Here is a 115,343-nt window from a genome sequence, read left to right on the forward strand (position 1 = left end):
CTATTGAATATATAGAAAATATATCTGCTCGCGAATGTTTTTTTTGCGTAAGTTTTAATGTTAACCCTATGATTTTATGTACATAAATAAAAAGGGATCTACATATGTAGATCCCTAATAAAGTATCAGCCCAGCATTTTAGCTGGCTTTTTTATGATTAGAGATTACTCAGGCGAAAGTTAACCGCGTGGTAATTGAATCTTTTTCTCTTCGCTTTGGCGATACAATACAATTGTGTGACCAATTGTTTGTAATTTAGTTGCGCCAGTTTCGCGAACAATCGCATCAAAAATCAATGCTTTAGTTTCGCGCTCGTCAGTAGGTACTTTTACTTTGATTAGCTCGTGGATATTTAACGCGATTTCAATTTCAACTAAAACGCCTTCTGTTAAACCGTTTGCACCAAGTAAAACAACAGGTTTTAAACTGTGTGCTTGACCTTTTAAAAACTGCTTTTGTTTGTTCGATAATTTCATGATGTTACAAATTTTGCTGAATATGGCTTGAATTAAGGGTATTCTAACGCCATCTAGAGAATATTACTAATTAGTTACGTATTAATTTTATGGCAAATAAAAAACATTCAGCCAGTTCTAAGCGTTGGCTGAAGGAACATTTCGACGATCCTTATGTTCACGAAGCGCAAAAGAAAGGTTGGCGTTCTCGTGCGGTATTCAAATTAGACGAAATTCAAAACAAAGATAAATTAATCAAACCATCGATGACAGTGGTTGATTTAGGTGCTGCGCCGGGAAGTTGGTCACAGTATTTAGCTGAAAAGGTTGGTGATAAAGGCCAAGTTATTGCTTGTGATATTTTACCTATGGACTCACTCGCAGGTGTTGATTTCTTACAAGGTGACTTTCGTGAAGAAGCTGTGCTTGATGCACTTTTAACTCGCATCGATGGGAAAAATGTTGATGTAGTTTTTTCTGATATGGCACCGAATATGAGCGGTAATACATCGGTAGACCAAGCGGGTAGCATGTATTTAGTTGAATTGGCATTAGACATGTGCCACCAAGTTTTAAAGAAAAATGGTGCATTTTGTGTCAAAGTCTTCCAAGGCGAAGGATTTGATCAATACTTACAAGAAGTACGTAATAGCTTTAAAGCGGTCAAAATTAGAAAGCCTGACGCATCGCGTGCCCGTTCTCGCGAAGTTTATATAGTGGCGACAGGCTACAAACTGTAGTACAGTTGTGCTGCGTGAAGTAGAATTTAAATTAATTGGATACAAGAGGTTAACTCCTTGAGCGATATGGCGAAAAATCTAATACTCTGGCTGGTCATTGCAGTAGTGCTAATGTCAGTGTTTCAGAGCTTTAACGGTGGTGATCAAGCTGATCGCCAAACAAGTTACACTCAATTTGTTAGCGACGCTCGTAGTGGCGCTATTCAAGAAGTTTCTATTGAGAGCACCACAGGTACGATTACGGGTACCAAAACAAATGGTGAGCGCTTTCAAACTATCATGCCAATGTATGACAAAGACATCTTGAATGATCTTTTAAAAAGCAATGTAAATGTTAAAGGTGTTAAGCCTGAAGAGCAGTCTTTCCTTGCCAGCATTTTAATCTCTTGGTTCCCAATGTTACTGCTTATTGGTGTATGGATTTTCTTCATGCGTCAAATGCAAGGTGGTGGTGGTAAAGGTGCGATGTCTTTCGGTAAGAGTAAAGCGCGCCTGATGAGCGAAGACCAAGTTAAAACAACGTTTGCTGATGTAGCGGGTTGTGATGAAGCGAAAGAAGATGTAACTGAACTGGTTGACTTCTTACGTGACCCATCTAAGTTCCAGAAACTGGGTGGTAGCATTCCGAAAGGCGTGTTAATGGTAGGTCCTCCTGGTACCGGTAAAACCTTGCTTGCTAAAGCGGTAGCTGGTGAAGCAAAAGTGCCGTTTTTCACAATCTCTGGTTCAGATTTCGTAGAAATGTTCGTTGGTGTCGGTGCATCACGCGTACGTGACATGTTCGAGCAAGCGAAAAAAGCAGCACCTTGTATCATCTTTATTGATGAAATTGATGCCGTAGGCCGCAAACGTGGCGCAGGCATGGGTGGTGGTCATGATGAGCGTGAGCAAACACTTAACCAAATGCTTGTTGAAATGGACGGTTTTGAAGGTAATGAAGGTATTATCGTAATTGCTGCAACGAACCGCCCAGATGTATTAGACCCTGCGTTATTACGACCAGGTCGTTTTGACCGTCAAGTTGTTGTTGGTCTTCCTGATATCCGTGGTCGTGAACAAATTCTTAAAGTTCACATGCGTAAAGTGCCGTTAGGCGACAATGTAGAAGCTGCGGTAATTGCACGTGGTACGCCAGGTTTCTCTGGTGCTGATCTTGCAAACTTAGTAAACGAAGCCGCTTTGTACGCAGCACGTGGTAACAAACGCGTTGTAAGCATGGCTGAGTTTGATGCTGCAAAAGATAAAATCATGATGGGCGCAGAGCGCAAGACCATGGTGATGAGTGAGCAAGAAAAAGAAATGACTGCTTACCATGAAGCAGGTCACGCGATTGTTGGTCGCATGGTGCCTGAACATGATCCAGTGTACAAAGTGTCTATCATTCCTCGTGGTCGTGCACTTGGTGTAACTATGTACTTGCCTGAGCAAGACCGTGTGAGCCACTCTAAAGAGCTTTTAGAGTCAATGATTTCTAGCCTTTACGGTGGTCGTATTGCAGAAGCGCTAATCTATGGTGATGATAAAGTTACCACAGGTGCTAGTAACGATATTGAACGTGCGACTGACATTGCTCGTAAAATGGTTACTCAGTGGGGTCTAAGTGAAAAATTAGGTCCATTACTTTACGCTGAAGATCAAAACGAAATGTACATGGGTGGCGGCGGTAGCCGTGCTATGAGCATGTCTGATGAAACAGCAAAAGTGATCGATAGTGAAGTTCGTTTATTCTCAGACCGTAACTATCAACGTGCAGAGCAAATCCTTAAAGATAACATTGATATCTTACATGCGATGAAAGATGCACTAATGAAGTACGAGACGATTGATGCGGGTCAAATTGATGACTTAATGGCACGTCAGCCTGTACGCGAGCCGCGTGATGTTCATGATCGTCGCTCTGATGATAAAAAGCCAACCACATCTACTTCTAAAGTAGTGGAAAGTGAGGCAAAAGAGTCAGAACAAACGTCAGAAACAAAAACAAATGTTGATGACAAAGCCGAATAGTCGGTACAATTAGACACAGAAAGGCCCCGCTAGTCGGGGCTTTTTTATTACAAAAAAATGCGCAATTTTCAAACTGTTATCTAGAATAATAAATGCGCAATTGACGCTAATTAATAGCATAGGTGTTCAATGACCGTTCTTAACTTACCTCGAGGTCGTACATTACACCTCGACTCCCCAGTCGTGATGGGGATTTTAAATGTCACTCCAGACTCTTTTTCTGATGGTGGTAGTTACTGTCAGCTAGACAGCGCTGTCAAACAAGCTCAAACGTTATTAAATCAAGGCGCAAAAATAATTGATATAGGTGGTGAGTCAACCCGCCCTGGAGCACCTGATGTATCTCTTGAAGATGAGCTCGAACGCGTTATTCCATTAGTTAAAGCCCTTAGAGCAACCAGCGATTGTATTATTTCCATTGATACCAGCAAAAGCGAAGTGATGCGCCAAGCGATTATTGCAGGAGCTGATATCATCAATGATGTCAGAGCACTGCAAGAGGCAGGTGCGATTGAGGTATTGGCCCAATACCCAGAAGTAGCAATTTGCTTAATGCATATGCAAGGTCAGCCTCGTACGATGCAAAGTAACCCACACTATAATGATTTATTAGCTGATATTAACGAATTCTTTGCAGAGCGTTTAGCCGCATGTGAGCAAGCGGGCATTCAGCAACAACGTATTATTTTAGATCCAGGTTTTGGTTTTGGTAAAACTTTGGCTCATAATTATCAAATACTTAAAGAATTTAATCTATTTAATAAGTTCAATTTACCAGTTTTAGCAGGTCTTTCTCGTAAATCAATGATCGGTAATTTATTAAATAGAGACACGAATGAACGCTTAGCAGGAAGCCTTGCTGGTGCACTGATTGCAGCACAAAACGGTGCAAAAATCATTCGTGTTCATGACGTACAAGAAACAGCTGACGTGCTAGCGGTTTGGCAAGCATGTGAACGAGGAATTTCAAATGAGTAACACAAGAAAGTATTTTGGCACAGATGGTGTGCGTGGCATGGTGGGTGAGTTTCCAATCACTCCTGAATTTGCGCTAAAGCTAGGTTGGGCTGCAGGCCGCGTTTTATCAAAAATTGGTACCAAAAAAGTCATTATTGGTAAAGATACTCGTATCTCTGGCTATATGCTCGAAACATCACTTGAAGCCGGTTTAATCGCTGCGGGTATTGATGTTGTATTATTAGGCCCTATGCCGACACCGGCAGTGGCTTACCTTACGCAAACGTTCCGTGCTGAAGCTGGCATTGTTATCAGTGCATCTCATAATCCTTATCATGATAATGGCATCAAGTTTTTTAGTGGTCGAGGTTTAAAGCTTGCAGATGAAGTCGAGCTTGAAATTGAAGCCATGATGGATGAACCGATGACTTGTGTGGCTTCTGATAAGCTTGGTAAAGCTCGTCGATTAGAGACAGCAGATGGCCGCTACATTGAGTTTTGTAAAAGCCAGTTCCCACAAGGCTTATCGCTTGAGGGCTTAAAAATTGTGCTCGATTGCGCAAATGGTGCCACTTATAACATCGCACCTTCTGTAATGCGTGAGCTTGGCGCAGATGTTATCTGTCATGCCTGTGAGCCAAACGGGGTAAATATTAACCTTGAGTGTGGCGCAACCCACGTTGAAACCCTTAAGCGTAAGGTATTAGAACACAATGCGGATGTCGGTATTGCTTATGACGGTGATGGTGACCGCGTAATGATGGTTGACCATAATGGCCGTGTATTTGATGGTGATGACATTGTTTATATCATTGCTTGCCAAGCTGCAAATGACGATATGTTAGGGGGTGGTGTCGTTGGTACGGTAATGTCAAACATGGGCCTTGAAAATGCCTTAAAAGCCCGAGGAATTGAATTTGCTCGTAGTAAGGTCGGTGACCGCTACGTGATGGAGCTACTGCAAGAAAAAGGCTGGAAAATCGGTGGTGAGAGCTCAGGTCACGTGTTAAACCTTGATTTGATCAGCACCGGTGATGGCATTATCTCAAGCTTACAAGTGTTAGCTGCGATGGTTGCACAAAATAAAACGTTGCAAGACCTCGGGGCTGGTTTTACAAAGTACCCAATGAAAATGATTAATGTGCGCTACCCTCAAGGGACTGATCCGACACAAGATCAATCTGTAATCGATATGGTTGCACAGGTCGAAGAAAAATTAGGTGATACAGGGCGTGTATTACTTCGAAAATCAGGAACGGAACCTGTTGTGCGAGTAATGGTAGAAGCTGAACAGGAAAAAGTTGTTCTTGATAGCGCACGTAAAATAGCCGCAGTTGTCGAAACTGTGAGCAAACAAACCGTGGTATAACAATAACCTCTTGTAACTTTGGGCAAGTCGAGTTAGTATCTTGCCCGCTTTCTAATGTGGAGTGGAATAATGGCAACACGTAAGCCGATGGTCGCAGGTAATTGGAAAATGAACGGCTCTTTAGAGCTTGTTGAACAGTTATCAAATGCTATCAAAAATGTTCAATCGGATGAACTGGATATAGTGGTGTTCCCACCATTCCCATTGTTGAGTTCTTTGCAGCAGCAAAACGTTACGTTTGGTTCGCAAACAGTCTCTGAAAACCAAGCAGGTGCATTTACGGGTGAAGTAGATGCTCAGTTAGTAAAAGACTTAGGCGCAACTTATACGTTAGTGGGACATTCTGAACGTCGTAGCATTTACGGTGAATCAGATGAGGTTGTTGCAGATAAATTTGCTCGAGCGCAGCAAGTTGGCTTAACTCCTATTCTTTGTGTGGGTGAAAGTGAACAGCAACGTGAAGCAAATGAAACTGAATTAGTGGTTGCAGCACAAATTGATGCTGTAATTAGCAAATTAGGTGTAGCAGCACTGAAGAATTCTGTGGTAGCATACGAGCCCGTTTGGGCCATTGGCACAGGTAAGACTGCCTCTCCTGAGCAAGCGCAAGCTGTACATAAGTTTATCCGTGATAAAATTGCTTCTGTGGATAGCGATATAGCACAGCAACTAACCATCTTATATGGTGGTAGCGTGAATGAAAAAAATAGCGAATTATTATTTGCACAACCAGATATAGACGGCGGCCTCATTGGTGGCGCAAGTCTTAAAGCAGATTCATTTACTGCTATCTGTGAAAGTGCAAAAGGGACCGTATAAGATGTACGAAATTTTATTAGTAGTTTATTTAATCGTTGCTTTAGCATTAGTTGGTATGGTTTTAATCCAACAAGGTAAAGGCGCAGATATGGGTTCATCATTTGGTGCAGGTGCTTCTGCAACAGTGTTTGGCTCATCGGGTGCTGGTAACTTCATGACTAAAACAACAACAATCTTAGCAACGATCTTCTTCGTACTAAGTATTGTTCTAGGTAACCTTACAGCAGGTCAAATTAAAAAGACTGATGAGTGGGAAAACCTAGAAGCTGCGCCAGCTGTTGAATCTGTAACGCCAGCACAAACTGATGTGCCTGCAACAGAAGAAAAAGCGTCTGACGTACCTAACTAATTAGCTTTGCTAATTACTGTTAAGCAGTTTTCACTCCTCAGGTAAACGATAAGCTTAACAACATACAGAATTGTATGCGGATGTGGTGGAATTGGTAGACACGCCATCTTGAGGGGGTGGTGGCTTCGGCCGTGGGGGTTCAAGTCCCCCCATCCGCACCAAAATTAAAAAGCCGTAACTCAGTGAGTTACGGCTTTTTTCGTTTTAGTGACATATAAAATGCAATACGCACCTTTATAGTGCTTTTATTCTAATTTTATTTGCCTGCCTGAATTCAAGTTGTTGATTTATATTGAAAATCAAACTTGGAGTCTTCCTTGCTTAACTTGAGTTGGTATCCCATTAATTTAAGGAAGCAAAATGGCCAGAATGAGTTATTTAAGTGCTATAGAACGCTATGAAGAGCAACAAGTGCTTATTCATAATTTACTGCTTTCTATACTCGCCAGTGTTCAAGCGTCTTTAACTAATAAGCAAGAATATCAACAGTTAGTCAATCAATATCCATTTTTAGAATTACAATATTGTTTAAACGAACAAGGTATTCAACAAGGGGATAATGTTTGCTTTAAACGTCAATATAAAAAGAAGCTCAGTCATATTGGTGCAGGGCAGGACTTAAGCGCTCGACCTTATTTTTTACTCGCTTCTGCTACGCCGGAACCGCACTTTACATCGCCGTATATTTCCACGGCGACAAAGCACCTGTGTATTTCTGTTATTAAAACAATTCCTGCAGGTAATAATTTGCAGCAGTTCTTAGTCATCGATGTGTGTTTAACTGAACTGATTGAATTTATTATGGGGGATATAAAGCGAGCACGAATGACACCCTACTTTAAGGTGGGTTATGGCTTGATTGTTGGTTGCTTGTTCTGTTTGGTGTTCTACCTGCTATATAAAGTATTTGCCGGCATGGTGGACTTAGTCTTAAGCGAAGACACCCAGTCAGACCCGCTCAAACCATTTACCATTATAATCTTTGTTACGTTAGCGTTGGCCATTTTCGATTTAGGCAAAACTATTCTAGAAGAAGAAATTCTCATGCATAAGGATATTTTTCGCCACAGCTCAACGAGACGTACGATCACACGCTTTATCTCAACAATTTTGATAGCAGTATCGATAGAAGCCTTACTAACCATGTTTAAAGCAGCGCTCGGGCAAACTGAGTATGTAATTCCTGCCGTGCTTATGATGTTTGCTGTTGTTGGTTTATTAGTTGCTCTTGCAATCTATGTATACTTAGGTGCCAAGGCTGAAGATGTGCTGACTCAGGTACAGCGCTTAAAAGTAAAACACTAATGAATAGGGCGCTTTGTTTAAAACCCAGCGCCCTGAAATTGATTAAAGTGTGCCGCCAATGCCAATACTTGGGTTAACGTACACAGGGCCTACTTTAAACGGCGCATTAATATCTAGGCTTGCATAGGGGGTGCAGGCATTTAAAACTAAAACTGCAGCCGCAAGAGCAGCTAAGCGAATCATTTTTTTATTCATTACATTTGCTCCTGAATTACAATACCAGCGCCTGCTGGATCACGAATAATTGCGACGCTGCCACTTCGTACTTTGTCATTTGGTGCCATTAGAACTATGCCGCCTGCTGCGGTTACTTTTAATAGGGTCGCGTCAACATCGGCTACTTTAATGTAATTCACCCATGTGTTGCCTATCTCGGCATCTGGTTTTTTTACAAAGCCAATCGCAGGTGTGCCATTTAAGGCTAAGTAACTGTAATTGCCATTATTAAGCGGTTTATTTTGTGCTGAATAATTACCAAGTGATTGGTAAAAGGCTTTGCTCTGCTCTGGATTATCACTCCATACTTCTTGCCAAATCCAGCCGTTATCAGTTTGCTGAGCTTCAGGGTCACCATTTACTGTATTGATCAGCGAAAACACAGCCCCTTGAGGATCTTCTAATACAGCAATAGTGCCACGGCCTTTAATTTCGGTACTGCTTACTAAGACTTTACCTCCGGCTTTGATCGTTTTTTCGCTGACGGCAGCGATATCTTTGCTACTGATAAGGCTCAGCCAATGGCTGGCATTTTGCTTATTATCAAGTTCTGCCATTCCAGCAATTAATTTTCCGTCTAATGATGCCAGCGTGTAGCTGTCGTTAACGGCTTGAAATTGCCAACCAAACACGCTGCTATAAAATGCTTGAGATTGTGCCAAATTAGGTGTGATCAAATCATGCCATACAACGTGCCCTGAGTTTTTTGTTCCCGAATCACTGATTGCAGGTAGTTCACTTGAAGTAAGTTGGCAACCAGTCAATGAGACAGCTGTGACTGCTATTAAAATTGCAGCACGTAAGGGGGTGAGTACTTTCAAAGTTTGCTCCTTGCAAAATGGGGTCAAATAAAAGCATAGACCATTATTTGTTTGTTATTCAATCAAAAAGAGGTTGTTTAATGATCTAAAACCATAATTGAGCCTGTTTTAGTTGTTCGGTGTTTAATTAGGTTTATCAACTGCTTTTGAATTAATTAGCGAAAAATCATCAAGTAAATCTTTTCAGCATTAAATCCAAGTCAATTTTAGTATTAAAAGCAATGAGTTAATTATTAACCTTGTGAAAGAAACATTATAGCGTTTAATTTTCATTCACTTATTCACGCTGTGTAATCAACGGCTTAAACGCATCTAAGCAAAATTCAACAATGTTAAAATCTTAATTCACATAATCTAAGACCGTTAACGAGATGATTCATATGGAAGTGAAGTGGCTAAACGATGAAGTTATTCCCGGTCTTATTAGTAGGTTGTGTGATAAATCCCTGTTTTGCATTTGATGATGTGAGTTTGACGCTAACTGGAGAGGTTAGTGCAAAGTGTGGGTTTGAAGCACAATCGGCGGAACTGCAGTTTTCAGAGAGTGGCATAGTTAACACGGTTTTGGTAATTAACTGCAATACACCGATGAAGGTGTCTATACACTCTCAAAATGGTGGATTACGTCATCAGCAAAGCAGTGTGATTAACAACTACAGAATGAGCTTGTCAATTGTGAGTACAGCGCTGAAAAAGTCTTACATGGCAGAGCAGCTTCACAACAAGCAAGTATTCTCAGTGAGTGATATTTTGTTTGAGCGGGTGATGGATGTTCAGTTTCAGCTTACCGAACCACTTATATATGCGGGTGAATACAAGGATATCTTGCGCATAGAAATGACCCCAACCATTGCCTCTGGTGGTGTTTGGTAGTCGCTAATAATTTTATAAGGAATAGTGGAATGAAAAAGCTAATAGCACTATCTGCAATTGCAATGCTCTCGTCAGGCGCTGCACTTGCTGAAAACATTAATATCAGCGGTTCTGTCGCTTCGGTTTGTGAGGTAAGTAATTTAGATACATCGACTTACTTTCCAAGTATTGCTAAAGATCAAACGACGACACTGGATTTTGAATTGCAATGCAATGACTCAGATGGTGCCACACTGACATTAACAACGTCTGAAGGGCACTTACAAAACGCTGATGACGAGGATGATGGTGTCGGTTATACCGCCGCGTTAACTGCAGCGCCATTTGCTTTTACGCTTATTGCTGAGGATGGTGATAACGATGAAAGCGCTGAACAAAGTCAACCTGGTTCTGCTGCTTTGGCAGTAGGGGGTATTCCTGGCACGATTGTACTGACAATTACAGAAGACCCAATATATTCTGGAACGTACTCAGACACTTTAATGCTAACTGTTACAGCTAACTAAGTTATTTTAGGCAGCCTATGGCTGCCTTATCATCAAAGGAGAGATGATGCACAGACTTATCTATTTATTCTCACTTCTTCTTTCATTTCACAGTGTCGCATTTCAAGTTCAGCCTATGGTTGCTGAATTAGCGCCAAGTGGCTCTAATGCACAACAAACAATTCGTGTAATGAACAATTCATCAGCTTCGCTCGCTATTGAATTAACAGCATTTGACTTAAAAATTACACCCTCGGGTGAGGAGCAGCTGACCACAAACGATGCAGATTTTTTCATACTGCCAATGACAACCATTATTGCACCTGGAAAGTCTCAATCAATTTTAATTCGCTATGTGGGCGATCCTATTTTAGCAGCCTCTAAATCATACCGGATTGGCGTTGACCAAGTAATGATTGATACAGGTGAATCGAACCAATCGGGTGTTGGCATTGCGACTAGCTTTCGTACCTTATTTACTGTGGTACCCGAAGGGGCTACAGCAAAACTTGTAATTGAACAAAAGCAGCAACAGCAAGAAGGGCTTTGGAAAGTACGGTTAAAAAATGAAGGCAATAAATTACTGCGTTTATCTAAATCAACTTGGTTTATTGAACAGCATGATGACACTATGAGCTTAGCTGGCGATGAGTTAAGTCGTGCATTATCAGGCAAGCTTTTATTGCCACACTCTTCTCGTGAGGTCTTACTAAAAGTACCTAAGCAGTTTAAAGCCGAGCAAAGTCAGTTAAAGGTACAATTTTAATGCGTATCTTTGCAGTATTAATTTTATTTAATTCGCTGTTCTGCACTGCTGTGGAAGTAAGCCCAATGGTACTAAGCTTGGATCCAACCAAGCCACAGCAAGTAACCTACAGTACGATACATAATGTATTTAACCGTGAAGTCGCTTTTGATATAGAAATATTTGAGGTTGATTTTTCTGGCCCGGAGCCAATGTTTCGTTATCAAGAAAATAGCCCTGTTTGGGTGTTTCCTCCAACATTGTTATTGCACCGTGGTGAAAGTCAACGAATCCAAATGCGCTGGGTAAGTGAAGCCCCGAGCCTAGATAAAACCTATCAAATTAGTTTAGTTGAGCAACCACTTTTAAACTCTGCAAATGCGTCTGAGCCACAACTGACGATGTTGCTTAATGTGAATTTAATTGTTCATGTACATCAAGAGAGCTTTTTACCTGAACTTGTTGTCGAAAAGAGCTTATGTAGTAATTACAGCTGTGAAATAACGGTAGCAAATAATGGTAAGGGGGCTGCCCGCCTGAGCGAATATGATCTTGCTATACATTTGTCTCATCAACAAATCGCTTCATTTAAAAAACAACAACTAAAAGCATCGGGTTATGACGTGTTCTTTGCGCCACAAAGCAAACAGCAAGTGCTTATTCCGTTGAAGGATAGTGTTAATGCAGAAGTTATCTCGCCAGACGTTGCGCTATCTCAGTAGTCTGCTTTTTTGCTTTGTGTGTATGTCTTTGTTTAATGCAGGTTTAGCCTATGCAAAAATAAATACCACTTTAAAAGAGCTTGAACTCACTGTTAGCTGCTACTTAAACAAGCAACCTCAAGCAAACATTTCATTACTAGTAACTCCGGATGATTCATTGCTATTAAAGCATTCAGAATTGATGGAGTTTTTAAGACCAATAGCAAATACCCAAACGCTTGAACACATAGAAATGCTTGTTGATGAAAGAGGCTTAGTAAATATTGAAGAGCTTCAAACATTGGGCATTGGTACTGTGTTCGAACTGCTTTATTTTAGCTTAAAGATAACCTTGCCAATGAGCATGATCAAAGAGAAAAGTATTACCGCAGTGTCAAAGCGAAACCAACAACAAGCAATAAAAAGCGCAAACTACAGTGGCTACATTAATGTGTATTCGAGCTATGTGTATCAATCAAATCAAGCACAAGATTATGAACAAAAGCAGCTAACAGTAAGGCCTGAAGCGGTTTTAAATCTAAAAAATTGGGTGATTGAAAACGAAGCCCAGTTTGTAAATACACCAAGTAACCATGACTTTAAGCGTTTAGGCACGAGAGTAATCCATGATTTACCCATTCATGGCATGCGTTTTTCATTGGGCGATAATTACAGTGCGGGTAGTTATTTTCAATCAACAACTCGCATCCTTGGGCTGTCGCTTGCCCATGATTTTACTCTTGTTTCTGACAGAACAATTCGACCAAGTGCATCGCAGCGCTTTACGCTAGATAGCCCATCTTCTGTTGAAGTATATATTGATGATCGCTTATTTAGACGCCTGAACTTGCCTGCTGGTATTTATTCACTGGACGATATTCCGTTAATAGAGGGCAATAATCATATTGTTTTAAAGATCACGGATAATGCGGGTGTTACAAAAGAGGTCAACTTTACACTTACCACAGGCCTCGATTTGTTCTCTGAAGGGCAGCTTGAATACGAACTTCACTTTGGTTACCCAGCACAATTAGCAGATAAATTAGCCTACAATTATGATCAGCCTTTATTTTCAGGCTTTATTGACTACGGTATCTCAACAAGTTGGACTGCTGGTTTTTCAGCCCAAGGGAATGAAGAAACACAGCAACTCGGCTTTAAGCAAATATTTGCGACCCCAATAGGGCAGTTATCATTTGAAAATGCAATTAATCTTGATGCAACGAATGGCTATGCATATCGATTTGCCTATAGCTCATTTAGACAACCATCTCAGACTGGAACCGATTTCAGCATTGGCTACGAATACAGTAACCCTGACTTTTATCAGATAGCTTTTAATGATGAATTGAGCTCGCTTGCTAATTCTAGACAGCACTTTATACAAGCAAATCTCAACTTTATGAGTGACTCATCAGTGCAAACGTCGCTTTTTGCAAATGTTTCTAGACGTCATGAGCAAACGCGGTTTGAAAAATCAACGGGGGTGACTGTTTCAGGCAATATAAACACTCACCAGTGGTATTATTCACTTGGTGGGCAGTGGCAAGAAACAGAGCATCAACAACAGTGGAGTTTTAATTTCTCGCTGAGTTATCAGTTTTCGCACAGGCAAAGATTAAAGTTATCGCACCAATCTAAATACGATAAATCCAGATTGGAGTTTGCTCAAAATGAAGATCAGCGCTTTGTTGGTGCACTAAATTTACGTGCAGGGTTAGAAAAAAACAACAATAACGAAGCCGTATTTGATCTAAACAGCCAATACAATACAAATCGATTATCGATGAGTTTTGACCACGGCACTTACTATCAGCATTTAAACGGCAATGTGCTGCATCATCAAAGCCGTGTTAGTGCTGCCGCAAGTATTGCATTCGCTGACTCTCAATGGGGGGTGGGTAAGCCTATCCAAAATAGCTTTGCTTTGATCAGCGCGCACCCAAGTTTAGCTGAGAAAACAATTAACCTAGGATCACAAGGGGCTGATTTTTTAGCCACTAATTCAGACCTACCAACCCTCTTACTCGCTAATATAAATGCCTATGACAGAACCACCGTTGCGGTTGATGTTGAAAACTTAGCGCCTGGATATGACTTAGGAGCTGGTAGCATCAGTTTTTATCCTTCTTATAAAAGTGGCCATGATGTTGTAATTGGTTCACAGAACAATATTTCCATGCTGGGAACGTTAAAAAATAGCGAAAACGAACCGTTAGCACTTCAAGTTGGTGAGGCGCGTTGCATTGAGGAGCAAGCAGCAGAGCCTTACTTATTTTTTACAAGTAAAACAGGGCGCTTTGCACTGACTGGTCTAAAACCATGCCAATATCAAATTGTGCTAAAAAATGTCATCCATGAGCCCTTAATTATCGATATAGATACACAGCAACAGCTGCATAATAAAGGAGTGATTTATGTACATTAAGCGGTTTCTATTTTCAGCACTTTTAATTAATGCGCTCTTTTATACATCGGCGTGTTTTGGCCAGTGTTCTGCAAAGATACAAAGAATTGAGCATCTATTCGATAACTTACAGGATTACCGAACACTACAAAATCAAGATGCTGAAAAGCAGATTAAAGTAATCATAGAGGGCGACACAAGTTGTTCATACTATTTGCAAGTCTCGAGTGAAAATAACCAACAATTGCGTGGTCAGTATCAACACATCCCTTATTTCATTGGAAATTCAAGTTCGATTTTTAATAACTCATCTGTCAATAACCTTGCTATTTCTGACAATACAACAGATTTACGGTTTGTGATTGCAAAAGGTAGCATCGCACGTGCAGGTCAGTATCAAGATACCGTCAAACTCGTACTTAAAAGTCAATTTCATGAAGTGGTTGATGAGTTAGATTATGATTTAGATGTATCAATCCCTACTCATGTCGCACTGTCTTTTTTAGGATATAACAGTGCTAACACAAGTATTGATTTAGGGGAGCTTATACCTCAAAAAGAATATAGTTTGCTGCCTAGTTTACAGGTTGTTGCAAATACAGATATCACAATGACTATTTGGTCAGAGCATAATGGTAAACTGATTCATGAGCTTTACCAAAGCAGCTATGCAATTAACTATTCACTGGCGCTTACTGGGGACTATGTCGAGCTAAATCACGCAATGAAAAGAAGGTTCTTGTTTACCAAGCAGACAGATTTTTTAATTCCTTTAAAAATAAAGTTAACTGCATTTAGTAACCAAGCTGCAGGTCAGTATCAAGATACCATTCGCTTCCAAGTTAGCCCGCAAGCTTATTGATTTTATTTATGTTCCTTTCGCACCACTGTAAGGCTTTTTGTTTGTTTTTGACATTGATTTTTTGGTAAATCTTATGCAAATGAACTCGCACAGTTGCTTCGCTAATAAATAAAGTATCAGCGATTTGAGGGCAGGTCGCACCAGAAGAAAGCAAGTGCAGCACTTTAGATTCTTTAAACGTTAAGTTGTTTGATTGAATTTGATTTTTTTGCTCAGTTTCGAGCATTTCTCTCATCCATTTATCGCTCACCGTTCTTGGAAACCACAAAGATCCCTTTTTAATTTCTTGCAGCCCTTGTTCAAAAATATCTGTTTTGGTGTTTTTAAAAAATAACCCTTTTAGTTTTGGCCAGTCTTTTAATGGCAGCACATCCGCTCTATGAGGCATATTAAAAATAACGAGATGATGATAACCATGGGTTTTCATAAACTCACTTATTAATTCACGATTTGTCAGTGTGTCTAAAGAGTCGTAATTGAGCAACAATGTTCTCTCATCGTTCGCAATACAGTAAGGAAGAATCGAAGCTGATGACACAGAATCAGCTGCGTTTTTATTAAAAAGAAAATCCATATTCACGCCAAAAACTATCTGTAAATGATAATACCAATCCGCAATAGCAGTTAATTAAGCGAATTAGTAGAGCAAGTAATTGTGTTGCTGATTATTACGTTTAAAAAATGAAATTCCAACAGAGGAAAACGCTGCGCAAATTAATGTTTAGTTAGCTTTTGCTAACTTGGCAGCACCGTATTAAACATTACCTGAGTTGGGTACTCTTTGGGAACTGAGAAATTTCTGAAATTGGCTTGTACCGCTATGAAAAATAACATAAAACACGTTCATTCTTTGTTCATTAAAATTATGTTAATTGGCAAGCTAATTGCGATAATGTAGAACTAAACATTTATTTTTATTTACTATTTCGCAAAGAGTTTAGTGACTTATAATTCGAATAGAGAATGATAATGTGGTTTATTTATACAGTTTTTGATAAAAATCAAAAAAATTATACATATTTTCACAAAACTGACATATAATGCCCCTCCAGAGGAAAGATGCTTATACCTAAGCGTCTTTTTTTATGCCTGAAATTTACGGGTAAAAATACACACACACGGTATCCTTTGGAGTTTTAATTGAAATTACGTCATCTCTCACAGTTAACTGTAGCTATTGTTGCTGCATTATCTACTTCAGCCTTTGCTGAGCAAGAAAAAACCTCTGCTAAACAAGATGCTTTCGAAAAAATCGAAGTAACAGCGCGTAAGCGTACAGAAAGCATTTTTGAGTCGCCAACAGCGGTGACATCAATCGGTGAAAACTTGATTGATAAAGCAAACATGAGCAACCTAGAAGACATCGGTAAATACGTACCTAACCTAAACATCACCCGTTATGGTGTAGGTAATGCGGCTCATGCATCAGTGTTTATTCGTGGTATTGGTTTACAAGACCATGTGATCACAACTGATCCGGGTGTAGGTGTTTACTTAGACGGTGTATACCTTGGTCGTCAAATGGGCTCAAACTTATCATTACCAAATGTTGAGCGTGTAGAGGTGTTACGTGGTCCACAAGGTACCTTGTATGGTCGTAACACGTTAGGTGGTGCAGTAAATATTATTACTAAGCAACCTGGTGACGAAGGCATTGTAACGACAACGGCAAAAGTAGGTAGCCGTGGTCGTTTAGCTGGTGACGTTTACTTTAATAACAGCCTTACCGACACTGTAAGCATGTCTGCAAGCGTGTCTTATAAGCAACGCGATGGTGTAGGTGAAGCGATTAACCTTGCTAATCCAGAAAAAGAAATTGGTGAAGAGCAAGAGTTAAGCGGTCGTATGGCGCTTAAATGGCAAGCAAGTAGCGATTTATCTTTTGTGTTTTCAATTGATGGTGTTGATAACGAATCAGGCCAATCACCCTACACAATTGAACTAACAACGCCACTTGACCCAAATGACCCATTCAATGGTGATTTCCCATTACTTACAGAAGACATGTTACCAAGCGATCCTGATGATTTAGCATCAACAGTAGAGGGTATTGAATCGACGGCTTACTCAGGCTGGGGCACGTCTTTAACCGCTGATTGGGATATTAATAACACCTATACAGCTAAGTTCATCACAAGCTACCGTAGCTCAGAATACGAAGGGGGTCTTGATGATGACGCTGTTGCCCTTAACTTATCTGAATTCCCAGAAGAAGGTGGTGCAGATCAATATTCATTCGAAATCCAGTTAAATGGTAGCTTCGATAACATGGACTTTGTATCTGGCTTATACTTCTTTAATGAAGATGGCTTCACAAGTTCAGGTCCGTTTGTATTTAGCCCATTCAACACACCAGATGGTCTTCTGAATGACGGTACTACTGCGTCTTTTGGTGATTATGGTTACTTTGATATCAACCAAGAGACTAACTCATACGCAGCTTATATCAATGCAAGCTATGACCTAAGCGACGATTTAACTGTGGGCGGTGGTCTACGTTATTCGAAAGATAAAAAAGAAGCCGATGCCTTATTCCCAACGTTTGCGACACGTAAATACGTGAGTGCTGATTTTGATGCAGTAACATGGGATTTAAATGCGTCTTACCAGCTTAGCAATAACATGAACGTGTATGGCCAAATCCAAAAAGGTTATCAAACAGGTGGTTTCCCACCGCGTCCATTTGGTGGTCCTGATCAATTTGTTTCTTTCGATGAAACAAAAGCAATTAACTACGAGCTAGGCTTAAAAGGTCAGGTACATGAAGACGTATCTATGATGTTAGCGGTGTTTGTCACTGACTACACAGATCTGGCATTACCATTCTCAGATCCAACTGCAGGTGGCGGTTTCGTTACTATCGTAGAAAATGCCGGTGAGTCTAAAGCGCAAGGTATCGAGCTTGAGACAACAATTGCATTTACTGATGACTTTACGCTACGTAGCGCGATTGGTTACCTAGATTCAGAAATCACAGAAGTTGATGACGGTGTATTAGGTATTGGTAAAGGTGACTCACCAGCACTAACACCACGTTGGACTGTGATGGTCGCACCTTCTTATTTCATTGATTTAAGTAACGGTGGCACAGTGGCAGTAAACGCTAACTATTCATACCGTAGCGATATGCAAGGTCAATCAGTTTACAACCAAAGTGAACACATTGATTCTCGTGAATTAGTGGGTTTCAACATTTCTTACTTAAACCCGAACGGTGACTTTGAAGTGACTCTTTACGGTGAGAACGTGTTAAACGAAGTATACGATGTGGGTCGTTTACAACAATCTGGTTTTGTTGGTGTAATGCGCAGCAACGACCGCAGTGAATTTGGCTTAAAATTCAAAAAAGAATTTGAGCTTTAATTACTAACAAAAAAGGGCAAGTAAATACTTGCCCTTTCTTTTTAATTATTTTTCTCTTGCTCGCGTTTTTCGCGCGCTTCTCTTAATTCTTCAGCCAGTTCTTTTGCTTTTTGTTTGGTTTTTTCAGAAAGCTCACCAGCCGCTTCTTTACTCTCAATCCATGCATCTAAGGCAATTTCTTTACCGTCGTCATACATGCTCAAGCCCATTTTCTTACTCTCTTCGAGTAACTCTTGCAGTGAGTCGTCGTTAAACTCATTGGTGGCGTCTTTTACGTCGCTCCAAGCATCACTTAGCGCTTGCTTTACTTCCTCTTTTGCTTCGCTGGCATCTTTCTTGGCTTGCTCTGCATCTTCACAACCTGTTAAGGCAATACAGCCTAATAAAACTAAGCTTGCTAATTTGTTCATATTTTTCTCTAATGGTTAATCAACTATTAAGCAGTATAAGCAATAAAAAATGAATATAGCTAGAACAGCACGATTAAGTTTTCGGTTAATGGATGAAAATGATGCCGAGCTACTTTATGAGCTCGATAACGACCCAAAGGTAATGAAACATCTCACTCGCGGCAAAGTATCCAGTATGCAGAGCATTAAAGAGGTGTTTATTCCACGCTTGAATGCGTATCGAAATGAGCAAAAAGGCTGGGGGCTTTGGCAAGTAAATATCATCGAGAGTAATACTTTTATAGGCTGGGTATTAGTCAGGCCCATGGGCTTTTTTGAACAGCCTGATTTTAGTGATTTAGAAATTGGCTGGCGCTTTAAACAAATGAGCTGGGGTAAAGGTTATGCGTCAGAGGCCGCACTTGCCATTGCCAAAGCAGTTAGCGAGCCAGAGGAAGTAAAGTCGCTCAGTGCCACAGCACTAAAAGATAACCTGGGCTCAATAAAGGTGATGGAAAAACTAGGCCTCAAGTTTGTAAAAAACTACAACCATAAAGATGAACATGGTGAATTACCTGCAGTACTTTATACATGTCCTAAAGAGCAGCTCAGCTAAGTTAATCGTAACTAATTGACCTTAAGGGTTTCACATGTCTAAATGGTCAAAATAACATCAAGAAAAAGGAAGTACCATGGCAAATTTAGTCAAATACGCGGCACATCTGTTGATCGTAACCGCAATATTCTTTCATCCGGCAAGCTTTGCAAAACAAGCGGCCGTCGCTATGCCAGATAGTTACAGCAGTGATACGGCACGGGCTATTTTAGAGCAAGGCGGTAACGCCGTTGATGCGGCAATTGCAGCACAGTTTGTATTAGCGGTTACTTTACCAGAAGCCGGAAACATCGGTGGTGGTGGCTTTATGCTGATCCAAAAAGATGGCAAAGGTGATTTTATAGATTACCGCGAAACGGCGCCAACAGCAGCTCATCGCGATATGTACCTTGATGATAAAGGCGATGTTATTGATAACATGTCAGTGTACGGTATTCACGCAAGTGGTGTTCCGGGCAGTGTTGCTGGAATGTGGCTTGCCCATCAAAAGCACGGCAGCTTAGAGTGGAAAACTCTGCTAGAGCCTGCGGTTAAATTAGCAGAGCAGGGCTTTATTGTGCATCCTAAGCTAGCTGCGAGTATCGAGCGTTATAGTGCGCGAATGGCCAAAAAGTCGGTAAACATTAACTTTGCTGATTACTTTGCCGATGCTAAAGCAAATAAGCTATTTAAACAGCCGGAACTTGCCGCCACACTAAAACGTATTCGTGATCAAGGTAAAGCTGGTTTCTACGAGGGTGAGACAGCAAAGATCATAGCGTCATTTATGAAGCAGCACGGCGGCATTATTACTGAGCAAGACTTAAAAGCTTATCAAGCTAAGTCACGTACACCAATTAAGGGTAACTGGCGCGGTTACGAAGTGCTCACATCGCCACCGCCAAGTTCAGGTGGTATTGCTATTTTGCAGTGGCTAAAAATGTACGACTTGGCAAAGCCAGAAGGAAAGCTTGAGCACAACTCGACCACCTATGTCCATATTTTGGCTGAAGTAGGTAAACGCGTATTTGCCGACAGAGCAGAATATTTAGGTGACCCAGATTTTTATGAGGTGCCAAAAACAGCTCTACTTGCAGATGATTATCTTAGCAATCGTGCAAGTACAATTCGCCCAGATGCCATTTCGACAACTGAGAACATCAAACCGGGTTTACACGAAAGTGAGCAAACAACGCATTTTTCTATCCTAGATAAGTGGGGTAATGCCGTTGCTAATACCACGACCATCAACTTAAGCTTTGGCAGTGGCGTGGTTGTATCGGGCGCAGGATTTATTTTGAATGATGAAATGGATGACTTTAGTGCCAAGCCAGGTGTGATGAATGTATTTGGTGCTATTGGTGGTAAAGCTAATGAAATCCAACCCCATAAACGCATGTTGAGCTCAATGACACCGACCATTCTGCTTCAGGATAACAAAGTTAAAATGGTAACTGGCTCTCCGGGTGGTACCACGATTATTAGCTCTGTGTATGAGTCAATTTTAAATGCGGTTGAATTTGATATGACAGCAGAGCAAGTGGTAGACAGCCCACGCTTTCATCACCAGTTATGGCCTAAAAATGTGATTAGATACCACACTGGTCTTGAACCAAAGGTTGTTAAAGCGCTTGAGAAAATGGGTTATACACTCGATGAACGCCATTTTGGTGATATGCATGTGATCATCAATAAAGACGGTAAATTAGATGCGGCATCTGAAGCATCTGGCCGTGGTAAGGCGATGGTATTTTAATTAAATCTTAAATCAGACACAAAAAAAGCACCCTCGGGTGCTTTTTTTGATGAGCTGTTTAACCAATCGCTGGAATAAGCCCCGCCATTTGTAAACCTTGAGCACTAATAATAAGCACACCAAACAGGGCGGCCAGTGCTAAGCCAATATTACCGCCTTTAACTTGATAACCCGCATCAGGTTTGCTGCTTCGTTGCTTATAGACCATAGCAACCGGTAAAAACACCGCTAAAATAACCAGCGCAATGGCGGCGTAGCCAAGTGCCATAATAAACCCTTGTGGATAGAATAGCGCAAAGCCTAGCGGTGGAATAAAGGTGATCAAGGCTGTTTTGATGCGATCTTTACTACCATCACCTTTTTTAAATGCATCAGCAAAAAAGTCGAACAAACCTAAACTCACCCCCAAGAAAGACGTGGCTAATGCTAAATCAGCAAAGATGTTCACAGCGGTGGCAACGTGTGGGCTGTGAGCAATGCTAGCAACACTGCTTACAAAACCGGGTAACCCTTGGCTTTGTAGTAAGTCACTTTGACTCATCATACCTTGGCTAAGTAATTGCCAAAAAATGTAAATGACTAAAGGCAATGCGGCACCTGCCACCATTACTTTACGAAGTGTTTTGATATCTAAACCCACGTATTTCACAATCGATGGAATAGAGCCATGAAAGCCAAACGAGGTAAACACCACCGGGATTGCAGATAAAATCAGACCTTGTTCAATAGGCATTTCAAGTAAGTGTTGGCCATGAACATAAGGTGTCAGCATATAAAATAAGCTGGCTAGTACGCATACTTTAATAGTGAACAGTACGCGGTTAAGCTTATCGACTTTGCTGGTACCGAGTGTCACCACAGTACCAATCACAATAGCCAGAATAACTGAGCCAACTTGCGGCGCTAAAGAAAGCGATAAACCATTGTTGAGCTTTTCTTGTAATTGCGCACCACCACCTGCGATATACGCAGCGCATAATGCGTAAAACAAAAACATCACTGAAAAGTTAGCGACCCATTGCCCACGTTTACCCAACCATGACTTAGCTAACGTATTGAGGGTTGCATCTCTGTCGGCATATTGATGCAGCTCTAGCATCAGCAATGCTGTGTAGGTCATTAAAACCCAAGTTAAAAAGATTAGTGATAACGCTGTTGTGAAACCAAGCCCTGCGGAGGCGATAGGCAATGCCAGCATCCCTGCACCTATGGTGGTGCCAGCAACAATTAACATGCTACCTATTGTTTTATTTTTAAGCACTTTTTGCCCCTTAAACTTCGTGAGAGGCAAGCAAGATATAACTTGTTTAACAAAACTTAAATAGTTTTGTTATAAATCAAAGAAATTAAATGTAACCTATGATTTACATGTGCAAACAGGCTGTTGAAATCAGCAAAAAACTTTTTGCCAAATAGCATGAGTATTCGTGTTGACAAAATCACCATTTAGGCGGATTCTTAAGCTTCTTCAACTTACTTTATTAAATACCATGATGCAGCTAAACCAACGACCAACAAACAATTGTATGCGCCTGACCTCATCAGTCGTATGGTCTGTTATTTGCTGCGGTTAATTAAGTAAGTTTTACTAACCGCGTTCTAAGCGGTTGGTTATTTCCCTTTTAAATTTTCTTCCGCTTTTTTCGCCTTTTTAAAGGAATAAGCTTGTGCCTGTTAAAGCCTCATATTTTTTAATGGTGGTGATTTGGTCAACAACACCACTGGGTATTGTTTGGAGTAGTGAAACGGTAGCACCAACCCTAGCTGTGTTTTTACGGATGCTGGTGGGACTGGTGTTGGCTTCGTTTGTCGTTGCTGTTGCCAATATCCGAGTGCCCTGGCATCGCCGTGCTTTATTCCTTTATGGCTATTCAAGCATAGGTATTTTTGGCGGCATGTTATTAAGCTACATGGCCGCTAAAACAGTGCCTTCTGGGTTAATATCATTGATGTTTGGTCTTGCGCCAATTTTATCGGGCTTACTTGCGCAAAAGATCTTGAACGAACCTAAGTTTAGCGCCATTAAGCTTGCCGCACTTGGCTGTGCCTTAATTGGTTTATTTTTAGTAAGCCAGCGCCATATTCAAGGGGGAGTAGAGCAGCTTAGTGGCCTGTTATATGTATTTATGGCAGTGTGCTTTTTTAGTTTGAGCGGTGTGATGATCAAACGGGTAAGAATTGCTATTCATCCAATGGCCACCACATTTGGTGCGTTGGTTTTTGTAACGCCTCTGTTTTTTATTACTTGGTTGCTGGTAGATGGCCGACTTAATAGCCAGATATGGAGTGCAAAATCACTGTACTCAATTGTTTACTTAGGCGTGTTTGGTTCATTAATTGGTGCGCTGGCGTATTTTCATGTATTGCAAAAGTTGAACGCCAGCACGGTCGCATTAACAACCTTGATCACACCAAGTTTTGCAATTGCTTTAGGTGGTTTGCTTAATGATGAGCCCATTGACCAAGCTCTGATTGTTGGCGCGACCATCATTATGATTAGCCTCGCGTTTTTTCAGTTCGGCGATAAGTGGCTAAAGCGCTTTAAGCGCGTGAAGTCAATAGAAATGAGTTAAAGCTAGTAGCCGCTTCGGCGGCTACATTTTTGCAATTTGAATGACTAAACGACGGTTTTTGTTTCGGTCTAAAATGTTGTCGTTGCTAGCAACATGGCGCTTTTCACCGTAACCATCGGTATCTACTTTGCTTTCATCAACCCCTAAGCTAACAATGTAATCTTTAATCGCTTTAGCACGTTTTTTTGATAATTCGAGGTTGTTCCAGCGACCACCGTAACTGTCGGTGTAAGAAGATATTGAAATAGATTCAATGTTGGTGTCGTACTTTAAGTATTCGCCAATTTTATCTAAGCGTTTTTGTGATGATTTAGTCAGTTTGCTGGTATTAGGCTCATAGTTCATCACTGTGAACGAAATATCTTCAAAGCTGTATGGAAGCATCGCATCTCGGCACTGTAAAAACGCCCAATAAGCTTGCTTAAAGTTGACACTCGATAAACCAACGGCAATTTTATCGGCACTGTTTTGCCAGTCTTGGTAATAAAATGTCGGTTGGTAGCCTTTTTCAAGTTCGGTGAGCATTTCCCAAGCGGTTTTGTTGCCAAGCTCGCCGTCAAACTTACGTAATAGCTTCATATTCGCTAAGTCGCGAGCGGGCATACCAGCACGCCAACTAGGTGGTACGGCTTTTAGACCAGCAATACTGTAGTTGTCTGGGCGTACAACCATATCAAGGTTAAAGTTTACGTCTTTATTTTTACTGGCAGTGGTACTGAAAATTGCTTCACCATAATAAGGAACTTCATGATTTAATTGGCATTCTAAGCGAGATGTTTTTACCATTTGCCAGTTCGACATATCAGCATTAGCGGTATACTCACGCATGGCTGCATGCGCATTTATACTTGCAACTGAGGTTAATAGGCCTAGGCTTAAAGGAAGTAATGAAAGCTTCATCACGGTAATTCTCCAACAAATCATCAATGCCAAATAATTGGCAATTTTTGTGTTTAATTGCATCAGCACACTAAACACAGGGCTAGCTGATTAATATAAAGCAAGTAATGTGCCTAAAAACTCAGTAAGAATCTGCGATTTCACACTATTTACTCTAGCAGAGTAGCCGTGGTTTTTGACATAATAGCCAGCTTACACTGGCAAACCAAGAAGACTATGGAAAATACTGAACAAACTCTTTTCGCAAAACGCTTTCGTGGCTTTTTTCCTGTTGTGATTGATGTTGAAACCGCAGGTTTTAATAAAGAGACCGATGCGTTATTAGAAATTGCTGCATCTGTCCTTAAAATGGATGACGACGGCGTGTTAAGTATTGATCATACAGTGCATTTTCATGTTGAGCCATTTGAAGGCGCGAATATCGAACAAGCGGCCATTGAGTTTAATGGTATTGATCCTTTTTCTGCGCTGCGTGGTGCAGTGCCTGAGGAAGAAGCGATTAAAGAAATCTGTAAAGTCGTGCGCAAGGCACAAAAAGCAGCAGGTTGTCAGCGTGCAGTGGTTGTAGCACATAACGCCGCGTTTGATCACGGCTTTTTAAATGCCGCCATTGAGCGTTGTAAAATTAAACGCACGCCATTTCATCCATTTGTTAGCTTTGATACCACATCACTAGCGGGTCTTGCACTAGGACAAACAGTGCTAGCGAAAGCATGTAGAACAGCCGGTATTGAGTTTGACAATAAGCAGGCTCACTCAGCATTATATGATACCGAGCGTACTGCAGAATTGTTCTGTTTAATCGTTAATCGCTGGCAACAACTTGGCGGTTGGCCATTGCCTGAAACTGAAGCAAGTGAAGAAGAGCAAGACTCAGCCACTAAAACGACTGAGTGATCTTACCTTCAAAAAAACGCACCATGTTAGGAGGGTAAATACGTGAAAACTGTTTACTCTCTTGCGCTATCTTAAGCTCCACCCCTGGATGCATTAATTCATTCACTTTTAAGCGGCTTGTTGCTAATAAGCGCGCAATCTTAATTTTCACTAAGTGTTTCTTTTTCTTCGTGCTGGCTGTTTTAATTTTGATCTGCTGCTCACTGGCAGTGATCTTTTTAATATAATGCGCACGTTGAGCTGGGTCGGGTATTTTATTAGCCTTTTTGCGTGCTTGCTGTAAGGCAGCTGCTTTTGTCGCTAATAACTTTTCAAAGTCATTAATTTGTTGCTGCTTTTGGCGTAAATCATGCCAGTACTGAGCAATGAAAACCCGTGTTTTAGTGCCTGATGGCGCACCAAGCTCGCCGGTTTCTATTCGCATCGCATCTAAAATATTGCCACCAATAATTTTGCCTCGCGGATTATTGGCTTTGCCGACTCGAATAAGGCGGCGAGCGCTTAAATCACAATGTAAAGCTTGGCGTTCAATGAATAAATCTTGCTCTGTTTTTATATGGCAGTACTGAGCATAACCCACTGAGATAGTGCGCGAAGCCGTGATGTTACAGGTAAAGTTTTCGACGTTTTCACGTTTTCTGCCAACAGCCCCAAGCATGACGGTGACTTCACTTTTACTTTCAATTGTGGCTGATTCAACAAAGCCTAATACAGTGATATCACCCGTGGCTTTGACGCGCATACCATCTTTTACATCACCACTAATAATAACACTGCCATCAAATTCGACATGGCCCGTACTTACATCAACATGATGAAAGCACAATACGTCGTCTACGCGCATACCGCGGGGTAGGGCAACAGGCACGCCCTTCGCATCGGCAATCAACATATCACTATTGTTTGGATCGATGCGCGTTCCTTCGAATGGCTCAAGGGGTAAGTCTTTACCAGGTTTTGCAGGCATCACATCCCCAAACACTGTAAAGCCATCTTCACCGGGGGTTGCAGGGACTCGTTGCATTAATGGCGTGCCAGGTTTAACGGTAATAATGGCACCTAAATTACGCATGTCGACTTTACCGCCAGAGGTCGCTTGCGGGCTAAGAACGCGGTCTTGTGCTGTTGAGCATAAGCGCACGAATTTAGCATCGGTGCCTTCTTTAGGCATTCGGCCATGGGCAACAATCGCGGTGTAATGGGCGCCAGGTGGTTGCTTAAATTGTTGGCCTAAGAAGGTATCGAGAGCACGTAAACTAATGCCTTTAATCACGCCCGCCTCTGCAAGCACCTCTTGCGCCATATCCATGCTGACAATTTTACCGCCACGGGCTGTTGTTAGGCTTGCTTCAACCACCATGTTTTTAGCATCAACTTTCACTTCAAGGTGAGCATCAACCGCTTTAGCAACCACTAACGATTGGTTTTGATATTGGCTGCTAGGTATAAACAACTTGCCTATATTGGCATCAATATATTCGTAATTTGCATAAGGCGACTGCTCAAGTAATTCAATTAATTGAGAACTCGTAGTAGGAAAACCTGCATCTCGAGGATGCTCACACAAAGAGACATAGCCACTTTGTTCATCGAATGAAAACATCGACATCTGAAAAGCCCTGTAAAAAACTGCCTGTTGTTATAGTTATGTGTTGTTACAGGTTATTTTGAAGAAGGGTAACAACGTTTCTTATTTCAGCACAACTTTTGTACTATGTTAAGAATTTGTATGATTAAAATGTGAAAATATGTATAAAAACTGATTTTTCCTGCCTGAAAATTCAGCATTCAAAGGCACTTAGCAAAAATTTCCTGATTAATGCCTTGAGTCTGAATAGGCTACTCAGTTATACTGCATGAACACTCTGAATGAGATACCAAATTCAGGGGCTGATTAGGATTCGACGGAATTCAAGACGCCCGAGGTGCATGTCGAGGTGCGGTTGGCCTCGTAAAAAAGCCGCAATTTAAAGTAATCGCAAACGACGATAACTACGCTCTAGCGGCATAATAGCCCGCTAGCACTTCTCCGGTGTATGTCTGTGGACCCGGTTCTGAAGTGTCACCCTACACGGACTCGCTACGGAAACCCTGGCCGGGGTTGAAGGGCTAAAACTAAGCGGCCTCGCCTTTGCAGATCGTGTTCGTCCGAGCTGTATAAGGTTAACTAAAAGACGATACTAAGCATGTAGTACCAAAGGTCGAGGCTTTTCGGACGGGGGTTCAAATCCCCCCAGCTCCACCACTTTAAAACCCACCAAGCCCCCACTACACGGGGCTTGGAAGGGGTTTTCACTACTACTCACCCACTAGCAACACACTACAAACCACAATTTTACTGCACACCGCATATCTAAAGGGCTTCAGAGAATTTGATGCATTTTTGTTGTTCATCAAAAATAAGCCAAAATACACGATTAAAACACGAAAAAATCGCCACATTTAGTGTTTACTACTAGGCTAAAGTCTCTTTATTTGCTGGTGATAAACATGAATTCCAAAGATAAAAAAGCGATTGTTATGTTACTCGATAATATTGAATTACGATCCAAACATACTATTTCAGAGCTTCAACTGCTCGTTAGACAAATTGACTCAATTAAAGAACTAATTCACCGTAATGATGTTCAGCAACCGGACTATGAACAAATAAAAGAGCTAGTACAGAATGAAACTCCTTCACCTCGACCAACAAGTCCAAACGACTTGATAAGACGCGAAGAAGTTATAACTATGACTGGCCTATCACGTTCAACTATATACACCCTTATGAAAAATTCTGAATTTCCATTAAGTATCAAATTATCAGAGCGTTCTGTTGCATGGCGGCGGGGTGACATTCAAAACTGGATAAGCAATAAAATCGCTTCTAAGAATGAACGAGTAAACAAATAGCCAAAAACCATTGGTGCTTTCCAAATGCAGTGGCATAGTTATAATTTATTTTGTGAATCAATTTAATAAGGAATGTTTGTGATAAAAATAATTGCGATAGTTTTTCTGATAATCCTTGGGGTTAGTTTATTAGATTATGGAGTAATAGGTTGGATAATTGGGATTTTGTTAATCAGCGCAGGCATCAACATAATGGGGAAAATTTAACCATAAATATTCTTAGTTGGTGCTTGGAAAGTTGATTGCTTTAAGCAAACCTGTTTGCTGCATATTAGAATCCTAACCTGAGAATGTATTAGGTTCAGACAAGATCTGACATTTCGATTTGAAAAATTGAGAGTTACCCGTTTTGATTAAGGTGTCAAATCTTTAAATCAAAGCAAACTAAGAGGTAACTCTCATGCTTCATACAAACAATCCAATCATCAAACACAAAGCAGGTTTACTTAATCTCGCTGAAGAACTTGGTAATGTATCCAAAGCTTGCAAAGTAATGGGAACATCCAGAGATACATTTTATCGCTATAAAGAACTTGTTGATAGAGGCGGGCTAGACGCACTTATTGATAAAAGTCGTAGAGGCGATAATCTAAAAATCGTGTCGATGGAAAAACTAAAAAGTCAGTAGTGGCTAACGCTATTGAGTTTCCAGCTCACGGGCAAGCTCGAACAAGCAACGAATTGCGTAAGCAAGGAGTGTTTGTCTCTGCCAGTGGGGGACGTTCAATTTGGTTGCGTCACGACTTGGAAAACTTTAAAAAGCGATTGAATGCGTTAGAGAAAAAGTCGCTGATGATGGAATTATCCTTACTGACGCGCAAATTGCAGCGCTTGATGAGGTTTGTGGTGAAATTGATACAGCCCATCCAGGCTATCTTGGCTTGCAAGATACATTCTACGTTGGTAATTTAAAAGGCGTTGGTCGAATTTACCAGCAGACATTTATCGACACATACAGCAAAGTGACTTTTGCTAAGCTTTATACGACTAAAACACCCACCACTGCAGCTGACATACTCAACGATAAAGTCCTGCCATATTTTGAACAATATGAGCTTCCTATGCTACGTATACTTACGGATATAGACACTGAATATTGCGGTAAGGTTGAACATCACGATTATCAGCTTTACTTAGCCATTAATGATATCGAATTATACAAAGACAAAGGCTATGTCGCCTCAGACGAATGGTATATGCGAACGCTTTCACAAAACGATATTGCAAGAGTTTTATCAAGTGGCGTTTCGTAAGAAGCTATATAACTCACTAGATGAGTTACAAATGGACCTAGACGAATGGATAAAATACTACAATAACGACCGTACTCATCAGAGCAAAATGTGCTGTGTTAGAGCACCACTAGAAACATTACTTGATGGAAAATCAATTTGGGCAGAAAAGAACTTAGCTCAAACCTAAACTGACAGTTACCGTTTGAAAACGGGTAACTGTCAGATCAAATCTGAGCTAGTACACCTAATTTAGTTAAAACCTGATGTTTTTTAATGCTAAAGGGTCAAAATCACTATCCGTGTGATTATACAGTTGCTTTGGGAAAAAAGCTCTTTGTAACATACCGGACTGATAGTAAGAATCGGAGCCTTCCGTTTTAGCATACACCTCTCCAAAAGTGATTATCTTGGCTAATTGAAATTTGAAAAAACTTTTGTCAGAAATAATGAGTGAAGACTTAAATGACTTTTCTTTGTAGTCGAAAGACAAATAAACTTCATAAATGCTTCTTTCAAAATGGTCATCTCTATATAGCTTTTTCTTCCCTATATACTCTTTGCTAATAACTATATTTGTAATATCGTTATTAGACTCTAAAACATTCAATAAACCATCATCCATGTCAATATCTAAATTATCAAAAGCGTCTTCCAACTCTGCTACATGTGATTCAAATATTCTTTGTTCATAAGGAGTGGATATTGTTGCTTTACCGATCGACTCTAGAAGGTCTGACAGCGATAATTCTTCAACGGTTTCTTCAGCAGAATTTGCAAATAAATAGATAGGTGTAAAGCCAATAACACCTAATAAGTATATACTAATCATGAAAGTAATTAGATTTTTCATTTAGTCTGTCCCTTTAAATTATAGTTCCCATTCTAATATAGAATTCTAAATTAGATTCAAAGTATTATCAATGTACCAGCCAACTATACGTCGAGAGCCATAAAGCCATGACAATAGGCTGTTACTAACGATCTGATAAGGTGCGAGGAAGTCCTAACTATTACTGGTCTATCCCGTTCACTATATACTCTTATGAAAAATTCTGAATTTCCATTAAGTATCAAATTATCAGAGCGTTCTGTTGCATGGCGGCGTGGGGATATTCAAAATTGGATAAGCAATAAAATCGACTCTAATAATTAACCATTAAACAAATAGCCAAAAACCACTGCTAAAAAAGCAATGGTTTTTGGCTATTTGTCCTGATTGAATATACGTTACTAAGCTGCATTTTCCCGTTTTGATTTCTTTTCATATGCATCAATGAAGTTACCGTAATGCTGATAAAGCTGCTGCGGTGATTTATGACCCATAAGTTTAGTCAACTTCCATAGATTGATGCCCTCCGATATGTTGCGTGTAGCGAAGGTGTGCCTTAGTTGATATGGGTATCTATATTTCACCTCCGCCTTTTCTAAAACTTTAGACCATTGATGCTTTCTAAAAGAGTCTTGGTTCCAGTGTTCACCCTTGCTATTGATGAAAACATAATCACTGTCATGTTTATCCATTTCTTCTTCAAGTAGTTCTGCAACTTCACGAGAGATTGGAATTGAACGTCTTCCACTAATTGTTTTTGTTCCCTTCGTTTGCTTTTCTACAACAGCCTCATAGATAGTCACCTCACGGGAGATTAAACAGACATCTTGTTTTTTTAATGCAACCCATTCAGAAGAGCGAACACCTGTTGCATTACAAAACTGAATAATGGCCTTTACGGTTCCTTCGGCAGCCTCAAAAATCTTGTCGATTTCATTCGGAGAAAATGGAGTCACTGCATTATGTTGTTTCCGAGCATTCACATTGCTTTCAACTTTAATATGCTTGCTAACCTTGAATCCTGCAACGGGGTTTTGAACTACCAATTTATCGATAATCGCATCATCGAGTGCTGAGCGAAGAACTGATAATCGATTAGAGATAGTTTTTGCCTTTACTTTGGCACTTAAAGCCTTCACGAAGTTCACCAGCATCAATTGGTCTAATTCTGTAACCTTAACTAACCACAGTGGTTTTAAACCATTTCGTGATTTTTTATAACCTGTCACAGTTGATGGTGCTAACCCGCGCTCTTCAGCATTTTCAATATATCTATCAACATAATCTTTAACAGTCGCGCCAGTTACTGCACCGCCAAATATTTCCAGTTTTTTTGATTTTGGGAAGTAGTCAGCATAGAAAAAAGTGCCTTTTGCAATTTTATTTTTAATTTCACCTAGCATGTTGCTTGCTGAATTCATGCCTTGTTGGTTAACTTGATAGCCAACTGTTTCTCGACATTGAACACCTTTATACGTGAAGGCCAATTGAATTGATGATGCCAGTTCATTGTTATAACGTATTGAGACACCACGTGCCTTCTTTAATTTTTCTGCATCTTTTTTTAAAATCATTATTGTTCTCCGCTTACATAAACTCTAAACTGCCTTCTCGCCACCATTTTTCAACCCCCTCTAGATCGATGGCTCTTTCTCTTACATTCTTATTTTTGTGATAATGCACTCCCAAAACCCAATGACCTCGCTCAATACGACGCTTAACAGCATTCTCATTTTCACCACTCATTACACAATATTGCGTTAACGGAACTACTCTTAACATAACGATTTCTCAGACCTTTATTCTGGTGTTGAAATTAATAATTTAAAAAACAAATGCAACTCGTAATTGAGTTCATTCGAAGCGACTACCAGCCGCGATAATTGAGCATAAGCTTTCTCAAAAGCTCTTTATTTGCATCATCTAAAGATATACAAGCGCTGCTAAAAAGGGCTGTTGCTGGGATGTTTGGAGCATAAGAGTCAATGTCTTTGAGAACTTTTATGTACCCCTGTTTTTCCAGTTCAAACAGGAAATTCTCTTGTAAAATTTCGATAACAGCGCGAGTGTTATAAATGCTGGCTAAAGCAAATCTAATCGTCTGCTCTCCTGAAGATGCACAGCCACTATTCAACAATCGTTTAACATCAACCGACAAATCAGTGAGCCTTTCAACGTCTATTAACGATTTGTCGCTGTTTACTGAAATAGCATCATTGCAATATTGACTAGCCAGTAACTTAACAGCAGACACAAACTCATCCTTATTTTTAGGGGAACGGTGAGGAAAATCTATAGGCTCAACAACATTGATTGCCTCAGGTTCATTCTTAAATCGAGGGTAATTCATATTTTGACTCAACTTTATTAAAGGTTTTACAGTTCTTGCTTCAATTTCGTGAAAGCAAAACTAGTTTGCAGATATTTTTTATCTATTTGAATGTAGTAATAAAATTAATTCTAAAATACTTTTTATCAATGAGGGCAAGACTTATAACTACTTGAATATGAGGAAGTAAAGCACAATATAGTTCTAAGCATTTTTACAAAAAGAACGGGTATTATTTAGTTATGTTTAGTGTAATAACTGAAAAAGAATCTTATGAGTTAAAACAAACAGCCAGTCGTTACTTCAATATGCTTAGAAATTATCAGGACTTTCTAGATAATGATTCTAATGATAAACCACCACACCCGATATATATAAGACGCAAATTTCATATGAGTCATGCTGAGTTTTACAAAATACGGCGACAATATACTGGTATGGACGAAGGGCAAATAGCCGAACTGTTAGAGCTTCATGCATCGCTTGAAAAGCTAAAAAAGAGGGAAAGCGAAATAAGAGCATTCAAAGCAATTCAATTCGCATACTTTGAAGCATGTAAATCTGACAAGAAAAGGCGATATGATGCAGACAAAATTGGAACTGCCCATAAATTAACCAGAGAGGAAAAGCTAGAGTTTTTCAATGTAAAATCAGTCAAAAAAGGCGACCTAAAAGCTAATGATCATAAGAATATATTAATAGAAGAAAGCCTATCTCTTTTATTGAAAGCACAACCTGACATTAATATTGAGCAAGCATTTGAACTTTCTTGTCAAATAATGAATCAGAAACTCCCTAAAGAGCGAGTGAACAGCACATATAAAAAACTAAAAAGTCAATTAAGAAGTGAATAGTTATCCACAAATCCGTACAACAACAAGGCGGGTAATAATTTGTTATAAATAAATGTTTAAAAAACAAGCAGTAAAGCAGTAAGCTTATGAATTTATACTATTTTATTAAGGCGGGTATTATTTTGTTAGGTTTGTTTGACACATGAGTTATGTTTTACTGAAAAATCATTGGTTAAAAGTTTTAACATAATGAATTTAAAGCGTTTAAGCGGGTATAAATTTGTTATGTTTGACGGGTATTATTTTGTTATAAATAACTGAAAAATACCCAACCAATATAACTAAAAAGTACCCGCGTAAGTCATTGATGCAAAACTATATTCGTTGAAAATATGATTTTGAAACATAACTGAAAAATACCCGTATAACAAAATAATACCCGTTTTTTAATAGCAAAATCATGCAGTTAACTAGTAAGGTGTCATTTTTTAGAAACTCCCTCTAGATCTAGATAGAGATATTAGAATTAGATAGAAAGAGAGAATGATGATTTTTGATCTTAAAATATCATGATGCTAACTTAAGTTATTAGTCTTGTTTTTAAGTGGTATGTCAAAAATAACACACCTAAATAGCCCTCTAACGAGTTTTAATTGAAAATTTGAGGCGTGATGCTATTAATTCAATTTAAGCATCTCAAAATTCCATTGAGGAGTTTTTATTCGAATTAACGTTGTGCATTTCGAAAATTAACCTTGAAATGCATAACTATTCAAAATCTATTCACTTGGGTAAAAAAAGCCCACTATGTGAGTGGGCAAATGAGAACACTAACTAACGAGGACTTGTGAGTTTTCATACTCATCTTATTGTTCAAATTTTTTGTAGAGCCATTTGGCAACGGTTGGTATGAGCCAAGCTCCTTGCAAACAATATTAACGTCGCAAATAAGGCATATTAAAACAACGTCATACCAGCGCTCGTGTATTCAGCGCAGAACACGGACGGCATGTTAGAATTATAAATACAGCCATTGGATGGATTACTAATGCCAGTTTTAACGCTATGTGAATGAGCACAGGTATATTTAAAACTCTGCGTTCATCGACATTGAGATATCATCACCCCAACAACATGCACCGTGGTCATCATCGAATGTCACAAAATTATCATCGATAAGCATAAAGCCGCTACTTGATGAATCATGTTCAATACTTGAGCTGCTTGAGTCATCAAAACAGGTATCTGTAATATCCATTGCTGAACAACTAGTATCCAATGCATCGCTAACGCCGACATCAATTGATTCGCCAAATGGATTAACGCCAACGTCAATGCTGCTATTGTCTATTAATGCTAATCCAGTTGATGGATTGACTCCTGTAACAGTAACCTCAAAAGTCTCTGTAAGGGCCATTGGTTCCGAGCTTGGTGAATCATACTCAACAGTGCAATGATCAAATAGTTGGTAACTTAATAAATTCATAATTCTATACCTGTTTTGTTTCGGTACTTCTTGAACTTAATGAAAATTGAATGAGATGCAAACAAAAAAAGCGCTCAATTGAGCGCTTCAGATTATTGTCGATATTTCTTCTTAAGTTTGAGTTTGAAAATCCTCAGACTAAGTTCCAATAAACTTGTTAAAAACCAAGCTATGAGGGCATATCCACCTTGAAATGGATACGATTTATGTAGCTCCATACCAACAACTCGTTCAAGAACGATGGTGATTAAAATCACAGTTGATAATATCTTGAAGATCGTTGCCAATTCACTAATGAAAAACAACTTAAGTCTTTGATTCGAAGTCATGCAGTCCTCCTTTGTTTTGTCCTGCATGACTAAATAGCTACGAATGAAGGAGATTAACACTGCTTAAATTTCACTTTTAATGCATTTTAGATAAATGTACTTTGGCTTCCTTATATCTATGTTCAAAAGCTTCCACTTTTATATTTTCTCCACAGGAATCGGTTGCTCCTCGTCTGAATCGATTACATCCGTAAAAAGTTTCCCGATTAGGATCATCTTCTAATCGGGCTACCATAGTGCCTATACCACAACGTGCACAACCAATTTCGATTTCACCGCAGCCAATACAGTACCTAAAGCCTTTAGTATTTACATGCATAGGAGAATTACAGTGCTTACAGGCTTTTAGAGTTGCATCACATGCTGGTGCTAATGAACATTTATAGAACACTCTATTGTGTTTTGTTAGAATAGCTTTAAGTGTCCCTGAATCACAAGAAGGGCAGTGCCATTTGGCAAATGAGCTAGCTAGTTTGTTGTCGATCAGTTTATTTCCATATTTGTTTATTTCTACTAAGAAAGGACTCCCCTGATCTGAATCGAACAATATATAAATAAAATGCTTTGCTCTTGTTAAGGCCACATAGAACAAACGGCGCTCTTCGGCATATAAGTAGCTTTCTTTATGGGGAAGAACCAAATCAATTAATTCATCATTTTCTTTAGAAGAAGGAAAACTTCCTGATTCGACTCCTAACACCACAACAAAATCAGCTTCTAACCCCTTACTTGCATGAGCTGTTACATAGTTGATATCTAAATATGGAAACTGACCTTTATTAATTTTAAAGCCTTTTAACATTTGCATATTTTCTTGTTTATATCGACCAATGATCAAAACCGTATGTTTTTTATCTTTTTGCTGCCCACTTTTATTAAAAGTATTTAAGCTTCTAAGTAAGCTTTGCTGATATGCGTATAACTTCTGCTCTCTAATTGATAACGAGCTATTTTCCACTGCTTGTTTTATATCCACTAATCTAAGTGCGGGAACATCAACTTGTGAATGAGTCACAATGTCTTTTTTTATTTGACCTGGGTTTGCCATGACAAACTGACTACTGACATTATGGATTTTATTGTTGAATCTAAAAGTTTTGTCTAATGGGATAGCTGTAGATGGAGAAAATGCTTGGTTAAATTCTGTAAAAAGTGCGATATCAGCACCGTTAAAACGATATATCGACTGCCAGTCATCCCCAACAGCAAAAAGTCTTATATTAGGGAACGATGCCAATATAGCCTTCAAAAGTTTAACTCTGCCGCCGGATATGTCTTGAAATTCATCGACAAGTATATGGGTATAGCTATGGTGAAAATTACCTTTTTCCACTTTGTCCACTGCTAATGCGATCATGTCGCTAAAGTCTACACAATCAGTATCTTTTAAATGCTTTTGGTAACTCTCAAAAATAGGCTGAAAAATGTTAAGAAATGCATTGGTTCTCTCTATGTCGTATAAAGCAGGGTTTAAGCTTTGCTTTAAATATTCAAAGGAGAAGTTACCTTCTTTAAACAAACCTAAAAATCGTTGAAGTAGCTCTATAAAACCAGCCCACTGAGTTTCGTTTTCTTTTCTTAACTGTTCGAATATGTCATTTAGCGGCATTGGTTTTAATGCTATATCATTCTCTTCTAAAACCTCAGCTAAACATTTTGATAGACTACCTTGCATTAATTGGTACGAATATAGCTCGGCCATTGTTGTACCTTTGGATTTGTGAAGTTCTCGCTTCCACGCAAGGTCTTCTAAGTACCTATCTTGATCGACAAACGGTGCCGTTTCGTTATTTTCATTTAACCCAAAATACTCAATGTAGAGATCAGCTTCTGGCAGGTAAAAATCTGGTTGGTATTGGCGTCTAGAGATACTTCGAGTGTCAAATTTGTAATGTGCTTCATATTCGTAACTAATCCCATTTAATGTGAGAAAATTAGCAATGCGTAATTCACCAACACTTTTTACCCATTCACCTTTTAATGTTATCAGCCTGCAACTCGATAAAAATTCGTGGTAATCATCAATAGACTGAAAATCTATTTCAGATTTTGCTGGTGTAGCTAAACTAGAAAAGTAATGCACTAATAGTGCTTTGTAGTCACTATTTTCTTCCGCTATTTCTTCAATGGTACTGTCTATAAATTGCGAAAATAGGTGAGGTTGATCAGCAAACTGCGTAACTGATTTTTTGTAGCCCAAGGTATTCGTTACAATGTCATTTCCCAAAGCGTGAAATGTACTAGCTCTTATGTCGCTAGCTACGTCAGGGATACGTTCTTGTATTCTTTCATTCATTTCTGCCGCAGCCTTATTACCAAAGGCTAACATTAGAATGTTCTTGGGCTTAGCAATGCCTGCTTCTAAAAGAAAACCTGCTTTTCCAACTAATGTTGCAGTCTTTCCTGTTCCGGCACCCGCGATAACTAAATTATGGTCATCATTAGTAACACAAGCTATACGCTGTTTATCTGTTAATGGTAACTTTTCAACAGTATCGAAAAAACCTTTATATTTATCGACCAAAACAGGTACGACGTTTTGATTGTGTAATTCTCGGCCAAGCTCACTAACGTCATTTTTGCTGAGTGCTTGCGCATGTTTAAAAATAGCTCGTTGTGTATCTGTTTTTAAGAGTTCGGGATTTATACCTAAATCTAAAAAGCGGGTAACAAGTTGGTGTAACTGGGCTAATGGTTGCCATTCATGACTAGATAAGTAAACATCTTTGTTTTTTCGATTTTCTAGTGATTTTTCAAAAGCTATCCACTTATCACTTGATGCAACAAGAGCTAACAAAGCTTGAATAAAGTTTTGTTTAAACTCATTAAGCTGATTACCTCTATAGCCTTTAAATACCAGAGCATTTGGCTCAGAAGTCATTATAATAAGGTGGCTAGACAACAGACCTTTGTGAATACTGATCTGCTCAACATCATTTATGGATATTTGTGAGGAGATGCCATTGTTGACAATACCAATACTTGTATTGTCTAAAGCAATTCTGACATCTATTCCTCGTAGTCTATGCCACCATTTAGTTAGACCACTAACTTCTAATTGCATTTAGGCAGCACCAGAGGTCGATAAGCTATTACAACAGCCCACTTGCCATCTGGCACCGCAGTTTGAACATGGTTTATAATAAAGGTCTTCCAACCTTTGTTCTTCTGTCATTTTTTGCTTTAAATAAGGGTTGTCGTCGTTGTATTTTTTTAAAAGTTCTCCAGGCACTAAACTCCAGCCCTCATTTTGATGGGTTACGTTTGACCTGACTGCGACTCCCATTTTTTCACCAATACCTTTCGTTATCCTAGAAGTCTTTTTTTTTTGAGTTGAGTCACCTAATACGTTAATAGAAAACTCAATATCATAGACATTTAACTCTTGTGGAATGTCTTCATCTAACGATTTAGCATTAACTGTCATAATCAAGTTTTCATCGATTTTAACATCTATATCAATCCGTTCTTTTAATGGAGGAAAGTTTTTATTAACAGGAACTACCAAGTTACCTAAAGATGTTCGTCTGTCAGCAGCGGCAGTTTTTCCTACCATTTGAGCACGTTTAAAACTCAATACAGCCTTACCATCACGCGGATCAGCGCAATAGAGAGCTTGTTGAGTGCTTTGAGTGTTACCGCGCTTAGGGAGCAATGTTCCTTCGGGAATAAGAGTTAGTAGAGAGTTCCTTGCCTCAACAAGCTCAATGGGTTTTGCTAATGCTAGAGCAACATTGTCTTTCGCAATCCAAGCAGCACCCTCAGAAATTATTCTGTCACCTTTTTCCGAAACGTGAAGAGCCGACACTCCAAATATCTCACGTAAGCCTTGCTTTATCGCTGGCATGTTAACCATTCCACCAGTAGCAAGACATAAAGCTACACACTGTCTATCTATATCTGCTTGCTCAGGGCTGAGAATTGAATCAATCTCTCTAAGACCAGCATCTATTAATGGTTTAGATATTTTGTCCAAATCACCTCTTGATAACCAGCAATCGATTTCAGCTTCATCACCATCAGCGTTGTAGTAATCCGGTATAAATATTGGCGCTTCACTTCTTTTAGAAAGTGTTATTTTGGCACGTTCACATTCTTCAAGTAATCTAGCCCTCATGCTTGGATTACGTGACTTTTGAGTACCTTCTGTCCAATTGAATTTTTCAGCATGTTGTTCTTCAACATACTTTAAGATGGCTTCGTCAAGATAATCACCGCCTATCTTGTTATTACCCTTATTTAAAATTTGAACTATGTTTCCGTTTTTGATTTGGCAGAGTGTTAAATCTAACGTACCACCGCCCCAGTCAAAAACTAAAATAAGCTGGCCTTCATCCTTTAATATCGCATTTTGAGTATCTTCGAGATCTTTGTAATATCCATATAAGGCTGCTAAAGGTTCATGTACAAATGATTCAATTAATATACCTGAATCTAGAAATGCTTCACGAAGAGCTTGGCGACCACGGCCATCCATCGCAACTGGAATAGTCACAACGGCGTGCTTTAAATCTGCAATGCCGTCTTCATCTTCTTCTTGAGCGTGCTCAATCAAAAAAGACATTAGATTTGAAACAACCTCTTTCGGGTTTTTGATAATTCCACCAACATTTATGGCATCTTTATCCAAAAACTTTTTTGGCCCACGAACAGCGTTACCGTGTATTCCAATAGTATTTTGTTCAAGCTTATTCTTGGCTTTCATGCCACAAATAACTCTTTCCCCTTCATAATGAACAACAGAAGGATGAGGTCTATCTTTTTCCGTAAAAGATTTTATTTTATTTTGCTGAGTAACAACTGAGATCAGACTATTGGTAGTCCCGAAATCTATCCCTATTTTTTGAACCATTGTAATGCTCCTTCTACTTCTTCAATGATTACGTCTATGTTATGAATCGCTACTTTAACTTTAGGTTCATCTCTGTCTAAAGCTTTAAGAGATGTGCGAAGTGGGGGAATTACCTCTTCTTCTAACAAGTTGATCGCTTTGGATTTTACTTTTCCTGTGTCATCTTTCAGGTGTACTCTCTCAGCTTTACCCAGCTGCTCTTTTGACTCAATGGTTTCCTGTAATTTTTGTAGCTGCGACTGAAGTTCTTCAATCTTCTTATTACTATCACTTAGTTTCAAATTTAGACTTTGCGTATCTGCTAACGCTTTATCTAGTTGCTTTTTGTAATATTGAGATTGTTCTTGTGCTTTTCTTTTATCATCCTGAGCGTCTTGCTGAGTTTTTAGGGAGCGAGCTATAAGAGCACCTAGCTCTTTTTTACTGCTACTGTTTATGTGTCCAGCGAGAAAAGACTCGATAGACAAACTAGGTGATTTTTCATCAATTTCTGCCGTGAAAATATTGGAAAGGGTATCAATAGCTTTAGTTTGAGTTGTTTTACCAAGACTAACTGACCACAAAGCGGCTATTGCCAATACGTTATACCTTAAACTCTTTAACTGAGCCGCTGTCATGCCTTTAGGCGCAGAATCAATTTCACTTTCGTTAATTTTGGCTGCTTCGGCTTTTGATTTGGATTTTTTAATCCCCTCTAGACGTTTATCAAATCGCTTATTTAACTCATTTATCAGGTAAGGAAGAGCGTTTTCATTGTCACCTAGTGATGACAGAATTGCGCGAAACACGTTAGAGTCATGCTTAGTAGGGTTTAAGAACGATATCTCACCAATAACGTCGCAAAAAAAGTTAATACAACTATTCTTTGCTTCATTGTTTGTAGCATTATAAACATTGGTGACAATTTCAGTTGTAAGCTTAAGATCTGAATCTCTGGCAAGAATAATACCTGGATATTTCTTTAAAATATCGGCAGACACTCTATCTTTAAAAACGATATTGTTAAGGTACTTCTTGTGAGCAGATAATAGTTTTAATGGTTTTTTAGTTTTTCCAGCTCCACCTTCTTTAAATACATCAACGATAACCTCGTCAATACTATTAAAAACGACTTCTTTTTTGGCTGCTTTATTTAATGGTAATGTTTCGTTCATTTTAATTCTCTACTACGAGTTTGTCTTTAAACACCTCGTCATGATTTAATTTCTTCAAAAGTATTTTGGCTTCCGTTGAAAGCCCTTCTGCTAATGCTTTTCTGTATAAAATAAAATTCAGCTTTGCTCTATCTTGAGCTGTAAACCATGTTGTTTTAGACGATCTGGCTAAACCTTCTATTTCTTGATATTCAAGCTTGTCATATTCTTTTAATATTGAATTGATGATCAGTGATGTAACCCAATCTACTGGGATAGGGATAGAGCTACTTTCTAAATCAAGGTTAACTTTAGGGAGTTCGTTACCATTAAAGAAACTTAATGAAAAATCTAAACTGGGACTTTGATATGCCCCCTGGTTTGTGTCAAAGCGATTAAAATTAAACTCAATTAGATTTATAATTGATCTTGCAAGGTCTGATTTAAACCATTTCAAAGTGTCTAAAGCTTGATTTAGCTTGGTTACATGTTCTTCAAAAGTAATATGGATAGCACTGCCATCTTTGGCTTTTATGCCTTGCAGATATTTTACCAATGCATCTGTATACGATGTAGCGTTCGGATATCGTTTTTCACATATGTCGATAAATTTGTTTACTAGTTCATCTTTAATATCGTCACCAGCAAGCATTTCATAAAACAAAGCGTCTATTGCTTGAATATCGTTGGGATCTACAATATCAACTTCTAGCTCAAAGCTTCTTGAAACTTGCTGGTTCAACAATTCAATTTTAAAGAACTTCTTATTAGAAGACGTTAAGATTTGCTTAACCTCAGTTTCCTCTACAACCTCATCATTTATCGTTATTTGATCGGCGTAGAGAAATTCAATATTTTCAAAAAAGCTGATATCTCTCACTTTTAAGCGAGTTGCACTAATTTCAATATGATCTATCAACAGTAACGGATTGCGAGTAGGGTGTGCTTCCCATTCATGTTGAATACGTTCAGCATCACTTAGAAATGTTGCTTTACAATAACGACAGCCATATTGGATTGGTTTATTGGGGCCTCTGTAGCTGGTATCGGGTATCGGGACGCTGCCACCTGCGTTGCCAGGATCAATAAAGTTTATGTAATAAGACATTGAATAGTTACTCCTTTACCACTGGATAATTCGCACTTCCCCAAAGCACTTGAGGATTATCCATCATGATATCTACTATTATTGGAACGAGCTTACTTAGGAATGCTACGCCATCTCTAATTTGCGAACGGTTTGCTGAACTTTGCCAAGTTGCACCACCGTGTATTAGTTGGTTTCTCAACGTGTATAAGCGTTGAAGGATAATGGCTACTAAGAGATCTGTGCGCTTAGAAGAAAGTGCATTGTTGGCTGCAACTTTTGCCTTAGCAAATCGTTCTTTCCACTCTTGTTCGGTTAACTTACCATTTTGGTAATCCCAAAATGGTTGATAAACATATTGGTTATCGAGCAACACCCGCACACTTGATGAAAACTCAGCCCATATTAGGTTATAGAGTTTATTAGATTCATCCAGTTCGACAAGTTTAGCTATGAAAAGAGAAAAAGCTTCAGACTCGGTATGCCTTAACACTTCGGTATCTTGTGCGTATGCGGCGTTAAACGCAATCCATAGAAATATGAATTGACTGTCTTGGTCATCGTTACATTGCTCTGATTTTTCTAGCCAGCTAAGAGCACGATGTACTCTTAATCCTAAGTTGTCAGAAAACTCATTTCTAATTTCACGTTGTTTACTTTTTAATGACTTGAAATCCATCTCATTGTTCCTTAATCCATTAACTCATGTGTTAGTAAGAACTGCTTTAATTCCAATCCCTGCCCCCTAATATCTTTGTATCTATTTGTACTTGTGGCATTTATATGAAAATCAATTTTATCGCCACTCAACCTCACACTTAACTTATCTAAATTACGTTTGAGGTATTCTGTAGGAATTTTCAAATAATTAAAGCCCACGAAATCAGGCTCGGCTAGAGCCAGTTTTAGGTACTCTTCATTTTCAAGCAAATCTTTTGGGATCGTAATGAACCAGATATCTTTATCTTGATAATACTTAGATGTTCTAACACCTTTAAAAACTTCTGATGGAAAGTTCTTTTCAAGCCAGTTTTTTGCTTGCTGTTGGGTTGAAAGTGAACTTTCAGTAAAGTTTGGGCTTAAAGGTGTTGGTAAAGCGCTTCCTCGCATTAGGATCTTTGCAGTAATAATCGCCGTATTATTTTCATAGCCAAGCTCTGCTAAAGCATTCACTTTATCTTTCACCATTTCAGGTGACCAAAAAAACCAATTGTTCTGGGTAAAGTATTCGGCTATGTCGCTAGACTTATTTTGGTAAACATTGCCCGCAACTAAGCCTAGTTGTGGTTGAACATCTGCTTCAGCTAACCCTAACTCAACTAAATCTTTAACTAAGCGGGAAAAAACAATATTTCGGTAATTTTCACAGGTAAAGATTTTGTAGCGCCCATCGGGGATCTCAAAATGTTCAAGTAGCTCACTAATTTTCACCCCAGGAGAGTCAAAATATGATTTAGCTTCTAATACAATCAGTGAGTTTGTGCCAGGTTTAAAAGCCAATAGGTCTATTTCTGGCCTTGGTATGGAATGCTTCCCGATAGCGCGCTTCTCTTCCTTCGTTAAATTGACTTTGAAGGACTGCCTGACCCAATAACCTTCATGTTCAAGTAACGTTTTTATAATACCTTCGAAAAGATCCATGCTATATCTATCCCTTATAACTCAGTTTTAGTGCAACAAAATCAAGGCCAACTAAAGTTGTCTTCCATGCTTGGACAATAACAACTTCATCAGTTAAATAATCTAAAGAAGGTTTTAATGCGCGATATTTTTCGTTAATCAGTTTCATTAAGCGTCCTTGCTGCTATTGGCTAGTTTACCAATGAAGAAGATATTGAATCAGATAAATTAATTTGGGTCGCCTGTGCCTCAGAAATTTGAAATTTTAATAAATTGCAAATAGCCAGAAGTTCATCAACTTTTTCGGCAATCTTAATTTGTTCATTTTTAGGAGGGATAGCAAATGTTAAACTTGAGATTGCACCCAAAAATAAATTTGCTTGTGCTGATTGCTTAGAGCGCTTTTTAATTTGCCTTTGTAAATATGGACTTCTTAAAAGGAGCGCTAAATATTCTACTGAAAGTGAAGGTTCTGGTCTAATCATAGCAGCACTTCGAACCATAGAATATTTGTTGTCAGCGTCTACAATAGCGACTCTACCAACACTACCTGAACAAGAAATCAAAATATCACCTATGTTTGGATCACACCTTTTTCTTATTCTTTCAAACTCACTTGTTGGTACATAATCTACATCGCTTAACTTGATACCCTCATTAGTCACATTTCTTGCTGAAAGTAAATAATGTCCAGTTTCAGTCCGACGAGGGGTAGAATGTTCTCCGTCTGTAATTTTCAAACACACATCCTGACACTTTACTAAACTCCACTTACTAGGCAGTTCAAACTCGACCTCTTCATCCAGGATGGCTTCAGTAGCTTTAGGCTTTTTAATTTTCTTATCTTTGATTAACTGTTCTTTTTCTTCAGCTATTCGCTCTAACAATGCAGATGCTGGTTCGTCGTTGGGGTCTTGTTTTACTAATTTACCCATTACGGCGAGTTGTAGGATGCTTTGTTTTAGTTGGTCGATACTGTCTTCGGTGGTGAAGAGGGTGTCGAAGTGTTCGCTAATGCGTTGCCAACTTTCGTTTAGCTCATCAGCATCTTTGGCGTTGGTAAGCATCGCCAATAATGTTTCAACCAATGTTTTATGTGCATCGATACTTGATTCTGTTTCTGATTCAAGTTGATCGCAAAGCAGCATTAACTCATCGATTTTGCTTACTAATCTGTTTTGGTAGCTTAATGGTGGCAATGGAATCATTAATTCACTGAATTTAGCCGCAGAAATACCTCCGATAATTCCAGTCATCGACTCAGAAAACATTTTGTAAAAAGTCGGCGAGAGGTAACATGAAAGGATATATCTAGGCGAAATATTTCCATACAGTTGATTGGCAAATAACTTATTGCCAAAACAAATATCCTTATTAGTGATGCCGCATTTTTTTCCCGCACTTCCTCCTTCAGCACAGACTAATACAGCTCCAGCTTTCGCAACTTTAAATTTAGGTTCTCCGCTCGGTATTAAAACACCATTGTCATAATCAAGTTGTTCGAAGCCATAGCCAACGTCTTTTGTAGCAATAAATGGCAATCCCTGAGCTAAGCCAGTGTATTTTTCTTCTTTTAGCTTTGCGTTAACACTATTGCCATTAAATATATTTCCAAGCACGCCAAGTCTCACCCATTGCCAACCTTCAGGTACGTCAAAGGGAACCTCGTCATTTTGAATTGCTGGCAACTTTTTAGGTTTTTTAATCTCCTTCGATTTAACTAATTGAGCTTTTTCTTCCTCAATAGTACGAAGCAAATCATTTACAGGAATATCAGTAACTTCAGGTGAGACCAACTTACCTCTTATGGCTAATTCAAATATTAACTCTCTAAGTTTTTTAATCCCATAAAGTTCCAGCTTGTTTGAGCTGCCTCTGCCTGATGCAGATTTGGTTTTAATTGCCGATGTCCAAATATCGAGGTTTTCGGTAATAACGCTTTCTACAGACATTAAGCTTTACCCTCATCACTTGATGAAAGTGCGTCTGCCAGAATACCTTTTAGTTGGTTGCGCAGTTGTTGAATATCTTTTTGCTGTGTTTGATATTGTTCAAGCAGTTCATCTGGATCGTGGCTCACTTGTTCACCAAGGTGTGGGTTTTTAATGTCAAAATTAAAAATGGCATTAAAAATAGCATCACCTTGTGATTGCTCGGCATTGGCACGTTTTAATAGATCTTCACGTTGAGCTTTTAGCGAATCTACTTTTTCTTTTAGTAGTTTCTTGGCTTTTTCGTCTATGCCAGTATCAGGTGACCTAAGCGAATCAATTTCGGCTTTAACCTTTTCAGCTTCTGCCTTGGTATTTTCTGCTTTGTCCCAATGAGGTTTGGCATCTGCTTCCGCCGCTTTACGTTTGGCGACAAAATCGACTTTCCAAGCTTGTTCATTTTCAACACGGCTAGCAAAGCCATCAGTTTCTTCACCCCACCACTGAATTTCAGTTTCAAATTCTTCAAACTTCATTGGTTTGGTTTTAGAGTAGTTTTTCACGCCTTCTGGATATGGGTGTTCATAGAACCAGATATCTTTTGTTGGCTGGCCTTTAGTGAAAAATAGGATGTTGGTTTTAATGCCTGTATACGGGTTAAATACCCCGTTAGGTAATCTCAAGATTGTGTGAAGATTACACTCTTCGGTTAACAGCTTTTTGATTTTGGTTTTAACACCTTCACCAAATAATGTGCCGTCTGGTAATACTACTGCTGCGCGGCCACCATCTTTTAACACTTCTACAATGAGCTGCAAAAATAAGTCTGCCGTTTCACGGGTTTGCATTTCGGCAGGGAAGTTCTTTTCGATACCATCTTCTTCCGTACCACCGAATGGTGGGTTGGTAACTATAACATCAAAGTCGCTATCCCAGCTTGAAAGTGGTTTGTTTAAGGTGTTGCCATGCTTGACTTGCACAGGTACTTCAATACCGTGCAGCATCATATTGGTTGTAGCTAATAAATGCGGTAGCTGTTTCTTTTCAACTCCGTGAATTTGGCTTTGCAGCGTTTTATGATCGGCACCTGTTTTCACATAGTTATTTTTTACGTGATCTACCGAGCAAGCAAGGAAACCACCCGTACCACAAGCTGGGTCGAACACTTGCTCGCCCAACTTAGGATCGATGCGGTTTACCATAAAACGTGTTACCGCACGAGGGGTATAGAATTCACCAGAGTTACCCGCGCTTTGTAGGTCTCGTAATATTTGCTCGTAGATATCCCCAAATAAATGGCGCTCTTTAGAATCGGTAAAATCGACTTCATTGAGTTTATTGATGACTTGGCGAAGTAACGTACCGTTTTTCATGTAGTTAAATGCGTCCGAGAACGCCTCTCTAACAACGAAGCCACGTGGATTTTTATCAATTGGTGCTGTTAAGTTTTTTAATGTTGGGAATAAATCGTCATTAATAAACTCAAGTAGTTCGTCACCTGTGATCCCTTCGGAGTCAGCCGCCCAGTTACGCCATAAGTATTGCTCTGGAATTGGCTCGCGATAGTCATCTAATTCAAATTCAAGCTCTTCTTCTTGTGCGTCGAATATCTTTAAGAAGAGTAACCAGGATAACTGGCCTAAACGCTGTGCATCACCATCAACACCTGCATCTTTGCGCATGATGTCTTGAATCGATTTTATAACTGTACTAATTGACATTAAATTGTGTTCTCTAATTCTGGGCTTCTTGTACTACTAGCTAACTGAATTCCCTTTTAGCCTTTGTAAGGCGACACTTTAATATTTAGTGTTAGGCTTGTTTTTCAGGTATAGCTTCGTAAATTGCTTTTTCTAATTCGGTAATTGCCGCTTCATATTGCTTTGCTCCGCCGAAGCCTTTTTTGGCTAGTTCTAACGGGCGGCCAAGCTCGACCACTTTTCCTGTTTTAAGGGCATCTTTACTTTCAATTGCGGCAACGCCTTCATCACTGTACTTGTTTAACAGTTCGTTAAGCACTGTTTGGGCTAGGTCGCCATATTTTGTGAAGTAATTGCGCTTTTTAACATTGTTTGCGCGTTCTTTTCGTGTTAGTGGCGGCTGGTCAAAAACGACGTGGCAGATCATATCAAATGGGTCTAATTCTTTCCCCACTTCTTGCTCTAAAACTTCCCAAATAATGCCTTCAGTGGCAAGTTCGTCGATGATAGCTTGCTTACGCTCGGCTTCACCCCAGCGTTTTACAAACTCATCAAGGGAGCTAAAGGTTTTTGTGAGGGTTTTGCGGGTGTAATCTTTAAAAGACTCGGTAACGAGCTTGCCGTCTTCATCATAATATTGAACACGTTCACCAAGTTTTTTAACGGAAACGCCATTGACGTGATATTTATTGACCTTTTGTTCTTCTTCGCCCCAATCATCACAGCCGATTTCACCTGATGGATAGTCGGTTTCAACTTCATCTGAATATGTATCGTAATCAGCGTCTGATTCTCCAATTCCGTCAAGTCCATCATCAATGGTTGGAGCAGTGTCTTCAATCACATCATCAAAATCTGATTCGGAATCGTTTATATCGTCAGGCTTTGCTGATATTACTTTTTCTGGAATACCGTCAAATCGTTCGTCAGCAAATAATTCTGTGGCTTTCTTAAAGTCTAAGATGGTAAACCATAGCTTGCCAAATCGGTCATCTATGCGAGTGCCGCGTCCAATGATCTGTTTGAACTTGGTCATAGACTGAATGTTTTGATCAAGTACAACGAGCTTACAGGTTTTGGCATCAACACCTGTTGTCATTAGTTCAGAGGTAGTGGCAATAACAGGGTAAGGCTTTTTAGGGTTTATAAAGTTGTCTAGCTGTGCTTTACCGATTTCATCATCGCCCGTGATTTTCATCACATACTTATCATTTTTAGCCACTTGTTCTGGATTGCAGTTAACAAGTGCTCGGCGCATCCGCTCAGCGTGATCTATGTCGTTACAAAACACGATGGTTTTAGACATAGGATCAGTTCGCTTAAGGTAATTGGTGATGGTTTCAGCAACAAGCTGTGTTCTTTCATCAATCACTAAAGTACGGTCAAAGTCCTTTTGGTTGTATATGCGATCTTCAACTTCATGGCCTTGTTTATCGACCATACCTTTGGTTGGCCGCCAACCTTGCAGGTCAACATCAATGTCTACACGAACAACTTTGTAAGGAGCTAGGAATCCATCTTCAATACCTTCTTTTAATGAGTATTGATAAACAGGCTCGCCAAAGTAATCGATGTTAGAGACTTCATTGGTCTCTTTTGGTGTAGCGGTTAGACCAACTTGGGTTGCTGAGCTGAAGTATTCGAGTATTTCTCGCCAAGCGCTATCCTCTGATGCACTACCTCTGTGACACTCATCGATAATGATGAGGTCAAAGAAGTCTGGGTCAACTTGTTTGTATGCTTTTTGGCTTTCTTCTGGGCCTGTTAGTGCTTGGTATAACGCTAAATGAACTTCGTATGCAGGGTCTACTTTTCTGCCTGTGATTTTAGTCATCGCTTGACCAAATGGCTGAAAGTCATTGATTCGAGTTTGATCGACTAATACGTTTCTATCGGCTAAAAACAATATTCGTTTTTTGGCTTTTGCTTTCCATAGGCGCCAAATAATTTGAAAAGCCGTGTAGGTTTTACCTGTGCCTGTTGCCATGACCAATAAAATACGGTCTTGGCCTGATGATACTGCTTCAACCGTTTTGTTTATCGCTTGTAGCTGATAGTAACGTGGAGATTTACCAGAACCATCATCGTAGTAATCTTGTGTAATTATCGGAAGTTGAGCTGGTTGGTAGCCTTTGTATGTGCAGTATTTATCCCAAAGCTGTGCGGGTGTTGGGAAGTCTTCTAATGTTATTTCTGACTCTAATTGTGCTGGATTGGTTTTATCGTGAAATACAAAGCCGTCGCCATTACTGGCAAATATAAATGGCACATCTAGTAAATTGGCATAATCTAAACCTTGCTGCATTCCTTTGCCAATCTCGTGTTTATTGGCTTTGGCTTCAATTATAGCTAAAGGGATAGAAGGTTTGTGATAAAGAACAATATCAGCACTTTTTACTGTTTTACGTGCAGCAGCCATACCACGAACGATGACTTTACCGTCTCGCAGTTTCACTTCTTGGCGAATTTGCGTCATATCATCCCAACCTGCTTTTTTAACAGCAGGCATAATGAATTTAGATATGATATCTGTTTCGCTTAGTGCTTTTTTGTTAATTGGACTCATACGAATACCTTTCAAATCCATTTGTTCGTGAGTAAAAGTGCTTCGCGTATTACCAATAAGAGACTGATGCTTTCTTTTCTTACGAACGGTTTATTTTCATAGTTTTGCTTATAACTATGAAATTGCCCAACTTAAATTTATTACAAATAAACTAACAAAACGATTAAGGTTTGTCACTTAGAAAACAAGCAGATAGCCTTTAATATATTACTCTTGATGTATTGTTCTGCAACTGATTCTAAATTTCAGCAAAAGATTATATATCGCGTATTAGTTTTTAATGTTGAGATGATTGTATAGCCTAAGAATGGGAATAAATTAGCGAAGTGACCAACTACTTTTTCAAACATGAAAAAGTTAATAAAAGCTTGAGCGAAGCTCAACAGTAAATCGCGCAGTTGTTGTGGCAATGAAATTGTCATGGCAGCGGAGCCGGAGTCAGCATCGCAGATCAAGCGCGTACGAGTTTTGCTTAAGCAAAACTGGTTATCACTGCGAAGCTAAGTGGTAGCCAGCCAAGCCGCAAGGCGGCACCGAATTGGACAGGTGCATTTATGCCTCTCCCCTGGACAATGGCGGGTGAGAAGGCGCTTGATCAGCGGTAGCTGACTCCGAGTAAATCTAATACCGACAAACGAAGTGCGAAGAGCCAGTGTAGCGACAAGTCGCGTAAACACTGGCGTGTAAGAGATTTACTAAAAGAACGAAGTTCTTCTTAATTTGGATAAATTGAGTTTGTTAAGCAGATTGCTTAGCAAGGCAAAGCCCTAGCATGATGCAAGGCATATGCTAAGCCTGTGCTAATAATTCGTATTGTTTGAACCTTGTTAATTTGGATTAAATAAAACAAGGATGAAACATGAGACAAGTCGATAAATACTTACAGCTAACGTTAGCTTATTTTGAAATGCCAGACATTACTAATCCAGCACAACTCGGCTCTGTCCGAGAGGATGCTGTTATTAGCTGGGTTGGTCGATTCGGCATGAGCAGTAAAACGGTAGTTCAGCAATTATTATGTATAAATCGGGAAGCCGTTAATAAACTCATTAATAGAATGAAACGTAAAGGGCTTTTGCATGTTCACCAAACGTTCGGTAATACCGACCAGGGGTTTATTGTATTAACGAGCGAAGGTTTTCGACGTGCTGAATTTATTTTACAACAAGATTTGCATCTGAAATCAGATGTTAGTCGGATCAATGAACGCAACTTGGTTCATGATCTCAGTATTCAGCTTGTGGTGATAAACCTAATTCGCGATAACAAAATAGATGGTTTGATAACTGAGCGTGAGCTAGCGTTGTGCTTAGAGCAACGTAAGAATGATGAACGATTGGTTGACGGTATTGTTAGGCTTGCAGGAACAATGACCAATGTTGCTATTGAAATGGAAACATCGAACTCTAAAAACAAAGGCAACGGTGAGCTTCGCAAACGAATATTAGATAAATATCATCAGCAGCTTCATTTGAAAGATGGTCTGTATAGCCAAGTATATATGTACAGCCATCGGCAACGGTTCCTAACTCAGGTTGAGAAAACTCATCAGCGTATTTTTACCACTTCTAAGTTTGGCTTCACCAACCAACAAGTTGATATTTTAAAAAACAATATAAAATTTAAAGCTCACGAGTGCAGCCATATTTATGAGTTAATGTTTAACTATGGGCGTAAACTCACTTTTGAAACAAACGCTCCAGAAATTAATATAAAAGGCTATTTAGAAAAGGTAGATGAACTGACAGCATTGGCAGAGTCGTCATCAGACACTGTTTTGCGGCTGCGTTTAGATGGATTTAAAGATGCTGGGGTAGTGCTTGGTATTTCACATACAGATTGACCTGTGGGGCGTATAGCCCCTCTTAATTTTGACCTTAGCATTCAGCTTTCAAAATTATTCATATTGAATAATCCTGAATACTTAACAAGCAACCTCATTGCTTGTCGAACCAACGGAAAAATTCGATCTGAGGTTTATCAAATTTTCAATACGTTCGCCGCTGCATTAAAAAAGCATGGCAGCGACATAGAGAAAAGTTAGTTTTTGGTTCCTGCACTTAAATATAACTAGTGCCGTATTGAGAGAAGTTTTTTGGTGTTGTTTGAGTTTGAAACTGTGAATGAATAAAAAAGGGCTGATAGCCAGCCCTTAGAAAAAATCGATCATTTCTTCAAATTCATCATATGCCTCGGAGCTAAAGCAACGTTTCTTTGATATTCCAAATATAGAGAACAGCTCTTCATCTGTGACATTTTCAGCTAGATATTTTTGCATAATTGAGCCGAAAACCGAGAAAATTAGCCCTCGCTCATTTGCCTCAAAAAACTTTGATTGCAACTCTTCAGGTAGTTGCTCTACTAAGCCTTTCGATAATACAAAGCCGTTGGTTTGAAAGCGCTCATTTTTGTGCTCGTAAATATAGTCCAGTGAATCTGAATCAAAATACCAGCACACCCTAAACCGATCATCCCAATGCTCAGGCGTTCGAGTTTTCCTCGTAAATAAATGAATAAAAGGTGTTTGATCATTTTCTGTCTTGTTATTCATGGGGTAAGTCCTTAGTTGATAAACCTCATGAGTAATTAAGTTCGGCACCAGAGAATTAAGCCTCTTGATTGCTATCACATTCATCCAAAGTAATGATGAGTTGGTGCAAGTTAGTTTTTCTAGAATCGTAAACTTGGGTCTCAAGGGCTAGTTCAGCTAATATTTTCGCAATTCTTGCCAGTGCGTCTTTTTCAGCTGGGTGTAGGTGATCAAGTTGATAATCAAACATACGATACCAGTCCAACTTATATAGGTTTTTACTCGTTAGGTTTTGTGCATCGATTGAGTGTTGAGTTATCGCAATAGCTCGACCTAGTTCTTCATTTAAAAAGCACATATATGAGCCTTTTAATGGTTTACTCTTCATAAAGCTTTCTCCTTTTAATTTGCTTCAGTTGATATCAAGGAGCAGGCTGAGGAAAATTTATAAAGCGCTTTGATTCTAAGTTTTTTTCATTAAAGTCAAAAAGCCAAGTAAAAGCTAAGAAGAGTAAATATATGGAATGGGTATTGTTTTTAAGCTACGTCATATATGAGGCCATCAGAGTCTACAAAGAGTGTAAACAAAATAAGCAAACGTTTTGGCAGTGGTGTAATACACCACTAGACTCTAAAGATGACTACAAAATGGATGCGTAATGATTGATTTAATGTTTATCGCGGGCGTTGGGGCAGGTACAGTGCTGGTCTTTTTATTGGTTTACTATGTGATCAAAAAGACACTTGAAGCCAAGTATATAAAAGAAAAATAGCACTAAATTTTCTGGTAGTGGAGCTAGGTACTTCTGAGGTTATTAAAATTTAGGAGACCACAGTGAACACTAACTTAAAATCAATCGAGCTAACAGAAAAGCAACCAAGTATTGCCAGCGATGAAGACTATATTGCCCTTTATGAAAAGGGGACAGAATACATTTACTACGTACGTAATTATGTTATGTCGCAAGAATTCATTGTATTGAGTGCAGGAATGTTTGAATTGCTGCCTGAAGAGCATAGACCGATAACCAATGTCTTTGTTCAGTCTAACTTTTATGTGCTCAGGCAGTTAAAAAGCCTCATCAGAGAGCATGTATTGCAGTCAGGGCAGTTACAGCATTTCTATCATTTGTTTAATTGCTCGATAGCTGATTTTTTTGAGAACCTTTAAATATGTGATTGGGGCAACAACGCAAAGTTTTCCCTTCATGGTCATAAATTAAGTTAACAGCAAACTTAATCTAACAATAGTACAGCTGTTACCACATAGATTGATGCCCACCTTTTGGTGGGCATTTTCATGTATTTCGGAAACCTTTTTTCGTTTAATCTTTTACATGCATAAATTGATTAGAGGATGAAAATGGTTACATCAAATTTCTATGTGAGGTGGGCAGTTAGCTACAGTGACTCGACATATACCGATATCGTTTCAAAACTTTCGACAGATGATTTGGAGCAATATTATTGTGAAGAAGCAGAGATCGACTTAATCATATTCGAAGATGATCCTGACTACAGTTATAGTCAAGAAGAGTTATTTCTTATTAAACCAGCACATGACTTGTCGATACCCCACTGGATTAAAAGTCGCTTCAAGTTTGAAATAGATGCGAATATGAACATTGTTTCTTTAGGTTAAGTGGTTAGTGCAGGAAAAGCTGTTTATTGTATTTTGGAAACGTGTTTTTGAATAATATGTTTTAGTTTACTTTGTCATGCGAGTAGTAGTCCCTTGAATAATTTCGAGCACATTGAGAATAAGCAACAGTCTAATTGTCCGAAACCAAGATTTTGTGCATTTTACCTCATAGACGGCCATGTTGAGTTAAGTTTAAGTAGTCGAACTTTAGCTGCCAAACATGATATTTATCTGATCGTTCAAGCGCTGTATGATGAGAATGGACGGTGGATTATTAGTGATGAGCATGATCACTATAAAATACAGAAAAACATGTGGGATTACCTTCATGATTTACCAACTATTGACGAAATCCCATTACGTGAAACGATAAGCAAACTCAACAATAAAATTGAAGATAAATATGGGTTAACCATAGCTTCATCATCGGAAATTCAATTCCTAGCTCTGCGCGAAAATGACAACCTTTGTGTCGATCCAGAGTATTTAGCAACACAAAAGTATCGAGATACCAACCTTAATAATGCGGCCAAGGGCGGAGGCTATGTTGTAACAGGTTATAAAACTGAAACTCAATGGGTAGATAGCTTAAACAACACCGCTGAGCGATTTACACCAGGGTCTGTTGCTGTTGATGCTAGAGGCAATAAGTGGGTAGCAACTGGCTATTACCCAGTAAATACTAAAGGTTTAAATTGGCGACTTGTTTACCAAGTCTCAGATGATGTTCGTTACAAAGACGTAGAACTGGGAATTTATGATATCGATGCGATAACTCTCGTTGATGTAAACGGTAACGTTATCTGATTTAGAGGAAGTAATTGCTATTTGGCTGCTGTTGAGTATATTTGTTACTTACTAATAGTTAGTATTTCACTATAACAAAGCTGAGGTGAGGAAAGTGCTGTGACACTAGGTATCTATATTCTTCTCGCGTTCATTATTACGATTGTTTGTGTTTGTCATGCATATTATTTACTGACAAAAAAGAGTGTGGACACCATGAATTCAATCAGTAACGATGAAAAAGTAAGCTCTAAGGGATGAAAATGTCTATTGAATTGCTTTGGTTTATTCCTGCACTAATCTTAACCTTCACGGTTTTATACTCTATACATAACGTTAAAAAGAACGATAAAACTGATTAAGTTTAACTTATTTCGCTATGCTTAGAATTGAGCTGTAAAATATTCTAATACAGCTTCCCAATTTGGGTAGTCGCTCTGCCCAAAGTGAATTAGCTTTCCCTCAAAATGCTCTTGCCCACGCCCATTGCTATGGTCATCAATTAGGACGTCACCCTTGAGAAGCCCTTTATTACTGCAAATGATTAAGTTAGAGGTCATTTCATATCCAAATTTGTCTTCAATCCATAACCTTTTCTCTGTGTAGGACAGAGGATTTTTGGTAGACGGGGCTGTTAAAATATACAAATCAATATCTTTTCGAGACCTTAACTGTCCTATAGCGATTAAAGCACCTTCTATAGGCTCTAGGCTTCTAAAAAAACCAGGTTCACTTTGTGGATATGGAGTAGCTGACGATTTAGCTTTTTTCTCACAGATCTTAGTTGAGTAATCACAAAGAACATCATCCATATCAACGTAAACAGTCAGCATTATTTCCCCAAGTTTTATCAAGCGTATTTAGGTTTTAGTATATGGTATTTTATTTATATAAGTAATTAATAAATAGGTATTTTTAACTACGACGAAACGTTGGGGATATAACGAAAACTATCGCTTGTGAATACCTGTTTATTAACCAGGCTTAAGAGTGTTCAAAATGCTCTCACTTGTTACTTATTTAATATTTCACATTGTTCGTAATAGTGTAAATAAGCAGTGTTGTGACTGAATTTCTGCCGCAATAGTGCTTATTTACATTATTGTGAATGAGCAATATTCCTTCTTTCAACTACGACCTTGAGGTGGGTAAAAATCGAAAAACTATCTACCATGCTTTATAAACAAATTCCTATTTTGGTGTCGTCGCAGTTGCTTTGGTGTCGTCGTAGTTACTTTGGTGTCATCATAGTTACTTTGGTGTCGTCGTAGTTGCTTTGGCGTTTAGTTGATTATTTAAATACAATCTTTGAAATAATAAAAATAACAGTGAAACCTATTTTTCAACTACGACTATGTTGTGGGGAAAAATCGAAGCTCAATAACATGGGTTCTACCTTAGCGGGTATAACCCATGTTTGAGTTTGAAAACTGTGTGACTCTTTTGGCCAAACTGTGTTACTTGTTGACTATTGTAAAATAGTAGAATCCAGCCTTACATGTCACAGTTACAGAATTTCTATCATTAGTTTGATTGCTCGATAGCTGATTTCATGAGAACCTTAAAATATATTATGGGACAACAAAGTAAAGTTTTCCCTTCATGGTTATATTTAAAATTAACGGACAACCCTAAAAAAGGAACTACACAATAAATACACTAGCATTGCTATAGCCCTTTAAAGTTTGGGGTTGGACGCTCATTCAAATCCCCCCAGCTCCACCAAATATGAAAAAGGCTGCTCTCAGAGCGGCCTTTTTTATTGCCTAAAATATTTATAAAAATGCAATTTTACTTCGAATTAAAAATGATTTGCCATTTGACTAATCCACTTTAATAGAGTTAATAAACGATATATGCTCTTGAGTAGAAATAAACCCATTTGCTTTTAACCCCTCTGTTGCTGGGCCTGATATAGCTTCTGTCAGTTCTAGTTTTATATAGGAGCGTTTATCAATCTTGTTGGCGAATTGTTGGCTAATATCGATGTCTGTATCTTTCTCCATTTTCATTTTTTCATAGCTTGATTTATCTGAATAATTAGTATCCCAGCCTTCGGACTTAAACTTGTCGTATAGCACATAAGAAGTTCTCTTCAAGGGAAGGTTTACACCAAGGACACCATCTTTCCTGAGTATATGTATAGTGCCTTGAAACTCCAGAGTTGCATCGTTTTCAAGTAAAATCCTTTCTATGAAAAGTTGCTCTTCAGATGCGCTTTTCCAAAGGTCAGTAACAATTGAGCCTGCTAAACTGCCTAAAGTAGAGCTAATTGTTTGGCCTATTGTAATAAAAATGCCAGCTAAACCAGGGCTGTCATCGTAAGCTCTTACAGCAGCTTTTTTTAAATCAAACCCTTCAACCTCATATAATTTGAATGTAATCCTATAAGGGTTATCTGCACCATGAGTAAAAACAATTTTCTCAGAAGTATCTAATGCCACTTTAGCATAAGATTCTGAGTTTATTTTTATGTTTGTCGTTTTGTAGTAGGTCTTGCTTTGTCTCTCTAATACATCTTCTGCTGACAAACTCTCAATCCTTGTTAAGAGCCAAAGCTCTTTCCCGAAAAGGTGGGAGGTTATTTTTTTTTCGAATCCTTTATATTTATCATCGTCTAAGGTAGGACTTGACTCACCGTTATGGATCCAGCCAGGCTGAAGGTAATCAATTTTTAATTGAAATACAGAATCAGTGTCGACGTAAATTGGATTATTTCCGGTTGATGGGATTTCGTAGATATTATTACTTTTTTGCTTATATAAAATAGCTTCTGAGAAGTGATTAGTCGTGCAACCACAGAATGTTAATAAGACTAATAATATTCCATATCTCATATTTATCTCCTTAATACTTTTTACTAATTTATACTAACTACATATAGCGAGGTAAAAAATTAACTGCATGAGATAAAGCTTTGCTTAAAATAAGGGGGATTCAAGTTTTTGAGGCATTTTGGTTTTAAAATACGCAATATTTATGGTGCAGCTAGAAATTTTTTAAAGATATTTAGTTTCTTTTTATTAGATCTAATTTAAATACTTTACGGGTTTGGTTTTAGAACTTTAAGTTGTTTTTGTATTACTGCTAGTTACTTTGTGTAATTTTTGGTGCCTTCAACTTGAAGACACCTTTGTCCAGTAACAGCGTTTGTTTCCTAAACAATCAACTGAACGGCATCAATAATCGGTTTGTTTTCTATATCAATGGTGTCGATGATGTGTTTGTGTAGGCGCTTTTTGTGCTCGGCGAAAATTGCGCGTTTTTTATCGAACTGGCTGGCAAATTCGAGGGCGGTATTAAATAAAGCTTCTTTGTTTGGGCAGGCTTGTTCAATAACATGATCCGTGGCAAGTTCGCCTGCGGTAACGCGGCGGCCTGTTAGCATCATCTCGTTAAAACGATAGTCTGGAATAGCTTTTTTAATGAAGGCGAGCATGCCCGGTAAAAACGGGATTGATAAGTCAACTTCTGGGAAGCAGAAAAAACCACGGTCGCTTTGCATAAACCTAAAATCACAGGCGCACGATAAAATTGCACCATTACCAAACGCGTGGCCATTAATTGCTGCAATTACTGGCATTGGGAAGAGTAATAGGCGTTTAAATACCGCATCCATTGAGTGCATAAAGCCACTTACTTCAGCAAATTTTTGTGTTTTTAATGCCGGCATAAGCCAATCGGTATCTATGCCCAAACTCCATGATTTCTCGCTGCTTGAAGTGATCACGAGTGCTTTGTGTTCAGGATTACGTTCGATTTCGTCAAGGCAAGTTAAAAAAGCCTCTGCAAAAGCAGGATTATGGCGATTTTCAGCTGTTGTCATAGTTAAGATAGCAACAGATCCTTGTGTACTTACATTCATCAGTGTCATGCTGTGCCTTCAATTTTATTGTGTTATGGGCATAGTTATATACCATCGGTTTAACAAAATAAACAACAAGTCTGACCAGTTGTAAATTTAGGGGCACTTCTCTTTTGGTTGATATGGTCTTTTAGTCGAAACTATTTTCCAATATATCGCTAATAGTGGTGAGTCATGGTAGCGTTATATCAAACACACTATTTAAAGCGTAACAATGGATTTGATCAGTTGGCAGTTTTTGAGTGGAGATTTATTAAGTCCGATCAGCACAATCATGCTCATTGTGGTTGCGGGCTTTACTTCAATGATTTCAGCAGCTTTTGGTGCGGGTGGCGGATTAATGCTGCTGGTGATCATGGCATCTATGCTTCCTATGAGTGTGGTTATTCCTGTCCATGGGTTAGTGCAGTTAGGCTCTAATGCAAACCGCTTTTTGTTCACGTATAAACATATTGATGGTGCAATGTTTGTGTACTTTTCTTTAGGGGGAGTCTTAGGTGCGCTGGTTGCCTCAACGATTGTAACATCAATTCCCCTTGAATTAATGAAAATAGTGGTCGCTGCCTTTGTGCTTTATTTACTGTGGGGTGTGACGCCAAAGCTCAGAGAAACCTCAAAGTTATGGCGCGTTCTCGCAGGGCTTTGGACCACGTTTATCTCGATGTTTGTAGGGGCAAGTGGGCCTTTGGTTGGCAGCTGCTTATATGTCAATAATTATAATAAGCTTAAATTTACCGCTACTTTTTCAAGCTGCATGACAGTACAACATACCTTAAAAGCGATTTTATATGGGACTGTGGGTTTTGCATTTTGGCAGTGGTTGCCGCTGGTTATGCTCATGATAATGAGCGGTGCTTTAGGTACTTGGCTTGGCCTTAAGTTATTGCACCGCATTTCGTCAGATAAATTTAAAAAGATTTTTCGTTTAGTGTTAACGGTGCTTTCCCTGCAACTTGCGTGGCAGGGAATTATGGCTTTTAGTATTTGAACAAACCCAGTTTAGCAACAATGCCACGTTCTAGTTCATTGAGCTGGCCTATGGTGTTATCGAGGTGCTGAGCTTCTTGCGATAGGCTCTTAGCGCCTTGGTTAATAAGCTGCATGGTATTTAAGATATCAGCGGTCACACTGGTTTGCTCTTCAGAACTTGCTGCAACGCTCTCGTTCATTTGATTAATGGTATTGATTTGTTTAGCAATATCTTTAAACACCGCTTGGCTTTTTTGATTTGCTTGGCTCACTTTATCGCTGAGTGACTTACTTTGCTCAGTTGCGGTTACACAATCAGAAGTATTGTTGTGTAGCGATACAATAATCGACTCAATCTCAGACGTTGAATCATAGGTTTTACTGGCAAGCGCTCTTACTTCATCGGCTACTACAGCAAAGCCACGGCCTGATTCACCAGCACGAGCCGCTTCAATAGCAGCATTTAGAGCCAGTAAATTGGTTTGCTCAGCAATACTTTTTATAACATCGAGCACTTGGCTAATTTCATTACTACTGGCGTTTAGTTGTTTAACTACGTTTGATGTATGGTCGAGTTGTGCAGCTAATTCATCAACCATGTTGCCATTGGCATTCATATTTTGTTCGCCTTGTTGGCATAAGCGATGTACGTCGGTTGTTTGCTGTGCAGTTTGATTGGCTCCTTGTGCAATCTCTTTGGTTGCTTCACTTAACTGACTAAGCGCATTGGTTGCTGAATCAGTGCGGTTATATTCAAGCTCGGCTTCGTTTTTAGAGCGCACAGATGCTTCGTTTACTGTGCTGGCTATCATTTCAAGCTCACTGGCTGTAATGCCTAGCTCTGTAATTATTTCTTGCACTTGCGCTATGAATCGATTGAAACCATCGACCAAATAGCCTATTTCATCATTAGATTGATAGCTAATACGTTTTGTAAGGTCGCCTTCACCTTTGACAATTTCATCAACAAGGCTATTTACGCTATCGATTGGTTTTATCACTAATAGCCGCACGATATAAATAATCACCGCCCCTAAGGTGATAAAAGAGACCAGCAAGGTAATAAACATGGTACGTGTCGACTCAGCAATGGTGCTATGCAGTGCTTTTTGTGAGTAACCAATTTTTATGTGACCAATTAAATTATCTAAATAGTGCAAATCAATAGTTTTGCTAACCGATGTGCTATTGCCTTGTTTAGTGATAGAAGCAAGTGGCTTATTGCGATGATCTGTCACTGAAATGCTATGTACATGTTTGTTTTGCGAAAAGGCTTTAATAATCTGATTGATTAACGGTTCATCATAAGAGAATACTGGCTCGGCTAAAATAACCTGCATTTGCTCATTGAGAGCCGTGATGTCGTCTTGCCATTGTTGTGTTTGACTCGACTTTGCGAGCAGATAGTTTGCACTGATCACGAAGATCACGCTCAGTAAAAGGCACAAAGACAGTGCCAAGGTCATTTTATATTTTAATGATTTCATTGTGCGCTCATTGAAATGGGTTAAACCACAAAGGGCTATTTTTATTAGGTGTGTTCGACGATAACGTTGGGTTATCTAGCTCAATAACGCGACGCGAGCTTAAGTTGGCTTTTGATAAAACCGTTTGTACTTGGCTGTCTGCCAAAAACATGGCGTTAAATGTACCATCAGCAATCATCTCGTTTAGCGCATCATTTAGCTGTTTATGAAGTGTGTGGTTGTTTTTGTTGACGAAAAAGTAAAGTGGTGCGGTGTACTTAATCACCAAATGCGGCTCTACAGTGAGGTTAAGCTCTGAGTGATTGGCAATTTCATCCCAAGGTTCATTCACCCCTCGCGGGAAGTAATCGAAGCGTTCGCCTTCAAGCATTGGGAACAAGTTAGGGTATTTTAATGTGGTAACAACGGGTAGTTGATTTGCTTTTAATATTTTCGTATCTGGCCAGGTTTTACCTTGCCCAGCGGTGAAACGTTTTAAATCTTGTAAGCTAGTTACCGAGCTAAACAGTTCGCGGTTTTGTGCTTTCACTATTGCTACTCGCATGCCAAGTAAGCCACGAAATAAGGGGATATAAACGGCTTGATAATCTTGCTCTAACTGAGTGGATGTCATGCTCCACATCACATCCAGCTGGTTGTTTTTTACATCGTTTAAGATACGTGCGTTAGAGATATCTTTATTGGTTTCGTAAGGGTGAACATACTCTAAGTCAGCCCGTTCAATGGCGCTGATCAATAATTTGTGGGGAAGGGAGGTATCGCCACTGTAACTTTGAACTTTTACCGGTGCGGCAAAACAAGCCGACGTAAAAGTAAAGCAAAAAAGAAAAGCAAAATGACGCATAAAGCACCTTTGTTATTATTATGTAAACAATAAACTAAAGTGCTTTACGCGCTTTCTCAATCTTATTTCTTATGCATACGTATTCATACCTAATCAATCGCTTAGTAGGTTGTCGATTGACTTATCACCATTAAACAATTCAAACACTTGCGGTTTTTTCGGTGTACGTTCAGCAAGGTATAGCAGGGTGTCTGCTACATCTTCACGGTTGATCACCGCATCTTGGCGCGTTGCAGGGCGCGTGGTGGTTAATAGCCCCGTTGCTGCATCATTTAATAGCGTGCCAGGTCTGACAATGCTGTAATTTAATTCGCTATTGATTAAATGTTGGTCAGCCATATGTTTTGCAACTAAATATGGTTTTATACTGCTTTCAATATTATCTGGGGCATCAGCACCAATGGAGCTGACCATAATAAAGTGCTTAACCTTGGCATCTACCGCATAATTAATCGCTTTGACTGCGGCCCATAAATCTATCAGTAAGGTTTTATCTGCACCCGTAGCGCCGCCAGAACCTGCGCTAAAAATCACTTGTTCAACCCCTTCGAAGGCACGGCTAAAATCGTTTTCGAGGTCTTGCTCTACAATCGTTAAATGATTACTTTCAAGCGCACTCAGCTTGCTTTTGTCTCGAACTAAAGCCACTACATCATGACCGCTGGCCAGCATTTTTTCGGTGGTCATTTTACCTATTTGACCCGTTGCGCCAATGATTAAGGTCTTCATATCAAACTCCTTCTAATTGCTGTGTTACTAAAGAGCTTGGGGTGTGAATATATTTTTAAAGGGGAAACTAAAAACGAAATTGTAATCAAGAAAATAACGGGGCTAATTAAAGCCCCATCCTGTCCTTAAATTTTATTGCGAATTAGGTCGCGAACAATAAAACGGCCGGGGTGGATAGCTTGGCTCACGCGTTCGCTAAATGGTCTTGGTTCATCGTTTAAACAAGCAATTAAATGCTCAGCACATAGAGGGGCACTGCACAGGCCTCTTGCGCCAAAGCCAGTGAGAAGATGCAAGCCTTGCTGAGGTTTCGATAGCGCTTGGTACTGATATCGCTTACCTAATCTTAAATTAGCAAACGCACTTATATAATCACGTTGTTCAGCCCACTCACCAGCCATAGGTAGATGGTCGATGAAGGTACATCTTACAGCTGCTTTTGCCGCTGTTATTTCACCTAAGGTCGTTGCAAACTCGCTGTCTGTGTAAAAACTTAATAGTTGTTCGCGATTGGTATGGTTGTCTTGCTCTTTAACTTCACGGCTTTTTGAGTTTTTTTCAAAGGTTGCGCCCATACAATGATGGCCATGATATTCAGGAGTAAAATAGCCCTTATGGCAAAGCACTGTCTTTAGGCGTTTTGACTGCTCGCTTGCTTGCACATGCGAGACTTGGCCGCGCACACCAACAACAGGCAGTGCGTGAGTTTGGCTAAACTGGTCACTGTGTTCACCTGCACAATTAATCACATCGCTAAATGGTCCGAATGTTTGCTCTTTTGTGTGTAATAACCAGCCATCAGCGGTTTTCTCGAGCTTTTCAATATGGCAATTAAAGTGACTGTCCATTTTATTATTGGTAGTCGCAGTTAACGAATTTGCTGCATTAAAGAGTGCTGTAACCAGGGCTGGTGGATTTACCCAGCCGCCTTTTGCAAAGAACACACCTGAATAACCCGTTTCCACGCCGGCAATTTCGTCGCCTTCTTCGGCGCTTACATTCCGCAATAATTCAGCTGGCCAAAGTTCTTTATCGGCAAGGTTTTGATGTTTATCAGCTAGGCCTTGTTTAACCGCATGTTGTAATACACCACACCACTGGTGGGGGTAGTCAAAACCATCATCAAGTAATTGTTGGTAAAGACGCATCGCATATAAAAAACTATGAGCGAACATTTCACTGTGCGGTGAGTTCTTCGCTTGCAAATGCGGATAAACAGCCCCTTGTACATTGTGAGAAGCGCCCATGGCAAGCGCTTCATCTTGGCAAAAAAGCGTGGCTTTTAGGCCTCTTTTTGCCAGTGAATACAGTACACTGCTACTGGCAATACCACCGCCAATAACAGCCACATTACTCAATTCACTTTGCTGATGAGCAAAGTACGCTGGCCCTGATTGTTGCTCATTAGGCTCAGTTAGCTCGCCAATCAGCATTTCGCGTTTTTTACCATAGCCTTTAGCTTTACTCATGCTAAAGCCTGCTTCGATGAGTCCTCTTCTGACAAAGCCTGCGGCCGTAAAAGTGGCGAGTGTGGCATTTGCTCTAGAGATAGCCCGCATTTTGTTGAACAAACTCTGTTGCCACATATCTGGGTTTTTGCTTGGAGCAAAACCATCTAAATACCACGCATCGACAACTCCTTCACTTGGGTAACTCATGGCATCAATGCTGTCTTGTACGTCACCAAAATAAAGGTCGAGTACTAGTTTGCCGCCAGCAAATTCAAGGCGATGGCAGCCGGCCAAATTAATTGGGTATTGAGCAATTAGTTGCTCACTATATTCAGTTAAATTAGACCAGGCTTTGAGTGCTTGAGCGAGGTCATCACGCTTAATAGGGAACTTTTCAAAAGAGATAAAGTGCAGGCGGGTAACACTTTTTTTACCACTATGGTCGTGTTGATTTTGAACTTCTTGCTCTGCATGCTGCCTATCAAGGTGAGCTGCAAAGTGTTGCCATGTATTTAAAAAGTTAAGCCCGGTACCAAAGCCTGTTTCAGCAATGGCAAAGTGGTTACGGTCATGATTTTGTAATCGTTGCGGGATATGGTTTTGTTGATAAAACACATAATGTGATTCGGCTAAGCCATCATCATTAGAGAAATAAACATCGTCAAACTGATCGGCGACAGGGGTACCAAGGTGATTAAAATGAATATGTGCGTTTTTGATCATGGTTTAACTAATTAACTACAAACTTTTTTTCATTATTTTACGTGTTTTCTTTGAAATAGTCTGGCGTTATTTATAAGCTAGACATTCAGAGTACATGTGTACGCTAGAAAGCTGACCACTTCGAGAGTAATTTCAGCGTAAAATAGAACACAATTTAGTATAGAGCTAAGGTAATTACCCATGAGAAGAGCCGTTATTACGGGCATCGGTGTTGTTTCAAGCATCGGTAACAACAAAGAAGAAGTATTAGAATCATTAAAACAAGGCCGTAGTGGTATCGCGTTCAACCAAGAGTTTGCTGACTACAACCTACGTAGTAACGTATCTGGCAAAATCGATATTGATGTTAAAGAGTTTGTTGATCGTAAAGCAATGCGCTTTATGGGCGATGCAGCGGCATACGCTTATATCTCTATGGCACAAGCGATTGAAGATGCAGGCCTTAGTGAAGATCAAGTTTCAAACGAGCGCACTGGTTTATTAGTGGGTTCAGGTGGTGGTTCATCTAAGTGGCAAGTTGAAGCCGCTGACATTTTACGTGAAAAAGGCGTAAAACGTGTTGGTCCTTACATGGTACCACGTACTATGGCGAGCACGACTTCGGCGTGTCTTGCAACACCATTTAAAATCAAAGGTGTTAACTACTCGCTAAGTTCAGCTTGTGCAACATCTGCACACTGTATCGGTCACGCGGTTGAGCAAATTCAATTAGGCAAGCAAGACGTCATCTTTGCAGGTGGTGGTGAAGAGCTTCACTGGACACTCGCAATGGAATTCGATGCAATGGGTGCATTGTCTACTAAGTACAATGAAACACCAGAGAAAGCATCACGTACCTATGATGCAAACCGTGATGGTTTTGTTATCTCTGCTGGTGGCGGTATCGTTGTTGTTGAAGAACTTGAGCATGCACTTGCTCGTGGCGCGCACATCTATGCAGAAATCACAGGTTACGGTGCAACATCTGACGGCTACGACATGGTAGCTCCATCAGGTGAGGGTGCTGTACGTTGTATGAAGCAAGCAATGCAAGGTCTTGAAGGCGGTATTGATTACTTAAATACTCACGGTACTTCAACGCCTGTTGGTGATGTGAAAGAGCTTGGTGCTATTCAAGAAGTATTTGGTGGTAACTCGCCAATGATCAGTGCAACCAAAGCGATGACAGGTCACGCTTTAGGTGCAGCAGGCGTTCACGAAGCAATCTTCTCGCTGTTAATGCTTGAGCATAACTTTGTTGCTCCATCTATCAACATTGATGAACTAGATGAGCAAGCTGCAGGTCTAAACATTGTAACTGAGCGTAAAGACGTTGAACTAAATACAGTTATGTCTAACAGCTTCGGTTTCGGTGGCACTAACGCCACATTAGTAATGAGCAAATATAAAGGTTAAACCTCTCCAGTATTTGCTTAAAGCCGAGCAATAGCTCGGCTTTTTCATTTGTTATAAATTACCCCAAAATCGTCTTAGTTGTTACCTATCCGAATACTGATAAATTCGCTACAATAGCGCCACTTTCTGCCTCTCGGACACACAAATGAAAATTCTTGCAGATCAAAATATGCCATTGGTTGAGCAGTACTTTGCCGATTTTGGTGATGTTGAGCGATTTGATGGCCGTAATCTTCAACCCGAGCAGCTAGTCGGGGTCGATATTTTGTTAACCCGTTCAGTTACTAATGTAGATAAAGCCTTACTCTCTCAAGCAGATAAATTAAAATTTGTGGGCACAGCAACCATAGGTGTTGATCACATTGATACCGAGTTACTTGCTGAGCGAAATATCGCATTTAGCAGCGCCCCAGGGTGTAATGCTGTGGCGGTAGCGGAATATGTAATTAGTAGCTTATATGCCTTGAGCCAAGAAAACGCCAGTTCATTACAAGGCAAAACCATCGGCATAGTGGGCGTTGGCAGTATAGGTAGCTGTTTACGTGATAAGTTAAGCTTGCTTGGCATGAATGTGCTGTTATGTGATCCACCTAAATATGAAGCCGGTGAGCTTGCAGAGCATATTGAGTTAGACACATTACTAGCTCAAGCTGATATTGTGACTTTTCACGTGCCATTAGTTAAGCAAGGGCCACATAAAACCTTGCACATGCTAGACGAAACACGCTTAAAAGCACTTAAGCCGGGTATGACGATTATCAATGCAAGCCGAGGTGATGTGATTGATAACCAAGCATTACTAGCATTGTTTGAGCAAGGCGCAAAATTAGATTGTGTGCTTGATGTTTGGGAAAACGAACCCAATATACTGACTCCTCTGCTTGAATATGTGCGTTATGCCAGTGTGCATATTGCAGGGCATACACTTGAAGGCAAAGCCCGCGGTACACAAATACTGTATCAGCAAGTGTGTGAGCTTGAAGGTATCGCAGCGCTTAAGTCTCTGGACGACTTTTTGCCTGAGCCAATTAGCCACTCTGTCACGCTAGGTGAAACCTTTAACCTTGACGATATAGGTCGCTTGGTGCACTTAATTTATGATGTGCGTCGCGACGATGGCATTCTACGAAGTAAATTAGCAAGCGAAGGCTTTGATAGTTTACGTAAGAATTACCCGCCACGACGCGAGTTTAGTACGTTGTCTGTGGCTGCAAACAGTGCATGTGAAGGCGCATTAGCTGCACTGGGATTTAGAATTAACGAATAAAGCCATTTGCTTTATTCAAAAGAGGAAAACACATGTCGCAAAAATTTAATGTAGCCGTTTTAGGTGCCACAGGTTTAGTGGGTCGTCAAATTATCGAAACTTTAGAAGATCGTAAGTTTCCGGTAGACCAATTATTTTTACTCGCGAGCAGCCGTAGTGCCGGCGAAGAAATTCAATTTCGCGGTGAGAGCATTGAAGTAATCGATGTCGAAGAGTTTGATTTTAGCCAAGCTCATATTGGTTTATTTTCAGCAGGCGGCAGTGTCTCTGAAAAATACGCACCGATTGCGGCAGAAGCAGGCTGTGTCGTAATTGATAATACCTCACACTTTCGTAATGACTACGATGTACCATTAATTATTCCTGAAGTGAATGCATCAAGCTTGGCGGATTTCAGAAATCGCAACATCATTGCAAACCCTAACTGTTCAACGATTCAAATGCTGGTGGCGTTAAAACCAATTTATGATGCTTATGGTATTGACCGCATTAACGTATCAACATATCAGGCCGTATCGGGTGCGGGTAAAGAAGCGGTTGATGAACTAGCCAAGCAAACAGCAAACTTAATGAATGCTCGCCCAATGGATAATGCCGTTTTCCCTAAACAAATTGCTTTTAACGTGATCCCACAAATCGACAGCTTTGAAGATAACGGTTATACCCGCGAAGAAATGAAAATGGTTAACGAAACACAAAAAATCTTAGGTGATAACAGTGTTGTGGTTAACCCTACCTGTGTTCGTGTTCCCGTGTTCTTTGGTCACAGTGAAGCGATTAATATTGAAACGCGTATGCCAGTAGATATCGAACATGTTAAACAGCTATTAAACGATGCACCTGGTGTAGAGTTTATTGAAGACTTAGCTGATTACCCAACGGCTGTGTCAGATGCAAGTGGTAACGATACTGTATACGTAGGTCGTTTACGTGCTGATATTTCGCATCCACATGGTTTAAATATGTGGGTTGTAAGTGATAATACGCGCAAAGGTGCAGCTACAAATAGTGTGCAGATTGCTGAAGAGCTAATCGCAAATTATTTATAAATCTGATGATTTAGGCTGAGCTAAATTTGACAGAAAGCGGCAATTTGCCGCTTTTTTTGTGAATTCACTGCCAAATTATTGCCGCATACGTTGTAAAAGCGTATAAACTTAACGATAACAATAAAAAAGTCTCTCAGCCGCTAATATTTAAGCTATTTACTATCAAGGTGTTGCAATAGATATTGCAAGGCAACTAAGTTATAGTTTGCAGCTGGAATAGAGCTTGCAAGAAAGCATAATTAAGAATCAATTCTGCAAGAATTACTTGATGTTTAAGCAACCAAGGTTGCTGCGTTAACATTTAAAACATAAAGGATCAGCATGCGCGGTTTAGCAACACTCTTCATATTAGCGTCTGCATTGGTGGTAACACCGACATACTCTGATGAAGGCTCCACACTTAAAGGCCCTAAAGGTGTCGATTACGGTGCGCAGGGGCGCTCAATTGGTCCGATTAAGCCGACCGATACACTATGGCGCATTGCCGCTAAAATTCGTCCAGACAACTCTGTCAGTATTTATCAGGTCATGCAAGCTCTGTATGACAAAAACCCATCGTCATTTTTAGACCAAAACTTGAATCACATGCGTGATGGCGCATACCTAAAAATCCCAACGATTTCAGAGATGCGTGCGGTCAATCCGACGCTAGCAAAAGCACGTTCTGAACAAGATGATGAGCTTTGGGAGAAAAAGAAAAACGGCACACTGACCACTGCTGAAATTAATGAATCGCAAAAGAAAGTAACTCAAGCTCGCAAAGTTGATGTAGACGAAGCAAAACAAGAGCTTAAACAAGAAATCAACACCATTAAAACAGAGCAGGGCACGCAACTAGTAGAGCTTCAAAAGCAGTTTAAATCATCGGTTGAAAACGTTGAAGAAATCTTAGCTGAGAACAACAAGCTCAAAAAGCAACTTACCGGTATTTCTAAAGAGCTTGAAACTGTTCGCGATCAGCTTGGCCAAGACAGTGAAATTCAAAAACAGCTGAAAGAGCTGATAACTAAACAAAATGAAATTATCGAGCAGCAAAAAGCAAAAAAGATTGAAGAGGACAGTGGGTTTAACTTTTCGAATTTACTGAGTAATCCATTTGTTCTCGGTGCATTAATGTTTATTCCTGCATTACTGATCATTGCTGCCGTTGTAATGTTTTTGAAAAAACGCAATAGCCCTAGTGATGATACGAGTGCCAGCGATGACGATGAGTTTTTACCTCAAAGCCCAACGTTTAAGGCTAATGACGATTTAGAACCTATGGTCGAAAGCGACCCTCTAGTACCTGATCCAATTGAAGACCACGATGATTTAAGTGTGCGTTTAGATGATGACTTAGATCAAGATATGCTGCCAGATGACGACATTATTTTCGACGACAGTATTGATGATAGCTTTGATGAAGATGACAGTATTTTAAACCAAGATGAGTTAGAGGGTTTATTAAGTGATGACATCGAATTTAATGATGAATCATCAACTATGGCTGGCGACGATGATGATTTAGATGCATTTTTACAGCAAGATTTCGATCAAACTGATGATGACAGTTTAGGTGATGAAATAGACCTAGATGTTGAGCAGCCTCAGGCAGATTTGTCTGGTGATATTTTAAGTGCTGATGACATTGACGACCTTTTTGATACTGACGATGACTCATTAGATAACGCGAATGATGAAATGGCAGCACTTAGTGAAGAGCTGGCAGAAGATGACGCGGAAGATGATTTTGACATTGATAGCTTAATTGATGAGCAAAACAATACTGATTCTAATCAAGACGTTAATCTAGACGATATCGATGATTTACTTGATGAAAATAATGACGCATCAGCCACGAACGTTGAAGCTGAACTTATTGACGAAGATGACTTCGATATCGACAGCTTAATTGATGAAGCGCAAACCGAAGAGCCATCCTCAGATCTTAATGATGCATTAGAAAATGATGATCTTGATGATGCGCTGGATGTTGATGACATTGACTCGTTATTAGATGACGTTCAAGAAGAACAAGCGTCAGTCGAAGAACCAAGTGCAGATCAACTCATTGACGAAGATGATCTTGATATCGATAGCTTAATTGATGAAGCGCAAGTAGCAGAGCCAGCAGCTGAAGAGAACGATGCATTAGAAAATGATGATCTTGATGATGCACTGGATGTTGATGACATTGACTCGTTATTAGATGACGTTCAAGAAGAACAAGCATCAGTCGAAGAACCAAATGCAGATCAACTCATTGATGAAGATGATCTTGATATCGATAGCTTAATTGATGAAGCACAAGTAGCAGAGCCAGCAGCTGAAGAGAACGATACATTAGAAAATGATGATCTTGATGATGCGCTGGATGTTGATGACATTGACTCGTTATTAGATGACGTTCAAGAAGAACAAGCATCAGTCGAAGAACCAAATGCAGATGAGTTAATCGACGAAGACGAGCTTGATGATGCCCTGGATGTTGATGACATTGATTCATTATTAGATGAGGCGCAAGAAGAGCAACAGCCTGAAGAAATACAAGAATCTGAAGAGCTTGTTGAAGCGTTTACAGAAGAACCAAGCGCAGACGATTTAATCGACGAAGACGAGCTTGATGATGCCCTTGATGTTGATGACATTGATTCACTCTTAGATGAAGCACAAGAAGAGCATCAGCCTGAAGAAATACAAGAACCTGAAGAGCTTGTTGAAGAATTAACTGAAGAATTAGCAGAAGAGCCAAGCGCAGACGATTTAATCGACGAAGATGAGCTTGATGATGCCCTTAATGTGGGTGACATTGATTCTCTCTTAGATGAAGCTCAAGATGATCAACAGCTTGAAGAGATACAAGAACCTGAAGAGCTTGTTGAAGAGTTAACTGAAGAGCTAACAGAAGAGCCAAGCGCAGACGATTTAATCGACGAAGATGAGCTAAGTGATGATTTCGATACTAATGATATCGACTCACTTCTTGACGATGTTGGTGCAGAGCCGCAAGAGCCTGAACTCTTGGATGAAGATGGCTTAGATGTTGATGACAATGATATTCAAGACATGCTTGAGCAAGATGATGAATTAGATGTGACTGATATTGATTCATTATTAGAAGAGGATTCTATTGATGAACACGATTCAGACTCTGAAGACGAGCTTGAAGAGCTTATTCAACAAACAAATGAGCTGAAACAAGATACCGAAGCGCAAATTTCTGATTTAAGCCACGAGCAAAACATCAATACTGAGCATGATGAAAACCTGCAAGAGTCTCTTGAAGATTTAGCAGATGCGGATCAAGTAATAGATGACTTAAATGTTGAATCAGTTGCCTCAGAGTTAGTAGATGAAGCAGATGATACTGACGAAGTTGATATTGATGAGGCACTAAATCATGAATTTAACGAAGATAGCGACGAGCTATTAGATGAAGATGACAGTCTTGATGAATTTGATGATCCATCACTGAAAAGCGTCGATGAGTTATTAAGTGAAATCGATGAAGAAGACGATTATGTCGCAGCACCAGATTGGTCAATTGATGAGCCTGAACAAGATATTGAAGAGGTTGAAATTGACTTAGGCGATGATCCGCTAGCCGATGAAGACTTAACGGATGAGTTTGATTTAGCAGGCGAAGAAGAGCCTCTGCAGCAAGATACGGTAACGCCTAGCCAAGAGTTAGAAGAGTACCCAGAGCTTGAGCTAGATGAAGCTGGTTTTGAGTTAGATGACTCTGATGAACAAGCTTCTGAAGAATTAGATGCTGATTCGCCATTACAGTTAAGCCAAGCGGAGCAAGACCTTGCAAATTCTTTAGCAGCAGGTAATGAACTTGATCAGCTAGACGATGATTTTGATGATGATATCTTGCTTGATAATGAATTTACAGAACAAGACATGCTTGATCCTGAAGATGATTTACTCTCTTCTTCAGAAAACGAAGCGCCATCAGTACAACCGATTGAAGAGCCGATTGATGCTGAAGTGGCTGATAGTCAAGACGAATTAGAGGATTTCCCAGAATTCGAATTAGACGATATTGAGCTTGATGATACGACAGCAGCTGAGCAAACAATTGCTGATTTAGAGTCAAATTTAGCCGATGAGACTGACTTGAGTGAAATGTCAGACGATGAAATCGATGATGATTTTATGGCTGACTTAACTCAAACCGACTTTGATGCGCTGTTAAATGAATTAGCAGAGCCAGACGAAGCAGATATCAGTGATGCCAGTGAGTTCGATGTTGATTTTAATGCACTGTTAAATGAAGATTTACAGGGTGAAAGCGAGCAACCAGTTGAACCTGAAGTAGAGCACATAGAAGAGGCGCAACAAGCGCAACAACCTTCTGATGATGAGTTTGTCGATATCGACTCGTTACTTGAGCAAAGTGATGATGAAGCACTCGACCATGAACCTTATGATGATATTGATATGGATGTAGGGTTAAGTGATTTTAATGATTTACTTGCCGGCGATAACCCAACTGATGTTGATGCCGAAAGTGGTGGTTACTCAGCAAAACTGGATTTAGCACGAGCATATATCGAAATAGATGACTTTGATGCAGCACTGCAAGCCATTGAAGATGTTATTGCCAATGGCCCAGAGGAAGTGCAAGAAGAAGCACAATCACTTAAAGCTAAAATTAACGAGTAATAAGTAAAACTAACCAATAAAAAACCGAGCTAACTAGCTCGGTTTTTTTATATCTAAGCGAAGATTATTGCGTGTCTTGTAAGCGACGAGTTTTGAAATCAGACTCGGCTTTCCACTTAGGCCAATCGCCGTTATTAGCAAGTTTAGCGGCAATATCTACGATCAGCTCAATATCCTGCTCAACACCACCCATCGACCAATCTGCTGAATAGTCGTCAGCTTCTTTGTGATATTTATGGGCGATGTAATCAGGATCTGTATCACCTAAGCTCATAAATAGTAAGCTAGGCACGCCTTGCTTAGCTAGAGAGAAGTGATCAGAGCGGAAGAACAAACCATTTTGAGGACGAGGGTCCATTTTTACATGACGACCTTGTGCTTTCGCTGCATCTGCAAGGTAGTCTTCCATTTCAGACATGCCTTTACCGTATTGTAATATGTAGTCAACGCCATCAAGTACGTTCATACCATCAATATTAAGCAGTGCGACCATTTGCTTGGTTGGTACAATTTCGCCAGTAGCGAATTGCTCAGAACCAATAAGCCCAGTTTCTTCAGCCGTAAAGTTGGCAAAGATAATCGAGCGTTTAAATGGTTTTTTCTTATGCATTTCAGTAAGAATACGGGCTATTTCTACCGTTGCTGCGCTACCTGATGCGTTATCAACAGCACCATTGTAGATTTTCACGCCTTCATCAGTTTGCTTGGTGCCAAAGTGGTCCCAGTGTGCACCAATTACAATGTACTCATCAGGGGTTTCGCTACCTCTAAGCGTTGCAACAACGTTATGCGATTGTGCTTGAGAGATATCGCTTTTCAGTGTTAGGGCTGCTTTCGCTTTTAAGTCGACAGGTTTAAAGTCAGCTTTTAGTGCGTTGGCCTTTTCGGTTTGATAATCAAGACCCGCTTGAGCAAATATTTCATTTGCCGCTTGTTCGTCAATCCAGCCCATTACAGGGATGTCAGAAGCGTTTTTATCTTGGTCGATTAAGGTATATTTACTACCCGTGTTCGAGCTTTCTACAACGCCCCAAGGGTAAGCTGCAGGAGCCGTTTCGTGAACGATAAATACCGCTTTTGCACCTTGGCGTGCACCTTCTTCATATTTGTAAGTCCAACGACCGTAGTAGGTCATAGCATTACCGGTGAAAAGTGCGTCGTCTTGGGTGGCAAAACCAGGATCATTAACAAGTACAATGATTGTTTTGTCTTTTACATCAATATCTGCAAAGTCATCCCAGTTATATTCAGGTGCATTAATACCGTAGCCAACGAACACTACATCAGAGCCATCAATGTTGATTTCAGGATTAATCTGCTGCGTACGGGCGGTAAAATCACTGCCAGCATTAAAACTTAAATCACCTACTTTTAAGGTCATGTTTTGATCTGGAGTGAGTTTTGCCATGGTAACTGGCTGTAAAAACTCGCCATTAAAACTGCCGCTTAAGCCGAGTTTTTTATATTCGTCGGCTAAATAGTTAATGGTCAGTGTTTCGCCTTCAGTTAAAGGGCCGCGGCCTAAGAATTCATCAGAGGCGAGGGTTTTAATATGTGAGCGTACATTGGCAATGTTAACGGCTTCATGGCTGCTTGCGCTTGTTGCATCAGCGCTTGATGTTGGTTGCTCAGAGCAACCGAATAAACCAACTGCAAGTGCCAAACTTGCATACTTAAGGTGAGTTGTCATAGTTTTTCTGGTTGATTGCACAGGGTTTCACTATATGGGACGCGAAGGGGGGCTGTCCAGAAAGAGTCTACAAATAACTAATTATTCAGGATGAAAGGATAATAATGCACCTTTCACCCTGCCAATTTTACCACCACGCTTTATCAATCGCGGTATCTTGAATCTTAAAAACCTCTCCAACTAGCGGAGTACTCAGTGATACTTGCTCCTGTCCTGCTTTTTTAGCGACACGTTTAAGTGGGTCATACCAAGCATGAAAGGCGAGATCGAATGTTCCATTATGCACTGGCACCATTACATCACCTTGTAAATCGAGATGGGCTTGCACTGATTGTTCTGGTGTCATATGAATGTCAGCCCAATCTTTGTCGTAAGCGCCGGTTTCAATAAAGGTGATATCAAATGGCCCATAACGATGACCAATTTCTTTAAAGCCAGCAAAATAGCCAGAGTCACCGCTAAAATAAAAGCGCTTGTCATTTACTTTAATAGCCCAAGAGCCCCAAAGGGTTTTATTGCCGTCTGTTAAACCTCGGCCAGAGAAGTGCTGGGTTGGTGTAAATACAATTTGGCTATTAGCTATATTTTGCTCTTGCCACCAATCAAAACTATGCACTTTTTGTTCATCAACGCCCCATTTTTTCAGGTCGTTTTCGACTCCTAATGGCACATAAAAAGAATCTGTTTTATCAACAAGCTGTTTAATTGCTGCTTTATCTAAGTGGTCATAATGGTTGTGTGAAATAAACACCTTGGCAATATTAGGTAACTCTGCAATGCTGATAGGTGTTGGCTGAAAGCGCTTTGGACCCATGAATGAGAAAGGCGAAGCGCGCTCTGAAAATACTGGATCAAATAGCCAGTATTCGCCATACACTTTCGCTAAAATAGAGGAGTGACCTAGCTTTACAAAATGCACTGTGTCATTTGATAAACGCTCAAGCTGAGCGTGAGAAACAGAATGCATAGGCAGCTCGCCCTTTGGCTCTGCATCAATTTTCTTTTCAGTAATAAAGCGTTTGAAGATACCTAGCGTTTTCTTAAAGCTGGGTCTTTCTACTTCAGCACTATTGTGGAACTTGCCATCAGATAATTGCGCAGAGTGGCTGTTCTCACTCACGCCTTCAGCGGCTAATTGATTATTCATAATAAACACTCCTATCACGATGCATAGAGTGGCGATTGCGAGCCATTTTAGAAATTTCATATCGTCACCATAAGTAAACTACACGGTGTAGTTTTTCATGGTTTGCTATAAAAGTAAACTATCTAGTGCATTTTTTATTTTTGCGTTACACTAGTAACCCTTATCGGAGGGGTCCATGAAATTATCACAGAGAAAACGATTAGATATTTTGAATGCAGCTGAAACATTGTTTTTTCAGCAGGGTGTTGAGCATACAAGTATGGATCAGGTTGCAAGCTTAGCGGGTGCCTCAAAGCGCACCGTATACAATCACTTTGAAAATAAAGATGTGTTGTTTCAAGCTATTCTAGTGTTTATGTTTGAAAAAGTTCGCCAAGAGCAAGCGGTGGTGTTTGATGCTGCTTTGCCAATTGCTGAGCAATTAACACGCATTGCTGAACAAGAAGTCACGTTACTCACCTCTGAAGAGTTTTTAAAAGTAGCGAAAGTCGCTTTTATGCAAATGTTACAGCAACCTGATTTAGCAAAATCATTAGCCAGTAATAACATGGGCTGTATGCAAGATCTGGTGGCGTTTTTAGAAGCGGGTGTGCAAGCGCAGGTGTTAACGATTGATGATGTTGAGTTTGCGGCAAAACAGTTTGTTTATCAGTTAAAGTCGCTGATCTTTTATCCGTTGCTGTATGGCTTTGAGCGCCAAGAAGGCGACTCAGACAACAAAGTGATAAGCGAAACCGTGAAAATGTTCTTAGCGCGTTATGGGCGCTGATATTTTGGAACATTAAAAAGCCCGCTTAATGCGGGCTTTTTGACATCTGTAAGAAGGCTTACTTCACTTCTTTACCAGCTGCTTGTTGGTCAGCATGGTAGCTTGAGCGAACAAATGGGCCACAAGCTGCATGTGTAAAGCCAATTTCATCTGCATACTCTTTTAGTCCATCAAACTCTGCTGGCGGCACGTAGCGTTTAACCGGTAAGTGGTGCTTAGAAGGTTGCAAGTATTGACCTACGGTAAGCATATCAACGTTGTGTGCGCGTAAATCGCGTAACACTTCTTCGATTTCACTGATCTCTTCACCAAGACCCACCATCAAGCCAGACTTCGTTTTCACATTTGGGTGTGCTTCTTTAAAACGACGTAATAGCTCAAGTGACCACTTATAATCAGCACCTGGACGCGCTAATTTGTATAAACGCGGTGCTGTTTCTAGGTTGTGGTTAAATACATCTGGTGGCGTCTCAATTAAGATATCAAGGGCTCTGTCCATACGACCACGGAAATCAGGTACTAAGATTTCAATTGTGATATTTGGATTGTGCTTACGAATTTCACGAATACAATCAGCAAAATGCTGTGCACCGCCATCACGTAAGTCATCACGGTCTACTGACGTGATTACAACATAGCTCAGCTTCATGTCCTTAATAGTCAGTGCGAGCTTTTCAGGCTCAGCTGCATCTGGCTTTAATGGACGGCCGTGGGCAACATCACAGAACGGGCAACGACGAGTACAAATTGCACCTAAAATCATGAAAGTCGCTGTACCGTGGTTGAAACATTCAGATAGGTTAGGGCATGATGCCTCTTCACACACTGAGTGCAAACCATGTTTACGCATCGCTTGTTTAATACCATCAATACGCTCGGTTGATTTTGGTAAGCGAATTTTTAGCCACTCTGGCTTACGCAGCATTTCGTTCTTTTCAGTCGGTAAAACTTTAACTGGGATCAGCGCCATTTTTTCTGCATCACGCAGTTTTACGCCCGGTTCCATTTTGACTGGTTTATTCATTCGTTTTCAAACCCTTCAGTGTGCTTAACCACAGTAGCATTAAGCTTTTTAATCATGTGTTTTACAAGCCCTGCACCTGCTTGCTCGAGGTTTTGCGGACCGTTAAGGTCGGTTGTTTGCACCATGTTCATGCCAGCATAGCCGCATGGGTTAATACGTAAAAATGGACTAAGATCCATGTTTACATTAAGTGCTAAACCGTGGAAAGAGCAACCGCGGCGAACGCGAAGACCTAATGAAGCAACTTTGCTATCGTTAACGTAAACACCCGGTGCATCTGCTTTTGCGTAGGCATCAATGTCATAGTCTTTTAACGTGTCGATAATGCACTCTTCAAGCCAGGTTACCAGCTCTCTTACACCAATGTTTAAACGGCGTAAGTTGAACAGCACATACATCATTTGCTGACCCGGTCCGTGGTAGGTTACTTGACCCCCACGGTCTACTTGGATCACTTCGATATCACCGGTATTTAATAAGTGCTCAGCTTTACCAGCTTGGCCTTGCGTAAATACAGGCTCGTGCTCTACAAGCCAAATTTCATCGGCAGTGTGCTCATCACGGGTGTCGGTAAAAGATTGCATTTTTTGCCAAATTGGCATGTAACGCTGACGACCTAATTGACGAACGATTAATTCTCTTTCGCTCACGAGTTACTCCGTAATCGGCCTATAGCATGTGACGTACGTCATCGATGTTGCTGATCACGTTATAAATTTCTTCAATGTGCTCTTTACTTGTAACGGTTGCTACAAGCGTCACAGATTCGTAATTACCCTTGCTGCTTGGTTTAACCTTTGGCGCATAGTCGCCCGGAGCAATTGGTTGCAGCTTTTCTAGGATCTGATCCGTCAGATTTACGTTTGCTAAGCCCATGATTTTAAATGTGAATGGGCAAGGGAAATCTAAATACTCGTCAAACTTAGTATTTTTTACAGGTTGAACCACGACGGTGACTCCTCAAACAATGCGTGTGCTTAAAAGAAGTGATCTCTACCATTTCTTGATATTAAGCAAACTTAGATTACGACGCACTCGACCCAGCGCGACTGATATGGGGCGCATTCTATCATTTTTCAGACAAAAAAAAACGCCTTGCGATGCAAGGCGTTTATAAACTTTATGACCAGATTACTGGATCTGTAAACGTAGGTAATCGTAAATCTTGCTAAAGAAGCTGCCTTCTTCCACTTCTTCTAGTGTAACTAGTGGATATTGTGCAATTTCTTCACCTTCAAGTTGTAAGAAAAGCGTGCCTACTTTCGTGCCTTTAGCAAGCGGTGCTTCTAATGTTTTATCAAGCTCGAAGTTCGCTTTTAAGTTTTTACGTTGGCCACGTGGAATAGTAATTGGCGTATCTTCTAGTATACCTAGCGATACGTTTTCTTTGTTACCCATCCAAATACGTTGCTCAGCAAAGCTGTCGCCTGCTTTGTATGGTGTGATTGTTTCGAAAAAGCGGAAACCGTAGTTTAATAGCTTTTTGCTTTCAACTTTACGTGCACGCTCGCTTTCTGTGCCCATCACTACCGCGATTAAACGCATGTCGTCTTTTGTTGCTGAGCTAACTAAGCTGTAGCCTGCTTCTGATGTATGGCCTGTTTTAATACCATCAACATTCATGCTTTCATCCCACAACAATGAGTTGCGGTTGTATTGCTTGATGCCATTAAATGTAAATGATTTTTGTGCGTATACTTCATATTCATCTGGAACATCACGAATAAGAGCAGCACCTAATGTTGCCATATCGCGTGGTGTTGTGTAGTGCTCGTTAGTATCTAAGCCGTGGCTGTTAATGAAGTGACTATTCGTCATACCAAGCTTTTCTGCATGGGCATTCATTAAATCAGCAAATGCACTTTCACTTCCAGCAATGTGCTCAGCCATTGCGACACAAGCATCGTTACCTGATTGAATAATAATACCGTGGTTAAGGTCATCAACACTGATCTGCTTACCCACTTCGATAAACATTTTTGATGACTCAGGGAAATTTTTTGCCCACGCTTTTTCGCTTACAGTAACCATATCAGTTGGCGCAATATTGCCTGCTTTGATTTCTGTACCAATTACATAACTGGTCATCATTTTGGTTAAACTAGCCGGTGCTAATTTGGTATCTGCTTCGCCTTCGGCAATCACTTTACCTGTGGTGAAATCAACCAGAAAGTAACCTTTCGCATTAACTTGAGGTGGGGCAGGGATGATTTGGGCTGTTGCTGAAAATACGCTAGCAGTGCAAACAAGGCCACAAACGCCACTTAAGATTTTATATTTTATAGATTTCATCGTACTCATTAATGGTTAAAGTTAAACATGTCGCGTTGACCTATTCTAAAGGCCTTACTCACTGTAAAGCAAGAACGCGTTCTGAAATTGGTTTTGTTTTAGCTTCTCTAAAACTGCTTGTGCTTCTGCGGCATCTTTAATTGGACCGAGACGTAATCGATAGATCCCGTCTTTTTCAACAATGTTTGTTGGCACATGATATTGCTGACGAAGTTGAAACGCGAGCGCCTCAACATTAGCAAGAGTACTTCCCGCTGCAACCTGTATGTAGCTTAAACGAGGGGCAGAATTGGCAAGGGTAACAGCCTCAACCTTAACACGGGCTGTACCTTTTCGGTAATAACCTAATTTATAGGCCGCAGAATAAGATAAATCGATAATACGGTCATCATGAAATGGGCCACGGTCATTGACGCGAACAATCACTGATTTTCCATTATCTAAATTTGTTACTCTGGCAAAGCTCGGTAGCGGCAGCGTTTTATGGGCGGCTGTCATCGCAAACATATCGTACACTTCGCCGTTTGAGGTGTGATAATTATGAAACTTTCGACCATACCACGAAGCAATGCCTTCTTCTGCATAGCCAGTTTCATCTAGCATCGGCGTGTAGCGTTTACCGCGAACCTCGTAAGGACGGCTAGCGCTTGCACTTTTAACAACCGCAGTGACAATCGCATCTTGCATTTCCAGCTCGGTTGGTTTTCGAAGCGGGGCTGCATCATGCTCCAAGGCATAACGGCCTTGTTGCGAAGATGAACTACATGCTGCTAGCAGCACAGAAAATAACGCAATAAGTAAGAAGTTGACTCGCTGTGTCATTATTTTAAAAGCATCCTTTTATCGGTGGCGATTGACATGATAATGCCAAATCCGGCCATTAAGGTCACCATTGAGGTGCCACCATAACTTATCAGAGGTAACGGAACACCGACAACCGGTAGTAAACCCGATACCATGCCAATATTAACAAATACATAAACAAAGAAGGTCAGTGTTAATGCGCCAGCAAGTAGTTTACCAAACGCATCTTGAGCGTTCACTGCGATATACAACCCACGACCAATGATAAATAAGTACATACACAATAATAAACAAACCCCAAACAGGCCAAACTCTTCGCTCAGTACAGAAAAGATAAAATCGGTATGACGCTCAGGTAAAAACTCTAGTTGCGATTGCGTACCTTGCAGCCAGCCTTTCCCTTCAATTCCTCCCGAGCCAATTGCAATTTTCGATTGAATAATGTGGTAACCAGAGCCAAGCGGATCGCTTTCAGGATCTAAAAAGGTCAGTACTCGTTGCTTTTGATAATCAAGCATCACGTAATGCCAAAACGGCCAAGCTGCTAATGCCACTGTCGCTGATAAAAAGCCAATCAAGCGCCAACTAAGACCAGATAAAAACAATACAAAAATACCTGAACTGGCAATCAAGATAGATGTACCTAAGTCGGGTTGCTCTTTAATTAAAATGGTGGGCACCATCACAATCACAAAACCAATAATTAAGTGCAGCGGTCGAGGCGGTAAATGGTTGCGACCAATATACCAAGCAACCATCATAGGCACGGCAATTTTCATTAATTCTGACGGCTGGAAACGGGTCACACCTAAATCAAGCCAGCGCTGAGCACCTTTCGAACTTACCCCGAATAACAACACCCCAACCAGCATCAAAAGGCCGATGCAATAAAGAGGGATAACCATGCTTTTTAATGTATTAGGTGAAAATTGCGCGAGTATAAACATGCCTAGGATAGCGCCAAACATACGTGTTGCGTGGCGTATCATCATCGCTGAGTCTTGGCCGCTGGCACTGTATACAATGGCAAGGCTGGCTACCATCATCGTCATCAGAGCTAGAAGCAGAGGAAAGTCTAGGTGTAGGCGCTGCCATATTGAACGCTTTTTATTTAATGGGATCATGGCGCATCACTCTGGGCAATTTGTATTGGGTTAGCTGAAAAGTAGTAATCCATCAATTGACGCGCAATTGGCGCACCAACCGTACTACCACCACCGGTGTTTTCAACCACCACAGAGACCACAATTTGTGGGTCTTTATAAGGAGCAAAACCAACGTAGATAGCGTTATCTCGCTGACGCTCTTTAAGTGACTTAGCATCATAACGCTCACCTTGGGCAATACTTACAACCTGAGCAGTACCCGTTTTACCTGCTGGGTCGTAATTTGCTCCTTTAAATGCTTTATGGGCGGTGCCGGTGACTTTATGCACGGTGTTGTGCATGGCATCTAGTGCAATTTGCCAATGATGAGGGTTTTTGAGTACCAAAGGTGGTTTCTCATCATTATTAATCTGTGTTACTTCGTCTTCTTTTTTCGCTACCTGCACAAGATGTGGCGGGTGATCTAAACCTCGATTCACTAAGATGTTGGTAGCATTAGCAATTTGCATCGGTGTGGCGGTCCAATAGCCTTGGCCGATACCCACTGAAATCGTATCACCGCGCCACCATGATTCTCTAAAACGTGCTTCTTTCCATTCTCTAGAAGGCATAATGGCGGCAGTTTCTTCATGAATATCAATACCCGATAGCTCGCCAAAGCCAAACTGCGACATAAAGTCGCTGATTTTTGTAATACCAAGTCGATAAGCTACATCATAAAAATAGGTATCGCATGATTCTTCAATGGCACGATACACATCAACATGACCATGACCCCAACGTTTCCAGTCACGCCATTTGTGCTCTACGTTAGGAATTTGGAAAAAGCCCGGATCCCAAATTTGTGTTTGCTCGGTTACCAGTCCTTCTTCAAGGGCAAGAATTGCCATATGGGGCTTAACCGTTGAGGCTGGGGCATAGCGACCTTGGGTGGTCCGGTTGATAAGTGGTCGGTCTGGGTTTAATAATTCTTTATAATCTTTACTGCTGATGCCATGCACAAATAAGTTAGGGTCATAACTTGGGTTGGAATACATGGCTAAAACACCACCATCTTTAGCGTCTAGTACCACGATGGCGCCACGCATATCCTTCAATGCGTGCTGAGCAATTTGCTGTAGGCCAATATCCAGAGTTAGTACTAAGTCGTGACCAGGCTCAGGGGGTGTGAGGCTTAAAGTACGTATAACTCGGCCACGGTTATTCACTTCAACGCGCTGTGAACCAACTACACCATGAAGAAGTTCTTCGTAATACTTTTCGATACCTAGCTTACCAATGTCGTGCGTTGCGCGGTAGTTGGTTGCTTGGTCTTCTGCTTCCAGTTTGGTGAGCTCTTTTTTGTTGAGTTTGGCAACATAACCTAAGGCATGGGTGAGGGTATCACCATATGGGTAATAGCGAGCTAGACGCGCTTCGATACTAAAGCCTGGAAACTTATGCTGATTAACCGAAAATTTTGCAACTTCGGTTTCATCTAAACGGGCTTTTAATACTTGGCTTTTAAAGCGGCGGTTGTGCTTAATGTCATCTAAAAAGTCAGCTTTTTGTTGCTCACTAATTTCAATAACTTTTTCAACTTCGCTCAGTGCCTGTTCGAGGTTATCAACCTCTTCGGGGATCACTTCTAAATTATAAACCGGCTTGTTCTCTGCCAGTAACACGCCATTTCTGTCATAGATAAGGCCACGGTTAGGGGCGATAGGAATGACTTTGATTCGGTTATCATTCGAGCGGGTTTGATAATCTTGATGCTCAATAACTTGGATGTTGTATAAATTTGATAGCAACACGCCAATTAACAGTGTAACAAACACAAAACCCACAAATGCTCGGCGGGCAAATAAATTAGCTTCAGCCGAGTGATCTCGAATTGTGGGTCTGTGTTTTCGCATTGGCTTTACTACTCGCGATGATAAGGGTGGTTGTTATTCAAGCTCCAGCCACGATATAGGCTTTCAGCAACAATAATACGCACTAAAGGGTGCGGTAGTGTTAGGTTGGATAATGACCACTTTTGCTCTGAGGCTGCGATACACTCAGGCGCTAAGCCTTCAGGACCGCCGATCAGCAAGCTGACATCACGGCCATCAAGTTGCCATTTTTCCATACTTTTTGCCAGCTGATGGGTATCCATTGGTTTACCAGTTACTTCTAGCGTAACAATGCGGTTGCCTTTAGGGATCGCAGCTAGGGTCTTTTCGCCTTCAAGTTGTAAAATACGTTTGATATCCGCATTTTTACCACGTTTGCCTGCGGGGATTTCAATTAGTTCAAGAGGCATATCACGCGGAAAACGGCGTTGATATTCAGTGAATCCGGTTTCAACCCATGCTGGCATTTTGGTACCAACAGCAATCAATTGTATTTTCAAAATGGTTACCTATGTCCTTGCTAAGGGTTAACCCCAAAGTTTCTCTAGATCATAGAAATCGCGAGTTTGGTCTTGCATTACGTGCACAACCACATCACCTAGGTCAACAAGCACCCATTCGCCTTCATTTTGGCCTTCGTAACCAAGCGGTTCTTCACCTGCATGGCGTGCTTCTTTAGCAACGTGAGCTGCAATTGATTGCACGTGACGTTTAGAGTTACCAGAGCATACTAACATGTAATCGGTAATGTCAGATTTACCACGAACATCAAGCTGAACCACATCACGGGCTTTCATATCGTCGACTTTATCAAGGGCAAATGCGAGTAGTTGTTTAGAATCCAAAGTGTTTTCTCAAAAATAAATAATCGTAATTTGTTATTTTATCACGTAGGCAGTATTTATTCATCTGTTTGGTAAAGATGATGCTGCGCAATGTATTGACTGACAGCAGTAGGTAAAAGTTCCGCTGTGGTAGCATTTAATTGTAACTTTTCTCTGATTTCACTAGACGCAGCATTTACTTGTAAGCCATTTAAAAATAATAACTTACCAGCAGGAGCGTGTTGTAGTTGACAGAGCTGCTCCGTAAAGGCATGAGCTTTATAGGCAGCGAGTTCACCGTCTACTTGGCAGTGTTGCCCCGGACGCTGGTACACCACAATGTGACAAAGCTTGACAATTTCTTGCCATTTAAACCATTTATCTAGGGTATTGAATGAGTCCATACCGATTAAAAACATAATCGGTGCTGATGGGTTTTCTGCGCGCAGTTCTTCAAGGCTTAATAGCGAATACGACGCACCTTCTCGGTTTAACTCACGGTAATCGATGGCAAAGTGTGGATTGTTTTCAATGGCGAGCTTTAGCATGTTAATACGGTGCTCATCACTGATCCCAGGTTTTGCTTTATGGGCAGGAATAGCGCAAGGCATAAAATAAAGGGTATCGAGTTGACACTGCTGAACACATTGCTCGGCCATATTAATATGACCTAAGTGAATTGGATCAAAGGTGCCACCGAAAATAGCAATCATCAATGGTTACTCTTAATCAAGGTTCGGATGACAAGGTAATGGCATTGCCACAGGTTGGCAAAACACTAAGCATATTTGCATTAATGCTTGATAAGGAGCAACCAAATTACCTTGCTTATAAGCCGCATCAAACTGTGCTAAATGCTTTATGATTTGTTCGAGGGTATTAATATTTAAGCGATTTAAAGCTTGCTGCACAGCGGCTTGTTGGTTTTTCCAAATATTAAACTGCTTGTATAAATCAGCCATATTGGCACCGCTTAAACGGCCGTGTTGCAATGCCAGTAAGTTAGTAGCTTCTTTATTAATGGCCCAAAAAATACTCATGGCTTCAGTGTTATCGGCAGCCAGTTTTGTCATCACTTTAACCGCTTGATCAGCATGACCACTCAATAAAGCATCGCTTAAATCAAAAATATCAAACTTTGATTGGTTGAGTAGTCCTTGCATCACAGCTTGCTGGTCAATCAGTTCGCTACCATAAAGCAAAGACAGTTTTTCTAATTCTTGGTGGCAGGCAAGTAAGTTACCTTCAGTGGCATCAATTAAGCTTTGTTTTGCGTTGTTGTGAAGATTTAAGTTTAGACGATAACACTGTTCATCTAACCAACGGCTTAGGTGGTTACCCGTAAGCGGATAACACGGAACAAATAAACCTTGTTTATCTAAGGCTTTGAACCAAGCGCTGCGTTGTATATCTTGACTGGCTTTGGCACCTTTTAAAACCAAAATAGTATCGGGATTAGCAAGCTCAACAAGTTGCTTAAAGATTTGACTGCCTTGCGTACCTGGTTTTTGTTCGTTTAAATCAAACTCGATTAAGGTACGAGCGCTGAATAGCGACATACTTTGGTATTGAGCAACAATTTCTTGCCAGTCAAAACCCGGCATTAAGGTAAATTTGATTACCTCGTCAAAGCCATGTTGTTTAGCTGCTTGGCGTATTTGCATGACGCACTGCGCAATTTGATAAGGCTCTTCACCAAATACCATATAAAAAGGCGCTAAGCCTTTTTTTAACTGGCTAGGAAGCTGGTTTGCATAACAACGCATTACAGTTGTGATAACTCACGAACGATACGACGACTTGCTTGCTTACGAATTTCGCTTAATAGCAAATCAAGCTCTTTTGCTTTGGCAAGGGCATTGTCTGGGTCGTCTTGGTAGTTACGATACAATTCAAAGCTTTGATTAATGGCTTTTTGTCCTGGGCGCTTCAAGGTATAGCTTACACTGTAGGCAAGTTCATACTCAGCAACCTGACCATTATCAAATAATGACAAGATTTGACGCTCTAAACGGTCTTTGTGGATCTTTAACTCAGGGTGTTTACCACCTTGGTTAAGTTCAACTTTGCTCGCAATAAGCTCTTTTTCAACTAATTCGAAAAGCGCTGACTTTTCATCATCGCCAACAAGCGTGATGACTTTTAAGTCGTCAGGCAAGTTAGAGGCTTTCTTTAAATGAAAGCCACAACTTGTCAGCAGTAAACAGACTAGCGCAAGGGCTAGTCCGTTTTTCAGTGCGTGAAGCGCTGCCATCTTAGTTAGCAACCACGTTAAGTAGTTTGCCTGGTACGTAAATTACTTTACGGATAGTCGCGCCATCAGTGAACTTAGTCACGTTTTCTTCAGCAAATGCTAATGCTTCAACTTGCTCTTTAGTTGCATCTGCAGGCACTGTTAGCTTAGCACGTAGCTTACCGTTAACTTGTACAATGATTAGCTTCTCATCTTCAACAAGTGCTGACTCATCAACTGTTGGCCATGCTGCATCTAAGATATCGCCTTCTTTGCCAAGGTCTTGCCATAACTGGTGACACATGTGCGGTGTGATAGGCGCAAGCATGATAAGTAATGCTTCAAGTGCTTCGTTAGCAATTGCTACATCTTGTTTATCAGCAAGTGGTGCTTTAAGTAACTTGTTCGAAATTTCCATGATTGCAGCGATTGCAGTGTTGAATGTTTGACGACGCTCAACGTCATCAGTCACTTTTGCAATTGCTTTATGAAGTTCACGGCGAAGTACTTTTTGGTCGTTATTTAACGCTGATTTATCAAGCGCTTGATAACCTACTGTTTCAACATCAACAGCGTATTTCCAAATACGTTTTAAGAAACGCATTGCACCTTCAACACCTGAATCAGACCATTCAAGAGTTTGCTCTGGTGGTGCAGTGAACATCATGAATAAACGCACTGTGTCCGCACCGTACTGGGCGATAACTTGTTGTGGGTCGATACCGTTATTTTTCGATTTCGACATTTTACTCATGCCTGCAGAGAATACTGGCTCGCCATCTTCTTTGTGCCACGCTTTAACAACACGACCTTTGTCGTCTGTTTCAGTTTGTACGTCTGTTGGTGAAATCCAGATATCACCGCCTTTCTCATCTTTACGATAGAAAGTATCTGCCAATACCATGCCTTGACATAGTAAGCGCTCAAATGGCTCATCAGAGGTTACTAAACCAAAGTCACGTAATAATTTGTGGAAGAAACGCGAGTAAAGTAAGTGCAAGATCGCATGCTCAATACCACCGATATATTGGTTTACTGGTAACCAGTAATTTGCTGCACCTGGTTCAATCATGCCTTCGTCAAAACGTGGGCTACAGTAACGAGCGTAGTACCAAGACGATTCCATGAAGGTATCGAAGGTATCTGTTTCGTGGAATGCAGGCGCGCCATTTACAGTTGTTTTAGCCCACTCAGGATCAGCTTTGATTGGTGAAGTAACACCATTCATTACCACGTCTTCTGGTAAGCGAACGGGTAGCATGTCTTCTGTTGCAGCAAGCTCATTACCATTTTCGTCGCTTAACATTGGGATTGGAGAGCCCCAGTAACGCTGACGGCTAACCCCCCAGTCACGTAGACGGAAGTTCACTTTACGCTCACCTACACCCAATGCTTCTAGTTTGTCTGCAACGGCATTAAACGCTGCTTCAAACTCAAGGCCGTCGAACTCACCAGAGTTAACTAACACGCCTTTTTCAGTGAATGCTTGGTTGTCTAAATCAACGCTTTCTTCTGAACCTTCAGCTGGTGCAATAACTTGAGCAATCTCAAGACCGTACGCTGTTGCAAACTCGTAGTCACGTTGGTCGTGCGCAGGAACAGCCATAACAGCGCCTGAGCCGTAATCCATTAATACGAAGTTAGCGACCCAAATTGGCACTTGCTTACCTGTTAATGGGTGAATTGCATAAAAGCCAGTTGCAATGCCTTTTTTGTCCATAGTGGCCATGTCTGCTTCTGCGATTTTCGTGTTTTTACACTCATCAACAAACATTGCTACAGCATCGCTGTTTTTAGCGGCTTCTTGAGCAATCGGGTGACCAGCAGCAACAGCTACATACGTCACACCCATGAAGGTATCTGGACGCGTTGTATAAACACTGAATGTGTCTTCGTTATCAGCACGCTTAAATTCGATTTCTAAACCTTCAGAACGACCAATCCAGTTGCGCTGCATGGTTTTAACTTGCTCAGGCCAGTGATCAAGCTTATCTAAATCATCTAATAGCTCTTGTGCGTAATCAGTGATTTTGATGAACCATTGTGGAATTTCTTTTTGCTCAACAATCGCACCTGAACGCCAACCACGACCATCAATTACTTGCTCGTTAGCAAGTACTGTTTGGTCAACTGGATCCCAGTTAACTGTTGACATCTTTTTGTAAACTAAGCCTTTTTCGTAAAGCTTAGTGAAGAACCATTGTTCCCACTTGTAGTATTCTGGGTGACATGTTGCGATTTCACGATCCCAGTCGTAACCAAAACCTAGTTGCTTTAACTGGTTACGCATGTAATCGATGTTTTCGTAAGTCCACTTAGCAGGGGCCGTATTGTTTTTAATTGCTGCATTTTCAGCTGGTAGACCAAACGCATCCCAACCCATAGGTTGCATTACGTTTTTGCCTTGCAAGCGTTGGAAGCGTGATACTACGTCACCAATGGTGTAGTTACGAACGTGACCCATGTGGAGTCGGCCGCTTGGGTATGGGAACATAGATAGACAGTAATACTTTTCTTTGCTCTCATCTTCAGTGACTTTAAATACTTGGTTTTCTTCCCAGTAGGCTTGTACTTTTGACTCAATGTCTTGCGGGTTATATTGCTCTTGCATCTACGATTCCAGACTTCTTGCAAATTAATAAAAAATTGTCGATAAGGATAACCCAAAATACATGCTAATCACAGCGGCAAATAGGCGCTTTTGTTAATTTTCCAAGGAAATATATTTTCAGGGCAGGTTAACCTATACTCAACTAGAATAACGGTTGATTTTTCATCACTTTTGAAGGAGTAAACGATGGCAGATTATAAATCTTGGCTGAGTGATTTGAGTGCTTGGCTTAAAGACGTAAAAGATCATGAGCTCAAGGATGCAATGGAGAAATTTGTTGAATCAGAGCAGGCACTTAAAGATTTAGGGCAAGAAAAATTAAATCAGTATCGTGACTATTTACAACGCGATATCGACCACATCAAAGAAAACGACAGTCACTATGATTCACTTGCATGGCTCGAGCTTAAAGAGTCGCTTTGGTACGAGTTATCGCACATTGAAGATAAAACTCAGCTCGAATGGCAAGCCTTAAACCAAGATTTTCAACACAATGGTGTTTATCAGGAAGGAGAATGGATAGCCATGGGCACATTAGTATGTAAAAATTGTCAAAATAGTTACGATGTTTACCATGCTACGCAAATTACTCCTTGTACTGAATGTGGCGGTATTTATTTTCGCCGTAAGGCATTACAACCTTAATCAGTGACGCAAGCTTGTGCTGGGCGTTACCTATAATGCCCAGTCAAGACTGGGAAATAAGAAGTTAGAATGACAAAAAAACTAATCCCACTACCTGTTTCTGCGTTAGCACCTGAGATTGCGGCGAGTCATGTTGCCACGTGTATGCAAAACCCATATCCAGAAGCGTTGCCATTTATTGGCCAGCAACGTGCGCAAAGTGCCCTCGACTTTTCACTGGGCATGGAGTTACCTGGTTATAATGTTTATGTGATGGGTGAAGCTGCACACGGTCGATACACTTTAGTAAAAGACAAACTGACCGCCCATTCAAAAGACCGACCAACGCCTAGTGAGTGGTTATACGTAAATAACTATGACGACCACCGTGAGCCAATCGCGTTATTTATGCAAGCCGGTCAATCGAAGCAATTAGCTGACGATATAGACTCTTTTATCGACGAAGTACTCGATACATTCCCAGCAGCTTTTGATAACCCGGGTTATCAGCGCAAGAAAAAATCAATCGACCGTGAGTTTAACGATACCTATGATGCGGCAATTACTGCTGTTGAAATTGCTGCTCTTGAGCAAAGTGTTGCGCTAATTGAAGAAAATGGTGTTGTTGGATTTGCGCCTTTAGTTAATGGTAAGCAACTGAGTGACAATGAATTTTCAGCCCTAGAAGAGCCTCTACGTATTGAGTTTTATGAGGTTATTGAAAAACTTGAAGACGCTTTAATTGAAGCATTGATAGAGCTACCTCGTTGGAAACGTGAATCATCTGAAAAACTGCGTAATCTTAAAAAATCTACCGCAGAGCTTGCTACGAAACCACTTATTAAAGCCCTTGAGCATAAATACGCCACGCACATTGGTGTATTACGTTATTTAAAAGACATCCGCGAAGAAATCATTGATGCAGTTCTTGAGTGGCTTGACGACGATGACAACGACGAAAACAAAGAAGATTTTGACCGTAAAGGGATGCTAACGGACTTCTTCGCGCCAAATATTCTCGTGGAATACAAAGAGGGCGATGCAGCCCCTGTGGTGTATGAGCCGAACCCAACCTTTGGTAATATTTTCGGTAAAATTGAATATGCGACTTCGCAAGGCTCGCTCATCACCAGTTACCGCTCAATTCAGCCTGGGGCACTGCATCGTGCCAATGGTGGTTATTTGATTATGGATGCAGAGAAAGTCATGGCGAACCCACAAGTGTGGGATGGCCTAAAACTGTCTTTAAAAACACATCAAATTAAAAACGACTTACCCTATCAAGACAGCTCTGTAGGAAGTAGTTTTACGCTACGTCCGCAGCTTATACCTCTTGATGTAAAAATAGTGCTGCTAGGTTCTCGCGACCTTTATTACACGATAGGTGAATATGACGAAGAGTTTGCTGAGTTATTCCGTGTCCTTGCTGACTTTGATTACTACTTGCCAAGTAGCGATAAACTGCAATATCAGTTCATTACCAAGGTGACTGAATATTGCCAGCAAACCCTTAATTGCACTGCAAATGAAGCAGCGATGGCAAGACTATTGAAATTTAGTTACCGCCAAGCTGAGCATCACAATAAGCTCTCAGCTCGTTTTGCTGATGTATTGGAATTAGTGGCAGAAGCGAGTTTTTATGCCAAGCAAGATGGGCAAACTATGATTGATGCTCATCACATTGATGAAGCCATTGTAGGCAAGCAATACCGCACCGGACAAATTTCAGAAACCATGCTGAGTGATATCAAAGAGGGGCAAATTTTAATTGCAACCGAAGGTCACGCAGTGGGCAAAGTAAATGGTTTAACTGTGCTGCACATTGGTGATACTTCATTTGGTACCCCTGCACGTATTACCGCCACTGTGTACGCAGGTGCAGATGGCGTAATTGACGTTGAACGAGAAGCTGAACTGGGTAAAGCCATTCACTCAAAAGGGGTGATGCTATTAACCGGTTACTTAGGCAATAAATATGCTCAGCAATTTAGTCTAACGCTCAGTGCCAATATCGCGATAGAACAAAGCTATGGCTATATTGATGGAGATAGTGCTTCATTAGCAGAGCTATGCGCGCTGATATCAGCTATTACGAACTTACCTATTAGCCAATCTATTGCACTGACTGGTTCAATTAACCAGCATGGTGATGTGCAATCAATTGGTGGCGTCAACGAGAAAATAGAAGGCTTCTTTAAGCTTTGTAAAATGCGTGGCCTAACCGGCGAGCAAGGGGTGATTATTCCTAAGTCAAATCAAGTTAATTTAGTGCTTGATGATGAAGTGATTGATGCCGTTGAAAAAGGGCGCTTTAACATTTATGCCGTTGAAACCGTTGATCAAGCACTGAGTTTATTAATGGATAAAGACGCAGGCGAAATGACCGCAGAAGGTTATCCAGAAGGCTCTATTAATGCACTTGCGTTAGCAAGGCTTGCCAATATTGCGGATATCGTAAATGGCGATAATGATGATGAGAAGGACGCTGAATGATTAATTTAATACTTTTACTGATCATTAGTATTTTTTGCTTTTTAATTTTTAAAAATAGTAAAAAAGCGAAGCTTCAAGCACTTGAAAATGAGAAGCTTGCCGCGGATTTTTTAGCGAATAATGGCAAAGCTGATGATGTTCATGAAACCGCATCTGGGTTGCAATACAAAATTGAGCAAAGTTCAGGTAATGACGCAAAGCCAAGTGCAACCAGTAAAGTAAAGGTTCACTATCACGGTACGCTTATGGATGGCAGTGTTTTCGACAGCTCAGTGGTAAGAAATTCGCCAATTAGCTTTGGTTTAAATCAAGTGATTGCAGGCTGGACCGAAGGCTTACAACTTATGAGCGAAGGGGATAAGTTTACCTTTTATATCCCGCCACAGCTTGCATATGGCCGTAAACGTGCAGGCAGCATTCCAGCAGGCTCGCTACTGATATTTGATGTAGAGCTGATAAAGATAGAATCTTAAAATGTAAAAAAGGCTTCATTAAGAAGCCTTTTTTAATTGCCTGCTAAAGTAGTTGAATAGATTAACCTCAACGCAAACCTTATTGAAGGTAAAGTAGCTGAAACTTTTAAAGTAATTTGCTCTTTCGAACATGCACGTTGCAGTGTAATAGCTAGCTAATCTTGCGTTGACAAAATTGTTCAATAGCTGTACAAATTCATCAGTACCCTTTTTGGGTCTTTTGTTGTTGAAGTAGTAAAGCCTCATCTCATTTTTTAAAATGAACTCCTATAGCCCTTAGAAAACCTTCTGAAAATGAGGTTATTTCTTTTATTTGGTTATTTTAAAGTTGCATTACTAAAAGGATTTTTGAATGTACAAACTAATATTATTGTTTATTATTTTTTCGGGAATATCTTTGTCTGCTTTTGGTCAGGCAGAAGTTGAAATCTGCAATAATTGCTCTCAACATCAAAAAGACAAGATCGCAAGGTTAAGCGTTAACTCTGATACTAAAGTTGTTATTGTGGTCGATATGCTTAATGAAACAGCATTAAAATACGATACTCACTTCATTGAAGATCGGTATGGTGAGTCAGTAGTTAATGTTTCTTTGTCTGAGCTTAGTAATGATGAACTTTTTGATTTAGACCTTCTATATGAATACCGCAAAGAGTTAGTACGTGTAATAACGCGTGCTTCTGAAAAGAGTATGCTTAAAAATGGGCAAAGTACTCAACGTAATATATCAACCCCTAAGCAAACTAATACCAATGCAAATGATAATTCCCCGTTAGGAAAGGAGATTGAAGTCAAGGGAAGTCCCTATGACTTTTTGCTTGCCAGTTATTTTAGAAATCATGTTTATGACTTTTATTTTGCGGGTGAGACATCAGCTTTAGCAAAAATTTTATTACCAACTAAGGGAACAATTAAATTTCCGAATATGAATAAGTTAAAGCTATATGTTCGTATAAACTTTTATAGTGATGATTTTGCTAAAAGCCTAAATGGCTTTATTAGCGTAACACTAAATCCAGTAATTAAGTCATTTAATATTTTAGGTGGGCGAGATGGATTTAAAAACTCAATTCCTTTGAACCATGACGAAATTAGTGGTCATGATTTTATATTTGCCAATGCTAAGAGCGAAGATAAAAATGAGAGCGAAAGAAATGAACACGCCAAGTTTGAAAGATACTCTAGTTCACTAGAGGGGGGAGTTAGTTGCCGAGTTGTGGAAACCAAAACGAAGGGAAATAACAAAATATACACTTATCAATGCTAGCGTTATAAGTTAAAGAGTGGAGTTACCACTCTTTAACTGTCGTCTAAACTTTTATTTGTTGTTTTTAACCCTAACAAGCACACCAACAGCACCGAGTAATATCACTACAATCCATACCGGCCAATTGCCATATTGGCTATAAATGCTATCGCCTTTAATTAACGAGATATTGGCTTCGAGTACATCCGCTTTAAATTGCGGCATAGCCAATTGTGATTTAGTGATGGGGTCGTAAACGGCACTAATACCATTATTCGTCACGCGAATTAGCGGGCGCTGTAACTCTAGGGCGCGCATACGCGCTATTTGCATATGTTGATGCGGGCCATGCGAGTCACCAAACCATGCATCGTTACTCACCGTGAATAAGATGTCGGAGTCACTGCGATAATTACCCCGAACTAAATCAGCAAAGGCAATTTCATAGCAAATAGCCGGTAAGATATTTAAGCCATTTGCACGTAAATTGTTTTGCACTTCATCACCTCGAGTGAAGGATGACATAGGCAAATCAAACAGTGGTGCGATAGGGCGTAAGAAGTCTTGGAACGGCACAAACTCACCAATGGGTAATAACTGATGCTTTTGATAGCGGTTTTTACCTAAATATTGATAGTGGCCTTCACTGTCATCATGCTCTTTTTTACCCAGCACAATGAGCGTATTAAAAATGTTACGCGTGTCGTATTGATAGTCAACAATACCGGTAATGAGTGCGGTGTTATTAAACGTGGCAGCACTATCAAGGCCTGTTAAATACTCGGTTGATAAAGCTTCAAGCTCTGGAACTGCAGCTTCTGGCCAGACAATTAAATCAGCATTCCAATGCAGGCGAGTCATATCTTGGTATTTGCTCATTGTCGTCCAAAACTCAGACGGCTCAAAGCGAAGATGCTGTTTAATATTACCCTGCACCAGTACAGTTTTTATGGTTTTGTCTTGGTGCTGCAGCTGAGCGCTGCTTGCAATCGTATATAAGCCTGCTAGGAGGATTACAGAGGCGATAAGAGGTTTGCCATCTTTATTTGTTAAGCGATATAAAGCAAATGCAATAAGCACGCATACCTGCGTAATACCAAACTCGCCAATTACTGGGGCTAAAAAATTGAGTGGGCTATCGGTTTGTGTGTAACCAAAGCTCAACCATGGGAAGCCTGTCAGCAATGTGCCACGTAAGTACTCTGTAGTAGCTACAGCGGCAAGTAACCAACAGATAAAGCTATATGGGCCCTTAGCAAGGCGTGTAGTCAGCCAAGCGGCTAATGCAGGATACAGAGCTAAATAAGCACATAACAGCACCATTAACGACATCGATGCGATTAATGGCATGCCACCAAAGGTCGCTATTGATACATGCACCCAACTAATACCCGCGCCAAACCAGCCTAAACCAAATAAAAAGGCATATTTAGCGCTTTGTTTTGCGGCTAATTTACCGTTTGCCAGTGGATTAATACAGTAGAGTAGAGCACCAAGAGATAGAAAGGTTAAAAACCAAAGGTTATAGGGAGCGTAACTTAGGGTTAAAAAGAGGCCCGCAACAAGTGCGAGCCAGGCTTTTTTATCTTTTGCAAGGTGGCTTAGGTTAGTTAGCAGTTTCTTCACTGTCGTTATCATCAGCCTTTGGAATGGTGACTTGCAATTGTAAGATGCGGCGGTTATCAGAGTTAGTGACTTTAAACTGTAAGCCTTCTACCTCGATTGTTTCACCACGGCTTGGCATATGACCAAATGCGTGTAAAACAATACCCCCTATGGTGTCAGCATCTGAAGTGCTGTAACCGGTTTTAAAATATTCATTGAAGTCGTCAACTTCTGTCAGTGCTTGCACCGCATAAACGTGTTTAGCAACTTGGCGAATATCTTGTTGTTCTTCGCTTTCGTCGTGTTCGTCTTCGATTTCACCCACGATGATTTCGAGAATATCTTCGATGGTCACAAGGCCAGACACACCACCATACTCATCAATAACGATAGCCATATGGTAACGCTGTTGACGGAACTCATTAAGCAGCGTGTCTACACGTTTACTTTCAGGCACAACGACAGCTGGGCGTAGAAAGCCACGTAATGAAGGTAACTGCTCATCTTTGTTTAAGATAAGCGGTAATAAATCTTTTGCGAGGAGAATACCTTCTACATGGTCTTTGTCTTCACACACCACAGGAAAACGTGAATGTGTTGAGTCAACCATCATAGGTAATAGCTCTTCTAAAGGTGTATCAACCTCTAAGGTTACCATTTGTGAGCGAGGGATCATGATATCCCGCACTTTTAGCTCTGATACACCTAGTACCCCTTCAATCATTTCTTTGGTTTCAGGGTCGATAAGGTCGCGTTCTTGCGCATCGGCAATTACTTCTACCAGCTCTTCTCTATTCTGGGGTTCCCCTTGCAACATTTGGGCTATGCGGCCCAGCCACGTTTTGCCAGAAGAACCCTGGCTAGTTTGCGAGTTGTCGTCGCTCATTGCGTCTAATTGCTCCGTTAATTTAAATATCGTCTCGATATGGGTCAGCGATGTTCAGATCGGCAAGTAATTGCTTTTCTATGCTTTCCATTTCGAGTGCATCTTCGTCCTTTATATGGTCAAATCCAAGTAAATGCAAGCATCCATGAATAACCATATGGGCAAAATGGTCGTGAAAGGTCTTTTCTTGCTCAATTGACTCGGCTAAAACAATGGCCGGACAAATGATTAAATCACCCACTAAAGGTAACTCAATACCCGGTGGTGCTTCAAATGGAAAAGATAAGACATTAGTCGGTTTATCTTTGCCACGGTAATCATTATTGAGCTGCTGACTTTGTGCTTCATCGCTGATCACAATAGTCAGTTCTGCGTCTTCACGATAATGACTGAGGGCTTTATCAGCCCAAAGTTGAAATTGTTCAAAGCTTGGTAAGTTGTCAAACTCACAGGTTATTTGTAAATCTAATTCGGTCACGAGTTTGCTTCTTGTTGGTTTGCTTGTGCTTCTTTAGCTCGTTGCTTTTCAGCGCGCTTTAATCGTTCTGCTTCATCATTGCGCTCATAGGCTTCAACGATACGGGCAACAACGGGGTGACGCACGACATCGTGTGATTGGAAGAAATTAAAGCTAATTTCATCCACACCGTTTAATACTTCGATAGCATGACGAAGGCCAGAGCGAGCACCGCGCGGTAAGTCGACTTGCGTGATATCGCCGGTGATCACTGCTTTTGAATTAAAACCGATACGGGTTAAGAACATTTTCATTTGTTCAGCAGTGGTGTTTTGGCTTTCATCAAGAATGATAAACGCATCATTGAGTGTACGACCACGCATGTAGGCAAGGGGCGCAACTTCAATCACGTTTTTCTCAATCAGTTTTTCGACGCGCTCAAAACCAAGCATTTCAAATAATGCATCGTATAAAGGGCGTAAATACGGGTCGATTTTTTGACTTAGATCACCAGGTAAGAAGCCTAGTTTTTCACCTGCTTCTACCGCCGGACGGGTGAGTAGAATACGGCGAATTTCTTGACGCTCTAAGGCATCAACTGCCGCAGCAACCGCTAAATAGGTTTTACCTGTACCAGCAGGGCCAATACCAAATGTTATATCGTGATGAAGTATATTCGCGACATACACGCCTTGGTTGTCGTTACGTGGTTTAATTACACCACGGCGAGTTTTGATGACGATGTCTTTACCGTATACACCTGGGTTTTCATCTTGTTCTAAGGCATTTGACTCGCTAATAGCCAAATGCACGGCTTCAGGTTCAATTTCGCCAATCAGGCCGCGAATCGGTTGAGTGTCAATATAGAGGTTTTTTAGTATCTCAACAGCCGCTGCTGCAAGGTGCAGTTTACCGGTTACTCTGAAGAAATTATCACGGTGAGCAATCTCGACACCGATGCGGCGCTCAATTTGCTTAATGTTTTCGTCAAACGGACCACATAAAGATGAAAGGCGTTTGTTGTCGGCGGGTTCTAAATAAATCTCTAATGTTTTTAACTGATTACTCAAAATTGCTTCCTATTGATGGGTGCAGGCGGTGCCTGCACCAAGTGTCACCCTAAGGTACGAAAGTAGCAACGCCAATTTCGTTAGGGGCCGCAGCGGCCTCTGCTTCAGCTGCTTTACTTAGAATTGCTGAAGGTGCCACATCGCGACGTAAGTTCATTTCTGATTCTGTACGAATTAATTCACCACGTAAAGAGTTTGGCAGTGCTTCAGTGATACGAACATCAACGAATTGACCGATCACTGAATGAGGGCCCTCAAAGTTAACTACACGGTTGTTCTCAGTACGGCCGCGTAATTCCATTGGGTTCTTCTTAGAAGGACCTTCAACTAGGATACGTTGCTCAGTACCAAACATTTGGCGGCTAATTTGCTGCGCCATTTGCGTGATGCGGTTTTGTAATACGTATAAACGCTCTTTTTTCTCTTGCTCTGTTACGTCATCTGGTAAATCAGCAGCAGGCGTACCTGGGCGCGCACTGTAGATGAAGCTAAAGCTCATATCAAAACCGATATCATTGATAAGGTTCATGGTTGCTTCAAAGTCAGCTTTACTTTCGCCAGGGAAACCAATGATAAAATCTGATGACATGCTTAGGTTAGGGCGAATTTTACGTAACTTACGAATTGTCGATTTGTACTCGATTGCAGTATGACCACGTTTCATAAGGTTAAGAATACGGTCTGAACCACTTTGCACTGGTAAGTGTAGGTGATCAACAAGCTCAGGCACATCAGCATAAGCATCGATGATATCTGGTGTAAATTCTACAGGGTGTGAAGTGGTGTAACGAATACGGTCAATACCGTCAATCGCTGCTACATAACGTAATAAGTCAGAGAAGTAACAAATTTCGCCGTCGTGTGTTTCACCACGATACGCATTTACGTTTTGGCCAAGTAGGTTTACTTCACGTACACCTTGCTCTGCAAGTTGTGCGACTTCAAGTAAAACGTCATCAAGTGGACGACTTACTTCTTCACCACGAGTATAAGGAACTACGCAGAATGTACAGTATTTAGAGCAACCTTCCATAATTGATACAAATGCAGAAGGACCTTCAGCTTTTGGCTCAGGAAGGCGGTCGAACTTTTCGATTTCTGGGAATGAAACGTCAACGACCGATGTGCTATCGCCACTTTGTACTTGCTTAATCATTTCAGGTAAGCGGTGTAATGTTTGCGGGCCAAAGATTACATCAACAAACGGCGCACGCTGACGAATAGAGTCGCCTTCTTGCGATGCAACACAACCACCAACACCAATGATTAAGTCAGGTTTGTCATCTTTTAATAGCTTCCAACGGCCAAGCTGATGGAATACTTTTTCTTGTGCCTTTTCACGGATTGAACAAGTATTGAGTAAGATCACGTCAGCGTCTTCAGCTTCTTCAGTTAACTGATAGCCGTTAGTCGCATCTAGTAGATCAGCCATTTTCTGAGAGTCGTACTCGTTCATCTGACAACCCCAGGTTTTAATATGCAGCTTTTTACTCATTGAAATATAGCCTCGTTTTCAATTCGGTAGTGACACAAAAATGTGTTAGAAACAGGATTAAGTGGCAAGTATGCCGACTTAAAGGACGCGTATTTTAGCTGGATACCCGCACAGATCCAAGTATAGTTTTTATCTTTGTGGTGTGAAATCAAACAAGTCACTGTTTTGAAATTCTTAAGCAGTAAATGCACTGACACTGATTATTGAATTACGTTACAATTTGTCGCGTATTTAAATAGCCAAATGAGCGAATATTAAATGAATAAAAATAGGGTAATTGTTGTCGGTGGTGGCATGGTCGGTGCTGCTACAGCGGTAAAACTGGCAAAACAGGGTAGGGATGTCACCGTTATTGAAAAGCACCTTATCGATGCCGATCATATTCTTAGCTCAGATAAGGTCGATATTCGCATTTCGGCTATTAATCGTTTTTCAGAAAATTTACTCGATGACCTTGGTGCCATGCCATTGCTAAGACAAAATCGCATTGCGCCTTATCAACAACTTGAAGCCTACCAACAACAAGGTGAGAATTTATTGTTTGATTGCCATGAAATTGGCGAAACGCACTTAGGTCATTTAATCGAAAATAATTTAATTCAAGCAAGTCTCTGGCAGCAATTTTCAAAATACAACATCGAAGTGATAGAGCAAACGTCAGCCATCACGGATATTACACAAACGGCTGATTCAATCACCTTACATTATGGCGATACTCAATATTCCGCCGATTTAGTTGTTGCAGCAGACGGTGGACAGTCACAATTGCGAAGCAAAGCTGGCTTAGGTGTGACGGGGTGGCAATATGGTCAGCACTGCATGGGCGTATTAATTAAGTTAGATGCCCCGCAGCAAGTAAAAACGTGGCAACAATTTAAGCCAACCGGACCCGTAGCGTTTCTACCGATGCAAGCGCCTTATGCTAATTTAATTTGTTATCACGATGCTGCGGTTTTAAAGCAGTGGCAAACATTGTCGAATGAGCAACTCAAAGCAAACCTCATTGCGCATTTTCCTGAACTACCGGGCGACTTTGAGCTGCTTGAGCATGCTGTTTTTCCACTTGCACGCCAACACGCTAATGATTATTCGCACGGTCGTTTAGTTTTAGTTGGTGATTCGGCGCATACAATTAACCCGCTCGCTGGGCAAGGCGTGAACTTAGGCTTTCAAGACGTCGTTGCACTGGCAGATATTTTGGCAGATCAACCTGATGTTGGTCAGCAAGCGTTATTGAAACGCTACGAGAAAAAACGCCGCCACGCTAATTTACTAATGATGAGTATGATGGATGCATGTTACTTTGGTTTTTCAAACGAGATAAAGCCATTAAGCTGGGTGCGCAGTAAGTTTTTAAAGCTTGCTAATAACACAGGCCCTGCAAAAAATTGGGTTTTAAAGTATGCGATTAGCGGGACATTAAGTTAATCGTAAAAATTAATCGTACTAAAGACAAAGAAGCGGGGTAATGAAAATTAGCCCGTTTTTTTATGCTAATACCAATCCGCAATAATACTTAATCATTTTGAGGGATTAAACCTGTCGCTACCTGCGTTAAAAATTTCTGATTTAGAACAACTAAATAACGAAATTTTTGCCTTGTTATCAACGAGTTTTTATTGCCTCAAAATAGACTACTTAATTAAGCGAATTGGTATAAAATTACCGAATATACTTTGGAGAAACTTGAAACTTGAAAGGGAAGTAAGTAGTTGGCTGGGATACCAGGATTTGAACCTGGGAATGGCAGGATCAAAACCTGCTGCCTTACCGCTTGGCGATATCCCAACGCTAAACTTGAAGAGTTTTAGTTCTACTTAAGAACATGGTGCGGAAGGAGAGACTTGAACTCTCACAACCGAAGTTACTGGAACCTAAATCCAGCGCGTCTACCAATTCCGCCACTCCCGCACATAGTGTGATGCAAGTGTATAGTAATGGAACCTAAATCCAGCGTCTAATCAAGACACCAGCCAATTCCGCCACTCCCGCATCATAGGGTTTGCTAATTTCAACTCTTAGCCTGAGCTTTCTTATTCACTTTCTTGGTAGAGAAAGTGGCTGGGATACCAGGATTTGAACCTGGGAATGGCAGGATCAAAACCTGCTGCCTTACCGCTTGGCGATATCCCAACAAAGAATAATTTGATAGTTTGAGTTCTTATCAAGAACATGGTGCGGAAGGAGAGACTTGAACTCTCACAACCGAAGTTACTGGAACCTAAATCCAGCGCGTCTACCAATTCCGCCACTCCCGCATCGTTCGTACTAATGTACTGGTAGTTATTTTAGACTCTTCATTGAGTATTCTTTGTCACTTTTAGAAAGTGGCTGGGATACCAGGATTTGAACCTGGGAATGGCAGGATCAAAACCTGCTGCCTTACCGCTTGGCGATATCCCAACAAAGAATAAGTTGATAGTTTTGGTTCTTATCAAGAACATGGTGCGGAAGGAGAGACTTGAACTCTCACAACCGAAGTTACTGGAACCTAAATCCAGCGCGTCTACCAATTCCGCCACTCCCGCATCATTCGTACTAAAAGTACTGGTAGTTATTTTAAACTCTTCATTGAGCGCAGCTTTAACTCCTGCAGAGCCATTCTAAAAGAAGAATGGTGGCTAAGACGGGATTTGAACCTGTGACCCCATCATTATGAGTGATGTGCTCTAACCAACTGAGCTACTTAGCCATTGTGGCTGGGATACCAGGATTTGAACCTGGGAATGGCAGGATCAAAACCTGCTGCCTTACCGCTTGGCGATATCCCAACAAAAGCTTGATAGTTTTAGTTCTCATCAAGAACATGGTGCGGAAGGAGAGACTTGAACTCTCACAACCGAAGTTACTGGAACCTAAATCCAGCGCGTCTACCAATTCCGCCACTCCCGCATCGTTTGTACTAAAAGTACTGGTAGTTATTTTAAACTCTTCATTGAGCTACAAAAAAGAATGGTGGCTAAGACGGGATTTGAACCTGTGACCCCATCATTATGAGTGATGTGCTCTAACCAACTGAGCTACTTAGCCATCTTTTTTGTTATCACTTCATCGCTGAGTGCGGGGCGTATTATGCTGATATGACCCAAATCCGTCAACACCTTTTTTGCAAAAAAATGCTTATCAGTGTTTGTTTGCATTAAAATTAAGCTAAGTGGCTAAATTTCATTTAAATTGCTGTTTTTTTGACTGCAATTTTTGAGTTTAATTCCCAAATGCATAATAAGAGTTTTAAAACTCAGATTTTAAGTTGCTTGATTTTCATACAAAAATCAAGTTTCAAAATTAGTAAGTGTGTTTTTTTAACGTGTTTAACTGCAAAAAATGAAAAGCGAATGATTTTATACAGGCAAATTTGCGATTAATCGGCCTAGTTTTTACTTTTTAAATACCCACAATTTGCTAATCACGCAGTCAGCAGTTTGCAAAATGGGTTGTGAGCTTTGAAAACTATCCTCTATTAACTGTCGTGTTCACTCATTATTCTTTAGGGTGTTTAAAAATACGATTTACGGTTTTGCATAATTTCACGCTGCATCATGAAAGAGGGCGTTTAGAGGCAAGGTGGCATCGCCCATCATGTTTTAGGGAGATTTAGGGAATATTTAGGCAATAAAAAAGGCCCGTAAAAACGAGCCTTTTAAAATCGAATAAGCGAATGGCTTATACGTTAAATAAGAAGTTCATCACATCGCCGTCTTTAACGATGTACTCTTTACCTTCTTGACGCATTTTACCCGCTTCTTTTGCACCACTTTCACCTTTAAACGCGACATAGTCGTCAAAAGCAATTGTTTGTGCACGGATAAAGCCGCGCTCAAAGTCAGTGTGGATTTTACCAGCGGCTTGTGGCGCAGTCGCACCTACTGGGATTGTCCATGCACGTACTTCTTTAACGCCAGCAGTGAAGTAAGTTTGTAATTTAAGTAACTCGTAACCACCACGGATCACTAAGTTAAGACCTGGCTCTTCTAAGCCTAAGTCAGCCATAAATTCTAATTTATCTTCTTCTTCAAGCTCAGACAGCTCAGATTCAATCGCAGCACATACTGGAATAACAACGGCATCTTCAGCAGCGGCAATTTCACGTACTTTATCTAGGTAAGGGTTATTCTCAAACCCATCCTCTGCCACGTTAGCAATGTACATTGTTGGTTTAATCGTTAAGAAGTTAAGAGACTTAATTGCCGCTTTTTCTTCTTTTGTAAGTGCTAATGAACGTAACGTTAAACCTTCATCTAGGTGCGCTTTTACTTTTTCTAACACTGCATTTTGTTCTTTAGCGTCTTTATCGCCGCCTTTCGCTTTTTTAGCGTTACGCACGAGTGCTTTATCAGCACTGTCCATATCAGCAAGAACTAATTCGGTGTTAATTACATCGATATCATCAGCAGGGTCAATTGTGCCAGCAACGTGAACAATGTTTTCGTCTTCAAAACAACGAACCACGTGACCAATTGCATCTGTTTCACGAATATTTGCTAGGAACTGGTTACCTAAACCTTCACCTTTAGATGCGCCTTTTACTAGACCGGCAATATCAACGAATTCCATTGTCGTTGGTAAAATACGCTGAGGATTTACAATAGCGGCTAAGTCATTTAGGCGCGCATCAGGAACCGGTACCACACCTGTATTTGGTTCAATGGTACAGAAAGGGAAGTTAGCGGCTTCAATACCCGCTTGAGTTAGTGCATTAAATAGTGTTGATTTACCAACGTTTGGCAAGCCAACGATGCCACATTTAAAACCCATAGTAAGATACCTTGTGTAATTTCATTAAAACGGATTAAGGTTTAAATGAATGTAGTCTGTTTTGTGCTTTTAACACACCATCTTTTGCAAGTATTTCCATACAACGAACTGCTTCGTCAACGGCAGCGTCCATTTTTTCTTGATCGTCTTTCGCAGCTTTACCAAGTACCCAACCGGTTACCATTTCTCGGTGACCTGGATGACCAATGCCAATGCGAAGGCGCATGAAATCTTTTTGGTTTGCCATTTTCGCAATAATATCTTTTAAACCATTGTGACCGCCGTGGCCGCCACCTTTTTTAAGTTTTGCAATCCCAGGTTCAAGATCCATTTCGTCATGAGCAACGAGAATGTTTTCTACAGGGATTTTAAAGAAATTTGCGAGACTACTCACCGCCTTACCACTTAAATTCATATAAGTTGTAGGGATCAGTAATTTAAATTCTTGGCCTTGAATTATCACTTTGCCCGTGAGGCCGTGATATTTAGGATCATGTTTGAGTGTGCAGTTATAGCGTGCAGCCAGTTCTTCGATGAACCAAGCACCTGCATTATGGCGTGTGTTTGCGTATTCGGGGCCTGGATTAGCCAGGCCCACAAGCATTTGAATAGAATTCAAGGTGTTTACACCTTAAAAATTATTCTGCAGCGTCTTCTGAAGATTCTTCAGCAGGAGCAGCTTTGTTAGCTTTAACAGTAACAATAGACTGATCGTGATCAGCGCCTTTAGCTAGCTCAACAGATGAAACACCTGAAGGAAGTTTAAGGTCAGAAAGGTGGATTGAATCACCAGCTACTAAACCTGCAACGTTAACTTCAACGAACTCAGGAAGTGCTTTAGGAAGACACGTGATTTCGATTTCAGTTAATTGGTGAACAACAGTGTTACCTGCTTTAGTTACTTTCTCTTCACCGATGAAGTGTACTGGCACTTTAGTGTGAAGTTTGTGAGAAGCATCTACACGTTGGAAGTCTAAGTGAGTGATCTTAGGCTTGAACGGGTGACGTTGAATATCTTTAAGGATAGCTTCAACTGACTCGCCACCGATGTTTAAAGTAAGGATGTGCGTGTAGAAACCTTCGTCTTCTTGCGCTTTGATCATATCTTTGTGTGCAAGAACGATTGATGCAGCTTCTTTGTCAGCACCGTAAAGGATTGCAGGAACTTTATCTTCACGGCGTAGGCGGCGGCTCGCACCAGTACCTGTTTCTGTACGTAATTCTGCATTGTATGTGTAAGTTGACATAATGTCTCCAATAATTAATAGTCTTAGGGCCTTTGCGACCAAGGTCCCTAGCCAAAAGGCGCGCTATCATACCACCCCTTTCGGGGAAAATAAATAACGACTACAAAAAAAGCACCTAGGTGGTGCTTTTTCAGTATCACAGTGATGTTGATTAGTGTTCAAACATCGCTGAAATAGATTCTTCGTTGCTGATACGACGGATTGTTTCAGCAAGCATATCTGCAAGCGTAAGCACTTTGATTTTATCAATTGCTTTAAGCTCATCAGACAGTGTAATTGAGTCAGTCACGATAACTTCGTCAATCACTGAATTACGGATGTTCTCAGCTGCATTGCCTGAAAGTACTGGGTGAGTAGCGTAAGCAAATACGCGTTTTGCACCATGCTCTTTAAGCGCCGCTGCTGCTTTACATAAAGTACCACCGGTATCGATCATGTCATCAACGATGATACAGTCACGACCTTCAACGTCACCAATAATGTGCATTACTTGTGAAACGTTTGCTTGTGGACGACGCTTGTCGATAATTGCTAGGTCAGTGTCGTTTAATAGCTTAGCGATTGCACGAGCACGAACAACACCACCGATATCAGGAGAAACAACAACTACGTCTTCGAAGTCGCGCTCTTTCATATCTTCTAGTAGTACTGGGCTACCGAATACGTTATCAACTGGTACGTCGAAGAAACCTTGGATTTGTTCTGCGTGTAAATCAACCGTAAGAACGCGGTCAACACCAACACTTGAAAGGAAATCTGCAACTACTTTAGCTGTGATTGGTACACGCGCAGAACGCACGCGGCGGTCTTGACGTGAGTAACCAAAATAAGGGATAACTGCGGTAATACGTCCAGCAGATGCACGACGTAGGGCATCAACCATAACGATAAGCTCCATTAAGTTATCGTTAGTAGGGTTACAGGTTGATTGAATGATGAAAACGTCAGAGCCACGAACATTTTCATTAATTTGAACACTGATCTCACCGTCACTAAAACGGCCAACAACAGCATCGCCTAATTCAATATACAAACGTTTTGCAACTTTTTGAGCTAGCTCAGGTGTTGCGTTACCAGCGAAGAGCTTCATGTCAGGCACGGTAGGGTTCCTCAGGCACTGAATTTTGGGACTAACAGGCTATGGTAGGCACCAAAGCAGGTTAACATTTACTTGTACGTTACTTCATTTCAAAGTGAGCATTTAATGCTGTATGAGCAGGTGAAAGTGTAGCACTACTTGCAACAAAACCTGTCCATTTTTCTGGTAACTGAGCTAAAACTTGTTGTGCTTGTGCCTCGGTTGAAAACTCAGCAAAGCAGCAAGCGCCTGTACCAGTCATCTTTGACGGGGCGTATTTTAGCAACCACTGCAGGGCTTTTTCAACCTCGGGGCAGAGCTTTTTAACCAAAGCCTCACAATCATTGCCTAAATTTTCTGTTTGCCAGTCTGCTTTTAGCTTAGGTGTATCGCGTTTTAGATCAGGGTGGGTGAAAATTTTCGCGGTGCTAACATGTTCCCCAGGATGAATGACACAAAACCAGCTTGGTGGTAACTCAACATTTTCGAGTTGCTCACCAATACCGTGGGCTATGGCAGTGTGGCCATTAATAAATACCGGCACATCAGCGCCTAATTTCACCCCAAGTTCTGCTAATTCTGTCAGCGTTAAATCACAGCCCCATAGCTTATTTAGGGCAAGGAGGGTTGTCGCTGCATCGGATGAGCCACCGCCAACACCACCGCCCATCGGCAAGCGCTTTAATAATTCGATACGCACGCCGTGTTTACAATCACCGTACTGTTGTAATAAACGAGCGGCTTTATATATAAGGTTATCTTCAAGCTCAATGCCGTTTGTATCACCTGTTACTTTAATTTTTGAGTCGTTAGTGACAGTAAATGTAAGCTCGTCACCATACTCTAAAAAAGTGAACAGGGTTTCAAGTTCATGATAGCCATCTTCACGGCGACCATTAATATGAAGAAATAAATTTAGTTTTGCTGGTGCTATTAACGTTAGCGGAGCGGTTGATAAGTGCGTCATGATTAATTTAACTGCCAATCATTAAGTTGAATTTTAATACGGATTTTTTGGTTTTTGAGGCTGAGCTTAACAGGAAGCCAATAGCCATCTTGCTTAATGTAATCTGAGTAGGTGATTTGCCACTTTTGACCATTGTGAGCTTGCCAAATAAGACTTTTTAATCGGCCTTGCTCATCATAGCTGGCTTGGTCGTTTTCGACGGTGCCTTTTAGCCATTTTGCGGCATTATCTAGAGGAATTGGAAAACCGGTTAACCGATATAACAACATTGAGGCATCGCGATCGGTATACACATCGCCGTCATATTCAAGCTCGGCACCGTTGGCATTTTGTTTTAAAGATAAAATACGGGTGCCAATAAAGCTGGTAAGCACCATGTCACTTTGTTGTTCATCATGCTGCCAGTTTAGGTTGGCCGATTGACGTTGTTCGGTACTAATAAACGCCATTTTTCCTTGTACTTGCCACTGTGCGTGTTGTTCTAATCGGCTTTTCCAGTCAGGATAAATGTAATCAACGGTTGAATTTTTTTGCGCACAACCACCAATAAATAAAAAAAACATGAATAAAATCAAATATTGTTTAATCAAATGTCGTTCCTTACTTTCCATATTCCGCTGATTTTTGGTAAAATTAATGCCTTTACAGCTGGGCTTAGCAATATTTGGTACATATGACCATCGTAGCACTTGGTATAAATCACAAAACCGCATCCGTAGAATTACGCGAAAAAGTCGCGTTTTCGCCTGAGCAAATGTCTGAGGCGTTACAGCAATTAAGCGGTCACGCGCATTTTAATGAAGCGGTTATTGTTTCGACCTGCAACCGAACTGAAATCTATTGTAGCCTTGCCGAGCGTAATTCCCAAACCCTGTTGCACTGGTTAGCCAGTTTCCATGGTTTGGATGAACAAGAACTGAGCAGTAACATCTATTACCATGAAGGTAATGAAGCCATTAACCATTTAATGCGGGTGTCATGTGGGCTTGATTCGTTAGTACTCGGTGAGCCGCAAATTTTGGGGCAAATAAAACAAGCCTACCATAATGCCAAAACTCACGATGCCATTGGTGTAACCTTTGATCGCTTGTTCCAAAAAACTTTTTCAGTGGCAAAACAAGTGCGTACCGAAACCGACATTGGAGCCAGCGCTGTATCGGTTGCTTATGCTGCGGTTAATCTTGCTAAGCACATTTATGGCAAGTTGGATAAAACCAATGTTCTGCTGATTGGTGCGGGTGAGACCATAGAGTTGGTTGCTAAGCATTTATACCAAAACGATCCACAAAAAATAACGGTGGCAAACCGCACCATTGAACGCGCTAAAACCCTAGCAAGCGACGTTAATGCGGATGTTATTGCACTTGCCCAGCTACCTGAGCGTTTACACGACGCTGATATTGTTATTAGTTCAACCGCTAGTACTTTGCCAATCATTGGTAAAGGGGTGGTAGAACAAGCGCTGAAAAAGCGCCGCCACAAACCAATGTTATTTATTGATATTGCGGTACCGCGTGATATCGAAAGCCAAGTAGGCGAACTAGATGCCGCCTATTTGTATTCAGTTGATGACTTACAAGCCATAGTAAGCGAGAATATCGCCGCCCGTGAGCAGGCTGCTGAGCAAGCGCAAGCTATTATTCGCTCACGTACCGATGAATTTGCTATGTGGTTGCGTTCACTCGATTCGGTGGATTTAATTCGCCATTATCGCAACGATGTACAAGATATTAAGTCAGAACTTGTCGAAAAAGCCCTTGGCCAGCTACAAGCAGGTAAAGAGGCAGAGAAAGTTATACTCGAGTTGGCAAATAAACTGACCAACCGCTTGATGCACGCACCTACCCGTGCCATTCAAGATGCTGCTAAAAAAGGTGAAGCAGCCGAGTTAAGCCAATTAAAGAAAATGTTAGGTATTGATCAGGAATAGTCGTTAAATGAAAGAGTCTGTTTATAGAAAGTTAGAAACCTTAGTAGAGCGTTATGAGGAAGTGCAAGCGCTGCTAAGCGACCCCTCTGTGATCAGCGACCAAAATCGCTTTCGTGCCTTATCTAAAGAATACTCAGAATTAGAAGAAATCGTAAAAGCATTTTTAGCTTACCAACAAGCACAAGATGATGTTGCTACAGCTGAAGAAATGCTAAAAGACTCTGATCCTGACATGCGTGAAATGGCGCAAGAAGAATATAAAGAAGCAAAAGCACAAATTACCGCTTTAGAAGACGAAATCCAAATTCTAATGCTGCCAAAAGATCCTAAAGACAATAATAACGTCTATTTAGAGGTTCGTGCGGGTACCGGTGGTGATGAAGCTGCTATCTTCGCAGGTGATTTATTCCGTATGTACAGCCGCTACGCTGAGACTAAAAAGTGGAAAGTAGAGGTAGTGAGTACTAACGAAGGTGAACACGGCGGTTACAAAGAAGTGATTGCACATATCTCAGGTGAAGGTGTGTATGGTCGTTTGAAGTTTGAATCGGGCGCGCACCGTGTACAACGTGTACCAGAGACTGAGTCGCAAGGCCGTGTACATACTTCAGCCTGTACAGTTGCAGTTATGGCTGAAATTCCTGAAGCAGAAGCAATTGAGATTAACCCAGCGGATATTAAAGTTGATACGTTCCGTGCATCGGGTGCCGGTGGTCAGCACGTAAATAAAACGGACTCGGCAATTCGTATTACACACATTCCAACAGGTGTGGTTGTTGAGTGTCAGGACGAGCGTTCACAGCATAAAAACCGTGCTAAAGCGATGTCTGTACTTGGTGCACGTTTACAACAAGCTGAAGATGAAAAGCGCCAAGCGGCTGAAGCATCAGAGCGTCGTAACCTCGTAGGGAGTGGTGACCGTTCTGAGCGTATTCGTACATACAATTACCCACAAGGTCGTATCACCGATCACCGTATTAATTTAACCATTTATCGCTTAAATGAAGTGGTAGCGGGTGATTTAGGCTGTGTAATTGAACCACTGATGCAAGAACACCAAGCTGACTTACTTGCTGCGATGGGCGATGAATAATCGTGCCACAAAGCATCGAACAAGCCATTGTTGCTGCGACGGCGTTATTAACGCCAAGCAGCGACAGTGCAAAACTAGACGCACAAGTCCTGTTATTATCCATTCTAGATAAACCTCGCAGTTACTTATTTACCTGGCCAGAAAAACAACTCACCGAACAGCAACAGCTTGATTTTGAGCAAGCATGCCAGCGCCGTTTAAATGGTGAACCTGTCGCGCATATTGTGGGTTTCCGTGAATTTTGGAGCCTTCCTTTAAAGGTCAACCCAACGACTTTAATTCCAAGACCCGACACCGAAACGTTAGTTGAATATGCTTTAGGTCTTGAATTACCTGCTGATGCAAACGTGCTTGATTTGGGCACCGGGACAGGGGCAATTGCCTTGGCATTGGCCAGTGAAATGCCAAGTTGGCAGGTGACAGGGGTTGATAGGGTGGCTGATGCTGTCGAATTAGCTAAAGAAAATAAACAGCGACTTGCAATCAACAATGCTAATTTTGCCTTGAGTAATTGGTTTAGTGCCGTAAATACGCAAAAGTTTAACTTAATTGTCAGCAATCCACCGTATATAGAACAGGATGATGAGCACTTAAACCAAGGTGATGTGCGCTTTGAACCGCTCTCTGCATTAGTTGCAGATGATGACGGTATGGCTGATATTAAACAAATTATTACTATCGCGCGTGACTATTTAGCAACAAATGGCTATCTTTTAATTGAACATGGCTACAAACAAAGTGTGATGGTTCAAGATTTTTTTGCACAAATGTCGTATAGCCATATACTTACAATTAAAGATCTTGGCGGTAATGACCGTGTAACGTTAGCACAATGGCTTAAATAATAATGAAGTGCACTGTGCGTACATAGCCTTTGAGGATCCCATACAATGGATGATTTTTTGTTTTCGGATGAAGCACTTGATGAAGTAAATGAGGTGGTTCAGGGTAGTTGGAAAGTCATCGTCGTCGATGACGAGCCAGAAGTACATGCCGTAACAAAGCTTGCGTTGAGTGACTTTGAATTTCAAGATAAACGATTAGAGTTTATTAGTGCCTATTCAGGTGAAGAGGCCAAGCAAGTAATTCAACAGCATCCTGATGCTGCAATCGTATTACTCGATGTGGTAATGGAAACCGACGATGCAGGCCTCAAAGTCGCTAAGTTCATTCGCGAAACAGCAAAAAATAATCACATTCGTATCATTCTTCGAACTGGTCAGCCAGGTCAAGCACCCGAGCGACAAGTTATCGTTAATTACGATATTAATGACTACAAATCAAAAACTGAATTAACGGCACAAAAACTGTTTACTGTGGTGATGTCGAGCTTACGTTCTTATCGCGATATTTTATCGATTGAACAATCTCGCCAAGGCCTTGAAAAAATTATTAAAGCATCGCGCGATATTTTCTCGACCCATTCACTTGAAAGCTTTATTGAAGGGGTGATGCAACAACTTACCTCATTACTGGGTACTGTCGATCAGGCCATGTATGCAACAAGCTTAGTTGCGAGTAACCCGTTGGATAACCAAAAAAAGCTTGTCGTGTTTTCGGGTAGTGGTGAGTTTGAGCGCAGTGAAGGTAAAGCAATTGAAGACGTACTTAGCGACGAGCAGCTGCAAGCTTGCCAACAAGCATTGAGTGAAAAAACCATTGTTTACCGTGAAAACTATTTATTTGCCTATTGTTGCAGTGAATGTAACCACAACTCGATGTTATTTATTTCAGGTATTCCGAAGCATTTGACCGATACTCAGCGCCATTTAATTGAAATTTTCTCGCAAAATGTACAGTTGGCCTATGAAAATGTGCAGCTACAATCTGAAATAGAAGCAACACAACAAGAGTTGGTGTTTAGACTGAGCGAAGCGCTAGAGCAACGCTCAACAGAAACAGGTAACCATGTAAAACGCGTTTCGCATATTTGTTACGAGCTGGCGATGGGTTATGGCCTAACTAAACGCGAAGCCGAACTTATTCGCTTGGCAGCGCCACTGCATGATGTTGGCAAGGTCGGTATTCCGGATGCCATTTTAAATAAGCCTGGGCCACTGACTGATGAAGAATGGGCTATCATGCAACAGCATGCTGAAAAAGGTCATTTAATTTTAAAAGACTCAAATCGTGACATCGTTAATACTGGGGCTATTATTGCATTATCGCACCATGAGCGTTGGGACGGTTCAGGCTATCCGAAAGGTCTAAAAGGCGAGGATATTCCTATTGCGGGTCGTATTGTGGCTTTAGCCGATGTGTTTGACGCACTACGTCATAAGCGCTGCTACAAAGAACCATGGTCTCTTGATGATGTAGTAAAAGAAATTAACTCACAACAGGGCAAACAATTTGATCCTAAGCTGATTGACGTGTTTAATCAGCGCGTGAAAGAAATAGAAGACGTACTTGTACGTTATCCAGATTAATTAAAATAAAATTAGGGGCATATGGATTATTTAGCAGTAAAACATACTCACATGTTATTTGCCGTGTTGAGTATTATCTTATTTTACGTTCGTTCATTTTCACGTTTAAAGACGGGCGCTCTGGCAAAAAATAAAGTGGTGTTTATTGGTAGTCACAGTATCGACACTTTATTGCTAGTATCGGCAGTTGCATTGATTGTGATGGCAGGGTTTAACCCACTTGAGCAATCTTGGTTATTAGAAAAGATAATCTTAGTTATTGCTTATATTGTGCTAGGCATTGTTGCAGCTAGGCAGAACGCACAAAGCGCGAAAGTAGTACTACTTGCTATAACCACCCTTATTTTATTAGCAATTGGTTATTTAGCGTCTGCTAAAACTGCACTTCTTTTATAGAATCCCTCAGCGGTATTTGATGGCCTGTGCTGTCGTACCGCTTTTTTATATCTCATCGCTCAGTATTGGTAACTTAGGGCAAAAGTAGGTAAACTAGCTGTTCGTTTTTGAAAGAGATGTAGCAGTATAAATGACCACCCCTTGGTTTGAAGATCAAAATGAACCCTATCAAGATGAGGCCTTTGACACATTTTCTTCTAAAGTGCTTTATCGTTGTATCGACGCAGAATTAAAGTGGGATCAACAAGCTGATTTAACAGCCTGTTATGACACGCTTTATGAGCTTGAGAACAGGGTAACAGCCCTTTGTGCTGAATTTAAAGAACCCCATGAGCGTCTCGATAATTTACTTGATACCTTTTATCAGCAATGGCTGTTTAGCTCATCTAGCTTAAAAGTGCCTGAGTACACATTAAATAGCTTTAGCTACACCATTACTATGCGCAGCGGTACGCAAACCACGCTGGCGATTTTACTTTGTCATTTATTACAGCATGCTGAATTGGATGCCACTGTCACGCTTAGCCAAGGCGAAGTGCATGTGCATGTTGGTATGAGTGATGAAGAAGGCTACTTAATTGAGCCAAGCACAGGTCAGCAGAGTTGGTATATAACGCCAGAGAATGCCTGTGAAGAAAATGGTGATGAGCAAGAGCCGTTAGAACTTATTTTTGATGAAGAGCTGTATAAACTGTATTTAGCTCAGCAAAAATGGTCTTTTATTAGCGAAAGTAAATTTGGCCATGCGTTGCATTGCGTTGAAATGCTGATGGAATTGTTAGGTGACGATCCGTACGAACGTCGTGACCGAGGCTATTTACTTAATCAGTTAGATTGCCCAAAAATGGCGCGTGATGATCTGCAGTACTTTGTTAATGAGTGCCCAGATGATCCCGCAATTGAGATTATTCAGCATCAAATTGCTGAAATTGAAGACAACAATAATACACACCACTAATTTAAAGGAA

Annotated in this window: 101 protein-coding genes, 11 tRNA genes, 1 other RNA gene and 1 pseudogene; 45 read left to right on the forward strand and 69 right to left on the reverse strand. The window is 40.5% G+C overall.

All coding sequences use genetic code 11. The features are described from left to right. Nucleotides 1-179: 179 nt before the first annotated feature. The gene (yhbY, locus tag CWC28_RS02425) at nt 180-476 is read right to left on the reverse strand and encodes a ribosome assembly RNA-binding protein YhbY (protein WP_063700078.1); all 297 of its coding nucleotides are present in this window, start codon (nt 474-476) and stop codon (nt 180-182) included. An 89-nt stretch (nt 477-565) separates the two neighbouring features. Between yhbY and rlmE the strand changes: the two genes are divergently transcribed. The 8 genes from rlmE (at nt 566) to CWC28_RS02465 (ending at nt 8,001) form a co-directional block, all read left to right on the forward strand. Then, entirely contained in the window at nt 566-1,195 is a 630-nt protein-coding gene (gene rlmE / locus CWC28_RS02430) for a 23S rRNA (uridine(2552)-2'-O)-methyltransferase RlmE (RefSeq protein ID WP_054551703.1), read from the forward strand. Between the two features lie 66 nt (nt 1,196-1,261). Continuing rightward, entirely contained in the window at nt 1,262-3,202 is a 1,941-nt protein-coding gene (ftsH, locus tag CWC28_RS02435) for an ATP-dependent zinc metalloprotease FtsH (protein ID WP_063700076.1), read from the forward strand. 129 nt (nt 3,203-3,331) lie between these two features. After that, nucleotides 3,332-4,180 (forward strand): dihydropteroate synthase, encoded by an 849-nt coding sequence (folP, locus tag CWC28_RS02440; protein ID WP_105174617.1) that lies wholly within the window; start codon nt 3,332-3,334, stop codon nt 4,178-4,180. Next, a complete protein-coding gene (gene glmM / locus CWC28_RS02445; protein WP_063700072.1) occupies nt 4,173-5,528 on the forward strand; it encodes a phosphoglucosamine mutase in 1,356 nt (451 codons plus the stop codon). Before folP ends, glmM begins: the two co-directional genes overlap by 8 nt. A 69-nt stretch (nt 5,529-5,597) precedes the next feature. Further along, nucleotides 5,598-6,347, forward strand: coding sequence for a triose-phosphate isomerase (gene tpiA, locus CWC28_RS02450; protein WP_138624671.1), 750 nt, complete (start codon nt 5,598-5,600; stop codon nt 6,345-6,347). Nucleotide 6,348: 1 nt separating this feature from the next. Further along, nucleotides 6,349-6,696: a preprotein translocase subunit SecG gene (gene secG / locus CWC28_RS02455; protein WP_063700068.1), complete on the forward strand. Its 348-nt coding sequence runs from the start codon at nt 6,349-6,351 to the stop codon at nt 6,694-6,696. Nucleotides 6,697-6,772: 76 nt separating this feature from the next. Continuing rightward, nucleotides 6,773-6,857 (forward strand) — tRNA-Leu (locus CWC28_RS02460). A 199-nt stretch (nt 6,858-7,056) separates the two neighbouring features. Beyond that, nucleotides 7,057-8,001, forward strand: a complete 945-nt coding sequence (locus tag CWC28_RS02465) for a hypothetical protein (RefSeq protein WP_063700066.1) — start codon at nt 7,057-7,059, stop codon at nt 7,999-8,001. Between the two features lie 42 nt (nt 8,002-8,043). Here CWC28_RS02465 and CWC28_RS21880 read toward each other — a convergent pair whose 3' ends face one another. Both CWC28_RS21880 and CWC28_RS02470 read right to left on the reverse strand, forming a co-directional pair. Then, nucleotides 8,044-8,196 (reverse strand): hypothetical protein, encoded by a 153-nt coding sequence (locus CWC28_RS21880; protein ID WP_165385100.1) that lies wholly within the window; start codon nt 8,194-8,196, stop codon nt 8,044-8,046. After that, nucleotides 8,196-9,038, reverse strand: coding sequence for a VOC family protein (locus CWC28_RS02470; protein WP_063700064.1), 843 nt, complete (start codon nt 9,036-9,038; stop codon nt 8,196-8,198). Before CWC28_RS02470 ends, CWC28_RS21880 begins: the two co-directional genes overlap by 1 nt. Nucleotides 9,039-9,473: 435 nt before the next feature. Here CWC28_RS02470 and CWC28_RS02475 point away from each other — a divergent pair, with 435 nt between their 5' ends. Genes CWC28_RS02475 through CWC28_RS02500 form a run of 6 tightly spaced genes read left to right on the forward strand, consistent with a single transcriptional unit; the run spans nt 9,474 to nt 15,111 of the window. Next, nucleotides 9,474-9,911 carry a hypothetical protein gene (locus CWC28_RS02475; RefSeq protein WP_233999196.1) on the forward strand — a complete coding sequence of 146 codons (438 nt, stop codon included), beginning with the start codon at nt 9,474-9,476 and terminating at the stop codon, nt 9,909-9,911. A 29-nt stretch (nt 9,912-9,940) separates the two neighbouring features. Next, nucleotides 9,941-10,417 carry a hypothetical protein gene (locus CWC28_RS02480; protein WP_138624672.1) on the forward strand — a complete coding sequence of 159 codons (477 nt, stop codon included), beginning with the start codon at nt 9,941-9,943 and terminating at the stop codon, nt 10,415-10,417. A 43-nt stretch (nt 10,418-10,460) separates the two neighbouring features. Further along, nucleotides 10,461-11,162, forward strand: a complete 702-nt coding sequence (locus tag CWC28_RS02485) for a fimbrial biogenesis chaperone (RefSeq protein WP_249324938.1) — start codon at nt 10,461-10,463, stop codon at nt 11,160-11,162. Then, the gene (locus tag CWC28_RS02490) at nt 11,162-11,863 is read left to right on the forward strand and encodes a hypothetical protein (protein WP_082873950.1); all 702 of its coding nucleotides are present in this window, start codon (nt 11,162-11,164) and stop codon (nt 11,861-11,863) included. The genes CWC28_RS02485 and CWC28_RS02490 overlap by 1 nt, the downstream gene beginning before the upstream one ends. Then, nucleotides 11,823-14,270 (forward strand): fimbria/pilus outer membrane usher protein, encoded by a 2,448-nt coding sequence (locus tag CWC28_RS02495; RefSeq protein ID WP_249324939.1) that lies wholly within the window; start codon nt 11,823-11,825, stop codon nt 14,268-14,270. Before CWC28_RS02490 ends, CWC28_RS02495 begins: the two co-directional genes overlap by 41 nt. Next, nucleotides 14,260-15,111: a hypothetical protein gene (locus CWC28_RS02500; RefSeq protein ID WP_105174612.1), complete on the forward strand. Its 852-nt coding sequence runs from the start codon at nt 14,260-14,262 to the stop codon at nt 15,109-15,111. The genes CWC28_RS02495 and CWC28_RS02500 overlap by 11 nt, the downstream gene beginning before the upstream one ends. On the opposite strand, the gene CWC28_RS02505 is transcribed toward CWC28_RS02500, so the two are convergent. Further along, a complete protein-coding gene (locus CWC28_RS02505) occupies nt 15,092-15,685 on the reverse strand; it encodes a helix-turn-helix transcriptional regulator (RefSeq protein ID WP_205630224.1) in 594 nt (197 codons plus the stop codon). The two genes, CWC28_RS02500 and CWC28_RS02505, sit on opposite strands and share 20 nt — an antisense overlap. 566 nt (nt 15,686-16,251) lie before the next feature. On the opposite strand from CWC28_RS02505, the gene CWC28_RS02510 reads away from it, so the two are divergent. Next, nucleotides 16,252-18,474: a TonB-dependent receptor gene (locus CWC28_RS02510; RefSeq protein ID WP_105174611.1), complete on the forward strand. Its 2,223-nt coding sequence runs from the start codon at nt 16,252-16,254 to the stop codon at nt 18,472-18,474. Between the two features lie 41 nt (nt 18,475-18,515). Here the strand turns inward: CWC28_RS02510 and CWC28_RS02515 are convergent, their stop codons facing one another. After that, complete coding sequence (locus tag CWC28_RS02515; RefSeq protein WP_063700049.1) at nt 18,516-18,884, reverse strand: hypothetical protein; 369 nt, start codon at nt 18,882-18,884, stop codon at nt 18,516-18,518. Nucleotides 18,885-18,933: 49 nt separating this feature from the next. On the opposite strand from CWC28_RS02515, the gene CWC28_RS02520 reads away from it, so the two are divergent. Both CWC28_RS02520 and ggt read left to right on the forward strand, forming a co-directional pair. Continuing rightward, on the forward strand, nt 18,934-19,479 hold the full coding sequence (locus CWC28_RS02520; RefSeq protein ID WP_105181069.1) for a GNAT family N-acetyltransferase: 546 nt from the start codon (nt 18,934-18,936) through the stop codon (nt 19,477-19,479). A gap of 76 nt (nt 19,480-19,555) precedes the next feature. Beyond that, on the forward strand, nt 19,556-21,214 hold the full coding sequence (gene ggt, locus CWC28_RS02525) for a gamma-glutamyltransferase (protein WP_063700043.1): 1,659 nt from the start codon (nt 19,556-19,558) through the stop codon (nt 21,212-21,214). A 58-nt stretch (nt 21,215-21,272) separates the two neighbouring features. On the opposite strand, the gene CWC28_RS02530 is transcribed toward ggt, so the two are convergent. Further along, a complete protein-coding gene (locus CWC28_RS02530) occupies nt 21,273-22,475 on the reverse strand; it encodes an aromatic amino acid transport family protein (RefSeq protein ID WP_082873949.1) in 1,203 nt (400 codons plus the stop codon). A gap of 406 nt (nt 22,476-22,881) precedes the next feature. On the opposite strand from CWC28_RS02530, the gene CWC28_RS02535 reads away from it, so the two are divergent. Further along, nucleotides 22,882-23,787, forward strand: a complete 906-nt coding sequence (locus CWC28_RS02535) for a DMT family transporter (protein WP_063700041.1) — start codon at nt 22,882-22,884, stop codon at nt 23,785-23,787. Between the two features lie 21 nt (nt 23,788-23,808). Here the strand turns inward: CWC28_RS02535 and CWC28_RS02540 are convergent, their stop codons facing one another. Next, nucleotides 23,809-24,687, reverse strand: coding sequence for a flagellar protein MotY (locus CWC28_RS02540; protein ID WP_054561850.1), 879 nt, complete (start codon nt 24,685-24,687; stop codon nt 23,809-23,811). A gap of 216 nt (nt 24,688-24,903) precedes the next feature. Between CWC28_RS02540 and rnt the strand changes: the two genes are divergently transcribed. Beyond that, a complete protein-coding gene (rnt, locus tag CWC28_RS02545; RefSeq protein WP_063700039.1) occupies nt 24,904-25,584 on the forward strand; it encodes a ribonuclease T in 681 nt (226 codons plus the stop codon). On the opposite strand, the gene CWC28_RS02550 is transcribed toward rnt, so the two are convergent. Beyond that, the gene (locus tag CWC28_RS02550) at nt 25,568-27,193 is read right to left on the reverse strand and encodes a FapA family protein (RefSeq protein ID WP_063700037.1); all 1,626 of its coding nucleotides are present in this window, start codon (nt 27,191-27,193) and stop codon (nt 25,568-25,570) included. The genes rnt and CWC28_RS02550 overlap by 17 nt on opposite strands. Before the next feature lie 277 nt (nt 27,194-27,470). Here CWC28_RS02550 and ssrA point away from each other — a divergent pair. The 3 genes and pseudogenes from ssrA (at nt 27,471) to CWC28_RS02565 (ending at nt 29,901) form a co-directional block, all read left to right on the forward strand. Beyond that, nucleotides 27,471-27,829, forward strand: a transfer-messenger RNA (tmRNA) gene (ssrA, locus tag CWC28_RS02555). Between the two features lie 245 nt (nt 27,830-28,074). Beyond that, on the forward strand, nt 28,075-28,479 hold the full coding sequence (locus tag CWC28_RS02560) for a helix-turn-helix transcriptional regulator (RefSeq protein WP_249324940.1): 405 nt from the start codon (nt 28,075-28,077) through the stop codon (nt 28,477-28,479). Between the two features lie 400 nt (nt 28,480-28,879). Further along, nucleotides 28,880-29,901 (forward strand): annotated as a pseudogene (locus CWC28_RS02565) (IS481 family transposase). 66 nt (nt 29,902-29,967) lie between these two features. Here CWC28_RS02565 and CWC28_RS02570 read toward each other — a convergent pair. Continuing rightward, the gene (locus tag CWC28_RS02570) at nt 29,968-30,564 is read right to left on the reverse strand and encodes a hypothetical protein (RefSeq protein ID WP_138624673.1); all 597 of its coding nucleotides are present in this window, start codon (nt 30,562-30,564) and stop codon (nt 29,968-29,970) included. A 135-nt stretch (nt 30,565-30,699) separates the two neighbouring features. On the opposite strand from CWC28_RS02570, the gene CWC28_RS22485 reads away from it, so the two are divergent. Beyond that, a complete protein-coding gene (locus tag CWC28_RS22485; protein ID WP_283206502.1) occupies nt 30,700-30,867 on the forward strand; it encodes a helix-turn-helix transcriptional regulator in 168 nt (55 codons plus the stop codon). A gap of 77 nt (nt 30,868-30,944) precedes the next feature. Here the strand turns inward: CWC28_RS22485 and CWC28_RS02580 are convergent, their stop codons facing one another. From CWC28_RS02580 to CWC28_RS02590, 3 genes are all read right to left on the reverse strand, one after another. Beyond that, on the reverse strand, nt 30,945-32,117 hold the full coding sequence (locus CWC28_RS02580; protein WP_138624674.1) for a tyrosine-type recombinase/integrase: 1,173 nt from the start codon (nt 32,115-32,117) through the stop codon (nt 30,945-30,947). Nucleotides 32,118-32,130: 13 nt separating this feature from the next. Next, a complete protein-coding gene (locus CWC28_RS02585) occupies nt 32,131-32,325 on the reverse strand; it encodes a hypothetical protein (protein ID WP_036967257.1) in 195 nt (64 codons plus the stop codon). 85 nt (nt 32,326-32,410) lie between these two features. Next, entirely contained in the window at nt 32,411-32,893 is a 483-nt protein-coding gene (locus CWC28_RS02590; protein WP_138624675.1) for a hypothetical protein, read from the reverse strand. A gap of 221 nt (nt 32,894-33,114) precedes the next feature. Between CWC28_RS02590 and CWC28_RS02595 the strand changes: the two genes are divergently transcribed. Further along, nucleotides 33,115-33,726 carry a hypothetical protein gene (locus CWC28_RS02595; protein WP_138624676.1) on the forward strand — a complete coding sequence of 204 codons (612 nt, stop codon included), beginning with the start codon at nt 33,115-33,117 and terminating at the stop codon, nt 33,724-33,726. Between the two features lie 1,027 nt (nt 33,727-34,753). On the opposite strand, the gene CWC28_RS02600 is transcribed toward CWC28_RS02595, so the two are convergent. The 12 genes from CWC28_RS02600 to hsdR form a co-directional block, all read right to left on the reverse strand. Further along, the gene (locus CWC28_RS02600) at nt 34,754-35,152 is read right to left on the reverse strand and encodes a hypothetical protein (protein ID WP_138624677.1); all 399 of its coding nucleotides are present in this window, start codon (nt 35,150-35,152) and stop codon (nt 34,754-34,756) included. Nucleotides 35,153-35,244: 92 nt separating this feature from the next. Beyond that, nucleotides 35,245-35,481 carry a hypothetical protein gene (locus CWC28_RS02605; RefSeq protein WP_138624678.1) on the reverse strand — a complete coding sequence of 79 codons (237 nt, stop codon included), beginning with the start codon at nt 35,479-35,481 and terminating at the stop codon, nt 35,245-35,247. Nucleotides 35,482-35,557: 76 nt separating this feature from the next. Then, nucleotides 35,558-38,545 (reverse strand): UvrD-helicase domain-containing protein, encoded by a 2,988-nt coding sequence (locus CWC28_RS02610; RefSeq protein ID WP_138624679.1) that lies wholly within the window; start codon nt 38,543-38,545, stop codon nt 35,558-35,560. Then, nucleotides 38,546-40,333: an Hsp70 family protein gene (locus CWC28_RS02615; protein ID WP_138624680.1), complete on the reverse strand. Its 1,788-nt coding sequence runs from the start codon at nt 40,331-40,333 to the stop codon at nt 38,546-38,548. Then, on the reverse strand, nt 40,318-41,487 hold the full coding sequence (locus CWC28_RS02620) for a coiled-coil domain-containing protein (protein ID WP_138624681.1): 1,170 nt from the start codon (nt 41,485-41,487) through the stop codon (nt 40,318-40,320). Before CWC28_RS02620 ends, CWC28_RS02615 begins: the two co-directional genes overlap by 16 nt. 1 nt (nt 41,488) lies before the next feature. Then, nucleotides 41,489-42,574: a hypothetical protein gene (locus tag CWC28_RS02625; protein WP_138624682.1), complete on the reverse strand. Its 1,086-nt coding sequence runs from the start codon at nt 42,572-42,574 to the stop codon at nt 41,489-41,491. Nucleotides 42,575-42,581: 7 nt separating this feature from the next. Continuing rightward, entirely contained in the window at nt 42,582-43,232 is a 651-nt protein-coding gene (locus CWC28_RS02630; protein WP_138624683.1) for a HEPN domain-containing protein, read from the reverse strand. Nucleotides 43,233-43,243: 11 nt separating this feature from the next. After that, a complete protein-coding gene (locus CWC28_RS22250) occupies nt 43,244-44,194 on the reverse strand; it encodes a hypothetical protein (protein WP_212746792.1) in 951 nt (316 codons plus the stop codon). A gap of 7 nt (nt 44,195-44,201) precedes the next feature. Then, the gene (locus CWC28_RS21885; RefSeq protein ID WP_171038277.1) at nt 44,202-44,342 is read right to left on the reverse strand and encodes a hypothetical protein; all 141 of its coding nucleotides are present in this window, start codon (nt 44,340-44,342) and stop codon (nt 44,202-44,204) included. A gap of 22 nt (nt 44,343-44,364) precedes the next feature. After that, a complete protein-coding gene (locus tag CWC28_RS02640) occupies nt 44,365-46,125 on the reverse strand; it encodes a restriction endonuclease subunit S (RefSeq protein ID WP_138624684.1) in 1,761 nt (586 codons plus the stop codon). Next, nucleotides 46,125-47,825 carry an N-6 DNA methylase gene (locus tag CWC28_RS02650; RefSeq protein WP_171038278.1) on the reverse strand — a complete coding sequence of 567 codons (1,701 nt, stop codon included), beginning with the start codon at nt 47,823-47,825 and terminating at the stop codon, nt 46,125-46,127. Before CWC28_RS02650 ends, CWC28_RS02640 begins: the two co-directional genes overlap by 1 nt. A 91-nt stretch (nt 47,826-47,916) precedes the next feature. Next, nucleotides 47,917-50,370 carry an EcoAI/FtnUII family type I restriction enzme subunit R gene (gene hsdR / locus CWC28_RS02655; protein ID WP_138624685.1) on the reverse strand — a complete coding sequence of 818 codons (2,454 nt, stop codon included), beginning with the start codon at nt 50,368-50,370 and terminating at the stop codon, nt 47,917-47,919. Between the two features lie 859 nt (nt 50,371-51,229). On the opposite strand from hsdR, the gene CWC28_RS02660 reads away from it, so the two are divergent. Then, on the forward strand, nt 51,230-52,213 hold the full coding sequence (locus tag CWC28_RS02660) for a hypothetical protein (RefSeq protein WP_138624686.1): 984 nt from the start codon (nt 51,230-51,232) through the stop codon (nt 52,211-52,213). Between the two features lie 309 nt (nt 52,214-52,522). Here the strand turns inward: CWC28_RS02660 and CWC28_RS02665 are convergent, their stop codons facing one another. Continuing rightward, nucleotides 52,523-52,921 carry a hypothetical protein gene (locus CWC28_RS02665; protein ID WP_055196952.1) on the reverse strand — a complete coding sequence of 133 codons (399 nt, stop codon included), beginning with the start codon at nt 52,919-52,921 and terminating at the stop codon, nt 52,523-52,525. A 55-nt stretch (nt 52,922-52,976) separates the two neighbouring features. Beyond that, the gene (locus tag CWC28_RS02670; RefSeq protein WP_138624687.1) at nt 52,977-53,288 is read right to left on the reverse strand and encodes a hypothetical protein; all 312 of its coding nucleotides are present in this window, start codon (nt 53,286-53,288) and stop codon (nt 52,977-52,979) included. Nucleotides 53,289-53,735: 447 nt separating this feature from the next. Between CWC28_RS02670 and CWC28_RS02675 the strand changes: the two genes are divergently transcribed. The 3 genes from CWC28_RS02675 (at nt 53,736) to CWC28_RS02685 (ending at nt 55,349) form a co-directional block, all read left to right on the forward strand. Beyond that, nucleotides 53,736-54,071: a hypothetical protein gene (locus CWC28_RS02675; RefSeq protein WP_036967286.1), complete on the forward strand. Its 336-nt coding sequence runs from the start codon at nt 53,736-53,738 to the stop codon at nt 54,069-54,071. 213 nt (nt 54,072-54,284) lie between these two features. Then, nucleotides 54,285-54,542 (forward strand): hypothetical protein, encoded by a 258-nt coding sequence (locus tag CWC28_RS02680; protein WP_138624688.1) that lies wholly within the window; start codon nt 54,285-54,287, stop codon nt 54,540-54,542. Nucleotides 54,543-54,635: 93 nt separating this feature from the next. Then, nucleotides 54,636-55,349 (forward strand): hypothetical protein, encoded by a 714-nt coding sequence (locus tag CWC28_RS02685; protein WP_138624689.1) that lies wholly within the window; start codon nt 54,636-54,638, stop codon nt 55,347-55,349. Between the two features lie 362 nt (nt 55,350-55,711). Here the strand turns inward: CWC28_RS02685 and CWC28_RS02690 are convergent, their stop codons facing one another. The 3 genes from CWC28_RS02690 to CWC28_RS02700 form a co-directional block, all read right to left on the reverse strand. Continuing rightward, nucleotides 55,712-56,161 (reverse strand): 5' nucleotidase, NT5C type, encoded by a 450-nt coding sequence (locus tag CWC28_RS02690; protein WP_212746793.1) that lies wholly within the window; start codon nt 56,159-56,161, stop codon nt 55,712-55,714. A gap of 990 nt (nt 56,162-57,151) precedes the next feature. Further along, a complete protein-coding gene (locus CWC28_RS02695; RefSeq protein ID WP_063701975.1) occupies nt 57,152-58,165 on the reverse strand; it encodes a hypothetical protein in 1,014 nt (337 codons plus the stop codon). Between the two features lie 320 nt (nt 58,166-58,485). Then, a complete protein-coding gene (locus tag CWC28_RS02700; protein WP_063701973.1) occupies nt 58,486-59,202 on the reverse strand; it encodes an enoyl-CoA hydratase/isomerase family protein in 717 nt (238 codons plus the stop codon). Between the two features lie 205 nt (nt 59,203-59,407). Between CWC28_RS02700 and CWC28_RS02705 the strand changes: the two genes are divergently transcribed. Then, nucleotides 59,408-60,181, forward strand: coding sequence for a sulfite exporter TauE/SafE family protein (locus CWC28_RS02705; protein WP_063701971.1), 774 nt, complete (start codon nt 59,408-59,410; stop codon nt 60,179-60,181). Here the strand turns inward: CWC28_RS02705 and CWC28_RS02710 are convergent. The 4 genes from CWC28_RS02710 to mnmC all read right to left on the reverse strand — a co-directional run bounded on the left by CWC28_RS02710 (nt 60,171) and on the right by mnmC (nt 65,396). Continuing rightward, nucleotides 60,171-61,649, reverse strand: a complete 1,479-nt coding sequence (locus CWC28_RS02710) for a methyl-accepting chemotaxis protein (RefSeq protein WP_138624690.1) — start codon at nt 61,647-61,649, stop codon at nt 60,171-60,173. The genes CWC28_RS02705 and CWC28_RS02710 overlap by 11 nt on opposite strands. Nucleotides 61,650-61,656: 7 nt before the next feature. Further along, nucleotides 61,657-62,493, reverse strand: a complete 837-nt coding sequence (locus tag CWC28_RS02715) for a substrate-binding periplasmic protein (RefSeq protein WP_063701965.1) — start codon at nt 62,491-62,493, stop codon at nt 61,657-61,659. Between the two features lie 93 nt (nt 62,494-62,586). After that, nucleotides 62,587-63,222, reverse strand: a complete 636-nt coding sequence (locus CWC28_RS02720; RefSeq protein ID WP_138624691.1) for an SDR family oxidoreductase — start codon at nt 63,220-63,222, stop codon at nt 62,587-62,589. A 125-nt stretch (nt 63,223-63,347) separates the two neighbouring features. Continuing rightward, nucleotides 63,348-65,396 (reverse strand): bifunctional tRNA (5-methylaminomethyl-2-thiouridine)(34)-methyltransferase MnmC2/FAD-dependent 5-carboxymethylaminomethyl-2-thiouridine(34) oxidoreductase MnmC1, encoded by a 2,049-nt coding sequence (mnmC, locus tag CWC28_RS02725; protein WP_138624692.1) that lies wholly within the window; start codon nt 65,394-65,396, stop codon nt 63,348-63,350. 180 nt (nt 65,397-65,576) lie between these two features. Between mnmC and fabB the strand changes: the two genes are divergently transcribed. The 4 genes from fabB to CWC28_RS02745 all read left to right on the forward strand — a co-directional run bounded on the left by fabB (nt 65,577) and on the right by CWC28_RS02745 (nt 73,757). After that, entirely contained in the window at nt 65,577-66,791 is a 1,215-nt protein-coding gene (fabB, locus tag CWC28_RS02730) for a beta-ketoacyl-ACP synthase I (protein WP_105174600.1), read from the forward strand. 145 nt (nt 66,792-66,936) lie between these two features. Next, nucleotides 66,937-68,058, forward strand: a complete 1,122-nt coding sequence (locus tag CWC28_RS02735) for a 4-phosphoerythronate dehydrogenase (protein WP_138624693.1) — start codon at nt 66,937-66,939, stop codon at nt 68,056-68,058. 32 nt (nt 68,059-68,090) lie between these two features. Further along, a complete protein-coding gene (locus CWC28_RS02740; protein ID WP_063701954.1) occupies nt 68,091-69,107 on the forward strand; it encodes an aspartate-semialdehyde dehydrogenase in 1,017 nt (338 codons plus the stop codon). Between the two features lie 321 nt (nt 69,108-69,428). After that, a complete protein-coding gene (locus CWC28_RS02745) occupies nt 69,429-73,757 on the forward strand; it encodes a FimV/HubP family polar landmark protein (protein WP_138624694.1) in 4,329 nt (1,442 codons plus the stop codon). A gap of 64 nt (nt 73,758-73,821) precedes the next feature. On the opposite strand, the gene CWC28_RS02750 is transcribed toward CWC28_RS02745, so the two are convergent. Further along, nucleotides 73,822-75,447 (reverse strand): M28 family metallopeptidase, encoded by a 1,626-nt coding sequence (locus CWC28_RS02750; RefSeq protein ID WP_138624695.1) that lies wholly within the window; start codon nt 75,445-75,447, stop codon nt 73,822-73,824. 127 nt (nt 75,448-75,574) lie between these two features. After that, entirely contained in the window at nt 75,575-76,594 is a 1,020-nt protein-coding gene (locus tag CWC28_RS02755; RefSeq protein ID WP_249324942.1) for an MBL fold metallo-hydrolase, read from the reverse strand. Nucleotides 76,595-76,769: 175 nt separating this feature from the next. Between CWC28_RS02755 and CWC28_RS02760 the strand changes: the two genes are divergently transcribed. Beyond that, nucleotides 76,770-77,363: a TetR/AcrR family transcriptional regulator gene (locus tag CWC28_RS02760; RefSeq protein ID WP_063701947.1), complete on the forward strand. Its 594-nt coding sequence runs from the start codon at nt 76,770-76,772 to the stop codon at nt 77,361-77,363. Between the two features lie 58 nt (nt 77,364-77,421). Here the strand turns inward: CWC28_RS02760 and lipA are convergent, their stop codons facing one another. From lipA to leuS, 13 genes are all read right to left on the reverse strand, one after another. Then, entirely contained in the window at nt 77,422-78,387 is a 966-nt protein-coding gene (lipA, locus tag CWC28_RS02765) for a lipoyl synthase (RefSeq protein WP_063702293.1), read from the reverse strand. Next, a complete protein-coding gene (lipB, locus tag CWC28_RS02770) occupies nt 78,384-79,037 on the reverse strand; it encodes a lipoyl(octanoyl) transferase LipB (protein WP_105174594.1) in 654 nt (217 codons plus the stop codon). The genes lipA and lipB overlap by 4 nt, the downstream gene beginning before the upstream one ends. A gap of 19 nt (nt 79,038-79,056) precedes the next feature. Then, nucleotides 79,057-79,335 carry a DUF493 family protein YbeD gene (gene ybeD / locus CWC28_RS02775; RefSeq protein WP_054551674.1) on the reverse strand — a complete coding sequence of 93 codons (279 nt, stop codon included), beginning with the start codon at nt 79,333-79,335 and terminating at the stop codon, nt 79,057-79,059. Between the two features lie 183 nt (nt 79,336-79,518). Continuing rightward, a complete protein-coding gene (locus CWC28_RS02780; RefSeq protein WP_063702297.1) occupies nt 79,519-80,679 on the reverse strand; it encodes a serine hydrolase in 1,161 nt (386 codons plus the stop codon). 54 nt (nt 80,680-80,733) lie between these two features. Next, nucleotides 80,734-81,501: a septal ring lytic transglycosylase RlpA family protein gene (locus tag CWC28_RS02785; protein WP_138624697.1), complete on the reverse strand. Its 768-nt coding sequence runs from the start codon at nt 81,499-81,501 to the stop codon at nt 80,734-80,736. Continuing rightward, nucleotides 81,501-82,607, reverse strand: a complete 1,107-nt coding sequence (gene rodA / locus CWC28_RS02790; protein WP_105180764.1) for a rod shape-determining protein RodA — start codon at nt 82,605-82,607, stop codon at nt 81,501-81,503. Before rodA ends, CWC28_RS02785 begins: the two co-directional genes overlap by 1 nt. Next, nucleotides 82,604-84,484: a penicillin-binding protein 2 gene (gene mrdA, locus CWC28_RS02795; RefSeq protein WP_138624698.1), complete on the reverse strand. Its 1,881-nt coding sequence runs from the start codon at nt 84,482-84,484 to the stop codon at nt 82,604-82,606. Before mrdA ends, rodA begins: the two co-directional genes overlap by 4 nt. Nucleotides 84,485-84,492: 8 nt before the next feature. Next, nucleotides 84,493-84,963: a 23S rRNA (pseudouridine(1915)-N(3))-methyltransferase RlmH gene (gene rlmH, locus CWC28_RS02800; protein WP_036967350.1), complete on the reverse strand. Its 471-nt coding sequence runs from the start codon at nt 84,961-84,963 to the stop codon at nt 84,493-84,495. 27 nt (nt 84,964-84,990) lie between these two features. Beyond that, nucleotides 84,991-85,308: a ribosome silencing factor gene (gene rsfS / locus CWC28_RS02805; RefSeq protein ID WP_063702304.1), complete on the reverse strand. Its 318-nt coding sequence runs from the start codon at nt 85,306-85,308 to the stop codon at nt 84,991-84,993. A gap of 56 nt (nt 85,309-85,364) precedes the next feature. Next, nucleotides 85,365-86,000, reverse strand: a complete 636-nt coding sequence (gene nadD / locus CWC28_RS02810) for a nicotinate-nucleotide adenylyltransferase (RefSeq protein WP_063702306.1) — start codon at nt 85,998-86,000, stop codon at nt 85,365-85,367. 12 nt (nt 86,001-86,012) lie between these two features. After that, entirely contained in the window at nt 86,013-87,053 is a 1,041-nt protein-coding gene (holA, locus tag CWC28_RS02815) for a DNA polymerase III subunit delta (RefSeq protein ID WP_063702308.1), read from the reverse strand. Continuing rightward, nucleotides 87,053-87,541, reverse strand: coding sequence for an LPS-assembly lipoprotein LptE (locus tag CWC28_RS02820; RefSeq protein ID WP_063702311.1), 489 nt, complete (start codon nt 87,539-87,541; stop codon nt 87,053-87,055). Before CWC28_RS02820 ends, holA begins: the two co-directional genes overlap by 1 nt. 1 nt (nt 87,542) lies before the next feature. After that, nucleotides 87,543-90,131, reverse strand: coding sequence for a leucine--tRNA ligase (gene leuS / locus CWC28_RS02825; protein WP_063702313.1), 2,589 nt, complete (start codon nt 90,129-90,131; stop codon nt 87,543-87,545). A 186-nt stretch (nt 90,132-90,317) separates the two neighbouring features. Between leuS and CWC28_RS02830 the strand changes: the two genes are divergently transcribed. The 4 genes from CWC28_RS02830 to CWC28_RS02845 all read left to right on the forward strand — a co-directional run bounded on the left by CWC28_RS02830 (nt 90,318) and on the right by CWC28_RS02845 (nt 94,988). Continuing rightward, entirely contained in the window at nt 90,318-90,776 is a 459-nt protein-coding gene (locus tag CWC28_RS02830) for a zinc ribbon-containing protein (protein WP_138624699.1), read from the forward strand. Between the two features lie 69 nt (nt 90,777-90,845). After that, a complete protein-coding gene (locus tag CWC28_RS02835) occupies nt 90,846-93,248 on the forward strand; it encodes a Lon protease family protein (RefSeq protein WP_138624700.1) in 2,403 nt (800 codons plus the stop codon). After that, a complete protein-coding gene (bamJ, locus tag CWC28_RS02840) occupies nt 93,245-93,721 on the forward strand; it encodes a BamJ family beta-barrel-assembly machinery protein (RefSeq protein WP_105174589.1) in 477 nt (158 codons plus the stop codon). The genes CWC28_RS02835 and bamJ overlap by 4 nt, the downstream gene beginning before the upstream one ends. A 352-nt stretch (nt 93,722-94,073) precedes the next feature. Then, nucleotides 94,074-94,988, forward strand: a complete 915-nt coding sequence (locus CWC28_RS02845; protein WP_138624701.1) for a hypothetical protein — start codon at nt 94,074-94,076, stop codon at nt 94,986-94,988. Between the two features lie 51 nt (nt 94,989-95,039). Here the strand turns inward: CWC28_RS02845 and lnt are convergent, their stop codons facing one another. Genes lnt through miaB form a run of 5 tightly spaced genes read right to left on the reverse strand, consistent with a single transcriptional unit; the run spans nt 95,040 to nt 100,480 of the window. After that, nucleotides 95,040-96,593 (reverse strand): apolipoprotein N-acyltransferase, encoded by a 1,554-nt coding sequence (lnt, locus tag CWC28_RS02850; RefSeq protein WP_171038279.1) that lies wholly within the window; start codon nt 96,591-96,593, stop codon nt 95,040-95,042. Continuing rightward, nucleotides 96,574-97,458 (reverse strand): CNNM family magnesium/cobalt transport protein CorC, encoded by an 885-nt coding sequence (corC, locus tag CWC28_RS02855; protein WP_063706110.1) that lies wholly within the window; start codon nt 97,456-97,458, stop codon nt 96,574-96,576. Before corC ends, lnt begins: the two co-directional genes overlap by 20 nt. A 22-nt stretch (nt 97,459-97,480) precedes the next feature. Continuing rightward, the gene (gene ybeY, locus CWC28_RS02860; RefSeq protein ID WP_138624703.1) at nt 97,481-97,936 is read right to left on the reverse strand and encodes an rRNA maturation RNase YbeY; all 456 of its coding nucleotides are present in this window, start codon (nt 97,934-97,936) and stop codon (nt 97,481-97,483) included. After that, nucleotides 97,933-98,985 carry a PhoH family protein gene (locus CWC28_RS02865; protein ID WP_063706108.1) on the reverse strand — a complete coding sequence of 351 codons (1,053 nt, stop codon included), beginning with the start codon at nt 98,983-98,985 and terminating at the stop codon, nt 97,933-97,935. Before CWC28_RS02865 ends, ybeY begins: the two co-directional genes overlap by 4 nt. A 49-nt stretch (nt 98,986-99,034) precedes the next feature. Beyond that, a complete protein-coding gene (gene miaB / locus CWC28_RS02870) occupies nt 99,035-100,480 on the reverse strand; it encodes a tRNA (N6-isopentenyl adenosine(37)-C2)-methylthiotransferase MiaB (RefSeq protein ID WP_063706105.1) in 1,446 nt (481 codons plus the stop codon). A 258-nt stretch (nt 100,481-100,738) separates the two neighbouring features. Between miaB and CWC28_RS02875 the strand changes: the two genes are divergently transcribed. Continuing rightward, nucleotides 100,739-101,908 (forward strand): FAD-dependent oxidoreductase, encoded by a 1,170-nt coding sequence (locus CWC28_RS02875; RefSeq protein WP_138624704.1) that lies wholly within the window; start codon nt 100,739-100,741, stop codon nt 101,906-101,908. A 285-nt stretch (nt 101,909-102,193) separates the two neighbouring features. Here CWC28_RS02875 and CWC28_RS02880 read toward each other — a convergent pair. The 16 genes from CWC28_RS02880 to lolB all read right to left on the reverse strand — a co-directional run bounded on the left by CWC28_RS02880 (nt 102,194) and on the right by lolB (nt 109,117). Continuing rightward, nucleotides 102,194-102,268 (reverse strand) — tRNA-Gln (locus CWC28_RS02880). Nucleotides 102,269-102,306: 38 nt separating this feature from the next. Further along, a tRNA-Leu gene (locus CWC28_RS02885) sits at nt 102,307-102,391 on the reverse strand. Nucleotides 102,392-102,538: 147 nt separating this feature from the next. Beyond that, a tRNA-Gln gene (locus CWC28_RS02890) sits at nt 102,539-102,613 on the reverse strand. Between the two features lie 40 nt (nt 102,614-102,653). Next, a tRNA-Leu gene (locus tag CWC28_RS02895) sits at nt 102,654-102,738 on the reverse strand. Between the two features lie 70 nt (nt 102,739-102,808). Next, a tRNA-Gln gene (locus tag CWC28_RS02900) sits at nt 102,809-102,883 on the reverse strand. Nucleotides 102,884-102,923: 40 nt separating this feature from the next. Next, nucleotides 102,924-103,008: transfer RNA gene (locus tag CWC28_RS02905), tRNA-Leu, on the reverse strand. Between the two features lie 87 nt (nt 103,009-103,095). Next, a tRNA-Met gene (locus CWC28_RS02910) sits at nt 103,096-103,172 on the reverse strand. Between the two features lie 4 nt (nt 103,173-103,176). Then, nucleotides 103,177-103,251, reverse strand: a tRNA-Gln gene (locus CWC28_RS02915). A gap of 36 nt (nt 103,252-103,287) precedes the next feature. Beyond that, a tRNA-Leu gene (locus CWC28_RS02920) sits at nt 103,288-103,372 on the reverse strand. 61 nt (nt 103,373-103,433) lie between these two features. Continuing rightward, nucleotides 103,434-103,510 (reverse strand) — tRNA-Met (locus tag CWC28_RS02925). A gap of 633 nt (nt 103,511-104,143) precedes the next feature. Further along, nucleotides 104,144-105,235 carry a redox-regulated ATPase YchF gene (gene ychF / locus CWC28_RS02930; RefSeq protein WP_063706100.1) on the reverse strand — a complete coding sequence of 364 codons (1,092 nt, stop codon included), beginning with the start codon at nt 105,233-105,235 and terminating at the stop codon, nt 104,144-104,146. 34 nt (nt 105,236-105,269) lie between these two features. Beyond that, the gene (gene pth / locus CWC28_RS02935; RefSeq protein ID WP_105174586.1) at nt 105,270-105,854 is read right to left on the reverse strand and encodes an aminoacyl-tRNA hydrolase; all 585 of its coding nucleotides are present in this window, start codon (nt 105,852-105,854) and stop codon (nt 105,270-105,272) included. Between the two features lie 19 nt (nt 105,855-105,873). After that, on the reverse strand, nt 105,874-106,482 hold the full coding sequence (locus CWC28_RS02940) for a 50S ribosomal protein L25/general stress protein Ctc (protein ID WP_063706096.1): 609 nt from the start codon (nt 106,480-106,482) through the stop codon (nt 105,874-105,876). Between the two features lie 151 nt (nt 106,483-106,633). Next, complete coding sequence (locus tag CWC28_RS02945) at nt 106,634-107,581, reverse strand: ribose-phosphate pyrophosphokinase (RefSeq protein WP_063706094.1); 948 nt, start codon at nt 107,579-107,581, stop codon at nt 106,634-106,636. Between the two features lie 79 nt (nt 107,582-107,660). Next, nucleotides 107,661-108,527 carry a 4-(cytidine 5'-diphospho)-2-C-methyl-D-erythritol kinase gene (gene ispE, locus CWC28_RS02950; protein ID WP_138624705.1) on the reverse strand — a complete coding sequence of 289 codons (867 nt, stop codon included), beginning with the start codon at nt 108,525-108,527 and terminating at the stop codon, nt 107,661-107,663. 2 nt (nt 108,528-108,529) lie between these two features. Then, nucleotides 108,530-109,117, reverse strand: coding sequence for a lipoprotein insertase outer membrane protein LolB (gene lolB, locus CWC28_RS02955; protein ID WP_138624706.1), 588 nt, complete (start codon nt 109,115-109,117; stop codon nt 108,530-108,532). 83 nt (nt 109,118-109,200) lie between these two features. On the opposite strand from lolB, the gene hemA reads away from it, so the two are divergent. The 6 genes from hemA (at nt 109,201) to CWC28_RS02985 (ending at nt 115,333) form a co-directional block, all read left to right on the forward strand. Beyond that, nucleotides 109,201-110,457, forward strand: coding sequence for a glutamyl-tRNA reductase (hemA, locus tag CWC28_RS02960; protein WP_171038280.1), 1,257 nt, complete (start codon nt 109,201-109,203; stop codon nt 110,455-110,457). A gap of 7 nt (nt 110,458-110,464) precedes the next feature. Continuing rightward, on the forward strand, nt 110,465-111,550 hold the full coding sequence (gene prfA / locus CWC28_RS02965) for a peptide chain release factor 1 (RefSeq protein WP_063706085.1): 1,086 nt from the start codon (nt 110,465-110,467) through the stop codon (nt 111,548-111,550). 2 nt (nt 111,551-111,552) lie between these two features. After that, on the forward strand, nt 111,553-112,395 hold the full coding sequence (gene prmC, locus CWC28_RS02970; protein WP_105174583.1) for a peptide chain release factor N(5)-glutamine methyltransferase: 843 nt from the start codon (nt 111,553-111,555) through the stop codon (nt 112,393-112,395). 45 nt (nt 112,396-112,440) lie between these two features. Beyond that, nucleotides 112,441-113,979: a response regulator gene (locus tag CWC28_RS02975; protein WP_063706081.1), complete on the forward strand. Its 1,539-nt coding sequence runs from the start codon at nt 112,441-112,443 to the stop codon at nt 113,977-113,979. 21 nt (nt 113,980-114,000) lie between these two features. Then, complete coding sequence (locus tag CWC28_RS02980) at nt 114,001-114,375, forward strand: SirB2 family protein (protein ID WP_138624708.1); 375 nt, start codon at nt 114,001-114,003, stop codon at nt 114,373-114,375. Between the two features lie 130 nt (nt 114,376-114,505). Further along, nucleotides 114,506-115,333, forward strand: a complete 828-nt coding sequence (locus CWC28_RS02985; protein WP_063706077.1) for a tetratricopeptide repeat protein — start codon at nt 114,506-114,508, stop codon at nt 115,331-115,333. The last annotated feature ends 10 nt before the right edge of the window (nt 115,334-115,343 follow it).

Source organism: Pseudoalteromonas sp. S4492 (genome assembly GCF_005886115.1).
Lineage (GTDB): Bacteria > Pseudomonadota > Gammaproteobacteria > Enterobacterales > Alteromonadaceae > Pseudoalteromonas > Pseudoalteromonas gelatinilytica.

Bases quoted from the DNA above. Each gene is read 5' to 3' on its own strand.
- ggt (WP_063700043.1), top strand. From the start codon at position 19,556: ATGGCAAATTTAGTCAAATACGCGGCACATCTGTTGATCGTAACCGCA.
- CWC28_RS02980 (WP_138624708.1), top strand. From the start codon at position 114,001: ATGGATTATTTAGCAGTAAAACATACTCACATGTTATTTGCCGTGTTG.
- CWC28_RS02700 (WP_063701973.1), bottom strand. From the start codon at position 59,202: ATGACACTGATGAATGTAAGTACACAAGGATCTGTTGCTATCTTAACT.
- CWC28_RS02495 (WP_249324939.1), top strand. From the start codon at position 11,823: ATGCAGAAGTTATCTCGCCAGACGTTGCGCTATCTCAGTAGTCTGCTT.
- CWC28_RS02570 (WP_138624673.1), bottom strand. From the start codon at position 30,564: ATGAAAAATCTAATTACTTTCATGATTAGTATATACTTATTAGGTGTT.
- CWC28_RS02690 (WP_212746793.1), bottom strand. From the start codon at position 56,161: ATGCTGACTGTTTACGTTGATATGGATGATGTTCTTTGTGATTACTCA.
- bamJ (WP_105174589.1), top strand. From the start codon at position 93,245: ATGATTAATTTAATACTTTTACTGATCATTAGTATTTTTTGCTTTTTA.
- CWC28_RS02560 (WP_249324940.1), top strand. From the start codon at position 28,075: ATGAATTCCAAAGATAAAAAAGCGATTGTTATGTTACTCGATAATATT.
- CWC28_RS02940 (WP_063706096.1), bottom strand. From the start codon at position 106,482: ATGTCAACTTACACATACAATGCAGAATTACGTACAGAAACAGGTACT.
- CWC28_RS02660 (WP_138624686.1), top strand. From the start codon at position 51,230: ATGAGACAAGTCGATAAATACTTACAGCTAACGTTAGCTTATTTTGAA.
- CWC28_RS02485 (WP_249324938.1), top strand. From the start codon at position 10,461: ATGATGCACAGACTTATCTATTTATTCTCACTTCTTCTTTCATTTCAC.
- CWC28_RS02735 (WP_138624693.1), top strand. From the start codon at position 66,937: ATGAAAATTCTTGCAGATCAAAATATGCCATTGGTTGAGCAGTACTTT.
- CWC28_RS02480 (WP_138624672.1), top strand. From the start codon at position 9,941: ATGAAAAAGCTAATAGCACTATCTGCAATTGCAATGCTCTCGTCAGGC.
- CWC28_RS02610 (WP_138624679.1), bottom strand. From the start codon at position 38,545: ATGCAATTAGAAGTTAGTGGTCTAACTAAATGGTGGCATAGACTACGA.
- CWC28_RS21880 (WP_165385100.1), bottom strand. From the start codon at position 8,196: ATGAATAAAAAAATGATTCGCTTAGCTGCTCTTGCGGCTGCAGTTTTA.
- CWC28_RS02975 (WP_063706081.1), top strand. From the start codon at position 112,441: ATGGATGATTTTTTGTTTTCGGATGAAGCACTTGATGAAGTAAATGAG.
- CWC28_RS02985 (WP_063706077.1), top strand. From the start codon at position 114,506: ATGACCACCCCTTGGTTTGAAGATCAAAATGAACCCTATCAAGATGAG.
- fabB (WP_105174600.1), top strand. From the start codon at position 65,577: ATGAGAAGAGCCGTTATTACGGGCATCGGTGTTGTTTCAAGCATCGGT.
- mrdA (WP_138624698.1), bottom strand. From the start codon at position 84,484: ATGCGAAAACACAGACCCACAATTCGAGATCACTCGGCTGAAGCTAAT.
- leuS (WP_063702313.1), bottom strand. From the start codon at position 90,131: ATGCAAGAGCAATATAACCCGCAAGACATTGAGTCAAAAGTACAAGCC.
- CWC28_RS02755 (WP_249324942.1), bottom strand. From the start codon at position 76,594: ATGAATAATCAATTAGCCGCTGAAGGCGTGAGTGAGAACAGCCACTCT.
- secG (WP_063700068.1), top strand. From the start codon at position 6,349: ATGTACGAAATTTTATTAGTAGTTTATTTAATCGTTGCTTTAGCATTA.
- prfA (WP_063706085.1), top strand. From the start codon at position 110,465: ATGAAAGAGTCTGTTTATAGAAAGTTAGAAACCTTAGTAGAGCGTTAT.
- CWC28_RS22250 (WP_212746792.1), bottom strand. From the start codon at position 44,194: ATGGATCTTTTCGAAGGTATTATAAAAACGTTACTTGAACATGAAGGT.
- CWC28_RS02650 (WP_171038278.1), bottom strand. From the start codon at position 47,825: ATGTCAATTAGTACAGTTATAAAATCGATTCAAGACATCATGCGCAAA.
- CWC28_RS02640 (WP_138624684.1), bottom strand. From the start codon at position 46,125: ATGTCTGTAGAAAGCGTTATTACCGAAAACCTCGATATTTGGACATCG.
- glmM (WP_063700072.1), top strand. From the start codon at position 4,173: ATGAGTAACACAAGAAAGTATTTTGGCACAGATGGTGTGCGTGGCATG.
- CWC28_RS02515 (WP_063700049.1), bottom strand. From the start codon at position 18,884: ATGAACAAATTAGCAAGCTTAGTTTTATTAGGCTGTATTGCCTTAACA.
- CWC28_RS02780 (WP_063702297.1), bottom strand. From the start codon at position 80,679: ATGAAATCTATAAAATATAAAATCTTAAGTGGCGTTTGTGGCCTTGTT.
- nadD (WP_063702306.1), bottom strand. From the start codon at position 86,000: ATGATTGCTATTTTCGGTGGCACCTTTGATCCAATTCACTTAGGTCAT.
- ychF (WP_063706100.1), bottom strand. From the start codon at position 105,235: ATGGGTTTTAAATGTGGCATCGTTGGCTTGCCAAACGTTGGTAAATCA.
- CWC28_RS21885 (WP_171038277.1), bottom strand. From the start codon at position 44,342: ATGAAACTGATTAACGAAAAATATCGCGCATTAAAACCTTCTTTAGAT.
- CWC28_RS02710 (WP_138624690.1), bottom strand. From the start codon at position 61,649: ATGAAATCATTAAAATATAAAATGACCTTGGCACTGTCTTTGTGCCTT.
- CWC28_RS02835 (WP_138624700.1), top strand. From the start codon at position 90,846: ATGACAAAAAAACTAATCCCACTACCTGTTTCTGCGTTAGCACCTGAG.
- CWC28_RS02590 (WP_138624675.1), bottom strand. From the start codon at position 32,893: ATGAATTACCCTCGATTTAAGAATGAACCTGAGGCAATCAATGTTGTT.
- CWC28_RS02580 (WP_138624674.1), bottom strand. From the start codon at position 32,117: ATGATTTTAAAAAAAGATGCAGAAAAATTAAAGAAGGCACGTGGTGTC.
- CWC28_RS02740 (WP_063701954.1), top strand. From the start codon at position 68,091: ATGTCGCAAAAATTTAATGTAGCCGTTTTAGGTGCCACAGGTTTAGTG.
- CWC28_RS02750 (WP_138624695.1), bottom strand. From the start codon at position 75,447: ATGACAACTCACCTTAAGTATGCAAGTTTGGCACTTGCAGTTGGTTTA.
- tpiA (WP_138624671.1), top strand. From the start codon at position 5,598: ATGGCAACACGTAAGCCGATGGTCGCAGGTAATTGGAAAATGAACGGC.
- CWC28_RS02500 (WP_105174612.1), top strand. From the start codon at position 14,260: ATGTACATTAAGCGGTTTCTATTTTCAGCACTTTTAATTAATGCGCTC.
- CWC28_RS02630 (WP_138624683.1), bottom strand. From the start codon at position 43,232: ATGGATTTCAAGTCATTAAAAAGTAAACAACGTGAAATTAGAAATGAG.
- CWC28_RS02550 (WP_063700037.1), bottom strand. From the start codon at position 27,193: ATGTCGATGTTTTCATTCGATGAACAAAGTGGCTATGTCTCTTTGTGT.
- miaB (WP_063706105.1), bottom strand. From the start codon at position 100,480: ATGAGTAAAAAGCTGCATATTAAAACCTGGGGTTGTCAGATGAACGAG.
- CWC28_RS02705 (WP_063701971.1), top strand. From the start codon at position 59,408: ATGGATTTGATCAGTTGGCAGTTTTTGAGTGGAGATTTATTAAGTCCG.
- CWC28_RS02615 (WP_138624680.1), bottom strand. From the start codon at position 40,333: ATGGTTCAAAAAATAGGGATAGATTTCGGGACTACCAATAGTCTGATC.
- ispE (WP_138624705.1), bottom strand. From the start codon at position 108,527: ATGACGCACTTATCAACCGCTCCGCTAACGTTAATAGCACCAGCAAAA.
- CWC28_RS02830 (WP_138624699.1), top strand. From the start codon at position 90,318: ATGGCAGATTATAAATCTTGGCTGAGTGATTTGAGTGCTTGGCTTAAA.
- holA (WP_063702308.1), bottom strand. From the start codon at position 87,053: ATGCGTTGTTATGCAAACCAGCTTCCTAGCCAGTTAAAAAAAGGCTTA.
- folP (WP_105174617.1), top strand. From the start codon at position 3,332: ATGACCGTTCTTAACTTACCTCGAGGTCGTACATTACACCTCGACTCC.
- rodA (WP_105180764.1), bottom strand. From the start codon at position 82,607: ATGATCCCATTAAATAAAAAGCGTTCAATATGGCAGCGCCTACACCTA.
- CWC28_RS02785 (WP_138624697.1), bottom strand. From the start codon at position 81,501: ATGACACAGCGAGTCAACTTCTTACTTATTGCGTTATTTTCTGTGCTG.
- hemA (WP_171038280.1), top strand. From the start codon at position 109,201: ATGACCATCGTAGCACTTGGTATAAATCACAAAACCGCATCCGTAGAA.
- ftsH (WP_063700076.1), top strand. From the start codon at position 1,262: ATGGCGAAAAATCTAATACTCTGGCTGGTCATTGCAGTAGTGCTAATG.
- CWC28_RS02520 (WP_105181069.1), top strand. From the start codon at position 18,934: ATGAATATAGCTAGAACAGCACGATTAAGTTTTCGGTTAATGGATGAA.
- CWC28_RS02465 (WP_063700066.1), top strand. From the start codon at position 7,057: ATGGCCAGAATGAGTTATTTAAGTGCTATAGAACGCTATGAAGAGCAA.
- CWC28_RS02670 (WP_138624687.1), bottom strand. From the start codon at position 53,288: ATGAAGAGTAAACCATTAAAAGGCTCATATATGTGCTTTTTAAATGAA.
- CWC28_RS02625 (WP_138624682.1), bottom strand. From the start codon at position 42,574: ATGTCTTATTACATAAACTTTATTGATCCTGGCAACGCAGGTGGCAGC.
- CWC28_RS02490 (WP_082873950.1), top strand. From the start codon at position 11,162: ATGCGTATCTTTGCAGTATTAATTTTATTTAATTCGCTGTTCTGCACT.
- CWC28_RS02620 (WP_138624681.1), bottom strand. From the start codon at position 41,487: ATGAACGAAACATTACCATTAAATAAAGCAGCCAAAAAAGAAGTCGTT.
- mnmC (WP_138624692.1), bottom strand. From the start codon at position 65,396: ATGATCAAAAACGCACATATTCATTTTAATCACCTTGGTACCCCTGTC.
- hsdR (WP_138624685.1), bottom strand. From the start codon at position 50,370: ATGAGTCCAATTAACAAAAAAGCACTAAGCGAAACAGATATCATATCT.
- CWC28_RS02505 (WP_205630224.1), bottom strand. From the start codon at position 15,685: ATGGATTTTCTTTTTAATAAAAACGCAGCTGATTCTGTGTCATCAGCT.
- rnt (WP_063700039.1), top strand. From the start codon at position 24,904: ATGGAAAATACTGAACAAACTCTTTTCGCAAAACGCTTTCGTGGCTTT.
- lipA (WP_063702293.1), bottom strand. From the start codon at position 78,387: ATGAATAAACCAGTCAAAATGGAACCGGGCGTAAAACTGCGTGATGCA.
- CWC28_RS02715 (WP_063701965.1), bottom strand. From the start codon at position 62,493: ATGCGTCATTTTGCTTTTCTTTTTTGCTTTACTTTTACGTCGGCTTGT.
- CWC28_RS02605 (WP_138624678.1), bottom strand. From the start codon at position 35,481: ATGACTTCGAATCAAAGACTTAAGTTGTTTTTCATTAGTGAATTGGCA.
- CWC28_RS02845 (WP_138624701.1), top strand. From the start codon at position 94,074: ATGTACAAACTAATATTATTGTTTATTATTTTTTCGGGAATATCTTTG.
- corC (WP_063706110.1), bottom strand. From the start codon at position 97,458: ATGAGCGACGACAACTCGCAAACTAGCCAGGGTTCTTCTGGCAAAACG.
- CWC28_RS02600 (WP_138624677.1), bottom strand. From the start codon at position 35,152: ATGAATTTATTAAGTTACCAACTATTTGATCATTGCACTGTTGAGTAT.
- CWC28_RS02585 (WP_036967257.1), bottom strand. From the start codon at position 32,325: ATGTTAAGAGTAGTTCCGTTAACGCAATATTGTGTAATGAGTGGTGAA.
- CWC28_RS02875 (WP_138624704.1), top strand. From the start codon at position 100,739: ATGAATAAAAATAGGGTAATTGTTGTCGGTGGTGGCATGGTCGGTGCT.
- CWC28_RS02665 (WP_055196952.1), bottom strand. From the start codon at position 52,921: ATGAATAACAAGACAGAAAATGATCAAACACCTTTTATTCATTTATTT.
- CWC28_RS02695 (WP_063701975.1), bottom strand. From the start codon at position 58,165: ATGAGATATGGAATATTATTAGTCTTATTAACATTCTGTGGTTGCACG.
- CWC28_RS02820 (WP_063702311.1), bottom strand. From the start codon at position 87,541: ATGGCAGCGCTTCACGCACTGAAAAACGGACTAGCCCTTGCGCTAGTC.
- CWC28_RS02760 (WP_063701947.1), top strand. From the start codon at position 76,770: ATGAAATTATCACAGAGAAAACGATTAGATATTTTGAATGCAGCTGAA.
- yhbY (WP_063700078.1), bottom strand. From the start codon at position 476: ATGAAATTATCGAACAAACAAAAGCAGTTTTTAAAAGGTCAAGCACAC.
- CWC28_RS02540 (WP_054561850.1), bottom strand. From the start codon at position 24,687: ATGAAGCTTTCATTACTTCCTTTAAGCCTAGGCCTATTAACCTCAGTT.
- rlmE (WP_054551703.1), top strand. From the start codon at position 566: ATGGCAAATAAAAAACATTCAGCCAGTTCTAAGCGTTGGCTGAAGGAA.
- CWC28_RS02595 (WP_138624676.1), top strand. From the start codon at position 33,115: ATGTTTAGTGTAATAACTGAAAAAGAATCTTATGAGTTAAAACAAACA.
- CWC28_RS02720 (WP_138624691.1), bottom strand. From the start codon at position 63,222: ATGAAGACCTTAATCATTGGCGCAACGGGTCAAATAGGTAAAATGACC.
- CWC28_RS02745 (WP_138624694.1), top strand. From the start codon at position 69,429: ATGCGCGGTTTAGCAACACTCTTCATATTAGCGTCTGCATTGGTGGTA.